Origin of the sequence: Flavobacterium plurextorum, assembly GCF_024638035.1 — a bacterium.
GTDB classification, from domain to species: domain Bacteria; phylum Bacteroidota; class Bacteroidia; order Flavobacteriales; family Flavobacteriaceae; genus Flavobacterium; species Flavobacterium plurextorum.
In genome coordinates, this window is sequence record NZ_CP100442.1 from 4,439,426 (window position 1) to 4,554,768 (window position 115,343).

93 protein-coding genes and 1 tRNA gene (2 of these 94 running past the window's edge) are annotated in these 115,343 nt (G+C 37.3%); 38 read left to right on the top strand and 56 right to left on the bottom strand.

Annotated features, from left to right (window positions below; all coding sequences use genetic code 11):
• A tRNA-Tyr gene (locus tag NLG42_RS19335) sits at positions 1-46 on the top strand (it extends 35 nt beyond the left edge of the window).
• A gap of 291 nt (positions 47-337) precedes the next feature.
• Entirely contained in the window at positions 338-1,645 is a 1,308-nt protein-coding gene (locus tag NLG42_RS19340) for a site-specific integrase (protein ID WP_257681963.1), read from the top strand.
• 331 nt (positions 1,646-1,976) lie between these two features.
• Here NLG42_RS19340 and NLG42_RS19345 read toward each other — a convergent pair whose 3' ends face one another.
• The 21 genes from NLG42_RS19345 to NLG42_RS19445 all read right to left on the bottom strand — a co-directional run bounded on the left by NLG42_RS19345 (position 1,977) and on the right by NLG42_RS19445 (position 19,227).
• Positions 1,977-2,255, bottom strand: coding sequence for a helix-turn-helix domain-containing protein (locus tag NLG42_RS19345; RefSeq protein WP_257681964.1), 279 nt, complete (start codon positions 2,253-2,255; stop codon positions 1,977-1,979).
• Positions 2,256-2,303: 48 nt separating this feature from the next.
• Positions 2,304-2,591 carry a hypothetical protein gene (locus NLG42_RS19350; protein ID WP_257681965.1) on the bottom strand — a complete coding sequence of 96 codons (288 nt, stop codon included), beginning with the start codon at positions 2,589-2,591 and terminating at the stop codon, positions 2,304-2,306.
• Between the two features lie 11 nt (positions 2,592-2,602).
• Positions 2,603-3,631, bottom strand: coding sequence for a hypothetical protein (locus NLG42_RS19355; protein ID WP_257681966.1), 1,029 nt, complete (start codon positions 3,629-3,631; stop codon positions 2,603-2,605).
• A gap of 29 nt (positions 3,632-3,660) precedes the next feature.
• A complete protein-coding gene (locus tag NLG42_RS19360) occupies positions 3,661-4,464 on the bottom strand; it encodes a hypothetical protein (RefSeq protein WP_257681967.1) in 804 nt (267 codons plus the stop codon).
• A gap of 27 nt (positions 4,465-4,491) precedes the next feature.
• Complete coding sequence (traN, locus tag NLG42_RS19365) at positions 4,492-5,322, bottom strand: conjugative transposon protein TraN (RefSeq protein WP_257681968.1); 831 nt, start codon at positions 5,320-5,322, stop codon at positions 4,492-4,494.
• Between the two features lie 16 nt (positions 5,323-5,338).
• On the bottom strand, positions 5,339-6,628 hold the full coding sequence (gene traM, locus NLG42_RS19370) for a conjugative transposon protein TraM (protein WP_257681969.1): 1,290 nt from the start codon (positions 6,626-6,628) through the stop codon (positions 5,339-5,341).
• A gap of 4 nt (positions 6,629-6,632) precedes the next feature.
• The gene (locus NLG42_RS19375; RefSeq protein WP_257681970.1) at positions 6,633-7,085 is read right to left on the bottom strand and encodes a hypothetical protein; all 453 of its coding nucleotides are present in this window, start codon (positions 7,083-7,085) and stop codon (positions 6,633-6,635) included.
• On the bottom strand, positions 7,082-7,693 hold the full coding sequence (gene traK / locus NLG42_RS19380; protein WP_257681971.1) for a conjugative transposon protein TraK: 612 nt from the start codon (positions 7,691-7,693) through the stop codon (positions 7,082-7,084). The genes NLG42_RS19375 and traK overlap by 4 nt, the downstream gene beginning before the upstream one ends.
• Before the next feature lie 23 nt (positions 7,694-7,716).
• Positions 7,717-8,787 carry a conjugative transposon protein TraJ gene (gene traJ / locus NLG42_RS19385; RefSeq protein ID WP_413614442.1) on the bottom strand — a complete coding sequence of 357 codons (1,071 nt, stop codon included), beginning with the start codon at positions 8,785-8,787 and terminating at the stop codon, positions 7,717-7,719.
• 133 nt (positions 8,788-8,920) lie between these two features.
• Positions 8,921-9,556 carry a TerB family tellurite resistance protein gene (locus NLG42_RS19390; RefSeq protein ID WP_257681973.1) on the bottom strand — a complete coding sequence of 212 codons (636 nt, stop codon included), beginning with the start codon at positions 9,554-9,556 and terminating at the stop codon, positions 8,921-8,923.
• A gap of 11 nt (positions 9,557-9,567) precedes the next feature.
• Entirely contained in the window at positions 9,568-10,185 is a 618-nt protein-coding gene (locus NLG42_RS19395) for a hypothetical protein (RefSeq protein WP_257681974.1), read from the bottom strand.
• Between the two features lie 15 nt (positions 10,186-10,200).
• On the bottom strand, positions 10,201-10,890 hold the full coding sequence (locus NLG42_RS19400) for a conjugal transfer protein TraI (RefSeq protein WP_257681975.1): 690 nt from the start codon (positions 10,888-10,890) through the stop codon (positions 10,201-10,203).
• Between the two features lie 12 nt (positions 10,891-10,902).
• Positions 10,903-13,371, bottom strand: coding sequence for a TraG family conjugative transposon ATPase (locus NLG42_RS19405; RefSeq protein ID WP_257683999.1), 2,469 nt, complete (start codon positions 13,369-13,371; stop codon positions 10,903-10,905).
• Positions 13,352-14,002 carry a DNA cytosine methyltransferase gene (locus NLG42_RS19410; protein ID WP_257681976.1) on the bottom strand — a complete coding sequence of 217 codons (651 nt, stop codon included), beginning with the start codon at positions 14,000-14,002 and terminating at the stop codon, positions 13,352-13,354. The genes NLG42_RS19405 and NLG42_RS19410 overlap by 20 nt, the downstream gene beginning before the upstream one ends.
• A gap of 34 nt (positions 14,003-14,036) precedes the next feature.
• Positions 14,037-14,342 carry a DUF4133 domain-containing protein gene (locus NLG42_RS19415; protein ID WP_257681977.1) on the bottom strand — a complete coding sequence of 102 codons (306 nt, stop codon included), beginning with the start codon at positions 14,340-14,342 and terminating at the stop codon, positions 14,037-14,039.
• 12 nt (positions 14,343-14,354) lie between these two features.
• The gene (locus NLG42_RS19420) at positions 14,355-14,693 is read right to left on the bottom strand and encodes a DUF4134 domain-containing protein (protein ID WP_257681978.1); all 339 of its coding nucleotides are present in this window, start codon (positions 14,691-14,693) and stop codon (positions 14,355-14,357) included.
• 128 nt (positions 14,694-14,821) lie between these two features.
• Positions 14,822-15,307 (bottom strand): hypothetical protein, encoded by a 486-nt coding sequence (locus NLG42_RS19425; RefSeq protein ID WP_257681979.1) that lies wholly within the window; start codon positions 15,305-15,307, stop codon positions 14,822-14,824.
• Between the two features lie 240 nt (positions 15,308-15,547).
• Positions 15,548-16,114 carry a hypothetical protein gene (locus NLG42_RS19430; RefSeq protein ID WP_257681980.1) on the bottom strand — a complete coding sequence of 189 codons (567 nt, stop codon included), beginning with the start codon at positions 16,112-16,114 and terminating at the stop codon, positions 15,548-15,550.
• A gap of 16 nt (positions 16,115-16,130) precedes the next feature.
• Positions 16,131-17,333, bottom strand: coding sequence for a hypothetical protein (locus tag NLG42_RS19435; protein WP_257681981.1), 1,203 nt, complete (start codon positions 17,331-17,333; stop codon positions 16,131-16,133).
• Positions 17,334-17,362: 29 nt separating this feature from the next.
• Positions 17,363-18,250 carry a helix-turn-helix domain-containing protein gene (locus NLG42_RS19440; RefSeq protein ID WP_257681982.1) on the bottom strand — a complete coding sequence of 296 codons (888 nt, stop codon included), beginning with the start codon at positions 18,248-18,250 and terminating at the stop codon, positions 17,363-17,365.
• 287 nt (positions 18,251-18,537) lie between these two features.
• Complete coding sequence (locus NLG42_RS19445; RefSeq protein WP_257681983.1) at positions 18,538-19,227, bottom strand: hypothetical protein; 690 nt, start codon at positions 19,225-19,227, stop codon at positions 18,538-18,540.
• 335 nt (positions 19,228-19,562) lie between these two features.
• On the opposite strand from NLG42_RS19445, the gene NLG42_RS19450 reads away from it, so the two are divergent.
• Together NLG42_RS19450 and NLG42_RS19455 are read left to right on the top strand one after the other, a co-directional pair.
• Positions 19,563-21,260, top strand: coding sequence for a helix-turn-helix domain-containing protein (locus tag NLG42_RS19450; RefSeq protein ID WP_257681984.1), 1,698 nt, complete (start codon positions 19,563-19,565; stop codon positions 21,258-21,260).
• A gap of 70 nt (positions 21,261-21,330) precedes the next feature.
• Positions 21,331-21,507: a histone H1 gene (locus tag NLG42_RS19455; RefSeq protein WP_248729961.1), complete on the top strand. Its 177-nt coding sequence runs from the start codon at positions 21,331-21,333 to the stop codon at positions 21,505-21,507.
• 65 nt (positions 21,508-21,572) lie between these two features.
• Here NLG42_RS19455 and NLG42_RS19460 read toward each other — a convergent pair whose 3' ends face one another.
• Complete coding sequence (locus NLG42_RS19460) at positions 21,573-21,848, bottom strand: helix-turn-helix domain-containing protein (RefSeq protein ID WP_257681985.1); 276 nt, start codon at positions 21,846-21,848, stop codon at positions 21,573-21,575.
• Between the two features lie 483 nt (positions 21,849-22,331).
• Between NLG42_RS19460 and NLG42_RS19465 the strand changes: the two genes are divergently transcribed.
• The 3 genes from NLG42_RS19465 (at position 22,332) to NLG42_RS19475 (ending at position 29,369) form a co-directional block, all read left to right on the top strand.
• Entirely contained in the window at positions 22,332-25,364 is a 3,033-nt protein-coding gene (locus NLG42_RS19465; RefSeq protein WP_257681986.1) for a SusC/RagA family TonB-linked outer membrane protein, read from the top strand.
• An 11-nt stretch (positions 25,365-25,375) separates the two neighbouring features.
• A complete protein-coding gene (locus NLG42_RS19470; RefSeq protein ID WP_257681987.1) occupies positions 25,376-26,764 on the top strand; it encodes a RagB/SusD family nutrient uptake outer membrane protein in 1,389 nt (462 codons plus the stop codon).
• Positions 26,765-26,858: 94 nt separating this feature from the next.
• A complete protein-coding gene (locus tag NLG42_RS19475; protein ID WP_257681988.1) occupies positions 26,859-29,369 on the top strand; it encodes a S9 family peptidase in 2,511 nt (836 codons plus the stop codon).
• A 55-nt stretch (positions 29,370-29,424) separates the two neighbouring features.
• Here NLG42_RS19475 and NLG42_RS19480 read toward each other — a convergent pair whose 3' ends face one another.
• The 3 genes from NLG42_RS19480 to NLG42_RS19490 all read right to left on the bottom strand — a co-directional run bounded on the left by NLG42_RS19480 (position 29,425) and on the right by NLG42_RS19490 (position 31,796).
• Complete coding sequence (locus NLG42_RS19480; RefSeq protein ID WP_257681989.1) at positions 29,425-29,694, bottom strand: DUF6520 family protein; 270 nt, start codon at positions 29,692-29,694, stop codon at positions 29,425-29,427.
• 51 nt (positions 29,695-29,745) lie between these two features.
• A complete protein-coding gene (locus tag NLG42_RS19485; RefSeq protein WP_257681990.1) occupies positions 29,746-31,299 on the bottom strand; it encodes a DoxX family protein in 1,554 nt (517 codons plus the stop codon).
• 206 nt (positions 31,300-31,505) lie between these two features.
• The gene (locus NLG42_RS19490; RefSeq protein WP_257681991.1) at positions 31,506-31,796 is read right to left on the bottom strand and encodes a hypothetical protein; all 291 of its coding nucleotides are present in this window, start codon (positions 31,794-31,796) and stop codon (positions 31,506-31,508) included.
• A 292-nt stretch (positions 31,797-32,088) separates the two neighbouring features.
• Here NLG42_RS19490 and NLG42_RS19495 point away from each other — a divergent pair, with 292 nt between their 5' ends.
• Genes NLG42_RS19495 through mobC form a run of 3 tightly spaced genes read left to right on the top strand, consistent with a single transcriptional unit; the run spans position 32,089 to position 35,736 of the window.
• Positions 32,089-32,481, top strand: a complete 393-nt coding sequence (locus tag NLG42_RS19495) for a plasmid mobilization protein (protein WP_257681992.1) — start codon at positions 32,089-32,091, stop codon at positions 32,479-32,481.
• The gene (locus tag NLG42_RS19500; RefSeq protein ID WP_257681993.1) at positions 32,466-33,731 is read left to right on the top strand and encodes a relaxase/mobilization nuclease domain-containing protein; all 1,266 of its coding nucleotides are present in this window, start codon (positions 32,466-32,468) and stop codon (positions 33,729-33,731) included. Before NLG42_RS19495 ends, NLG42_RS19500 begins: the two co-directional genes overlap by 16 nt.
• A gap of 16 nt (positions 33,732-33,747) precedes the next feature.
• Positions 33,748-35,736 (top strand): conjugal transfer protein MobC, encoded by a 1,989-nt coding sequence (mobC, locus tag NLG42_RS19505; RefSeq protein ID WP_257681994.1) that lies wholly within the window; start codon positions 33,748-33,750, stop codon positions 35,734-35,736.
• Between the two features lie 51 nt (positions 35,737-35,787).
• Here mobC and NLG42_RS19510 read toward each other — a convergent pair whose 3' ends face one another.
• From NLG42_RS19510 to NLG42_RS19520, 3 genes are read right to left on the bottom strand one after another with little or no spacing between them, the layout of a single operon-like run.
• The gene (locus tag NLG42_RS19510) at positions 35,788-36,222 is read right to left on the bottom strand and encodes a DUF1810 domain-containing protein (protein WP_257681995.1); all 435 of its coding nucleotides are present in this window, start codon (positions 36,220-36,222) and stop codon (positions 35,788-35,790) included.
• A gap of 13 nt (positions 36,223-36,235) precedes the next feature.
• Positions 36,236-36,628 (bottom strand): hypothetical protein, encoded by a 393-nt coding sequence (locus NLG42_RS19515; protein WP_257681996.1) that lies wholly within the window; start codon positions 36,626-36,628, stop codon positions 36,236-36,238.
• 46 nt (positions 36,629-36,674) lie between these two features.
• Positions 36,675-37,139 (bottom strand): hypothetical protein, encoded by a 465-nt coding sequence (locus NLG42_RS19520; RefSeq protein ID WP_257681997.1) that lies wholly within the window; start codon positions 37,137-37,139, stop codon positions 36,675-36,677.
• A 222-nt stretch (positions 37,140-37,361) separates the two neighbouring features.
• Here NLG42_RS19520 and NLG42_RS19525 point away from each other — a divergent pair, with 222 nt between their 5' ends.
• A complete protein-coding gene (locus NLG42_RS19525; protein ID WP_257681998.1) occupies positions 37,362-39,689 on the top strand; it encodes an ATP-dependent helicase in 2,328 nt (775 codons plus the stop codon).
• 51 nt (positions 39,690-39,740) lie between these two features.
• On the opposite strand, the gene xseB is transcribed toward NLG42_RS19525, so the two are convergent.
• On the bottom strand, positions 39,741-39,947 hold the full coding sequence (gene xseB, locus NLG42_RS19530; RefSeq protein WP_257681999.1) for an exodeoxyribonuclease VII small subunit: 207 nt from the start codon (positions 39,945-39,947) through the stop codon (positions 39,741-39,743).
• On the bottom strand, positions 39,925-41,361 hold the full coding sequence (xseA, locus tag NLG42_RS19535; RefSeq protein WP_257682000.1) for an exodeoxyribonuclease VII large subunit: 1,437 nt from the start codon (positions 41,359-41,361) through the stop codon (positions 39,925-39,927). The genes xseB and xseA overlap by 23 nt, the downstream gene beginning before the upstream one ends.
• 310 nt (positions 41,362-41,671) lie before the next feature.
• Between xseA and NLG42_RS19540 the strand changes: the two genes are divergently transcribed.
• The 6 genes from NLG42_RS19540 (at position 41,672) to NLG42_RS19565 (ending at position 45,234) form a co-directional block, all read left to right on the top strand.
• Entirely contained in the window at positions 41,672-42,061 is a 390-nt protein-coding gene (locus tag NLG42_RS19540) for a single-stranded DNA-binding protein (RefSeq protein ID WP_257682001.1), read from the top strand.
• 43 nt (positions 42,062-42,104) lie between these two features.
• Complete coding sequence (locus NLG42_RS19545; RefSeq protein ID WP_257682002.1) at positions 42,105-42,464, top strand: DUF7222 domain-containing protein; 360 nt, start codon at positions 42,105-42,107, stop codon at positions 42,462-42,464.
• 24 nt (positions 42,465-42,488) lie between these two features.
• On the top strand, positions 42,489-42,869 hold the full coding sequence (locus tag NLG42_RS19550) for a PcfK-like family protein (RefSeq protein ID WP_257682003.1): 381 nt from the start codon (positions 42,489-42,491) through the stop codon (positions 42,867-42,869).
• Positions 42,866-44,182, top strand: a complete 1,317-nt coding sequence (locus tag NLG42_RS19555) for a PcfJ domain-containing protein (RefSeq protein WP_257682004.1) — start codon at positions 42,866-42,868, stop codon at positions 44,180-44,182. The genes NLG42_RS19550 and NLG42_RS19555 overlap by 4 nt, the downstream gene beginning before the upstream one ends.
• Positions 44,183-44,449: 267 nt before the next feature.
• The gene (locus NLG42_RS19560) at positions 44,450-44,920 is read left to right on the top strand and encodes a JAB domain-containing protein (RefSeq protein ID WP_257682005.1); all 471 of its coding nucleotides are present in this window, start codon (positions 44,450-44,452) and stop codon (positions 44,918-44,920) included.
• Between the two features lie 59 nt (positions 44,921-44,979).
• On the top strand, positions 44,980-45,234 hold the full coding sequence (locus NLG42_RS19565; RefSeq protein WP_257682006.1) for a DUF6965 family protein: 255 nt from the start codon (positions 44,980-44,982) through the stop codon (positions 45,232-45,234).
• 70 nt (positions 45,235-45,304) lie between these two features.
• On the opposite strand, the gene NLG42_RS19570 is transcribed toward NLG42_RS19565, so the two are convergent.
• A complete protein-coding gene (locus tag NLG42_RS19570; protein ID WP_257682007.1) occupies positions 45,305-45,754 on the bottom strand; it encodes a response regulator in 450 nt (149 codons plus the stop codon).
• Between the two features lie 339 nt (positions 45,755-46,093).
• Here NLG42_RS19570 and dinB point away from each other — a divergent pair, with 339 nt between their 5' ends.
• The 4 genes from dinB (at position 46,094) to NLG42_RS19590 (ending at position 51,701) form a co-directional block, all read left to right on the top strand.
• Positions 46,094-47,275: a DNA polymerase IV gene (dinB, locus tag NLG42_RS19575; RefSeq protein WP_257682008.1), complete on the top strand. Its 1,182-nt coding sequence runs from the start codon at positions 46,094-46,096 to the stop codon at positions 47,273-47,275.
• Positions 47,276-47,278: 3 nt separating this feature from the next.
• Positions 47,279-50,332, top strand: coding sequence for a DNA polymerase III subunit alpha (locus NLG42_RS19580; protein WP_257682009.1), 3,054 nt, complete (start codon positions 47,279-47,281; stop codon positions 50,330-50,332).
• Positions 50,333-50,623: 291 nt separating this feature from the next.
• Complete coding sequence (locus tag NLG42_RS19585; RefSeq protein WP_257682010.1) at positions 50,624-51,247, top strand: SOS response-associated peptidase; 624 nt, start codon at positions 50,624-50,626, stop codon at positions 51,245-51,247.
• 10 nt (positions 51,248-51,257) lie between these two features.
• The gene (locus NLG42_RS19590) at positions 51,258-51,701 is read left to right on the top strand and encodes a hypothetical protein (protein ID WP_257682011.1); all 444 of its coding nucleotides are present in this window, start codon (positions 51,258-51,260) and stop codon (positions 51,699-51,701) included.
• Positions 51,702-51,740: 39 nt separating this feature from the next.
• Here the strand turns inward: NLG42_RS19590 and NLG42_RS19595 are convergent, their stop codons facing one another.
• Entirely contained in the window at positions 51,741-51,974 is a 234-nt protein-coding gene (locus NLG42_RS19595) for a hypothetical protein (RefSeq protein ID WP_257682012.1), read from the bottom strand.
• A 246-nt stretch (positions 51,975-52,220) separates the two neighbouring features.
• Between NLG42_RS19595 and NLG42_RS19600 the strand changes: the two genes are divergently transcribed.
• The 5 genes from NLG42_RS19600 to NLG42_RS19620 all read left to right on the top strand — a co-directional run bounded on the left by NLG42_RS19600 (position 52,221) and on the right by NLG42_RS19620 (position 62,244).
• Entirely contained in the window at positions 52,221-52,976 is a 756-nt protein-coding gene (locus NLG42_RS19600) for a restriction endonuclease (protein WP_257682013.1), read from the top strand.
• 90 nt (positions 52,977-53,066) lie between these two features.
• Complete coding sequence (avs4, locus tag NLG42_RS19605; protein ID WP_257682014.1) at positions 53,067-57,752, top strand: AVAST type 4 anti-phage nuclease Avs4; 4,686 nt, start codon at positions 53,067-53,069, stop codon at positions 57,750-57,752.
• Between the two features lie 206 nt (positions 57,753-57,958).
• Complete coding sequence (locus NLG42_RS19610; RefSeq protein ID WP_257682015.1) at positions 57,959-60,286, top strand: hypothetical protein; 2,328 nt, start codon at positions 57,959-57,961, stop codon at positions 60,284-60,286.
• 1 nt (position 60,287) lies between these two features.
• Positions 60,288-61,337, top strand: coding sequence for a hypothetical protein (locus NLG42_RS19615; protein ID WP_257682016.1), 1,050 nt, complete (start codon positions 60,288-60,290; stop codon positions 61,335-61,337).
• A gap of 46 nt (positions 61,338-61,383) precedes the next feature.
• The gene (locus tag NLG42_RS19620) at positions 61,384-62,244 is read left to right on the top strand and encodes a hypothetical protein (RefSeq protein ID WP_257682017.1); all 861 of its coding nucleotides are present in this window, start codon (positions 61,384-61,386) and stop codon (positions 62,242-62,244) included.
• Positions 62,245-62,410: 166 nt separating this feature from the next.
• Here the strand turns inward: NLG42_RS19620 and NLG42_RS19625 are convergent, their stop codons facing one another.
• From NLG42_RS19625 to NLG42_RS19635, 3 genes are all read right to left on the bottom strand, one after another.
• Positions 62,411-63,343, bottom strand: coding sequence for a phospholipase D-like domain-containing protein (locus tag NLG42_RS19625; protein WP_257682018.1), 933 nt, complete (start codon positions 63,341-63,343; stop codon positions 62,411-62,413).
• A gap of 36 nt (positions 63,344-63,379) precedes the next feature.
• Positions 63,380-64,315, bottom strand: coding sequence for a GNAT family N-acetyltransferase (locus NLG42_RS19630; protein ID WP_257682019.1), 936 nt, complete (start codon positions 64,313-64,315; stop codon positions 63,380-63,382).
• Between the two features lie 655 nt (positions 64,316-64,970).
• Positions 64,971-65,300, bottom strand: a complete 330-nt coding sequence (locus NLG42_RS19635; protein WP_257682020.1) for a hypothetical protein — start codon at positions 65,298-65,300, stop codon at positions 64,971-64,973.
• Between the two features lie 72 nt (positions 65,301-65,372).
• Here NLG42_RS19635 and NLG42_RS19640 point away from each other — a divergent pair, with 72 nt between their 5' ends.
• Both NLG42_RS19640 and NLG42_RS19645 read left to right on the top strand, forming a co-directional pair.
• A complete protein-coding gene (locus tag NLG42_RS19640; RefSeq protein ID WP_257682021.1) occupies positions 65,373-66,020 on the top strand; it encodes a hypothetical protein in 648 nt (215 codons plus the stop codon).
• A 34-nt stretch (positions 66,021-66,054) separates the two neighbouring features.
• Positions 66,055-66,495 (top strand): hypothetical protein, encoded by a 441-nt coding sequence (locus NLG42_RS19645; protein WP_257682022.1) that lies wholly within the window; start codon positions 66,055-66,057, stop codon positions 66,493-66,495.
• Here NLG42_RS19645 and NLG42_RS19650 read toward each other — a convergent pair.
• Positions 66,446-67,684, bottom strand: a complete 1,239-nt coding sequence (locus NLG42_RS19650) for a hypothetical protein (protein WP_257682023.1) — start codon at positions 67,682-67,684, stop codon at positions 66,446-66,448. The genes NLG42_RS19645 and NLG42_RS19650 overlap by 50 nt on opposite strands.
• A 313-nt stretch (positions 67,685-67,997) precedes the next feature.
• Between NLG42_RS19650 and NLG42_RS19655 the strand changes: the two genes are divergently transcribed.
• The 3 genes from NLG42_RS19655 (at position 67,998) to NLG42_RS19665 (ending at position 74,861) form a co-directional block, all read left to right on the top strand.
• A complete protein-coding gene (locus NLG42_RS19655; RefSeq protein ID WP_257682024.1) occupies positions 67,998-68,381 on the top strand; it encodes a hypothetical protein in 384 nt (127 codons plus the stop codon).
• Entirely contained in the window at positions 68,371-71,781 is a 3,411-nt protein-coding gene (locus NLG42_RS19660) for a PIN domain-containing protein (RefSeq protein ID WP_257682025.1), read from the top strand. The genes NLG42_RS19655 and NLG42_RS19660 overlap by 11 nt, the downstream gene beginning before the upstream one ends.
• A gap of 644 nt (positions 71,782-72,425) precedes the next feature.
• Positions 72,426-74,861, top strand: a complete 2,436-nt coding sequence (locus NLG42_RS19665; RefSeq protein ID WP_257682026.1) for an HD domain-containing protein — start codon at positions 72,426-72,428, stop codon at positions 74,859-74,861.
• A 199-nt stretch (positions 74,862-75,060) separates the two neighbouring features.
• Here the strand turns inward: NLG42_RS19665 and NLG42_RS19670 are convergent, their stop codons facing one another.
• From NLG42_RS19670 to lacZ, 4 genes are all read right to left on the bottom strand, one after another.
• Positions 75,061-75,249 carry a hypothetical protein gene (locus NLG42_RS19670; RefSeq protein ID WP_257682027.1) on the bottom strand — a complete coding sequence of 63 codons (189 nt, stop codon included), beginning with the start codon at positions 75,247-75,249 and terminating at the stop codon, positions 75,061-75,063.
• Between the two features lie 243 nt (positions 75,250-75,492).
• Positions 75,493-75,828 carry a hypothetical protein gene (locus tag NLG42_RS19675; protein WP_257682028.1) on the bottom strand — a complete coding sequence of 112 codons (336 nt, stop codon included), beginning with the start codon at positions 75,826-75,828 and terminating at the stop codon, positions 75,493-75,495.
• Positions 75,829-75,850: 22 nt separating this feature from the next.
• Positions 75,851-78,403: an AAA family ATPase gene (locus tag NLG42_RS19680; RefSeq protein WP_257682029.1), complete on the bottom strand. Its 2,553-nt coding sequence runs from the start codon at positions 78,401-78,403 to the stop codon at positions 75,851-75,853.
• A 615-nt stretch (positions 78,404-79,018) separates the two neighbouring features.
• Positions 79,019-82,135, bottom strand: a complete 3,117-nt coding sequence (lacZ, locus tag NLG42_RS19685; protein WP_257682030.1) for a beta-galactosidase, LacZ type — start codon at positions 82,133-82,135, stop codon at positions 79,019-79,021.
• A gap of 365 nt (positions 82,136-82,500) precedes the next feature.
• Between lacZ and NLG42_RS19690 the strand changes: the two genes are divergently transcribed.
• Positions 82,501-83,289 (top strand): NUDIX hydrolase, encoded by a 789-nt coding sequence (locus tag NLG42_RS19690; RefSeq protein WP_257682031.1) that lies wholly within the window; start codon positions 82,501-82,503, stop codon positions 83,287-83,289.
• A gap of 253 nt (positions 83,290-83,542) precedes the next feature.
• On the top strand, positions 83,543-83,863 hold the full coding sequence (locus NLG42_RS19695) for a hypothetical protein (RefSeq protein WP_257682032.1): 321 nt from the start codon (positions 83,543-83,545) through the stop codon (positions 83,861-83,863).
• A 355-nt stretch (positions 83,864-84,218) separates the two neighbouring features.
• On the opposite strand, the gene NLG42_RS19700 is transcribed toward NLG42_RS19695, so the two are convergent.
• From NLG42_RS19700 to NLG42_RS19745, 10 genes are all read right to left on the bottom strand, one after another.
• Positions 84,219-84,803: a LutC/YkgG family protein gene (locus NLG42_RS19700; protein ID WP_257682033.1), complete on the bottom strand. Its 585-nt coding sequence runs from the start codon at positions 84,801-84,803 to the stop codon at positions 84,219-84,221.
• A complete protein-coding gene (locus tag NLG42_RS19705; protein WP_257682034.1) occupies positions 84,796-86,193 on the bottom strand; it encodes a lactate utilization protein B in 1,398 nt (465 codons plus the stop codon). The genes NLG42_RS19700 and NLG42_RS19705 overlap by 8 nt, the downstream gene beginning before the upstream one ends.
• Entirely contained in the window at positions 86,190-86,927 is a 738-nt protein-coding gene (locus NLG42_RS19710) for a (Fe-S)-binding protein (protein ID WP_257682035.1), read from the bottom strand. The genes NLG42_RS19705 and NLG42_RS19710 overlap by 4 nt, the downstream gene beginning before the upstream one ends.
• A gap of 4 nt (positions 86,928-86,931) precedes the next feature.
• On the bottom strand, positions 86,932-88,302 hold the full coding sequence (locus NLG42_RS19715; RefSeq protein WP_257682036.1) for an FGGY-family carbohydrate kinase: 1,371 nt from the start codon (positions 88,300-88,302) through the stop codon (positions 86,932-86,934).
• 3 nt (positions 88,303-88,305) lie between these two features.
• Positions 88,306-89,580 (bottom strand): sugar isomerase, encoded by a 1,275-nt coding sequence (locus NLG42_RS19720; protein ID WP_257682037.1) that lies wholly within the window; start codon positions 89,578-89,580, stop codon positions 88,306-88,308.
• Between the two features lie 192 nt (positions 89,581-89,772).
• The gene (locus NLG42_RS19725) at positions 89,773-91,914 is read right to left on the bottom strand and encodes a bifunctional aldolase/short-chain dehydrogenase (RefSeq protein ID WP_257682038.1); all 2,142 of its coding nucleotides are present in this window, start codon (positions 91,912-91,914) and stop codon (positions 89,773-89,775) included.
• 32 nt (positions 91,915-91,946) lie between these two features.
• Positions 91,947-93,017: an L-rhamnose/proton symporter RhaT gene (gene rhaT, locus NLG42_RS19730; RefSeq protein WP_257682039.1), complete on the bottom strand. Its 1,071-nt coding sequence runs from the start codon at positions 93,015-93,017 to the stop codon at positions 91,947-91,949.
• A 646-nt stretch (positions 93,018-93,663) separates the two neighbouring features.
• Positions 93,664-96,531, bottom strand: coding sequence for a TonB-dependent receptor (locus tag NLG42_RS19735; RefSeq protein WP_257682040.1), 2,868 nt, complete (start codon positions 96,529-96,531; stop codon positions 93,664-93,666).
• A 429-nt stretch (positions 96,532-96,960) separates the two neighbouring features.
• A complete protein-coding gene (locus NLG42_RS19740) occupies positions 96,961-99,888 on the bottom strand; it encodes a glycosyl hydrolase (RefSeq protein ID WP_257682041.1) in 2,928 nt (975 codons plus the stop codon).
• A gap of 41 nt (positions 99,889-99,929) precedes the next feature.
• Positions 99,930-101,366, bottom strand: a complete 1,437-nt coding sequence (locus NLG42_RS19745) for an NAD-dependent epimerase/dehydratase family protein (protein WP_257682042.1) — start codon at positions 101,364-101,366, stop codon at positions 99,930-99,932.
• Between the two features lie 505 nt (positions 101,367-101,871).
• Here NLG42_RS19745 and NLG42_RS19750 point away from each other — a divergent pair.
• A complete protein-coding gene (locus tag NLG42_RS19750; protein ID WP_257682043.1) occupies positions 101,872-102,645 on the top strand; it encodes an NUDIX hydrolase in 774 nt (257 codons plus the stop codon).
• Positions 102,646-102,662: 17 nt separating this feature from the next.
• On the opposite strand, the gene NLG42_RS19755 is transcribed toward NLG42_RS19750, so the two are convergent.
• The 5 genes from NLG42_RS19755 to NLG42_RS19775 all read right to left on the bottom strand — a co-directional run bounded on the left by NLG42_RS19755 (position 102,663) and on the right by NLG42_RS19775 (position 110,778).
• Positions 102,663-105,557 (bottom strand): glycosyl hydrolase, encoded by a 2,895-nt coding sequence (locus NLG42_RS19755; RefSeq protein ID WP_257682044.1) that lies wholly within the window; start codon positions 105,555-105,557, stop codon positions 102,663-102,665.
• Positions 105,558-105,607: 50 nt separating this feature from the next.
• Complete coding sequence (locus NLG42_RS19760; protein WP_257682045.1) at positions 105,608-107,890, bottom strand: beta-glucosidase; 2,283 nt, start codon at positions 107,888-107,890, stop codon at positions 105,608-105,610.
• A 102-nt stretch (positions 107,891-107,992) separates the two neighbouring features.
• Positions 107,993-108,367 carry a hypothetical protein gene (locus NLG42_RS19765; RefSeq protein WP_257682046.1) on the bottom strand — a complete coding sequence of 125 codons (375 nt, stop codon included), beginning with the start codon at positions 108,365-108,367 and terminating at the stop codon, positions 107,993-107,995.
• A 478-nt stretch (positions 108,368-108,845) separates the two neighbouring features.
• The gene (locus NLG42_RS19770) at positions 108,846-109,736 is read right to left on the bottom strand and encodes a LysR family transcriptional regulator (RefSeq protein WP_257682047.1); all 891 of its coding nucleotides are present in this window, start codon (positions 109,734-109,736) and stop codon (positions 108,846-108,848) included.
• Positions 109,737-109,746: 10 nt separating this feature from the next.
• Positions 109,747-110,778, bottom strand: coding sequence for a winged helix-turn-helix domain-containing protein (locus NLG42_RS19775; protein ID WP_257682048.1), 1,032 nt, complete (start codon positions 110,776-110,778; stop codon positions 109,747-109,749).
• 266 nt (positions 110,779-111,044) lie between these two features.
• Between NLG42_RS19775 and NLG42_RS19780 the strand changes: the two genes are divergently transcribed.
• Positions 111,045-112,109, top strand: a complete 1,065-nt coding sequence (locus NLG42_RS19780; RefSeq protein ID WP_257682049.1) for a GntR family transcriptional regulator — start codon at positions 111,045-111,047, stop codon at positions 112,107-112,109.
• Positions 112,110-112,559: 450 nt separating this feature from the next.
• The gene (locus NLG42_RS19785) at positions 112,560-113,543 is read left to right on the top strand and encodes a sugar phosphate isomerase/epimerase family protein (RefSeq protein ID WP_257682050.1); all 984 of its coding nucleotides are present in this window, start codon (positions 112,560-112,562) and stop codon (positions 113,541-113,543) included.
• A gap of 176 nt (positions 113,544-113,719) precedes the next feature.
• Here NLG42_RS19785 and NLG42_RS19790 read toward each other — a convergent pair whose 3' ends face one another.
• Positions 113,720-114,463, bottom strand: a complete 744-nt coding sequence (locus NLG42_RS19790; RefSeq protein ID WP_307774319.1) for a LytR/AlgR family response regulator transcription factor — start codon at positions 114,461-114,463, stop codon at positions 113,720-113,722.
• Between the two features lie 82 nt (positions 114,464-114,545).
• Here NLG42_RS19790 and NLG42_RS19795 point away from each other — a divergent pair, with 82 nt between their 5' ends.
• Both NLG42_RS19795 and NLG42_RS19800 read left to right on the top strand, forming a co-directional pair.
• Positions 114,546-114,836 carry a transposase gene (locus tag NLG42_RS19795; RefSeq protein WP_257682051.1) on the top strand — a complete coding sequence of 97 codons (291 nt, stop codon included), beginning with the start codon at positions 114,546-114,548 and terminating at the stop codon, positions 114,834-114,836.
• Positions 114,833-115,343: the 5' portion of an IS3 family transposase gene (locus NLG42_RS19800; protein ID WP_257682052.1), read on the top strand. It continues 362 nt past the right edge of the window; only the first 511 of its 873 coding nucleotides appear in the window; it begins with the start codon at positions 114,833-114,835; its stop codon lies beyond the right edge, outside the window. Before NLG42_RS19795 ends, NLG42_RS19800 begins: the two co-directional genes overlap by 4 nt.

The window sequence follows — 115,343 nt, forward strand, 5'->3', positions numbered from 1 at the left end:
TAAATCTGCTGTGTGAACTTCGCAGGTTCGAATCCTGCTCTCCCCACGGAAAGGCAGAAAAGGCAGAAAACGTAAAGTTTTCATTCTTTTCAAAAAGCCTTAAAAAATGTCTTAAAGCCAGTAAATCCGATGATTTACTGGCTTTTTTGCTTTATTGCTTGTTTTCAATATTTATAAATGCCCACAAAATTAAAGGTGCAGAATCGGTGCACTTTTCGGCGTGGAGAAAAGTGCACCAGAAACAGCAAAAACCCCTTACTTTACAGGGGTTAACGAGATTAACGACTTGATTTGGAAGTGATATTATTCTACATTTATTAACTTAAAAAGTAGGATTATGTTGGAAAGCAGTTTTGGTTTGGGATTCTTTTTAAAAAGACCCAAAATAGAAAGCAGGGAATGGATCGTATATTTCAGAATTACTGTTGACGGTATCCGTAAGGAAAGTTCAACTAAGAGAAAATGGGATAATACACGGTGGGATCAAAGGTTTGAAAGAGCAGTCGGCTCAAAGGAAGATGCAAAGTCGCTGAACTTCTTTCTGGATTCGCTGACTTTAAAAATCAATGAAATCAAAACCGATATGATGTACAGTGGCAAAGCCATAACCGCGGAGAAAATTATGGACGAGGTTCTGGGAAGGACAGCGCCAAAGATTAAGGTGCTGGAAGAATTTCAAAAACATAATGATGAGATGGACGCGCTACTTGGAAGAGGTTACGCAAAAGGCACCCTTGACCGGTTTACAATTACTAAAAACCATTTGACTGCTTTTATAAAGTTCAAGTTTAAAAAGGATGATCTTGAATTTGCGGATTTGAATCTTGAGTTTGTTAAGGACTTTGAGTTTTACCTTAGAACTGTACGCGACTGTAGCAACAACACCACCCTCAAATACATTGCAAATTTTAAAAAGATTGTAATCCGCGCCATCGATAAGGAATTAATCATTAAGGATCCATTTAAGAATTTTAAGGGGCGTAAAACAAAACTGGTAAAAAAACCTCTCACCGCGCAGGAATTGTACGAACTGGAAAGTCATTATTTCACAACTGAAAGGCTTAATGTCGTAAGAGATGTGTTTGTATTCCAATGCTACACAGGACTTGCTTATATCGACGCATATCAATTAAAGAAAACCGACATTAAGAAAGGCATAGACGGAAATCTATGGATAATGTCTGAAAGGCAGAAAACCAATTCATCATTTAATGTCCCACTTCTTCCTCAGGCACTAAAAATAATTGAAAAGTATAAAGTCCATCCTCTCTGTATTCAGCGTGGTACGGTCCTACCAGTTTCCTCAAATCAGAAGATGAATGAGTATCTGAAAGAAATTGCTGTACTGTGCGGTTTTCCTTTTACGCTCAACACGCATATGGCACGTCGGACTTTCGGAAGCACGGTAACCCTAAATAACAATGTTCCTATAAACGTAGTTAAAGAACTGCTTGGTCATGCATCAGTAAAGCAGACCGAGGCTTATGCCATAACAGAGCAGACGACTATTGGCCGTGAAATGTCCATTCTAAATAAAAAGCTCAACAAAACCGCTTCAAAGATTTCAAAACCCGATTTAGCGGTTTTGGGAAGATTAGAAAAAGAAATCCAGGCAATCAAAAAGAAGTATAATATAACTTCATGATATTTAATTAAAATCAAAGAGGCTATCTCAAAATTGCTGGGATAGCCTCTTTTTATACAGTTTAACTTCGCTCTTATAACCCGGATGATAAGATGGGGTGTACTTAATGTATCCTAAATCCTGAAGCTGTTTAAAGTACTTATGATAAGTGGGCAGCGTATTGACATGTGAGAGCTCCATAATCTTGCTGCGGCTGACTTTAATCCTTCTTCTCTGCCCCTGCCTGTACCCTAATCCTAATATTGCTATTAAAATCGACAAATGCCAGACATTCAGTTGTGGATCTTCACTGTATAGTGAAATATAATCCATAATCTGCCTATCTTTAAACCTATTGTTTTGTTTCATCATCAAACAGTTTTTGAAGATCTTCTCTATGGTAGTAATAAGAGCCAAGCACTTTCTTAAAACGAACTTTTTGGCTTATTCTGAGATTCTGTACTGAACCAGCTGAAATATCCAGCATTTTGCGCACAGTTTTGGTCTTAAGCCATTGAGATTCCGATTCAATATTATTAACCCCGGCAGATTGCGCAATAAGTGTACGCATGGACTCAGTAAGCATAAGCCCAAATTGTCTTAAATCATCTTTAGTCACAAGCTCCTCCATACTATTTTAAATTTTAATTTTATTATTGTAAAACTATCATTTGAAAAATTAATCCAAATGAAAATAGATGCTGCTTCTTTTATTTTTATTCTTAGTCGGAACATAAACTAGATAGCCGTACTTATCTAGATCATGCATACATCTATGATAAGTTTTAGGAGAAACTACTTTGGAAATTTTCTGAATTTCAATACTATACGCTAAAATTGGATTGATATAATCTTTTGAGGCACGGAACTGAAGTAAAGCCGCAAAAATTGCGATATGGGTCGTTCCAATTCTAAAATCATTTTCAATAGTCTGAAAAAATCTCGTTAAGATCTCAAGATTATCCATAGGTTATTGTTTCAAAATTTTGGTGACATCTTCCTTGAAGATGTTTCAATCCGCATCTCAGGCTTCTTTACTGGTTGAATTTTACATCCTCTCTCCAATTCCCTCAAACTTATCTTCTGCATCCTGTCATTATAAAAGTTCAATGTTTTAAAACGGGGATTAGTCTCAATGAAGGTTTTTACTTCTCTCCCTTCAATCAGCAGCACTGCTTCCTCTCTCCCCCCCTTTTTCAAAGAATTTGCAAGGGATTCAAATGAGTCGTCATCATTTTTAAGCGAAAGAGTATTTAGGACACTGTTGACATTGTACCCGTAAGCTTCTGGATATTCATGCATACGGTAGTTATCCAATTTATCTTTATCATAAAAATTAAACTGTTTCCACGTTCCATTTTTAAGCACTGCCCTTCCAGCCAGCATATTGTATGCCTCCTCGGAATTATAACTCTCAGATTTATCATTTTTAAAAAAGTGCGAGCTGTAAGAGGATGGTGAAGAAAAATCCCTAAGGATAGAACTGAATCCATTAAACTGGTACGTACCCTGCTCATCCTTACCAAAAGATAATGAATGCTCTATCGTTTCATTTTCTGATATATGATAAGAAACTGGAACATAAAAGTTTAACTGCTCTTCCTTTATAAGCTCTAAAACTTTACTGAATGCATCATGAAACCCGCTATTTTTAAGCTGGTCTTCCAAAGTTTTTTTATTCAATTCCTGATCCCTTAAATATCCAGGTTTATCTTTTCTTTCAAATCCAGCAACAATTATGGCTTCATTAAATAATCTGTGAATCATATTGGGATATATTTTTCGACTCACATTTCTATATTCTTCCTTCACCAAACGTAAGGTCATAAGTTCATCCAAGGCTTTAGTCTTCTTATATTTGAAAAGAAGCAATTTTAGGAACTTCAACTTCACTATTTGTATGGAACGTTCAATGCTAGGACTTTTTTCAAATATTGACTTTAATTTTTCCTCCTTGGAAAGCCATATTTTTATCTCATTTTTTACCCTGTTATTTTCATCCGGCATAACTAGTTTTAATTGAGGTTGATATTGTCCTAAACTGATCTGCTTGTTTTCCTTGAGCGAGAAGCAGTATTCTGTTGTTTTCCTCCAGCTTCATCGTCGTTGTTGCTCTGCGCTTCATTCTTTTCTTTTGACTGCGACTGCTTTTCAGTTTTGCTTTCCCTGTCATTTATTCTCTGAAGAGAAGAATCGTAAACCTTAACCGTTTTAAACTGTGGATTGGCCTCCACAAACTGTTTTCGCTCTTCACCGTTAACAACAAAGGTTACAGACTGCAGGTTTCCTTTTTTAAGCGAATTAATTAGGTCTTCTTTATACTGTGGTTTCAGCAGCTCTTTAATTGAATGTTTTTCCAGTGCTGCTTCTAAATCATAACCATAATTCTGGTGATACTGATTCAGCTTAAAGTTGCCGCTGTTGTCTGTCTCCTTAAAGTTCAAAGAAATCCAGCAATTATAAGTTTCGCCTTCCTTAGTTTTTAAATCTTTATTAACTGATCTTCCCTCCATCAAATTATATGCTTCTTTGAGCGTAATGCTGGTGCTATCATTATTAATATAAAAAGTCTGCTCTAATCCCGGCTTATTTTCCTCTTTCTGTAGATTAACCTTATAGGAATTAAAAAAACACATTTCACTCTGATCGGACTTTTTAAAATTCAATTCAACAGTCACACTATCCTTGTTAGGGACTCCATTGTTCATAATGCCAGTATGGATTATTTTAAAATCCTTATCCCCTTTTAGAATATTCTCTCTTAATTCAGCATCAAAAGTCTCTCCAAATCCAGTATATTTTAACTGGTCTTTCAGATATTGCAAATTTTTCTCGTTCATGATCTTTACATTTAAAATTAGTATTGCTTATAGGTTACCCAGAATTTCAAGATTTACCAGGTTACTGTTTTTTATATCCAGCTCCAGATGCCTGCCTCCGTTTTTCTCAAAGATCTGCATTGTAAACTTTTTCTTCTCGGGTATTGTAAATTTAGGCAGGGCAAATACAGCTGTGAATTCAGATTTATCAGAAATCCGGCTGAAGTCACCAGTATTGTAAAGCGGTATAATCTCTATTTCCTGTGATGCTGTACGTTTCGATTTTCTCTGGTCACGGATAAAAAAACGCAGCTGGTCAACATCGTAATTAATTTTAGAATCATTGCCTAAAAAAACTCTGAAGTACATTATGTCCTGATGGATAAAAATACCATCAACTTTCATTTCTATTTCCGATTTTCTTGATTTAAGTCCGCTTAGCCTGTTTTTCTTAGATAATGCCAGCATTGCATAATCCTTAATTTCCTTCTGGTTTTCATTCTCCAGCGAAAACAGCAACTGTTTATCATCCGTATTTCGCAGTCCGGCATCTATGTTTAAAGTCGGGCACAAATCGTCAAAGTTCAAAATGAAGATGTAAAGCTTACCATCCGAGGTAACTACCGTAAGGTTAGTCTGCTGGAAATTCTGTTTTCCTGCTTTTAAAAGAATTATATTTTCAACTCCTTTAGCTTTCTGCACAAGAACATCACGGCTGCCGATATCAAGACTTTTAACAGCGTAGGGAAATAAAATACTGGTGGTTTTTGAAAAGCCCAACTGAATGTTATTATATTCAGATTTTGTATTATACTGGCTGTATCCTGAAGCTGTAATCAGAAAAATGCTGATATTTATTAATAGTTGTATTTTTTTCATGTTGAATAGTTTACAGTTATTTTTCATTTTTTTCCTTTTCATCATACAGAAGCACTTTGTAGCCAGCTTTTACCGCCACTTTAATAAGCTTTACTTTTTTGCTCAAAAGTGTTTTTGCCGCCTCCACTCCCATACCGGCAGCCTGAGCTCCCCATGAATCACTTACACTTGAAAGTCCAATACTCTGCATAGATCTGTCAGCAGAAGCTTTTGCAACATCCCTGCTAATAGTTCCTGGGATGTAAATGCCTTTAATGCCGTCTATGTCGAAAACTGAAAGCTCCACAGGGAATATGGAATTCTGGTATTTTATGGTACTAATCTTTATCTCAAGTCTTTCCCCTTTTAAAGATGCTGTTCCAAAAACAAAACTGTTTCTTGGAATTAAAACTCCATTTATAAAAACATCATTTACAAGTCTGATTTTTACAACTGAACCGTTTACAATGGTCTGTGTTTCGTGTACTGCACCTTCAACTGCGTTTTGAATTTCTTCATTTGCATTGTCTTCTTCAAGAGGATAAAAAGAAATTCCATTATCTTCTTTAGGGGATTGCATCCCGCCCTGTAAAGAAGTGAGGTTTTCTTCTCCAGCTTTTCTAGTTACAGAATAAACTTTTCCTTTGTGAAGCTTCGAATTCTGCCTAACTTTTTCCTGAACACGTTCAGGATGCTGTATGTCCAAAATATTTTCAAGCATCCCGCCTAACTGCGCGAGCTCGGGATCAGGTTCAGAAGGCGCGCTCATGGCAGTCATTAGCTGCTCCAAGTTTTTCATTTCCTCTGATTCGCCAAATGGAGGCCTTGAGTATTGAAACTCTCTCATATCCTGAGTATGGTTATTTGTTTTAGACGGCTCGGCAATTGCTTTCTGCAGGGCCTGCAGCTTCTGATATATCTTCTGGTCATTCTCTGTCTTAAAAGAACTTGTATTCAAACCTCCCTTTTTATGATTGCCCAACATTTCTGTTGAATCAATATAATTTTCTGCTTCAAGATTAATTTCATCTGCCATAATCTTTGAATAATTCGGATCTTTTTTCTTTTGTTCCAGAAGCTTTATAGAATCAATTGATGCCTGATCATAGTAGCTCATTTTATCTAAGCTGGAGTCTTCCTTTAATTTTGGATTTGGAAGCAGCATATTAAAACCTCCTTTTTTGTCTTCTGAAACTAACGTTCCTTCGCCTTTTCCGCCTCCTAGTACCCAGAAGAGCATCGTTACAAATGGCAGGATAAGCAAAGGAAGAACAAGAAACATTTTTCGATTCTTTCTATCTTTGGCTGAAAGTCTTTGATTTTCCATATTTTTATTTTTTGTTGTTAGCTTTATTATTTTCTGCGGACTCCATAATGCTGTAAAAATCTTTAGCTCTCGAAGTATCTATCTTATTTAAATAGATCGGACTTGAGGTATTAATAACACTGTCTACATAACTACTGAGATAAGATTTTTTTATATTTCCCTTAAATGCGGTATCCATAAAATAAGGTTCGAACACCTGGTCATTATAAACAGATTTAATAGCTGATACTCCATCAATACGAATCGATTCCGAACTGTTTACTACAACACCTTTAATTGCTGTATAAAAACAAAAAGTTGTTCCTAGTATGCTGAAAAAGATCAGAAAAAAGTAAAGCTGTGATTTAGATAGATCTTTAGTAAGGCTATTCATTTTTCTCACCCACCACAACTTAACCATTACGTAAAGCCGTAATTCTTTTTGATCCTGATTCTGTTTTTTCAATACGCTTTTCATGGCTTTCTGTTTAGAGTTCCCAGATCTTTGTTTTCAAGTGTATTGAACCTTTCAATCAGAAAACCATGCGGATTATTATCGCTCCTTGAAACATTTCGCAGAGTTCCTTCTGTAATCAGGTTTCTGTTGAGTATGCTTGTAGTCCTTATTATGTTCTGCTGGGCAAAACATTTAAAGCGGTACGGATATTCTTCAATATCAATTTGTATGCTGTCAATTATAACAGTCTGGCTGATATTGCCTGAAATGATTCCAGAATAGTATCCATTTTCTTTTAAATCATCGTAAATGCGTTTAACCGAATTATCAGCCAGATATAGGGCTTTTGTCACATTTGCTTTGATTACTTTATCATCAGGATCAAGACTGAAGAAATACTGGTGGAATGTCCTAACGTGATCCCTTGCCTCCACTGGAACATTATCTTTACGGTCTGATGCGTAAGCTTCCATAGCCTTTCCATTTGCAAGGATATAAACCTTATCCTGCATTGAAGCTACAGAACTGAAGCTTTTGTAGATAGCGTAACATGTTATGAGCGTGCTTCCTGCAACAACCAGCATAGTAAATCCCCTGACATGGCGGAAAGCTGTATCTATATTTTTCATCTTGTTAAACATAACCCTCGCTTTTAATTTTTAGAATTTCCTTTCAGCTTGTCACTCATGTAATTTCCTTTTTCTTCAAAATAAGGAGAAGATGCAGATGAAGAAGACATGTTTTGGCTCATTTTCCCTGCTGCATTGCCCATCGAGTCCATTACCATTCCCGCTCCATTTGCTGCACCTCCAACTACGGACGAAGTTGAAGAACTAAATAAACCGGTTACTTTCTGCCCTAAAGCACTTCCGCCAGATGCGTGCACAATGTAATTGGCAACAGAGGGAACAGTGAAGTATCCGACAATGCCTATGATCATAAAAATCAAGTATCCTATGTCGGTCCGGCTGAAGAAAGTATCTCCAGATGTATTAATCTGCGAAATGTCCAGCCTCAGCATCTGTTCCTGCACTTTACCGATGATGCTTCCAAAAATATTGGCAACTGGAAGCCAGAGATAAATATTTATGTACCTGGCAAGCCAGACTGTGAGTGTATGCTGGAATCCGTCAAAAACCGCAATTCCAAAAACTAAAGGTCCTAAAATGGAAAGCACTACAAGCTGAAAGGTCCGCAGGGTATCTATACACAATGAAGAGGCCTCGAAGAGAATACGAAGTACCTCGCTTACCCATTCCTTGACCGAATTCCTGAAACTATACGATGCTTTTTCCATCGCAAACTTTACATCATTTCCAATCCCTTCCATGAGCCCCTCATCAGAAGGATCAGCACCATCATGAGTGTATTTATACCATCTGTCACGATCACCGTTGCCCAGCACTCCAACATACATTTTCCAAGGCGCGCTTTCTTTGACTGCTTTCTCTTTTTCTCTTAAAAGGATTTCAATTGCTTTATTGGAACCTTGAACCATAGAAGCGGTTGCTGTAACCGTAGGCTTCATGACCCCATTAATGAGTGCAAGCACTGAAGGAAAAATCATAATGCAGAAACCAATCACAAACGGCCGGAAAAGCGGATAAAAATCAATTGGCTCAGCATTGGCAATATGGCGCCAGACCCTTGAAGCAATATAGAATAATGTGCCAAATCCAGCCAGCCCCTGCCCTACGCCCATAAGATTGCTGCAGAGTGGCATCATTTCATCATAAAGCTGTTCGAGAACGCTGTGAAGACTGCCGATGTCATCTCCAAGTCCCTGAGCAGAAACCGCAGCGGGAATCGTGAAAAGAAAAAAAGCTGTTTTAAAATTTTTTATCATGCCATTAGATTTAATTTTTAAGCTTGTAACTGTTTCGAACTGCGTTTACATCGTTAAATTCTTTGGAACGCTGCAGTGCCAGTACGGATGCCGATCCGTTAAAATCACGGAGGAACAGCACTTTTTGCTGCATATCTTCGTATATTTTATCAATTGCATCCATTCTTTCATCATCTGTCATTCTGAGTTTATCAGCCGTTACAATTGATGTCAGTTCATCGATATTGCGCAGGCTTTCCTTGCTTAAATTCGAATATACTTTTTCAAAATATTGTACTTCCTGCTGGCTGAACCTGTCATTTTTAATGATTCGGTCAATACCTTTCCTGCTTTCTTTAATCAGCGTAAACTGATAGTCCACTATATCTCCCACCCTCTTGTAATTTTTAACAACTGGACTTACCTGCATCAGAGCATCGAGAAAAGTTTTGTGAAGTGAAAAATTTCCTTCCGACATATCTTTTACGGCTTTATACCCGCCGCTTAGTATGTCATAACCTTTCTTCATATCACTCAATATTTTTTTAAACTGCGAAAGTTTTTCGATATTTAAAATGAGCTGCTGGATTTCTGCTGACTGTGCCTTTACTTCAATTGGTTTACAGAGCAGAAGCAGCACTGCTAGAATCAAATACTTCTTTTTCATGATCCGTTTATTTATAAGCCAAGTAATTTCCCAGCCTGTTTGACATCATTTTTTTCTTTAGCTTTCGATAATGATAGCATCTTGATTTCCCCGCTGAATTTCTCGCAGAAGGCGTAATCTTGACTTGCCTGCTCATAAATCTGATCGATTCGCTCAATACGCTCGTCATCTTTCATTTCAAGCTTTGTGCTTGTCGTAATTAAAAACAGAGTATCAAGGCTTTCACTACAGCTGTCCAGCAGACGCTTGAATGTCCGTTCAATATAATCTAGTTCATTTCCATGAAACAGATCATCCTGTCGGGTGACTTCAATAGTCTTTTTATAATTTTTCGCAATCTGAACAATCAAAGCCATTATTTCAGCAACTCTCGCATAATTTTTAACTTTTGGATTAACTGATATTAGCGATGTAAAATAATCACTGTGAAGGTTCACTTCACCTTTCTTTGCATCTGATATAAAATTCAGACCGCTTTTAACAGCCTTATAACCTTTTGCCGCGTAATCCACATAAGTCCGTAAAGCTGCAATCTGAAGAAGGAGCATTCTTTTCTGTTTTGCCTGCTGTGCATGCAGACCGCCCGCAAATAACCATACCATTACAAGTAATAATACTGTCTTTTTCATCTTTTTTAATGCTGTTTACGGAATTCCGTAAAATTGTTTCACTTTATTTACGTCGGCATCAGTTTTTGCTCTCTGAAGACTGAGCAGCACATTCTGCTGATTGAAAAGCCTGAGATCATTGTAATTTGAATCAATCTGATCTGCTGCTTTATTTATAATTTCGAGTCTCTTCAGATCGCTCATCTGTGTGGTAAAGGAGTCGATTATTAAAAAAATCTGGTCAATGTTTTTCATGCTTTCTTCCAGTATACCGTCATATACCTTCTCCATATATTCCAATTCAGAAACTTTGAAACTCTCATCCTTTTTAAAAAGTCTCCATGCCCTTTCGTACTCTTCAATAAGACGGGTCTGCTTTGTCGAAATTTCCTTAATTCTCTGATAGTAGGTAATAATGGATTTTACTTTCTGCAGCTCCTCATAATAATCTTTATAAAGATCACGCTGTTTTTTTGTCCAGTCAGAAATCTCATTAAGCTTTAACTTAGACAATGTGTTTTCAACCTGTTTCTGTGCATTCTGAAGCCAGATAGTTTTGTTCTGCAACCTCTGGATACCAAGATCGATGGCCTTAATTACTTTTTTTGTTACTGCTTTGACTATCTCCAGTATGGGCAGAGCAGCTGTCTTTTCTGCTGGTCTTGCAGGTGCACTGACTAACAGAAAACACATAAGACATGAGATCATTTTAATTTTCGTTTTCATTTCCCGCTATTTTTAAGTTCCGTTTCTTATTTCCTGTGCCATTGCAGCAATGCCTTTTTTGATGTCACCGCCAAACTTCGCTGCAAAAGCATTCATTCTTACTTTCTCGCTTTCCTCGGTAGTATAAGCGAGATATTCTTCCAGAGACACTTCTGTCCGGTACACCTTTGAAAGCATTCCGCCGAGCGAAATGAAAACTTCTTTGTACTTTTTGTCCGGATCATTAGCCTTATTGACTGAAAGTACCAGCGCTTTTTCTTTTTCGGTTAGTCCCAGCAGTTCCTGAATCTGATCGAATTTATTCTGGTACTTGCTCTGGTCCAGCAGAATTTTACAGTCGCTGTTGTTAATAATGGCCTGCTTTACAACAGGAGATGAAATGATATCTTCCACCTCCTGAGTAACCACTATTGCCTCTCCAAAGAACTTACGCACGGTTTTGAATAAATACCGCAGATATTCCGCCATTCCTTCCCGTGCAATAGCTTTCCAGGCTTCTTCAATCAGTATCATTTTACGGATGCCTTTGAGCTTTCTCATCTTGCTGATAAAAACCTCCATAATGATTATTGTTACCACCGGAAAAAGTATAGGATGATCTTTGATGTTATCCAGTTCAAATACAATAAATCGCTCTTGTAAAAGATCCAGATTTTCTGTTGCATTCAGCAGATAGTCAAACTCACCGCCATTGTAATACGGACGAAGCACATAGAGAAAATTATTGATATCAAAATCCTTCTCTTTTACTTTATCACCCTGCAGTATCGAAACAAATTCCTCCTTCAAAAATTCATAGAAAGTATTGAAACACGGAAAAATGTTTTTATCCTTTTCAAGGTTTTCATAGTACAGCTGTAAGGCATTAGAAAGTGCCACATACTCGCTTCTGTTGAAAGTTTCGTCATCTTTCTTCCACAATGCAAGAAGCAGTGTTTTAATGCTCTCCTTTTTCTCGGTGTCTAGACTGTCTCCCTCTGAAATATAAAAAGGATTGAAGCGGATCGGGTTCTTTTCATCATACGTGAAATAGTAGCCGTTGACCATATCGCACAATCCTTTATAGCTGTGCCCGACATCTACCAATACAATATGTGTTCCCTGCTCATAATAGCTTCTGACCATATGATTGGTAAAAAAAGATTTCCCGCTTCCCGACGGTCCGAGAATGAACTTATTTCGATTGGTGCAGATCCCTTTTTTGACAGGCTCATCACTGATGTCAACATGAACAGGCTTGCCAGTCAGACGGTCTCCCAAACGGATTCCGAAAGGACTTAAAGACGATCTGTAGCCTGTTTCCATATTCAAAAAACAGACAGCCTGCTCCGTAAAAGTATCGAAGGCATCATTCATCGGAAAGTCAGCTGCATTGCCGGGAATCCCAGCCCAGTATATCTGGGGAGCACCGACAGTTTCCTGCTTAGCTGCCGCACCCATCTGTGCGAGAGCTGAGGAGACTTTATTTTTTATCTCCTTTAAATCTTCCGAATTATCGGTCCAAGCCAGGACATTAAAATGTGCCTTAGCAGGCAGACGCTGCTGGGATATTGCTTCATTAAGAAAATCATTGATGGCGTCCCTTGCTATCATATTCCCACGGCTGTAAGCAGACAATGATTGGAGTCTCAATCTTTTGCTCTCCAGTTTCTGGATAGTTTTCTGCGCATCTTCTATGAAAATATACTGGTTGTATATGTGATTGCAGGAAAGAAGTTGCCCCAAGGTCGATGCAAAACCTACACTGAATTTTGTCTTATCAGTCGAATACCTGTCAAAATTGATCCTAGACCCGCAAAGAGCCGGCAGGTCAGCTGCATCGCCCAGCGTGAAGAGCTGGCTGTGCTTCTCTCCTATCTGCATACCGTCTGAAAATTTAAGGTCACTGTAAACAAAAGAATTTTCTCTTTCAGATAAACAACAGTACTTTTCAATAAGCCCTATTTTTCTGCTCTGGCTCTTCAGTTCATTATTTCTCAGCCTTGTCAGCTGGATAAATCCGCTGTCCTCCATAATTCTTTTAAACTGCCCAGTACTGTCAATGAAATCTTGAAGAATCTGCATTTTTAAATTTTCTTCAGGGACTATTTTATTCCTTACAAGACTAGAAAATAGGGAACTCGAGTTTTTCCTTCCTGCCGGTTTTTTGGTAATCATAATATAGCAGGAATGATCAAGAAATGGTCTCTCATTAAAAAATCGTTCGCTGCTTCTGGTTAAAAAACTGCTGTCTTCATTTTGAAAATCCGCCTTATAACCGCTTTCTAAAAACCAGTCCTGCTTGTGAAAAACAGTAAACTTGGGAAGCACTTTCACAGCCTTTATCCATGACTGGTGAAACGCTTCATATTCCTGGTCCGACATGGTAAAAATCTCAGGCAGATCAGCTTTAAATACAACGGTTATATCACCCTGCTTTGACAAAATGCAGTCATGCTGTACATCCATAATCGGTAAAACATCATTCAATTCCCTTTCCATTTTTCCTCGCTTTACTAATTTTTGCTTTTCTCTGGCAGAAGCTTCTTGCTGCATTCAAAATATGCCCTCCAAGATTCGGATCAACGCAGTTCCGAAGCACCTGCCTTTTGTTTGGAATATTGCTCTCCTTTAAACTGAAGCCTAAAGCCTGTTCAAGATCAGGAATCTGGGCATGCCGGATTTTAATCGCAGTGCACAGATCAGTCTGAGAAATCTCAAAATTTGACCAGAACAGATGCCGCTGCAGTACCGCATCAGGATCAATCAGCGGCTTGTAGTAAGGCTTAACATTTTCTACAGTCCACAAGCATTCCGCATTATGCATAAGAAACAAGACTTCCTGATACAGCCGCATATCAGGAAATACCGCAGGAGTGCCGCGGAATCTCACACAGATATTCTGCCTGAAGGATGAATGGGACTGGCATGGCGGCGAAGACCAGATATAATCAAACTCTTTATAATGATCTAACAGGTACTGATGCGCATCTCCAATTACAACAAAATCCTCTGGAAAATTCTCAGCATAAACAGCAGCAAGCTGTGGATCGAGCTCTACAGCCGTAACCGATACATCTGTCCAGTTTTTTCTGTTACCCCCTATCCCAGCGTAAAGATTTAAGACTTTCATAATCAAATACTCATTTAACGTTCTAAGACTATCGTTATATAAAAATTGATCTGCTTCGCACTTTTACGCATTTCGGAATTTGTCTGGACGCTAAAGCTTTCATCATGCCATGCTCTCCGTACTTCCGGCTCATCTTATAAATCTTAATCACCATAATAGTCCCAGCTGCACCGATTAAAACAACGCAGAGAAGTGAAGGAATGCCGATTATAAAAAGTATGGCAAAAACGATCATCAGTCCGACTACTCCTCCTCCCAGATACCATATATACTGGGCTTTAAGGCCTTTAAACTCAATTGACTGATTGATTCCTTTGTTGATCTGATAAACGCTGCTCATCTTTGAGAATGCTTATACACCAAAGAAAGATTTGATTACTGTGGCCACTACCACAAGAAATACGCAGCTTCCAAACCATGCTGCAGCAACCTTGCCTGTGTCAGGATCTCCTGCATTCCATTTCTGGTAAACTTTTACGGCACCTATTAGCCCTAGTATGGCACCAACTGCATACATCAATTCTGTTCCTGCATCAAAATAACTCCTCACCTTTTGGTTCGCTTCATTTATTCCTGCCACTCCATCCTGGGCATATGCATTTCCATTAATAATAAAAAGCAAAAAAATTACGCTTAGCAGATTCTTGCTCCTTTTGAAAAAACACTTTAATTTTATTCCATCATTCACCATCGTACATCATTTTAAAGATTAATACTAATTCAAAAAGCAGAGGAACAGCGCCGTCTCATCATCTATTCTCCTTGTCACATTATACCATACCGCACTAGAGCGGACGGGGAAAGTTCCTCTGCTGTTTTTTAATTATTGTCTTCCCATAATTCATCAGCCTCACTTGAAGTAAGAAGCAGTTCAGGATGCTTTTCGGAATCAAGAGCAAGTAAAATGTTTACATTGCTTCGCAAAGAAGAGATCTTCACATAGGGATAATCAGAAAAAATTAATCTGATATAATTCTTAAATTCTAGATTTGATCTTTTTAAGTCGGCACTTTCCGAAACTGCAGAAGTTAAACGTGCTGACAGTTCTTTAACCTCGTCAAGGGTCGCAAATGATTCATCAAATGCTTCATTAAGATTTGAGTGGTTAGTTTTTTCTTGATCGAAAGATTGGAATGGATCATTGATTGGCTTCTTTCGCAAGTGCAGAAAATCAATTTTCTTTTTGCCCTGCAGAATTTCCTTTATTTCAAAAGAATAATAGCGCAATCCAACAAACAGATACCATAAAATTAATAGAGCAATAACAGTTATAATGTAACTGTTCCATGTAATAGAATTTAACATAGCATTTTCATTTATCATTCAACATCATCTCATACTATGAATAAACCAAGAAGAACAATTATGGTTTATTATACAGTCCAAAGTAACTTCGGAAATAAAACTTCTACAAGTACAACTTTTTCTGTACCCTAGTTGTACCCCTGTACCCCCTCAGTAATCTAAGGGGCTGACCGAATGAAAAAAAATTGAGTCCATAAAAAAACCTCCTTAAAAGGAGGTCTATTTTACAGCTTACAATTGCTAATCTTCTATAATTTTCTTAAACATCATCAGTTCAGAGTCTTTTTTATCAATAATCTTCCAGCCGTTGTCAGAGAGAATAAAATATGCTTTTTCTTTCTTTTCTTCTGGAAGTCCAGGCCATAACACTCCAAATTCATTAAGTTCGTACTTGACAATATATTCTGCAACTGCCATTTTTTTATCGCTAGTCTCGGAAGTTATCTGAATGATTTTATCAAACTTTTTCATTCCGATTTTAACTTTCTGGATTTTGTATTCTCTATCTTCTAATGTCGTTTCCAGCAGAAAAGGTTTTGACAAGTCCGTAAATTCAATCAAAGGTTTATCTCTATCTTTAAAGCCTCTAATTTTCATTATCTCTACAAAGCCTTTTTCTTCTAATTCTGAGTCCAGCATTCTTTCTGCATGCACAGGATCATTGCAGAAAACTTCAAAATCAATCTCTTTAGGAAATTGGTGTTTTTTTACAATCATAGTTTCTGCTGTTTTACTATCCAGTTCATTATTCTGGCAGCAGATAAACAATAGACTGAACAATGGCAGTATTCTTAATAGTGATTTCATAATCTCATAAATTAAATTAGTATTCTTTTATATGCTTAATAATTTTCTCCAATGTTTTAATTACAAATTCTTTGTCTTTTTCTTCCGGATTATATGACTTGCTCCTCACCGACTGGTATGACAAATTTCTCTTGAACGGCGTTGAGAGATATGGAACGATCGTCTTAAAGATTAGACTCATTGATTTTGCCTTAAGTATTCTCGTTTCGTCCGTTGCCCTTAAAATTAGTCCTATCTGGTCAGATGAAAGCGTACACTGAATTTTATTTTCCACTGTTTGATGAGATGGAATGGTATTTCTCCGAGAAAGTGGATGTGCTGATTCTTCAAATTCATCGCGACTCTGAAGAAAACTTATCTCAGAAGTAAACCAATTCTCCAAGACATCCTTAATATTCTGATGGCTGGCATCAAAGGTTATTTTTACATTAGAGTGTAATTGCTTGAAGTCTTTGAAAAACAGCAGCAGCAGATTCAATTTGGCTGAGTGATTTTCAGTGGCATAAATCTGTTCAGTCATTCTTTCCGTCAGAATTGAAATATATTGTACGGAATTAAAATTATGGTCAATCAGCAGTTCATCTAGCGGGGTGAAAATCGAAGGATTTTCCATATCACCCGAATGCTCCTCCAGAAGCTTTGAAAGTTCTCTAAAGTAAAGAATGCGCCGGTATGTAAGTTTCTTACCGTTGTCAGCCTCGATTGCATTCTGAAGTATTTTAACTACTCTTTTAATAGTCAATTTATCAGGCTCTGCGCTTAAATTTCTTTTATTAATTCTCTGCAGTTTTAACGCAAGTTCTTTTCTGCACACCATTAGATAGGTAATTGGTACTCTCTCATCGAGACTTAGAAAGTACGAAAACCTATCCTCAATGAAAGAAATGAGATAATCCAGATTTGTAATTAGAAGATCAGCAAGGCGTCTTATTTTTTCAGATTGAAGGACTTTCTCTGTTCTATTCTCTATTATGCTGTCGAGCAGAAAAATCAGTGTTGAATGATACTGCCTGACTGTGACACGAATATGTCTTTTCTTTTTTAATGAAAAAACTTCGTTTTTAAGATGCACTTGAATTTTAATGGATTCTTTGGGAATATTGTCAGAAATAACTTCAATATCGTTATCAGTCAGACTATCAATATTTGTGCTTAATGGATCAAATGTCTGCAGTATCAAAGAATCAAACCATTCTAATGGATATATATTATTCATCATAGTATAGCTTTTTTTGAAAAGTGCATTAACTACCCGCTTTTGAATTTCTCAATAAAATTGGCTCTGTATTCCGACGGCGATAATGAAGTATACTTTTTAAAAAATATTCCAAAAACTGATACACTTGCAAATTCCATTTCTTCCGCTATTTCGGAGAAACTTATCTGAACGTCTTCCAATAGAATTTTCGACTCACTGATAAGTGCTTCTATAATTAGTACTTTAGCGCTTTTTCCAGTTATTTCTTTTACCACTCTATTTAGATATATTGAGGTCATAAATAGAGCACCCGCATAAAACTGAACTTGATGCTGCTTTTTGTAGTGAATCGACAAAATAGTTAGAAACTGCATAACTATATTTTCTTTTCTAGTGAAGTTTGGTAGAACATTTGACGCATACTTTGCATATATTATTTTAAGCTCATAAAGGAATAGATTCAAACTTATTCGTAGAAGTTCACTTTCATACGCTTCTCTCTTTGCTTCTAGATTTACATAATAAATGAGTCTGTATATAAGCGATAAGACTGAATATTCATTTTCATCTAGAGAAGCTTTTATCGATTCTTTTCTGATAAAAAAATAGAAAGAATCAACTAGCTCTTTCTTTAGACAATTTCTAATGGCAAAATCAGATGAGAATGTAACAAGGTAAATTTGCGATTTATCACGGATCTCAAGAATATTACAGTCTGTATCTTTAGGAATTATAATAAGATCTCTCGTCGACAAATCTTGAATAATATCCTCAATTTTCAGTTTGAAACTGCCAGATCTAATAAGTAAAATTGCTAGATTTTCAGACATAAAAGAATCTTCCTTAGTTTGACACTGTTCATACTTTTTAATAAGATGAATGTCGAATCCGTCAATTGGACCATCTTCTATTTTTATATTAATTAAATTCTTTAGCATAACCCTATTTTTAAGGAACTTATTTGAATTAGTCAGTCTTTAAATTTTCTTCTTATAATTAAAAAAAAGAAGAAATACAGATTTGAGAGAGTTGTGATATAAAGCACGTATCCTGAAGTTCTACTAGTATTTCGTAAATTTTGGACATTATAGTTTAAGTCCTCTATTCCATCATAGAAAAATAGACCTAAGATGAAATAGAGACTTATTACATTTATTAAAATCAAAAGCGTGAATAAAATGCTTCGCAGTTTCATTTTTATAGGATTTTATAAATCAACCTAAGTTTATTTGAGCACATTTAGAAGAACTGCCAGATTAATAAATGTCATTTGGTTCTTTTTTAGGAACTCGCCTGATGGTCTATTTGTTACTGAAGTTTGCCAATCCGGATCTCGTTTTCTAGCTTCAGCATATAATGAATATCTTGAAATGGAAGAAACTTTCAAAATTGTATCTTTTTCATCTTCTTCCAAAAGTGAATCTACTACAATAGCTGATTCATATGTAACAATGTGGTCGTAAACTTCATCATAATCATCCTGCTGCTTGCTGATTAGATCTGCAATAAATGAATTCAGATTTACTTTTACTGCAATACTCAAATCGGAATTATCAATAATTTCCACAAGCTTTTCTTCAGGGTTTGCTAAAATTAAGAGAATTAATTCTGGTGTTATAGTAATGATACTTTTACCACTTTGTTTGTTATTAACTCTCTTATCAATCAAAAAAAGGATTTGATTAATTAGCTGTTCATTAGAAGTCGGATATCCATTTTTAGAAACATAAAAATCAAAATCATTGAAAAAATTAATACCTGTTTCTTCAAAAGGATTCAATGTGTTTAAGGCATAAATTGCTTTTTCATTTGTCTGCGGAGCAGAAGTGCTCTCAATTTCTGAATTATAATCTTGGTCAGCCGAACATGATAATAATAAAATTGCAGTCATGCTCATTAATAATAAATTTTTCATTTGATAATAGTTTGATGGTGAACGGGAATTTCCCAGTCCATTTCATCCGGATTGGCAGAACTTTAATTCAGCACTCTGCTAAACATTTTGCCATTGAATTCGAAACAAAACTATTTCGTTAAAAATCGTTCCGCAAGCCATTATGTGTGGATTTCCATGAATTTATAGTATGGATTTCATGGAAATCCATACTTCATTTTAACACAACAATTCCTTAACATTCAATAATTTAACCTATTTTTACAGTTGGCTTTAGCAAGATAATCCTGTAGCGGCAACTTTTTTTTTCAGGATTTATAATATCACAAAGAATTATCTAAAAAAACATTGCCCCTATGAAAAAAAATTTATTATTTGTAATGCTGCTTTGTGCTTTTTCTTTTGATTTCGGATTTGCACAGAAAAAAGAATTTAAAGCTTCTGATTCATTAAAAAATAAAAGTTACACGTACCTTGATGATCAATTATACAATCATCGAAAAGACAGTTCAAAAGCATCCGTTTATCTGCTAACCTATCTAAAAAAAGCCAAAAACGAGAAAAACTGGAAAGAGATAATTTTTGCTTATCAAAACTATCTTCATCATTCACCTGATAAAATGCGCATAATTTATGCAGACAGCATGATTTACACTGCTAAAAAGGCAGGAGATAATACGCTACTTGGTTCTTCATATCTTTCAAAAGGAATTGTATATTATGGACGTAAAGATTATGAGAATGCCTTTCAAAACTATATTAGAGCTAATAACTATATTTCTAGGTCAAATGATAAATACCTGATTAATAAAGTAAGATATCATATGGCCCAAATTAAATACTATCTTGGTTTTTACGATGAAGCTCTCGCGTTATTTAATGATTGCTTAACTTATTTTAAATTAGAAAACACCTCCGCCTATTTAAACACTCTTCACTCCATAGGTGTATGCTATAATAGAATTGGAAATTACGGTTTATGTTCTGAGATTAATAGAAAAGGGATTTATGAGGGTAAATCTCTGGGTCTTTCCGATATGGAGATTTATTTCATTCATTCGGATGGAATTAATGAATATTTCAAAAAAAATTATCAGTTAGCTATTTCTAAATTAGAATCTGTAGTTGAAAAAATAAAAGATAACAGAGATTTTGCTAATGAATCAGTCGGATATTTTTATATTGGAAAAAGTTTTTGGTCTCTAAGAAATAGAGACCAAGCCCTACCCTATTTATTAAACGTAGACAAAGCTTTTCAAGAAAAAAATTACATTAGACCAGATCTTCGGGAATCATACGAACTTCTCATTACTTATTACAAAAACAAAAAAGATCTTAGTAAGCAGATTTACTATATCGATCAGCTTCTCCGAGCAGATACTATACTTAACAATACCTACAAGTATTTAGTAACAAAAATACATAAGAATTACGATACTAAAGAATTGCTGATTGAGAAAGAAAAAATCCAAAATGAAAATAAAAAGATTCATAAAGAACTCGTAAAGGAGAAGCACTATGATCTAATTTTTGCAGGTATAATATTGGTGCTTTTTACAGTTTCGTTTTACCTCAACTATAGGCATCAAAAGAATAAAAAGTTCTATAGAAAGAAATTTGATGAGCTAATGCTTGAATTAAATACAAAACCTAAAGATAAAAAAGAATTGCCAAAAGAAAAATCTCCAACACTTGACATACCATCAGAAACAATTACTTTCATTTTGAATGGACTTCAGAGTTTTGAAGATTCTAAAAAATTTCTAGGAAAAGACCTTAGGCTCAATGTAGTAGCCAACATGCTTCACACAAACTCCAAATATCTCTACAAAGTCATTTCTCATTATAAAGGTAAGCGTTTCGTAGAATATATTAACGATCTTAAAATAAACTATATTATATCGTTACTAAACGATGATCGAATGTCCAGAAAATATAGCAATTCAGCTTTGGCTGAAGAGGCTGGTTTCAGCAGTACACAGCAATTTGCACTAGCATTCAAGCAGAAAACTCAAATGCCTGTTAATTTTTTCATTGAGCAGTTAAGTAAATAATTCATTTTATCGAACTTCTTATAATCTGAAACTTCTAAATTTGCTGACGTAATTAAAAAAACATGACATTATGAAAGATCTAATCGCAAAAATTAGTGCTGAGATTGAAACATTCAGAATAGAATCTGAATCTCTTTCTGAAAAAGGAATTAAAGCTGCTGGAGCAAGAGCTCGTAAATCTTCTTTAGAACTTGAAAAACTTTTAAAGGAGTTCAGAAAAGTTTCTATCGAGGAATCTAAAAAGTAACTTTTCCTTTTTTAAAATTTTTGCCTTTCAAATATTTGGAAGGCATTTTTATTTTTACAACAGTGCTATTTTTGATTAGTAATCTTTAAATCTTTATCAATTTCTTCTACACGTTTAAAAAATTCTGAAATTGATATTTCATAATAAGTACATATTTCGAAAAGTGTACTTATGCTAATATTCAAATTACCAGATTCATTTCTACCAATATGAATTGTCAGATTTTTATTAGCTTTAATATCGTTTGCAACTTTTTCTTGGGTCAAACCAGTTTTCAAGCGAAGTTCTTTAAGAACAAGCTTTACGGCTGTTAGAAGTCTATCATTTTTAATTTGTCCCATAATATACCAAAGCAACCAAGAAAAAAAATCACAAACAATGACATATTTGTCATTTTATTTTTTATCTTTACATCATACATTTTGTAAAAAATATTATTTTTGCGATTCTTCAAAAAAATATTGAAGCATTCGCTTTGAATCTCGGACGGAAAACTGGTAATTTTTAGCAACGGGATGATAAGTACGATGCTCACGTCTTTTGGCGTGGGCTCACTTATTGTTGCATGGTATACCAGTACCTCCGTTCGATAAGCTGAGTTCCGCGCCTTTTTTATTCTACTCATCTTTTTAATTCTTAGCAATTCTTTCTTTATTTTTCTATCGCATTAGTAGTATCTAACCTTGAAATAATAATGCCTGTGAATTAAAAAATTGTTGTTTGCTTTCTCTCAAAGCAAAAAAATGGCCCTCAACGGCAGCGACCAAACTAGCGCAGAGGACCTTAGCTAATCAAAATCAATTTAACTAACCAATCCCAATATTATGAATTATTTTTCATTCTACAAGGATGGGAAAGCACTTTATTGCCTCATATTAACGGCAGTTTTGTTCACTTTTTCATCAGCGTTTGCCGTTAATTCATCTCGGCATTTCAATTTTATTTTCCAACAGAATCAGATAAAAGGAACTGTTACAGATGGCTCTGTTCCTCTACCCGGAGTAGCGATTGGCGTAAAAGGTACTGGTAATAACTACTCTATTACAGACTATAACGGACAGTATATAATTAATGCTGGTGCTAACGACACTTTGATAGTTTCCTTTATGGGATTTAAAACTAAGAATGTCCCAATAAACAGAAGCACAAAAGTCGACATTACGCTACAATACGATACAACAACATTACAGGAAGTTCGGGTAAATGCTGGTTATTATTCCGTAAAGGAAAGTGACCGTACGGGGAGTATTGCTCGAATTACCTCCAAAGATATAGAAAATCAGCCCGTTGCAAACATTCTTGGTACTATGCAGGGAAGAATGGCGGGGGTAAATATTTTTCAGGACACAGGAATGCCTGGAGGTGGGTTTTCCATTCAAATAAGAGGTCAGAACAGCATACGAAACGACGCCAACAATCCTTTGTACATTATCGATGGCGTACCATATTCTTCGCAAAGCGTCGGAAGCACCTACACCTCAACTAATATGCCTTCCCAGAACAGTCCACTTAACAGCATCAACCCGTCGGACATTGAATCTATAGAGGTGCTGAAGGATGCTGATGCGACATCAATTTACGGATCGCGCGGAGCAAACGGCGTTGTTCTGATAACAACCAAAAAAGGAAAATCCGGTAAAACCTCCTTTACTGCCCAATACGATTATGGTCTTGGAAAAGTCACAAGATTTAAAGATGTTCTCTCTACGCCAGATTACCTAGCCATGAGAAGAGAAGCTTTTGCAAATGATGGTGTAGTTAACTACCCGGCCTCAGCATATGACGTAAACGGCACTTGGGATCAGAGCAGAAATACCGACTGGCAGAAAGAGCTTATTGGAGGTACTTCCCAATACACTAATGTGCAGGCATCACTTGCTGGAGGCTCACAACAAACGCAATTTATGCTGAGTGGAAACTACCACAGGGAAACCACCGTATTTCCAGGCAGTTTTGACTATGTAAAAGCAGGCAGCCATCTTAGCCTGAATCATAAATCACTGGATAAAAGATTCCGACTAGCATTTTCAGTTTTGTACAGTGCTCAATTCAGCACCCTCCCATCTTCCGACTTGAGCCAGACCGCCGCAAAACTTGCTCCTAATGCCCCTCCACTTTATGATTCTTTGGGAAACCTTAACTGGGAGAACAATACCTTTGATAATCCGATTGCCTTTTTTGAAGGGAAGACAAAGGGAGATACATATGATCTGATTGTAAACGCAATGCTCTCTTATGAACTGGGAGCCGGCTTTAGCCTCAGCAGCAGTTTTGGATACACAAGCCTGAACCAGCTGCAACTAAACCTGCAGCCTTCCACAATTTTCAACCCTTCTTACGGACTGGGTAGCGAGCTGTCTTCTGTATTCACCAACAATATGAACAGAAATTCATGGATTGCTGAACCACAGCTGAAATGGAAAAAAAACTATAGAAAAGCTGCATTGGAAGCCCTTGCCGGAACCACATTTCAGCAGCAACAGGGAAGTAATCTTGTGACCTATGCAGTTGGTTTTGCTAATAATCATCTTTTAGAGAATCCTGCATCGGCCTCAACAACGACAATAATGAGCAGTGATGAGAACCTGTACAGATACAATTCGATTTTTGCAAGGTTCAATTTCAATTGGACAGGAAAATATATTGTTAACCTGACCTGCAGGCGTGACGGCTCAAGCAGATTCGGTCCGGGAAGGCAGTTTGCCGACTTTGGCGCTGCTGCTGCTGCTTGGGTTTTCAGCGAAGAAGAGGTCGTTAAGGAAAACCTTGGTTTTTTAAGCTTTGGAAAATTGCGTGCCAGCTACGGTACAAGTGGCAGTGACCAGATAGGCGATTATCAATATCTGGACACCTACAGTTCTTCGGGTTATAATTATCAAGGAATTTCAGGAATCCAGCCCAGCAGACTATTTAATCCATATTTTGGATGGGAGGTTAACAAAAAACTCGAAGTAGCTATTGAGACTGGTTTTTTTGAAGATAGGCTTTTTCTGACTGTCGCATGGTTCAGAAACCGTTCTTCAAATCAGCTTGTGGGTATACCGCTTCCCGGTACTACAGGATTTCAATCCATTCAGTCCAACCTTGATGCCGTGGTTCAGAACAAGGGACTGGAATTTACTTTAAGAACCGTTAATATCAAAAACAGTGCATTCAGCTGGACAACAAATTTCAATCTGACTAATACCCAAAATGAACTTTTATCTTACCCCGGACTTGAAGCATCCACTTATAAAAACAGATATGTGGTCGGAGAGCCACTCAATATTCAGAAGGTTTACCATTATATGGGTATTGATCCCATTAAGGGCATTTACTTGTTCGAAGACGTTAATGGCGATGGTGCAATAAGCGCCGCCATTGATAAACAGACAATTAAAAATCTGAATCCCAAATTTTACGGTGGCCTTCAGAATACGATCCGCTTCGGTAATCTTGAATTTGATTTCCTTTTTCAATTCGTGAAGCAGGAAAACTTTAATGAGAATTCAGGGAATGCGATGCCGGGCACAATGAACAACCAGCCTTCGGGAGTTCTCGCACACTGGCTGAATCCCGGCGATGAGGGGCCGTATCAGGGCTACAGCAACAGTAACGGCACTCGCAGCCTGGCAAACACAAGGTTGTCACAGAGCGATGCGGCAATAAGCGATGCCTCTTATATCCGTTTAAAAAACATTTCGCTCTCCTACAAGCTGCCTCAGGAATGGACAAAAAAAATGACTTGCAGACTGAGTATTCAGGGACAGAATGTCCTAACCTTTACCAATTACAGGGGAATAGATCCTGAATTTAAGATTACAGGATACCTGCCTCCGCTACGAATTTACACAACCAGTATACAGATAAATTTTTAATCCTTGCCGAGATGAAAACATTAAATTTAAAAAAATTCCATTTTGCAGTGCTTGCATCATATGCGGGCCTGATTATCTCATGTTCAAATTTTACGGACATAGATCTGCCAGATACCCAGCTTTCTTCTGATGTCATATTTGAAGATAAAGGAACTGCAAATGCAGCCGTCACAAATATCTATTCAAAAATAAGGGAGAGCGGGCTTCTGACGGGAAACAGATCAGGACTCTCCGCTGAACTCGGGCTATATGCGGATGAACTTCAGTTTTATGGACTCTCAGGCACCGCACAAGCCAATTTTTACAACAACACCCTCTTTGCAACTGGTTCCGAAATCGCAGAATTATGGAATAGCAGCTACAGTCAGATTTATGCTGCAAATGCAGTACTCGAAGGAGTTGATAAATCAACCTCTTTGAGTGATGCCGATAAGCGCAGCTTTAGAGGCGAAGCTTTGTTTTCACGGGGATTAATTCATTTTTATCTCTTAAACTCTTTTGGCCCCATACCCTTTATAAGCACAACGGATTACAAAACAAACAGCAAGGTTAGACGAATGGCTGAAAGTGAGGTTTATGCATTGGTTAAGAAAGATCTTGAAGCCGCCGCCGGGTTACTGCCTGTGGAATATATAGGGACCGACAGGGTGAGGCCGAATAAATTTGCAGCAAAAGCTCTTATTGCCCGAGTATGCCTTTATTTGGAACTTTGGGAGGAAGCATCAGATAATGCATCAGCCGTCTTAAACCAGACCAGCTTATACAAATGGCCGCAGTCAAATGAAGGAGTTTTCCTGAAGGAAAGTAGCTCAACAATTTGGCAGCTCATGCCTTCCCGGGCAGGTTTAAATACCTACGAAGGGAACAGTTTTATTTTTCTGCAGGGACCTCCTCCTAATTCCGCAGTTTCCTCTGATCTGGTAAATGCTTTTACTGACATTGATCTTCGCAAAAAGAACTGGCTAAAGGCAGTCTCTGACGGAACCACAACCTGGTATCATCCCTTTAAATACAAAAAGCAGTCTTCAACAGCATCTTCAGTGGAATATTCCATAGTGCTTAGGACTTCAGAGCAGTACCTTATCAGGGCAGAAAGCCGGGCTCATTCGGGGGATCTTATCGGCGCAAAACAGGATCTGAACAAGGTCAGAAATCTGGCAGGACTAGCAGACACCCCTGCCGAAACTGTCCAGCAGATGATCGATGCTGTAATGCAGGAACGACGTCTGGAATTATTTAGCGAATTCGGCCACCGTTTCTTTGACCTGAAAAGGACCGGCAGGCTAGATATCGTTCTTTCAGCGAAAAAACCGCAGTGGAAAACTAGCTGCCGTGTCCTGCCTATCCCGCAGTCAGAACTTTTGCTAAATTCAAATCTTACCCAGAATGCAGATTATTAAGAACTTTTACAATTGTTGCCTTTTCAGGATTTCCTGTTTCATTTTTTGGTTAGTATTCTGTCCCCGCGCTGCGGGGCAGATTGACCAAAAACGCATGCTCACAATTAATGATTATAAATTGTGGAATTTATTAATTCCAGATAAAATATCGGAATCTGGACGATGGGCCAGCTATCGCATAAGGTATGACTACCAGCAGTGCGACACACTGTATGTCCAAACTATTCAAGGACATAAAAAATATGTCTTCCCCGGAGGAAAAGAGGGCATATTTAACGGAGAGCTGGATTTTGCCTGTATTACAAAAGATACACTGCAACTTCTCAACCTTGACACGGGCAAACTTACTACTAAGGCTCGAGCAGTCAGCTTTAAATTTTCAAAAAACCGCAAGTTTATTGCCGTCATTTATAAAACCTCAGACCAAAAGTTTTCACTTGAGATCGCCGATAGAACAGGAAGAATCTTCTTTAGGGAGTCGCAAATTACCAGCTACGTTTTTGACCCAGATCTGAATGGCATGCTTTACGCAACTCAAGAAAATAAAAAATCGGGCATTGCAATGCTGTTTTTTAAGGATTCCGTCATGCATAGACAGGTTTTAGATAATCATACGGACGCTTTTCAGAACCTGATTTGGAAAAAAGAGTCCGTCGCATTTATAGAAAATAAGCCAAATAATGCTTCTCTGTATAGTTTCGAAATAAAAAAAAATAAACTTAGCATTTTAGATCCCCTTCTCGCGGAAGGTTATCCAGATGGTATGAAAATCTCCTGCGAAATATATCAAAATCCAATTCCGTCCCTTGACGGAACATTGGTGTTTTTCTGGATTAAAGAACCGGACGCTGAAGCACTTAAGGGCAGTCCGGAAGATGTGCAGATCTGGAACTCGAAAGACAGGCTAATTACGGGCTATAAAAATTATGCGCCATTTCCCAAGTGGGCAGATAAAATGGCGGCATGGAATATCAAAAACGGGTCTGTTCGCCAGATTACCACTAAAGAATTACCAAGCGGTTTCTTGAGCGCGGATTATAGACATGCATTTGTATATGATCCTGCTGCATATGAACCTCAGACCAGACAGAATTGTCCGTATGATTTATATGCATTGGATATAATGAACGGCCAAAAGGAGCTAATTTCAGCACGTTATCCAGCTGAAACAAAACCCGAAGGTTCTCCGGATGGAAAGCATCTCTGCTATGCCAGAGACGGGCACTGGTGGATTTACAATATCTCTCAAAATAAAAGCACTTGCCTCACATCAGGAATCACTGCATCTTTCTTTGTGGAAGACCTTGACAGACCTGCTGTGGAAGCTTACTACGGGCTTGCGGGATGGACAGAAAATAATGAAGTGATGCTCTATGACAAATTTGACATCTGGAGCATTTCATTTGACGCCAAAGAAAAAAAAAGGCTGACCAGAGGAAGGGAAATCGGGAAGGTTTACAGAATTAAAGCTTTTGATGACAGCAGGTATTACGATGACACGCACGCGGGAAAACATCTCTTTGATCTCCGAAAAGGGCTGCTTCTTGCATCGTCCAGCAGAGATACAGGTGAAACCGGACTAAGCCGTTGGAATGAGCAGTCAGGCATGAAAGATTATCTTTGGGAAGACCGAAAGATTTCACAGATAAGCAAAGCTGAAAAAAAGGACCTCTACATGTTTGTAGAGCAGAGTTTTGTTAATGCTCCCAGGCTGATGATTTATGATTCGCAAGCAAAAGAAATATTTCAGAGCAACGCCCAGCAGAAGCATTTTTTATGGGGCAAAAATGAGCCTATTGAATATATGATGGACGGCAAAAAAGTCAAAGCTATTTTGTTCTATCCCGCCGAATTTGAAAAAGGAAAAAAATACCCCATGGTTCTCCGAATTTACGAGCGACAGTTTTCATTTCTCAATGACTATCAAAATCCTTCCCTATTAATGGGAACGGGATTCAATGTAACCAATTATACGGCTAATGGATATTTTGTCCTATTGCCTGACATTATTTATGAGTATGGAAACCTAAAAGAATCTGTCACAAAGAGCCTGCTCTCGGCAGTTGATGCTGCCGTTGCAAAGGGAGATATAGAAGCAGACAGGATAGGTCTTATCGGACATTCTTTCGGAGGCTATGAGACCGGTCTGGTCATCACCCAGACAGACCGTTTTGCTGCTGCTGTTGCAGGTGCCGCCTGCACTGACCTGATCAGCACTTATCTCGATGTCGGTATATCGTTTGGAAGACCCGCTTTTTTCAGAACAGAAAACCATCAACTTAGAATAGGCAGATCACTATTTGAGGACATGCCTGCATATATTCAGAATTCGCCCGTACTTCTAGCTGATAAAATAAATACACCGCTTTTAGGCTGGACAGGTGAGGATGACAGACAGGTCAATTCGATGCAGAGTATGGAATTTTATCTTGCATTTCGACGTCTCAATAAGCCGCACACCCTTCTTATTTATCCACATGAAGGTCATGAAATACGTAAAAGGGAAAATCAGATTGACCTTAGCAGACGTGTCATGGAATGGTTTGATCATTACCTGAAAAACGACAGAAATATGGAGTGGATGCAACGTGATTTTAAACGTTGACAATAAAAAAACCGCCGCCTTTTAAAAGGGGCGGCGGTACATTTTCAAGCACTTTTTAGTTAGGAGTGCTTCTCTTAAGTGGTACATTACAATTTGCAGTATTTGCGTACAATTGCGTTTCATCGTCTGGAGCTTTGCAGTCCTCATCTAAACCGTCATCACAATTTTGAACTGCGAGACATTGAAAAGGACTGTTGATGCGCTGATAGCCCATCTGGATTGCAGATTTAGAACTTCCATTCAATGGACTGGTGCTTGCAGCACTGGCGAGTCCAAATGCAACTACTGCCATCGGCAGAACGGTTTTTAAAACATTAGATTTCATAATATAAAATTTTTAATGATTAGCGATCTACTCTTTTTTACAGGTTTTCGATCATTGTCCTGCTATTTGGCCAATAGATTGTCTGTATGTGTTATTTGTATATTTCGATGTAATCTGTGAATCTATCTTATAGCAGATAATTTGATTGCCCATCAGTGTATAAAGCCTGTCATTATAAACTATAAAACTTTTCATTTTGCTGCCTTCAATATTTTGGATTGTAAAGCTTAACAGATAGCTTTTTGCCGGCAGATCGTAAACATCAATGATGCTTGATCTTTTCCACATTCTGTCATCCTCATATCTTCCCGGAATTGCGGATTTTACAAACAGCAGGTTTTTGTATACACTGCTGTTTTTATTTACAAACTGAGGAGGGCTCGAAAATTGCCTCTGCTGGTGCTTTGAGTCTTTAGTTATGCTCAGCTTCGCTCTGGTTATGGTATCTATCGTAGTTCCCCTCGAGGTAATTTTTAAATTTTTGTCCGCAATCGTAAACTGGTTACGATAAGCATACAGATAAATTATCCTATCTATTCCCTCACTGTAAAGAAGCTGCCCTTCGGTATCAAAAACACCGTCAAACTGTTTCTGAAGGATTTCAGGGTTTAGGATAGTCCTAGGTGGATTTCCAATATTGATGACCCCCAGAACTCTGTCGCCGTTTTTTTTGCTGTAGGTCTCTACCGCAATTGCTGTAGAATCAAGGGCCAGCGCATTCCCAAAGTATTCGCCGCTCCTGTGTACAAGACTTGCCTTCCAGTTGTTGGTTCTTCCCCTGAAAATACATGGAACAGTGCCGTCAGAGACAAAAAAGTAAGGACTTCTAACGTTGATTTTGACGCCTCTAAACGGAAGGTCTTTGTCGTTTAAATCGATCATTGCACTATGGGATTTAATTAACTGTGTATCTATTGTCGTCACCATCAGAGGCGCAGTGATATTTCCTAAATATACCTTTGAGCTGTCGGCCCCTGCAAAATAGAAAGAGTTTAGCTTCAAGTCTAATGAAGAGGTTTGTGTGACAGGCGAATGAGGAAAACGTCTTGTGAGTTTATTATGGAAATGCACAATATTTTCAGACAATAAAAATAAGATCGTAACTGAAGCAGTTCCCATTATAGTGATTGCAGAAATCATCTTTAAAACCATCCTTGTTCTGACAAAATTTCCTTTGAACTTCCTGCTTTTGCTGTACAGGAAAATTCCAATAATTCCAAGGCATACGAAAATCATATTAAAAATCAAATGCGATTTCCAATCAAGCTTCTCCAGCACACCTCCGCAGGAGCATGGTACAAAAGCTGTAAAGTTTAAGATCATATAAATGTAGACTGTAAACATCATCATCAATGCATAGGCAGAATAAAGCCCGACCAATCTGTATCTGGGAACAATTAACAAAAGGCATATCAGGGCCTCCGCTGCCGGCACCAGCACTGCAAACCAATCCGCAAAAGCACTCAAAAGCGGAGATTGTCCCAATTCTATTTTAAAATGCTCAAAGTCGAACAATTTGCTTGCACCGGCATACACGAATAAGAGCACAAAAAGAAGGCAGATTACCTCGACAATTATATTTTTAAAGTTTACATTTAGTTTCATATTAAAAAAGTTATTACAGTTTCACTGATTTTAATTATACAAATTAAAACCTATACAAATGTAAATCCCCAAATTGAAAGAAAACACATCAAAAACAAACCAAAAAACATCAAAACCATACCAATTTACATTTCCAAATTCATTCAATAAAAAATGCTTCACAGAAAAAATCCGCAAAGCATTTACTTTTTTTAATCTTTTTTTAATTACGCTTTCACGTCCTCAATAAAACTCAAAAGCTTCTGATTGAGTTCTACAAGTCCCGCTTTCTGGAGGCATTCCTGTGAGACGCTTTTCAGTTCCAATAGTTCCTCCTCTGCCATGCTTCCCATAAGGCTTCCTTCATCTTTTTCCAGCAGCACTCCCCTGTCAATGAAGTGGCATAAAAGCAGTACATTTTTGCGTGAAATTTTCAGATCAATCTTCACCGGCTCACTCATGCCAGGGATGCTCAATACGGTATCGAACACCTTGGCAGCATAATTCTTTGCACTCATAATTTCATCGTTTTTAAATTAATAAATCAAAGCCTAAAGTTAGTGATGACAGTTTAAAGCATCATAAGCAAAATTTACCCATGATGGGATGCTTTGGAATTTACTGCATAAATTCGTCTGAATATTTGAAAGAAGTCTGAGTTTTTATGCAGACTCTGTAAGATTGCCAAGCCTTGCTGCAATCTGCAAGATGTCCGGTTGTATCACAACCGATATCTTGCTGCCTCTCTGCTCGGAACTCGCTGGCAGTGAAAACTGGAAGATTTCGAATGTCGAATGAAAAAGAAAAATGATGAAAGACGATAAAAAAAACAGAAACAGATGGCTTCATTTAAGGCTGAATGAGCAGGAATATAATATCCTTCAGAAATATTTTGCAGACTCTCTCTGCCCAAAACTGAGTGATTTTGCCCGAAAAAATCTGCTCCGAAAACCTGTTGTTTTAAAATACAGAAACGAATCTCTTGATGAGATGATAGCTGAATTAACTAGACTCAGAACAGAGCTGAATCCCATTGGAAATAATTTTAATCAGGCAGTGAAAAAGCTGCACTCCCTTTCACATATTACTGATTTCAAAATGTGGATTATGGGTTTTGAAACAGATAAAAAAATGCTTTTCAGTTCTATTGAAGATATTAGAATGACTATCCGAAATCTTGCAGAAAAATGGTTGCAGTCATAAACACAGGTCAATCGGTCAGAAGCATTTTCAATTACAATGAAAATAAAGTAGAAGCAGGAAAAGCAATACTTATAGGAGAAGGAAATTATCCTGTAGAAGCCTCCAAGCTTCACAAAGATTCAAGGCTGAAACTTCTTTTAAAACAGCTGGAATTAAATACAAATGTCAAGCGCGGAAGTGTGCACATCTCACTCAATTTTGATTCCTCTGATAACAATATTCCTAAAGAAAAGCTGATGAAAATTGCGCATTCCTATATGGAAAAAATCGGGTTCGGATTCCAGCCATATCTGGTCTACCAGCATCATGATGCAGGACATCCCCACATCCATATCGTCTCTGTAAAAGTGAAGTCTGACGGAAAGAGAATTGACATGCAGAACATAGGCAGGAACCAATCTGAAACAGCTCGTAAAGAAATTGAAAAGGCATTCAATCTGGTTCCTGCACAGTCCTGCCAAAAGGAAAAGATCCTGAAAATAAAACCTGCGCAAAGCAGTGTTATAAAGTATGGAACAGCTGAAACTAAAAAAGCAATTACTGCTGTATTAAACGCAGTAATTCCTAATTATAAATATACAACCGTAGGAGAATTAAATGCAGTGCTGAATCTTTATAACGTTACTGCATTGCAGGGTAGCAAAGATTCACGAATGTTTCTCCATAAAGGTCTGGCGTACCAGATTCTGAACGATAAGAGACAGCCTGTGGGTGTTCCCTTAAAAGCCAGCAGCTTTTACATGAAACCTACCCTTGCTTATCTCGAAATAAAATTTGCGGCAAATAAGATTGGGAGAAATTCCCATTTAAAGAGAGTAAAAAATGCGGTTGATCTCGCCTTTATACAGAACAGGATAAAGTCAATTTCTGATCTCGACAGAATTCTTATTCAAGATGGAATTAAAACTGCTGAACGAAGAAATGAACTGGGGATCCTTTATGGCTTAACCTATATAGACCATAAGACCAAATGTGTTTTTAATGGAAGCTCACTAGGAAAGACTTACTCTGCTTCCGGCATACAAGAACGCTGCGGCTTCAAATGTTTTAACACCGGCAGAACCGCCGTTAAAATTCTGGAGGACAACGCATTAAAAGATAAACCACTGCAGTCTTCATTTATTTCTGCTGGCGAGCTGCAGAGGATAATTGATTCGGTGATACAGCCTGAGTTTTCAGCTGATTTTGTTCCCTCTCAGCTGAAAAGAAAAAAGAAACGAAAAAAAGGAAAAGGACAGTCCGATTATTAACTAAAAAACTAAGACTATGCAGACAGGTGAAAATGAACAGGCGCTTAGAAAAATTTTGGATATGACAAGGCTTATCAGCATGATATTGTTAGGTCTTCATTTCTATTATTACGGATATACTGTGTTTAAAATATGGGGACTGGTAAACAGCTTCAGCGATAAACTGATGGGGAATATTTTCCGCACTGGACTTTTTGATTATTTTCATTTATCCAAGCTGTTTTCTTTGGGATTTTTATGCATTTCCCTGCTTGGGGCAAAGGGTAGAAAAAATGAAAAGCTGGAATTCAAAAATGCATTCTGGTATATTGCTTTGGGACTCTTTACTTATTTTTTGAGTTACTTTTTTTTAATCACGCAGTCCACTGTGGAAAATAAACTCGTTCTCTATATGCTGTGCACTGCTGCTGGATATCTGCTCCTGCTGTCAGGGGGAACACAGCTTTCAAGAATCATAAGAAGAAATCTCAGCCTCAAGGATATTTTCAACAGGGAAAATGAAACATTTCCGCAGGAAGAAAGGCTGCTTGAAAATGAATATTCCATTAACCTGCCGGCACAGTATAATCTAAAAACCAAAGTGCGAAAAAGCTGGATCAATATCATAAATCCTTTTCGGGGAATCTTGGTTGCAGGAACCCCGGGCTCTGGAAAATCCTATTTCGTGATCCGTCATATTATTACCCAGCACATACGCAAAGGCTTCTCAATGTTTGTATATGATTTTAAGTTTGATGACCTCAGCATAATAGCCTATAATACTTGGCTTCAGAACAGGCATTTATACAAGGTTGAACCGAAATTCTATGTCATTAATTTTGATGACCTGAGCCGCACGCACAGATGCAATCCCCTTGATCCAAAATCAATGGAGGACATAACAGATGCAGCTGAATCAGCACGCACTATTCTTCTGGGATTAAACCGTGAATGGATAAAAAAGCAGGGAGACTTTTTCGTTGAATCGCCTATCAATTTTCTTTCTGCTGTTATATGGTACCTGCGTAAATACAATAATGGTGAATTCTGCACCCTGCCTCATGTAATTGAACTCATGCAGGTTGAATATAACAGTCTTTTTACGCTGTTGAGAACCGAAAAAGAAATCGAGATTTTGATAGATCCATTTGTCAGTGCCTATCTTAATAATGTCATGGAGCAGCTGGAGGGTCAGATAGCCTCAGCTAAGATATCAATGGCAAGGCTTTCCAGTGCACAGCTTTACTATGTGCTCTCTGGAAATGACTTCACACTTGACATTAATAATCCTGAAGACCCTAAGATCGTATGCATGGGAAACAACCCGCTAAAAATCCAGACATATGGTGCAGTACTCTCGCTTTATGTAAGCAGGCTCATCAAGCAGGTGAACCAGAAAGACAGAATTAAAAGCAGTCTCATATTTGATGAATTCCCGACTATCTATCTCAACAATATGGACAGCCTGATAGCGACAGCTCGAAGCAACAAAGTAAGTACCTGTCTGGGAATTCAGGACTTCAGCCAGCTGCGCAAAGATTACGGCCGCGAACAGGCGGACGTCATACTCAATATCACAGGTAATATCATAAGCGGACAGGTGAACGGCGATACTGCCAAACAGCTTTCTGAACGCTTTGGAAAAATAATGCAGGACCGCGAGAGCATTTCCATAAACAGCTCGGATACGTCAATCAGCAGATCAAAACAATTGGAAGCAGCTGTTCCAGCTTCGAAGATTTCCTGTTTAAGTTCCGGTGAATTTGTCGGTATAACTGCCGATAATCCTGACTGTAAAATAGAACTCAAAACATTTCATTCCGAAATAATCAATGATCACGAGCAGCTTAAAAATGAAGAAAACTCATATCAGAGAATCAGCCCGGTGCGAATTATTAACAATAACATGATTGAACGCAATTATCTTCAGATTAAGGAGGATATATCCGAAATTGTAAATTCAGAAATGGAACGTCTTATACATGATCCTGCCCTGTCTCATTTAGTGATCAAAAAGAAAAAATAATGCCCCGTTACTTTAATTGTTTTCTTGAAGTAGATTAAAGAAAAATATTTTTTAGCTGCCAGATTCTTCTATAAGCTGCAGTGTTTTCTCGTCCTGTTCGCCATTGTAATATTTTTCAAGCACCTGCCTAAAATAGTCTGGTGCATCAGCCAGCAGTCCGAACAGTGTCATGGATGATTTCAGTTTTCTCTCATCTGGCTTTCCGAAAATCTCCAGTGCAGTTTTTCCTTGCTGCTGCAGTAGCGCTTTTGAAATTTCAATAAGACGTTTTCCCAAAACCGGATGGTTAAGATACTCCGCTGCTTCATCAAGGTTCTTTAGTCCATAATACACATTGTATTCTTTAAAGCCCAAACCTCTGATTTGGGGAAAGACAAACCACATCCAATGGCTTTGCTTTTTTCCTTTTTTAATTTCATCCAAAGCCTGCTGGTAAACATTTTCCTGAGCTGATAAATAACGTCCAATACCGTCATCTAAATTCATAACTGTTCATTTTTTAAAATACTTCCTGATACATCAGTTCAATTGTTATCTCTTTTTTTGCTGATCCCTCTTCTATGAATATTGTTGTCCATCTAGGCACGAAATTTTCAATCAGAAAATGGAATGCATTCAAAATCTCTTCTGCGGAACTTTCCAGACCAATCCCCAGATTCTTTTGAAAGCCGATGATTCGAAAGAGCACTCCGTTTTCCAAAAGCTCGTCGTTTCCATCTGCTGTATTGTCTGGCGCCGGACCAAAGTAGATAATTTCTGTCCTGCTGTCCCAAAGCAGTTCCAAAAGATCTCCACGCACCGTTAAAAACAGGCATTCATCAGTTAAATTAAAAGGGACTTGCAAATTCTTTGCCCTTATCGTAAGTGCCAGATCCTCAAATTGTGCTTCCATAAGTATGAACCCATTGCTCCTATAGTTTTTGCGTAAATTATTGGAATCAGTCCAGGATTCCCTGACCGAATGTCTTTTCAATTTGAAATACGTAGCTTTTCAATATTGGAGTCGCTAAGAAAAAGCGGCTGACCGCTGCCGCTTTCGCATCGAGCTTCTGATTGTCAAAGCTTCGCTCCAGCAGTTGTGTATAATCCTTAAGCTGGCCCTCATCCATTAATTTACGAAAATCCCTTTCTGTATTTACATACGATTTGAGCATGGGAAAATCATTATTGTTATCCAGTTCATAACGTTCGACCCCGGATTTTAGTTCAAGAAACTGCTTTCTGAAAAGACCCAGGACTTCCTGCATGTTATTTCCATATAAGATATTTGGTATCAGTCCAGCTTTATAATTCGCAAAATGCTCTGGTGAAGCAAGCGGATCTGCCAGATACCTCTCAAAGGTCTGAATCCGGTATATATAATCTGCCTCAAAAAGATTAGTATCCTGATAATCAACATTCATACAATGCGGTAATTAAGTTGAATATAAAAATAGCGAATTTTTAATTGCATCCGACTTTAAAAGATGCCGCTTCAATTTCAGCACCTTACATCTCTTATCTTTTGCGCAAATCATAAACTGTCAAGAAAGGAATGTCTGGGGTTTTAAACTCTTGAAATTTATTGCGTAAATTTGTAGAAGCAGCGCTTTTTATGAAGAGGCTTTATGCTAAATATCTTGAATATGACCGATCCGATATTAGAAAATTTAAATCCCAAACAGCTTCAGGCAGTGAAAACGACTGAAGGCTATGTACGTGTTATTGCAGGTGCCGGGTCAGGAAAAACGAAAGCACTGACTTCGCGTTTTGCCTACATCGTTGACAGGCTGGGAATCAACTCATCCAATATCCTCTGTGTAACCTTTACCAACAAGGCGGCGCAGGAAATGAAAAAGAGAGTCAAGGCACTGATCGGCGACCTTTATGATGTCAGCTTCATAACCACCTACCACGGCTTCTGCGTTAGGTTTCTACGGGAAGAAATCAACAAAATACACTATCCGAAGAATTTTATCATACTGGATGCCGAAGACCAGAAAACGATCCTTCGGGATGTATTCGCTGAAATGGAGATCAATTCCAAAAACCTAACGTTCAAGCAGGTCTTAAGATTTATCTCCAAACAGAAAAGCACCTCGGATTACCTGAGTTACATGATTGAAAATAACAGCTTCACTGCTGATGAAAAAGACACGCTGTCCAGCCAAGTTTACCAGAAATACCTTGATAAGCAGAAGCGTAATTATGCATTGGATTTTGATGACCTGATCCATTTTACGGCCTTTATCTTAGACAGTAACCCGGATGTGCTTTCCAAATGGCAGGAAATGATGCATTATATACAAGTGGATGAGGCCCAGGACAGTTCCGACAGCCAGTTTCATCTGGTGGAAATGCTTTCGCGTGTTCACCAAAACTTATTTCTTGTTGGTGATCCCGATCAGACAATCTATGAATGGAGGGGTGCTAAACCCGAATACCTTGTGGAATTTGACAGGATGTTTCCTGATGCAGAGACCATAATAATGAACCAGAATTACCGCTCCACGCCGAACATCCTCAAAGTTGGCAACCATATCATCAAAAACAACAAGGTAAGGGTAGATAAGGATATGGTCACTGACAATCCCGAAGGAGTGGAAGTGGTTCATTTTCACGGCAAAAATGATTTTGAGGAAACACTCTGGGTGGCATCGGAAATCAAAGAAATTCTTAAAACAGAAAAAGCTTCCTATTCCGATATAACCATTTTATACCGTTCCAACCATCTTTCCAGAAACATTGAGCAGGCACTTATAAAGGAAAACATTCCATATGCCATATTTGGCGGTGTGCGTTTTTTCGAACGAAAGGAAATCAAAGATGTGCTTTCCTTTTTAAGGCTTATTGTCCAAGGGGATAATTTCTCATTCCTGCGCATGTTCAACCATCCCTCCCGCGGGCTTGGCAAAAAATTTCTTGAAAGGCTCAGCTTTCTCGCTGCGGAGCAGAACCTCTCCCTTCTTGAGGCGCTACATCGTAATATTGAAGATAAAGAACTCAATAAGAAAGCGGCTGCAGATTTTCTGGCACTGGTTTCAGAACTTAAAAAAGAGGCAGATCAGAATTCCATCTCGGATCTGGTTAAAATCATACTCGATAAAAGCGGGCTCTCTGAACTCTACCGCAAGGATGGAGACGAAGACAGGCTTGAAAATATAAAAGAGCTCGTAACTTCTATGATGCTATTGGAGAAAGAAAATAACAGCCCTGTCAATATTGTAGAGTACCTTCAGGAAATAGCACTGTATACCGATCTTGATAAAGATACCGAAAACCAGGATAAGGTTCGTCTGATGACCATCCATATCTCTAAAGGTCTTGAATTTCCATATGTATTCCTTTGCGGTTTTACCGAAGGGGTGCTGCCAAGCGCGCTATCGATTAAAGAAAGGAGAAAACGTGCAATTGAGGAGGAAAGAAGACTGATGTACGTGGCGGTTACCAGAGCCGAAAAGAGGTTTTATATGACCGACTCGGAAGGGTTTAATTTTACCACCGGCCTCAATAAATATCCTTCAAGGTTTTTATTTGAAATTAAAGAAGAATTTTATGTGAGGAAGGTAAAACTTTCCGCTGCAATTCTGCAGGCCTCACAATCCTCTAGCGCAGCTGCCAAAAACAGCGAAGATATGGCATTTAAGCAGGGTGATTATGTAATGCATCCAGTATGGAATAGAGGAAGGATAGAATCCGTTGATCTGGAGAAAAACCAGTACATCGTTCACTTCTTTGAAATGGAAAAGGAAAAACCAATTGATTTTGCTTTTCGCTTTCTTACAGCCGCGTCAGATTCCCAAGAGGATTCCGCATCGCCCGCCGATTTGCTTGATCTGCACGAAAACTTGAAAAATATGCCCGATCCCTTTAAAGATAATGATTCTTCTAATGGCGTTTTTGAAAAGGACCGCAATTCTTCAGACATATTTGACGCAGGTGCTGATAGCAGTGAAAAAAAATGGCCGGAATAAATAATAGCTTAATACTCTGGTAATATTACACTGGCACCCAATGCAGAACTGTTATTGCCCTGGATTTTCCATACCGTCGATAATCTTACCCACTTCTGTCTCGGTGGCTTTAAGCCTGCCCTGGCAGAAGGCAATTAATTCCGATGCCCTCTTAACTTTGGATGCAAGCTCATCCACTGAAATAGTCTCATTTTCTATTTCTTTTGAAATGGCAGTCAGCTCACTCCAAGCTGCTTCATAGGTCAGTTTCTCTTCCATCATATTGTATTTTTTCCCTAACGGTGCTTTTTAGTATGGTATCATAAAGAATTACCTCTATATCATCCCCTTCTTTTATATTTTCTGTGCTGCTGGCAATCCCGCCGCCTGCTCTTACGATGGCATAGCCTTTCTTAAGTATGTTCTGCGGTGACATCAGCCTGATGCTTTTCTGCATATGTTCCAGATGCAGGCTTTTGGTTTTAAGATATCCTGACGTAAATCGTTTTAAGTTTCCTGCAAGATAATCGAGATCACTTCTTTTACGGGCAAGCATTCTGCTCGAAATCTGCGTTGTACTCTGTGCTTTTAGCGACAGTTTTTGGCTGTACAGATAAAGTATGCTTCTGGAGTCCGCTGCAAGCTTTTGATTGGCAGTCGCAAGCTTTTGCTTAAAAACATCTAAAAGACCCGTTGCATTTCTGGAGATATTTCTTTTAAGTTCTTCAAGCATTCTGAAATGGCTCAGAAAAAGCTGCTGCGATCTGATTACGATATTCTGCTGCAGCGAAAGCAGCCTCATTTCAAAGCTTCGGTTGTGGGCAATAATAAACTCTGCTGCTTTTGTGGGAGTTTTGGTATTGGTATGCGCCATAAGATCCACTATGGAGACATTTTTCTGGTGCCCGATTCCCGTTATGACAGGAATTGGAAATTTAGCTACGGCACGTCCTATCTGATAATTGTCAAAAATCAAAAAGTCTGACTGTGCTCCTCCTCCCCTTATAATGACAATAGCATCATACGGTATGCCGGTATTGTACACTTCTATCAGCTTATTTAAAAATAGTTTTGCGTTGTTGTCTCCCTGCACTACGGTATAATATTCATCAGCCTGAAAAGAATAGCCAAAATCATTATGCTTCAGAGTATGCCTGAAATCTTCATTACCTGCCGAATTGCTGGCTGATATGACTGCTACTCTCTGAATGACAAGCGGCAGCTGGAGACGGCTGTTTAGCGTAGAGTAGCTATCTTGTATTTTTGTGATAAAATCATTTTCTGCTTCCAGTCTTTTCAAGGTGGCATTGCGCTGCTGCTCGAGAACACCCAGCGTGAAATTGGCATCTATATCCAGAACGTTTACCGAAAGTCCGTAAAGTGCGTGGTAATCCACACTTACCTGTACCAGCACATGAAGATTGTTCGTGAAAATCTGCCCTGTCTTCTTTTGAAAATCCAACAGCCGTACCGCACCTTCCCCCCACGCCTTTCCCATAATCTTGGCTGTAATCGCACTGTTTTTCTCCCCTTTCTCAACCAGCTCAAAGTAATGGATCTTTTTATCAGCCTTATAGGTGTGGCTGGTCACATCTGCAACTACCCAGTAAGTGCGTCCCTTGAACCGCTCACTTATAGTCTGATGGATCTGATAGTTTAGCTGAGAGAGTGTGATATAGTTTTCCGGTCCCATAAAGTTAAGGTGAAACTGCTTCCTTTTGCTGTGATTATTCCGCCCTGCTAAGGTATGGATAATCCGTAAAATTCTAAAACATTAAAATCTGTTGGACTTTTTCAATTAAAACGGATTAAAAGAGCCGCGAAAATAGCACCCGCAGGCTCCTGCATGCGCATAACGGCTGCGCCGCCCTTCGGGACTTATAGCACTCCGGATCCTTTATCGGATGCTTGATTTTGTGCTTTCTTTTTTCCCGTTTTTCTTTTGAAAAATTTCATGCGGGCTAGAGAAAAAACAGATAAACATTCACTTAAAATTTTACATCATGGAAATCTCAGGACGAATTACAAAGGATGCCGTAACGGCAAAAGTTTCAAATGACAGGGAGGTGGTAAATTTCTCCATCGCAGTCAACGATAGCTACAGACCTAAAGGGTCTAGCGAACTTAAAAAGATTGTGACCTACATCGACTGCTCGTATTGGATGGGCTCCAAAATGGCGCAATGGCTTAAAAAAGGCACTATGGTCGAACTCTTCGGGCGCATCGGTCTGAATGTCTACACCAATGCCGAAGGCAAAGCGCTCGGCTCGCTGACCTTTCACACCAGTAATATCAAAATACTGGTTTTCCCTAAAACAGAAAATGCCTCAGCTGTTCCCGCAGTGCAGAAGAAAAGCACGTCTAAAGACGAACCTGACGACCTGCCTTTCTAAATCATGTACACATTATTTTTTATACACGCCTAAAGACAATATTATGCAAGCCTTATCAAAATCCAACTACAGCGAATACCGTGTAGCCGATGCCTTTAATGAGATAATCCTCAAAAGCATCACTTCCTATAATGGAAAAAAAAGAGAACAGCTGAAATCATTTTTTCTTGACCTGCAGCAAGGGGGCTGCGTGAGTGGTATGATTTCCGAATTTATCTATCACGCAGACTGCAAAGAATTTTACATCGAGCATATCGATGACCTTGAAAATATCAGAACCGAACTCGAAGAGGCAATTGGCGAAGCGATTGAAAACCGATTCCAAGCCCCACACTACACTTTTGTATGCTGGCTCTGCTTTGAAGAATACTGCTATGACCTCTATTCAAGGCTTTTTGAATAACAGTTCAATCTTAAATCTTCTCTTATGAAAGCATCCGAAAAATTTAAGAACGCCATAGAAAGCTACCTGACCGAAAAAGCGCAGAACGATACTGCTTTTGCGCCTGCCTTTGCCAAGCAGTCCAAAAACCTTGAAAGCTGTTTGAATTACATTTTCGGCGAGGTCAAAAAAACAGGGGAATGCGCCTTTGACAATCAGGAAATCTTTGACATGGCGGTAAAGTACTATACAGACGACAGCATTGGAACACCCGCTCCTATCCAATGCAGAGCCTCAGTAAGCCCACCTGTAAAGGCGGACTTATTTTCAACTGCTCCCGCAGTTTCTCAAACCGCAGTCCAAAAAACGGAAACCGTTCAACCCGTGAAGCCTGCACCGAAAACCTTAACCCTCTTTGACCTATGACACCGAAAACCATCATCGAGAAACAGATTACTGAATTAAGCAGTACTCTGAAACCCATTACTTCACAAATGCAGTCTTGGGCAGAAAAAAATATTTTCCTGAAATGGGCGGTGCTTTCATGGGGAAAATTTCATTGTCTGCAATGCACCCATTCGTGGAAACCTGACAGCGAAAGCCAATCCTGCAAAAATTATATCAACTGCACAGCTTGTCAGGGCAGGCTTAAAATGCACCAATACAATCAGGTACATTTCAGGGAAATCGAATACTTCGCCGTTACCGATACCTGCCAAGGGTATCAGGTGGTGCGCATCATCTGTTCGCACAAGAACATGAAAAAGAATGTTCTTCCCGACTATTCCCATAGCGAAGTCATGCAGCATTGGATAAGTTCCAAAGGGGAAGTGCGCACCATCTCAAGAAGCACAAATGTTTTTTCCCAAGCTTATGATGCGTGGAAGTATTATTCCCCTTTAGAAATCCGCCCTAAAAGTTTTCAAAGCACACCGAAGTACCGCATCAATCCCTACAAGGTTTATCCAAATCTCAATGTGATTCCGCTTTTGAAAAGAAACGGTTTTAAAACTTCCACCTGTGGCATCGCCCCGCAGATACTCTTTACCGCACTTTTAAAAGACCCCATTGCAGAAACTCTTTTAAAATCGGCGCAGAATTCTCTGCTCAAACATTATCTTACTTCACACCAGCAGCATCTGCGTGAAAACTGGCAGGCTGTAAAAATCTGTCTTAAGCACCGCTATCAAATTCAGGACATCAAAATTTGGGAGGATTATATTGCCCTGCTCCGATGGTTTAAAAAAGACATCAGCTCCCCTGCGCTTGTCTGCCCTGAAAATTTAGACGAGGCGCATGACAGGCTTGTCGCCAAAAAAAGGGAGATTCAAAGAAGAAAGTATCTTGCGCAGATGCGCGCTGAAATACAGAAAGCAGAGCCGATTTATGAAAACGATAAAAAACAGTTCTTCGGACTTTCTTTTACCGATAATGACCTGACCGTAAAAGTCCTTAACCGTGTGCAGGATTTTCTCGAAGAGGGCGACACGCTCCACCACTGCGTATTTACCAACGAATATTACAAAAAGAAAGATTCCCTTATCCTTTCGGCACAGATTGAAAACAGACCCGTGGAAACCATTGAAATCTCCCTTTCAAGAATGGAAATTATCCAGTGCAGGGGACTTCGAAATAAAGCCACTAAACACCACAGCAGGATTCTGAGGATTATCCGTAGAAACCTGCCTGAGATTGCCAAACGGTTGAAAAAACAGAAAAAGAAGACCGCTTCCGCTTAAACCATTTTACTATTTACACCGCAGACTTGTACTGCGGTTTTTTTTTGGCGCGCAGACACTTTAAGGCGAACGGGGCAGTCCTGGTTTAGGGGCTATTGCGGATGTTAAGTCAATTTCATCACAAAGTTCGGACACGGCTTTCGGTTCTCCGCAAAAAATTCCCCCATAAATGCAGGGCTGCACTCCTGCTTTATTGCGTTGCTTTCTGCGTTCGCTCAGCCCTGCCCGGGCAGCGGTGCTGTAATTAATCTTAAAACTACAGCGGCTATGAAAAATCAAAATCAAAACACAGACTGGCAGAAAGTATCAGAAATCGAACTGATCTATAAAACCAAAGTAAAAAGTGCTGACAGACCCTATATCAGCTCTTCCAAAGATGCTTACCGAATTCTTGTTGACAGCTGGGATCCCGGCAAAATAGAATTCTTTGAGCAGTTCAAAGTGCTTTTGCTCAACCAGTCCAATAGGGTTCTGGGAATCTACGAGGTTTCCTCAGGAGGCATTGCAGGGACTGTGGTTGATATGCGCCTGCTTTTCGCGGCAGCACTGAAAGCTGCCGCCGTCGGGATCATCATCACCCACAACCATCCCTCAGGAAAGACATTCCCTTCCGAGGCCGACAGAAATATTACCCGAAAAATCCATGAAGCCGGAAAACTGCTGGATATTCCGCTGCTTGACCACCTGATCGTCACACCTGAAACCTATTACTCTTTTGCAGATGAAGGCGCCCTATAAGGGCGTTTTCATCTTTCATGCCCTTGTGCTGTTTCGCTTTTTTTAAGTAATTTTGCCCTATGAATCCTGAAGAAATAAAACGATACTTTGAAGCCTCGCCGCCGCCGAAAGAAGTAGACTGGAAACCGTGGGCAAAAATTACCGACTCGCAGGTTTTCCTCAACAGCTGTTATACAGGCATCAAAAATTTTAACGGAAATATTGAAAGATGCCCTGCCTGGTGGCATCTAAAAGATTTTTATCTGCTTATCAAACGCAATGGATCTCAGGAAAAACCAATAGATAACCCAGACGAGACAGAGACAGCATCTTAATTTGGAAGCGTTTTAAGATTTCTTTTTAGTAGTGGAAAATCTCATTATTTTTAAATATTGGCAAACACCCTTAAATCAGAAGAAATTGGTTCTCTTTCTTTTTTACTGAATGCCAGTCCATCTCAAATATTCTTTGGAGCAGGTTTTTCAAACCTTGAAACGTACTAGGTTTTACTGCGTACAAATCTGCCCCCAGTTCATAGCTGAGTTCAATGTTTTCAGGACTTCTGCTGGTGGATAGCATTATGATTCTGACTTTTTTGAGCTGTCCGCTGGTACTGCGGATTTCTCGCAGGCATTCAAAACCGTTTTTACCGGGCATATTAATGTCCAGAAAGATAATTTCAGGTTGTTTATCGGGATTCTGCAAAAGCTTGTCCAGCAGCTCGCTTCCATCAGCTGCCGTATTTACCAAGGCAGGAAGTTTCAGATCAGATACAGCATCAATGAAGAGCATTCTGTCGTCTTCATCATCATCTGCTAAGAAGATATTTTTAAGGGAATTGAATGCCTCAGACATAACTCATATTTTTTGGCTGTGCAGCAATTAACAATATTCAAATATAAAGATTTTTAGTATAAAAAAAACACTAAATAGTTCATTATACTGTATTGTAGGAAAAGAATAACAGTATATCTTGAATATTTTCCGGCAATAAAAATACATATTCAGCTTGAGCTTTACCTTTATTGTATGCCCGCTGTAAATTCTTAATAATGCTTTTATCCGCGTATTCTCGGATCTCTTTGAATCCCCATAAAATCAGGATTTTTAAATTTTGTTATTATTTAGAACAAATTATTTTTAAAAATTGTTATTACCTGTACTAATTTTGATCAGTATAAAATGATTAAGATTATGAGCCGGGCTATTGTACACATTGACATGAACACGTTTTTCGTATCCTGCGAAAGGCTGACCAATTCTGAACTTAACGGCATACCGCTTATCATCGGCGGCGGTGACAGAGGCGTTGTGGCTTCGTGCTCTTATGAAGCCAGAAAATTCGGCGTGCGTTCCGCTATGCCGATTCATATGGCCATGAAGCTATGTCCGCAGGCCAAAATTATGAAAGGCGACATGGAACTCTACTCCAGGCTTTCCCATGACATTACTGAAATCATTCAGGAAAAAGCGCCCGTGGTGGAAAAAGCCAGCATTGATGAATTTTATCTGGACATTACCGGCATGGATAAATTCTACGGGAGCTACAGATGGACTGATGAGCTCGCACAGCGAATCACAAAAGAAACGGGGCTTCCCCTTACCTTTGCGCTTTCGGTCAACAAAACCGTTTCGAAGATCGGAACTGGCGAGGGAAAGCAGAAGCAGAACCTGGAGATTCCCGAGCATCTGGTGCAGTCTTTTTTGAATCCGCTCTCTATCCGAAAAATCCCGATGGTCGGCCAGAAAACCTTTGAGCTTCTTTCGAGAATCGGAATCCGCACCATCCGGACACTCTCTGAAATGCCAGCCGAATCCCTGCAGCAGATGATCGGCAAAAACGGAACAGAACTCTGGAAAAAAGCCAATGGAATTGACAACAATCCTGTGGAACCCTACACGGAAAGAAAGTCAATATCAACCGAACATACCTTTTCACAGGACACCATTGATGTATTAAAGCTGAATAGGATTCTGCAGGGCATGGTGGAGAAACTGGCCTATCAGCTGCGCGCCGAAGAATGGCTTACCTCAACAGTGACCGTCAAAATCAGGTACGCCAATTTTGATACCGAAACCAAACAGTCAAGGGTGCCGTACACCTCGGCGGATCATATTCTGAGCCAGACGGTGACCGATCTCTTTACCAAGCTCTACCAGCGCCGAATGAGGCTGCGCCTCATCGGAGTACGTTTCAGCGGCCTTGTCAGGGGAACCTATCAGATTGACCTTTTCAATGATACCGAGGAAATGCTGGCACTCTATCAGGCTATGGACAGAATGAAGACCCGTTACGGCTTTGATGCCGTGATGCGCTGCGCCGGCGCCTCTTTCAAACCCAACAACAAAGACGAAATTTTAAAACGCAAAAAATAAATCATGTTTCTCAACTGCCACTCTTTTCATTCCCTGCGCTACGGCACCATTCCGCTGGATGATCTGATCAGACAGGCAGCCGAGTGCGGTGTCACTGCTGCTGCTTTGACCGACATCAATACCGTAACAGGGATTTATGATTTTATAAAAGGCTGTGAAGCCTCAGGCATAAAACCATTAATTGGAATAGAATTCCGCTGCAGACACAAATTCCGCTATATAGGGCTTGCCAAAAATGCTGCAGGGCTTGCCCAGATGAACCGCTTTCTGACCGATTATAATTTCAGCGGTGCTCCCCTGCCGGAAAAAGCTCCGTCTTTTGAATCGGTGTATTTTATCTATACGCTGGAAAATGCGCCTGCACAGCTCGGCGAGAATGAATTTATCGGCATTGAGCCTGACCAGCTCGGCAGGCTTTTTATGCCCGAACTTAAAAAGAAGATTTCCAAGATGGTTATCCTGCGACCTGTGGTATTCCGAACCAAAAGGGAATACAACCTGCACAGGATACTGCGCGCCGTTGACCTCAATGAGCTTCTATCCAAACTTGGGCCTGATGACTGCTGCAGAAAATCTAATATGATGATTCCCGAAGCGGAACTTATCGGGCTGTATAAAGACTATCCACAGATCATCCAAAATACCCGATTAATAATTGAGAACTGTAATTTTAAGTACGATTTCGAAAGCCCGAAAAACAAAAGGCATTACACTAAAAATAAAAAAGGGGACATTGCCCTTCTGACCACCCTTGCCGAGGAAGGTCTGGTATGGCGTTACGGAAGGCATAACGCTGAAGCAAAAGCGCGTGTGGAGAAAGAGCTTAAAGTGATCAATGATCTTGAATTCAGTGGCTATTTTCTCATTACTTGGGATATCATACGCTACAGCAACAGCCGCGGTTTTCTGCATATCGGAAGAGGTTCGGGCGCTAACAGCATTATTGCCTACTGTCTGGGAATAACGGACATCTGCCCTTTGGAGCTTGACCTGTATTTTGAGCGCTTTCTGAATGAAAACCGCAAAAGCCCTCCTGATTTTGATATCGACTGGTCTTGGAAAGAGCGTGATGTGATCCTGAAATACATCTTCGACCGCTACGGTTATGAAAATGTGGCGTTTTGCGGCACTAATGTGGAATTCAAATACCGCTCGATTTTTCGCGAGGTCGGCAAAGTTTTCGGACTTCCGAAAGACGAGCTGGATATGCTGGCAAAAAATCCCATGAAGCTCCACCAGACCAATTCCATTGTCAAATTGGTGCAGGAATACGGCATGATGCTGGAGAAATATCCCAATATGCGGAGCATGCATTCCTGCGGAATCCTGATCTCGGAAGAACCGCTTACCAATTACACGCCGCTGGAAATGCCTCCAAAAGGTTTTCCCATCGTGCTCTTTGATATGCATACGGCTGAAGATATCGGTTTTGATAAATTTGATATATTGAGCCAGAGAGGCATCGGACATATTGATGACACGGTAAAAATAATTGAGCAGAACAGAGGCATCCGCATCAATATCCGGGACACGAGAATCTCAAAAAACGAACAGTCCGCAAACGTCTATCTTGCAGAAGGGCGAACCATAGGATGCTTTTACATTGAAAGCCCTGCTATGCGTGGGCTTTTGCGACGTCTGAAATGCAATAACTATAAAACACTTGTGGCTGCCTCTTCCATTATACGTCCTGGAGTGGCACAGTCAGGGATGATGAAAGAGTATATCTTCCGACATAACAACCCGTCAAGATTTGAATATTTTCATCCGGTCTTTGAAAAGGAACTAGGAGAAACTTACGGCATTATGGTGTATCAGGAAGACGTGATAAAAATTGCCCTGCATTATGGCGGGCTCTCAGCCGCCGATGGAGATATCTTAAGGCGTGCCATGTCGGGCAAGGGACGCTCAAAAGCCGCTTTGCAGAGAGTAAAGGACGATTTCTTTATTGCGGCCGCGGCAAAAGGGCATCCCGAAGCGCTGAGCCAGGAAATCTACCGACAGATCGAATCCTTTGCAGGCTATTCCTTCTGCAAGGCGCACTCCGCATCCTATGCGGTGGAAAGCTACCAGAGCCTTTATCTGAAGGTGCACTACCCTGTTGAATTTATGGTAGCCGTAATCAATAATCAGGGAGGATTTTACCGCACGGAAATCTACGTGCACGAAGCCAGAATGGCGGGAGCTGTTATCCATACCCCATGCGTGAATAAAAGCGGATATGAAACTGTGCTTTACGGCAGCCATATCTATCTGGGCTTTATGCACCTGCAGGGGCTGGATTCCAAACTCTCGCAGTTCATCGCTTATGAGCGCGAGAGAAACGGAGTTTATAAATCACTCGAAGATTTCATAAACAGGGTTCCCATGGGTATTGAGAATATAAAGGTACTTATTTTCATTGGCGCATTCCGCTTTACGGGAAAAACCAAAAATCAGCTGCTGGTACAGGTAAGCCTTCTGATGAATAATTTCAAGCCCGAGAACCGCGGGCTTATGCTCATTGAACAGCCAGCAAAAGAATTTAAGCTGCCTGTTCTGGAGCGCTCTGTATTTGAAGATGCTTTTGATGAAATCGAGCTTCTGAATTTTCCGGTTTCCTGCACCGTTTTTGATCTGCTCAAGACCAGATTCCGAGGGGATATCATGGTGCGCGATCTTCTGAAATATCATAAAAAGCAGGTCCGCATGCTGGCTTACCTCATCTCGACCAAGCAGGTGCCTACCAAAAGGGGCAATATGTATTTCGGGACGTGGATCGATCATGAGGGAGCCTATTTTGATACGGCGCATTTTCCAGACAGTCTGGTAAATAACCCGTTTCAGGGAGGAGGCTGCTACCTGCTTTTGGGGACTGTGGAAATTGATTATCATTTTCCGACGATCACCATTTCCAGAATGGCGAAAATGCCTTTCATTCCTGATCCGAGATATTCTGACTCGGAAAAAAGGTATACCACACAGCACAATATCAAACAGGATGTCAGCAGCACACACCGCCAGCCTTATCCGCAGGATCATGAAATTAATCTGCCGCGTCACAGAATGAAATTTTGACAATTTAGTTATGCAATATCCTAAGAATGAATTAATTTTGATAGAGAAGCAAAAACAGAAAGAGGAAAAAAAGCATACCATACATCAGTTTTCTGCTGTTCCTTTTCCGAAGCTTTTGTTTTCGCTGCTCGTTTTCTTTTATAAGTCTTTCGATGCGTTTAATGTCTATTGGGCAAGTTTCCATAAGATAGTTTATTCAAACTTAAGCTGTATGAAAAAGACAAAAGCCCTTAAAATGGCAAATTAGTATCAGGATAAGACATTTTTAAAACAGCCTTAAAACGGAAAATTATGTGTTATTATACCCAGCAGAATGCCTCGATAGAAGATCTCAAAAGACGCTTTAATGCGGAACTCGACAATGAGGAAACCTATCTGCAGTCGGATTTTATAAACGGGTTCTCCCATCCAAATATTCCTGTGATACTGAATTCCTCTCCGCATCTAATCACAACGGATTATACTTGGGGGCTGCTGCCTTCCTGGGCAAAAGACATTGAGTTCAGGAAAAACACCCTTAATGCCCGCATTGAAACCATTGACGAGAAAGCATCATTCAAAAATATAACGCACAACCGCTGCCTGATAATTGCATCCGCCTATTACGAATGGCATTGGAATGATGAAAAGGGAAAAAGCAAGGACAAATACCAGATCAACTCGCAGGATGATGAAATCTTCACTTTTGCAGGTTTGTATTCGTCCTGGAGGGATCCCGTTACAGATGAAATTAAAAAAACCTATACCATGGTAACTACAAAAGCCAACAGACTAATGGACTTTATACACAACCACAAACACAGAATGCCCATTATGCTCAAAAAGCAGGATGAAACAGCTTGGTTGGACCAGTCTGTGGCTATTTCCGAATTTGCTTATCCTTATGAGGGAAATTTAATTGCTTTACAAATATAAAAAAACGGGCATGGAAGAAATTGATTATTTTAAAGGGCTTACAAATCAAGAATTTATAGATTATTACAAAATGGATCTTTACTCACCTATAGAAATTACCCTTTATACCTATCCGCATGAATTTGCAGAAGAAGATCCTCTGCCAATTGAGCATATTAACAGATGTAGGTTAATTTTATATGACTATATTTATAATGCCTATCAAAGTGCAGCATTTGAAAGACGACAACATCAAAAGAATATGTATCCCGTAAAAAAAGTAGACAATAGCGCGACAAAAATCAATGAAATCAAAATTGAAGAAACTAAGTCGAAAAAAATGGAACGATATGTACATGAAAAAAAAATACAGGAAGAGGCAGTCACTACAAAGATACAGGAACTGGAGCCTGAGCTGAGCTTCATAACCGATGAATATATAAAAAAAATAAAGTTAAACCTTGTAAACCTTTAATGAATAAAATCAATTCTGTATTTGTTAAGACAATGATAATTAGAGATACATGAAAATATACTTTATACTGGTCTTTAATTTAAGTTCAACTGACAAATCAATTAGATTAAAAAGAAGTTTATCCTCTTCATCTTCAGATAAGACATTATAATCTTTGGCCAGCTTAGTTTTAAAATAAAATTCAAAATACGAAATTCCTGCGCTTACCTTTTTCACATCACTTTCAATATAATTTTGCGGATGCTCGATCTCCAAACCAAGGTATACGATCACGCTATTCCTCTGTTTATAAAAGATGTCACAACGAGTAATGAAAATATCTTAAGAATCCCTATTCTAGTTGCGGAAAATCTCTGCATATAATTGCAAATGTTTTATTATTTTATAACGTAAAAAAACTGACTTTAAATCAGTTACTGATATTATATTTTATTACGGAAACACGTAATTAAATAATAATTAAAAATTATAAATTACAAGCAGAAAAAAATCGTATTCAAATTAAACCGAACAACTATTATGACATTAAAATCCATAAGCCGCGAAAAATTTGACAATTATGATTTTATGAGATTTTCGACATTTTCTGCAAAGGAATATTACTGGTTTGCAGATGATGATGCAAATATCATAGGATCGGTTTTATTGGATAATTACGATAAGGACTGGAGTTATATAATTCTCGCAAAGGAAGAAGATGGAACCTATGCCCTGGCGGATATTGCAGTATCAATCGAAATGGAAGAAAATGCCGTTGAAAAATTAACTCAGAAAATGATCGAATATGCTGAAATTGGAAAAATCGAAAAGAATTTATACCACTCAAACTTATTTGATCCAAAATCATCTATTATAATTACTGAAATGGATGACGTAGTGAAGAAATACTTTAAAAGTCATCCTGAAAAAATGTACGAAATGAATCCCCGAAAATTCGAAGAATTGATTGCAGCAATATTTAAAGACCTCGGCTATGCAGTTGAATTGACGAAAGCTACCCGTGACGGCGGTCGTGATATAATTGCAAGCATTAGCACAGCTGCAACAAATTTTCTTGCTTATGTAGAATGCAAAAGGTATGCTCCTGATAGAAAAGTAGATGTTGGAATAATTAGAGATGTTGCTGGAGTACAATATATTCACAAACCTTCAAAAAGTATAATTGTAACCACTGGTTACTTTACAAAAGATGCAATTGAAACAGCAAAACAGATTGAAAACCAGCTTGATTTAAAAGATTTCTCAGATATCAAGACTTGGCTGGAGAAATATTAAGAATAAGCTAATATTTTACTAATCAATAAATCGAGCCTGTTTTCAGCCGTCAAATTCTTTATCCTTTTTTTTAATTATTATCACAATAGTATGACCGAAATAAATTGGAATATCTTTAAGGCAAAATTTTACCAGCGCGAATCAGCTGTATTTGAAAACCTTTCATATCATATGTTCTGCCTCGAACATAATAAGCCTTATGGTATCTTTAGATTTAAAAACCAGACCGGCATAGAGGTCGAGCCAATAAATATAGATGATCAAGTTATAGGATTTCAATCTAAATTCTATGATGTGAAACTGGCTGATAAAAAAGATGATCTGATAGATTCGCTTGAAAAAGCCAAATCAAAAAATCCGCTTTTAACGACACTATACATATATGTCAATAAGGAGTTTTCTGAAAGCAGGATCAAGACACTCAAGGAACCGAAGTATAAATCGGAGATTGAATCAGCTGCCAAAAAACTCAAAATCAAAATCATCTGGAAAGTTCCAAGCAATTTCGAGATACAGCTTGCCAATCCACAAAACTTCCACATTGCAGAGTATTATTTTAGTGATGCATCTAATATTGTAGATTTCCTAAATGGAATTAGCGCCCATTCGGAAAATATTCTTTACTCAATTCAAAATGATATAAAATATCGAGACAAGATAATTCATATTACGCGCACCGATTTAATGTCACAGCTAAAAGATTCTGCGACAAAATTAAAAATCGTTAATGGAGACGGCGGCTGCGGCAAAACAGCTTTGATCAAAGAATATTACAGGGAATTTAAGGGAATACAGCCTATTTATGTATTTAAAGCTTTGGAATTCGATGTGCAGAATATGCAGGATGTATTCAAGCAGTATGGTGATAAAACATTCGTGGACTTTTTACAAATTCATAAAAATGATTCCTCTAAAGTAGTTGTCATCGATTCTGCCGAGAGCCTTTCCGAAATCAACAATAGAGAAGTCTTTAAGGAGTTCCTGGCAGGGCTCATTCAGGATGAGTGGCAGATTATTTTCACCACCAGAAATGATTACCTTGATGACCTGAAATTTCAGTTTGTCGACATTTATCGGGTTTCCTTCCAATCAATTTTCATTGATAATCCTACTATTGAAGTCCTTCAGGAATTAGCGGAACAAAACCACTTTGTTCTCCCAGCCGAAACATCATTTCGAAATTTGCTTTGCAATCTATTTTACCTTGACGAGTATTTGTCAAATTATGATGCGTTCGAAGCAAATACCACCTCATTGCACTTCAAGGAAATCCTTTGGAACAAAAAAATTCAAAATTCAGGCATAAAAAGTAAAAACATTCATATCCTCAGAGAAAACTGCTTCCTAGATATTGTTAAAGAAAGAGTGGATACAGGAAAGTTTTTTACCACTGCGGAAAACTGTTCTGGCGAAGTCCTTGCTCTTTTGATGCATGATGAAATAATCAAGTACGATTCCAGCAACGGCGGATATTTTATAACTCACGATATATATGAGGAATGGGCTTTGGAAGTAATTATTTCAAGAGCTTTCAGACAGTCATCAAATTATGAGGAATTCTTTATTCTTATTGGAAATTCACTGCCTATCAGAAGGTCTTTCCGTAAATGGCTATCGGGAAAGATAACTGATTCAGCCTTGGATATAGAAAATTTTATAAGCAGAAGTGTCAATGGTTCCAAGATAAGCAGTTTTTGGAAAGATGAAATCTTCATCACACTTCTACTTGCTGAAAATTCACAAATATTTTTCAATCGATTTCATGACCTGATTTTAAGGGATAATTTCCGCTATCTCAAAAAGATAGTCTTTTTATTGCGCATTGCATGCAAGGATGTTGACGAAACCCATAATCTATTATATCAGGATTATGATCTAAAACATTTTTTTACCAGACCAAAAGGAAAAGGATGGAATTGCGTAATAAGATTGATTTTTGAGAATCTTCAATCTTTTGACTCACAAAATATTGATTTCCTTATGCCTGTTCTCGTAGAATGGACCCGTAAAAACCCTACCGGCGAGACAACTTCACAAGCAGGCCAAATTGCCCTGATTATCTATAAAAAAATTGAAACGGATGAGGAATTCAAATATCTCCATATTGAAAAAAATCTCATTGAAATAATTCTCAACTCATCGTTAGAAATAAAAGACAGAATGGAATCTTTAATCGATGAAATCTTAATGAAGGAATATTCAAGAAGAGACTTGCCTTATTTTGATTTAGTAGATAAAATTCTAACAGCTAAATACGAGAATTACGTAATTATAAACAGTATGCCTGATCGCATTATCGCTCTGGCAAGGAAATGCTGGATTGACACTAAAGAATACAAAACGCAATTTTATTCAGATGCAAGTTTTGGCTTAGAAAGATATTACGGAATACGACATTCAAGCCGATCGGAATATTCTCCGGCAAGCGCTTACCAGACTCCTGTTTACCATCTTTTGGAAAAGGACTTTCTTCTAACTTTGAATTTCATCATTGAACTTGTTAACGGATCTGTTTTGAATTTCAATAATTCTAAATATAAAAATAGCTTGGAGAAATTCCAATTGAATTTCCCAGAGGATAAGATTCATTCTCAGTTCATAAGCACTGAATTATGGTGCATGTACAGAGGTTTTGGCAATTCGCCCGAACTGCTGCAGTCTATACATATGGCTTTAGAAAAGTATCTCTTAGTAAAAGCCCCAATTACAGATGATAAAATAATCGAGACTTGTCTGCTTTTCATGATTAAGACATCTAATTCTGCTTCCATTACGGCTATTGCTTCAAGTATAGTTAAAGCATATCCCGGCAAATATTTTAATATTGAAAAAATCCTATTCTCCTCTCCTGAAATTCTACTTCAGGATAGAATTTGCACATTTTCAGAAGAACGAAACGCTAACTTTTATCAAAGAGGATGGAATTCAGACTCACAATATTACAATAGGGAAAGATATGAGGCCCGAAACCAGCCCCATAGAAAAAAAAGTTTGGAATCAATGATGGTCAGTTACCAATTGTTTTACAACCCGTCCGCCACTGATGAAACAGCATCCCATAGAATTAAATCCGTTCACGAAATTATAGATCAACTTTATTCACGTTTTCCTGAAAAAAAAGGCTCCTCAGATGACTATATGATTAAAAGACTACTGATTTCAAAGCTTGATGGAAGAAAAATGTCACCAGTAATTGAAGAAAAAAACGACCAGACCATTATCAACTTAAATTCTGAAATTGAAAACGACCTTAAAGAACACAGCGAGGAAGCACTTAAAGCAGTTTCTCAGTTTTCAAGATACTACCCTTTAAAAAACTGGTCACATAATAAATTCGACAACCGCAATGAAGCGGGCAGTACGGAAATATATGATCATTCGCCTGAACTTGCCTTAAAGCAGGCCAAAGAACTGCTTGATGATCTCAACTCTGGTGCAGAAAATAGAAATTCCGAAGTGCCGGCATATGTGTGCGCTGCCCTATTAAAGGAGTTTTCTGAAAAATTGCCCCAGCTGGATCTTAACTACTGCTGTGAAGTAGTCTTTAGCTATGCCAACCTTCATCTGAAACAAGATTACGGCTACCAGATGTCAGACGGCGTGGAGGTCGCCATAAGTGCACTTCCTAAAATCGGCCAGCTATTTCCTGATAGGATGCCTGATATCAAAATAATTTTACTGCTGACTCTCTTTGATGATCACCCTTTAGGCGCATATAAGAGAATCTGCGATTATGCCATTGAAACCATCAATGGAGATCTACTTGCAATCCATGGTGAATTAAATCATCTATTCATAACGGGATTTCTGAAATTTAAGCCTTTATTAGATGCCGAAAGGCATAAAAAACCAAGCCGTTGGAATAAAAAAGAAAACCATCTCGGGATGTTTATGAAAAAACACGCCAAGGAAATCAAAAAATTCAGTACTCTCGACTTATCGCTTAATTACCACGATATTGCCACGCATCCTTTAGAGCATCTGGAAATCATTTTCAACCTGATACCCGTAGACACACAGAATCAGGAGCTTCTAGATATAATATCAATAATTTCCCCGATCGCTTCTCGAGATCTGCTCGTTAAAGATACGGACTATTCAATGCAGTATCATTTCCGTACAAGATTTTTTAATAGATATGCAGTCTTTTTATTAGAAAGAAAGCAGAACTGCATTTCGGCTTTCATAGATCCATTTAAGAATCATTTAACCGATAGCCAGGAATCCATCTATTTTATCCGAGAAATAATTTCTGCACAGGACCAGTATAATAAATACGAAAATTTTTGGAAGATTTGGGATCGCTTATACAGTGCAGTTCTGATAATCTCAAAAACGAAGACCAGCCGTTATGCCTCAGAACTAATACAAATGTATTTGCTGGCAGACTATATTTGGGGTTCTGGTAAGAAAGAATGGCACAGCCTACAAGATCGGGACAAACAATTTTACCAGAATATTGTGGATGACTTGGGTCAAAGACCAGAAACATTAAACTCGTTCTCAAAAATTCTTACTAGCATTGGAAGCCATTTTCTAAATGATGGAATCGGATGGCTTAGTGAGATTATCAGTAAACAGGACGATAAGAGAAGGGACAGATCAGATGACAATACAATATTCTATCTCGAAAATCTAATCCGAAAGTATGTGTATTTAAATCGCGAAAAAGTAAGGAAAGATATCAGGACAAAAAAGCAGGTGATCACAATCTTAAATTATCTAGTTGAACGTACATCAGTTAACGCCTATCTTTTGAGGGAAGACATCCTTTAGAGCTAATGGAAGATTCCTTCAGAAATAAATGCTGAGAGAGCTTGTTGGATCTAAAGCAAAACATAAAACTTCAAAAAGGCAGTAATTTAAGTGCTGCATTGAAGAAAACGTAGAATCACTGTGCGGCAATTCTTCAAATCCCGTTATATTAGCCATTAGTTTGGCTATTCTAATAATTGTTTTCATCCATAAACAAATAATAAATCATGAATGATTTTCGCTTTCTGGCAATCCGTCCCCTTAACGGCACTTCTTCAAAATTTAGGAAGAATCTAAAAAAGCAGGTAATTTACAAATTTTACCAGGACATACTATTTAAAGATCGATTTGGTGCAGAAATATTGAAGCGAAACAGCAATCTTAGCGAAAATGAAGTTTTTGTGCTCTTCCCTGAAAAAATACCGTCAGCAATATATTCAACGGAAAAGCTAAATATTAACGTTTGTGCAGTTGTTGGACAGAATGGCAGCGGCAAAAGCAGTCTGATTGATTTTTACAACCTTATACTATATTATTTGGCATCCCATCACTATGGCACTATGGATTCCACAGCAAGTGAAGCGGAAACAAACCTAAGATATTTAGCTCTTTTTGTTCGAGAATACTATTCAGAAATCAAAAGCTATTTTCCTACAGATGATATATTTGTGATTGACATTTCAAGCAAAATAAATGAACTAAAAGAAGACGAACTTCTTGATTTATGTAGCAATCTTGCTTCAAATTTAGAAAATAGATTAGTAACTCCTCTCAGATCTTTCACTACTTCGGAATCTGAACTGGCTCTGAGCAAAAAGTTGTGGAGATACTACATTGACAGCAGGGAGCATTATGACATTAAAATAAGGCACAGCATGCATCAGACCGAATTTGTTTATGCTGCTTTGAACAGGTCTTTTTCGGATAAAATAAAAGAACTAATTAAGATCTATCAGACTGAAAAACAGTTTAATGACAAACTGAAAAATAAGCTAAACTTCCAGATTTTTTATCATATGGCCGAGCAAGTGCATACAATCCAAAAAATTGGCAACATTGTAAGCGGTCTCCCCGAACAAATGTTTTACACCATCCTTTTAAATTATTCCCTGCACTCCATGAATTCAAATAATCTAGGACGATGGATCCATAAACTGTTTCATAAAAATGATGGCTATCAGACTCCAAATGTAATCAATCCTTTTAGATCGGAAGGCAACATAGACGTGAATTCAGAACTTTCTCTTTCTACCGACCGTCTTGTTTATAATGTTATCGACCAATATAGGACTTCCGAACATGCTGTCGTTTTAAAAAAATATAGTTTTAAAAGGTTTATTTTTAAGTTAAAAAAGAAAAACTATTATACTTTAAGCGAGCTAAAGATTGACTATAAGAATCGGGAAACTTTTCTGGACTTTTTATCTTCATATCCCCGACCGTTCCAATTTAATCTCGGCCCCCATACCATCACTGATTATTGTCTTGGCTACCTAATCAAAAAATTTCATAAGATTTCATCCATATATATGAATCATTTTTACGTGCGTCCGGATTTTTCACATTTGGATTATGAAAAAAGCATTGAAGCAGTTGAAAAATGGCAGATAGAAAAAGCCAAAGAGTTTCTGCTACAGTCCGACTCACACGTAGCGAAAAAATTTAATCAGACGTATAACTTTCTAGTAAATCATGATTTCTGGATGTCCGAGCTAGACTTCTTAAACAGTTGGGACATAGAAAAAGAAATGCATTTAACGGAAGAAGACCTAATACTATGGATCACTAAGGCAAAAGACAAAATGGGAACTGAAGAATCAGCAACCGGCGATATCATAACTGAGCTTTTCCCTGCAATTTTTGATATTGATATTGAATTTTCCAATGGCAAATCAATTGTAAAATTATCGGATTTAAGCTCTGGAGAGCAGCAGTACATATTTAACATCAATACCATAATATATCATATTAATAATTTAAAGACAGTAGAGCCTGTCCAGAAAAGCTATATCAGGAAATATGATTACGTCAATATAATCTTGGACGAAGTGGAATTATATTACCACCCTGAATTTCAAAAAAAGTTGGTCAAGGATCTGCTTGATGAAATCGGCGCATTAGACTCTCTTGGTGATTTAGTGAATTTTAATATCCTGTTTTTGACGCATTCGCCGTTTATATTATCGGATATACCCAACCAAAACATTCTAAGGCTGGAGGACGGCAGGCCTTCCGATAGAGAATTTATGCAGACTTTTGGTGCCAATATACACGACCTGCTCGCAAATGACTTTTTCCTGAAAGGATTTATGGGCGAATTTGCTAAAAAATTTATAAAAGATCTAATTTCAGAAATCGAAAAAGTTAAGGACAAGGAATTAACTGAAGATCTCTACAACGAATTTGTTGATAAAATAAATCTAATCGGAGAACCGGTCATAAAAAACTCGGTTAGATCACTCCTTGATAAACAATTCGAAGTTAATTTGATTTTGATCAAAAGAAGGGAAGAATTGACTCAGGAGCTTTATGCAATAAATAAAAAAATAAAGTAAAATGGGACCAATAGATTTTGCAAAGTTCACTTCGGTGAAAAATGAGTACGTATCTTCGTTTGATCTTCCTAAATTGTCGGGGCAGCTTTCAGCTTTAAGACACAACTTTGGCGCGTACAAAAACTTTATAGACCTCTTGGACAATGAAAGAAAGTTGGAACTTTTAATTACCGCCGATAGTACACAGCTGCAGTCTCTTAAGATCCAGTTTGATTTATGTGAACCTCAATTTGAATACGCTGACTGTCCCCAGCCAGTAACAGCAAATGGAAAAACCAAAGACTGCGGCAGCTGCGCAACTTGTCTTGACAATGCGAAACAAAGAGATTTTCATACGAAGGTCATGACTATTCTAAACTATGAAAATAAAGGAAAGGAAAATCTTCGCAAGGTTTACCCAAAAATAGGCATGAAAGCATGCTATGTCTGCAATGCCCAATATACAATCACTGTCGAACCCGAGCCAACAGTTTTGACCGCTTCCTCACAACAGGCAAGGCATAAAGCTAAATTTCAATTTGACCATTATTTCCCAAAAGCCAAATATCCTGCCCTGAGCATATCGCTTTTCAATCTTTTTCCTATCTGTTCAAGCTGCAATACTATAAAAGGAGATAGAGATATGGGAATTGATTATTTATCGGTTGACCAAAAAAAATGGAACGGCAAATTTTCCTTCAGTATCTTGGAGAGCACATTAACCTATTTTCTGTTGGATCAGGACCCAATTGAAATTGATTTTACAGATGACTACGATTATGACCCCGCTAATTCTCTTAAACTTAGTGACAGATTTGACATAAAAGGAATCTACAATACCCAAATTGACGTCATCGAGGAACTGATCATTCGCAAATTGAAATACTCGGAAACATATAAAAACAAATTAAGCGAATCCTTCCCACAGCTTTTTGAGAAAATTAAAATTGAGGAACGCATTGAATTGGGCACATATTCCGCTAAAGATGGCATCCATAAACGACCAATGAGCAAATTCATTCAGGACATTGACCAGCAGCTGGACGAATATTTTTCCAGAATAATTCTATAATCTTATTTGTTCAACAAAATTATGGCTCACAAAACTTAAGAAACAAATGGCAAAAAATGAGACAATATCAGTCACATACCTAGATCTAATGACTGGTGAAAAATTATTGCTTCAGCGTGCCCGATTGATCTTGCCGTATTTAGTGAGGCAGGCAAAGGCCGGCCGACCAATATACTACTCTGATCTGACAGATGAAACAGGCATCCCTAATCCCCGAAATTTGAACTATCCGTTGGGAGCCATTGGGAATGGGCTTATCTCTTTGGGGAAGAAACTTGATCTGGAAATCCCTCCCATTCAGTGCCTTGTTATCAATAAAGTCACTAATCTCCCGGGAGAAGGGATAGGATGGTTCATTAGTGAGTCCGAATTTAAGAAGTTGGGCAAATCCAGAAAAACCGAACTGATAAAGTTTCATCTCACCAAAATATTTACTTTTCCCCACTGGAATCGTGTCCTCGATGCACTAAATCTAAATGAGATAAATATTGACATAAGTTCTTTAATTGAAAAAGCCAAAGCTGGCGGTTATGGCGGAGGGGAAAGCCAAAGTCACAAGACATTTAAAGAAGCTTTGGCTAAAAGACCAAAATTATTAGGATTAAACACGGGACAGGGACAACTGGAATATAGGCTTCCATCGGCGGACTGCATCGATGTTTTATTTACCTTTAAAGGACAATTGATTGCTGTTGAGGCCAAATCCATAATATCTGCAGATGATGATATCCTTCGCGGACTCTTTCAATGCATCAAATACAAGCATCTAATCGAGGCCGAACAGATAATAAAAAACTTAGAACCCAACAGTCGGGTAATTCTTGCCATGGAGGGAAAATTTCCCGCAAAACTGCTGGCGATTAAAAATATGCTGGGCATTGAGGTTTTTGAAAAGATTCATATTTGATACTGATTGTTCCTTAGATTCTTAGGATAATTCTATCCTTTTTTGTACCGAAAAGGGCTTGAATCACATATTTTATGAAAGCCTGTAAATTTTTTCGACAATCTTTTCCGATAAAAAAGGGGCAAAATTATTATGCCAGATATAATCTTCAATAACTATGTCGATATTATTTTTTACAATATTCGGAAAGGCTACAAATGGTTTGAAATTTTTGGGTATAATAGGCTATATAAGCCTTCTGATTTCCTTCAAAAAGTTCGGCAAGTGCTTCGTAGTCAACTCCTGAACTTTCAAACTGAGCTGTCTCTCTGACAATCTGATAATTAAAGTCATTACTCTTATTAATTTTAAAATTTACAATCAGCTCCTTCGAAACAGGCAGCTCAAACTCTTGCGACAGTTTGCTATGCAGGTCAGAAATCGAATACTCTCTAATTATATCTCTCCCGACAGCCATTTTTAGCTCTTTATGGAGTTTCCACTTAGGGTTAAAAATCAGTCCCGCATCGTAACTGATTTCATTATATAGCCCATTTTCGTGCGTAAAACAGTATCCCAAATGAAGCTTTCTCTTGATCTTTTTAAAAAGACCCGCAGAAAATGGAAAATACATGGAGATAAGCCTATTCGCAAAATCAAAATCCTCAAAAAGAATCTCCAAAACAGGATCTACGTAGGCAACATCAGTAAAAAACCTGAAATTACGATAATAATAGTCAGCCGCTTTTCTATTTTTCTCAACTATAATATTCTCCAAATTTTTCTTTGCATTTCCAGTGTAATTGTAGGATCCCATAATAATTGTCTCATTGTCCAGCACTGCAAATTTATTATGATTGAATTTCTTGAAATGCTGCTTCTTAAGCTCAATACCTACATCTAAAATTTCTTTCCCATACAATTGATAAAAATATTTGTCGTTGATATGGTTGTCATCGGTAAGTATCTGAATATCCAGATTTTTGCTCTTTTTTAATTCAATTAGCTTATATATAATCTTTGGGTTAGTAAACCAAGCCACCACTATGTAAATTGACTTCTCAGCTCCTCCGAAGCGTTCCATTAAAACCTGTTCGATATTGGTTGTGAATAATTCCATTTTTATATGTGCTTAAGAGTTTTTCCACAAATATGTCTATGCATCACCCTTAAGGACAAAACGGGCATAATCAGCTATGGATATATAACCAGCCTTTATGCAGGCTCGATTTGATGCAGAGTTGTTTCCATTGGTGTAGAGCATGGAAAAAGGATGCTCAGACAGAATCTTTTCTGTAAGTTTATACAGAAGAGAACTCGCAAATCCTCGTCCAATTTTTTCAGGTACAGTATAAAGTTTTCCAATTTCAGGATAGTCGAATGACTGCCTGTTCATCTCAACAGCTAACGCACAGATGCCATCAGCTTCCCATACGAAAAGCATTTTTTCTCTTATTTCATTTTCAACTGCTGCTTTCATCTCTATAGGGTTTTCCCTTATTCCTTCGTACTGCTCCGTAAAATCAAGACTCAGTTTTATGAGTTCTTTCGTTTCATTTTGATCTGCTAAACGCATGCGTCCTACACTGACTCTAAATTTAGGATTTAGTTTTTCACATCTATAAATAACCAGATGCTTTTCCAATTCAAAATGTAAACTTTTAAATAAAAGCAGATTTTCAATTGTCTTCTTATCTCCTGCAAATACAACGTCTTTTAGTTTATCAAATGGGAGCTCACTTGCTAATATATTTAGATAAGCTTCATCATACCGACTGCTGTAAATCAAGCAATGTCCGTCCACAACAAATACCATAACCAGAGTGCCATCTATTTCTGATTCTATATTAAAGGCCTGAAATACGCGGAGCATATTCTGCCTCACCCCTTCTATAACATTTATCAAAAGAACATGTTCCATCGGATTTGAGTAAAGATAGTCCCCGTTTGTATCTAAAAACTCTGAAGCCGAACTGAATTTTTTTACTTTATACATTGATTTGTGGATAATATACATTATAGTTGCTAAGTTAAATAAATCATCACTTAAAGTCGTAAATAAAAAAACTCTAGATAAATCCGAAAAATTCAAATGTTCAATTTCAAAATTTCAGATATCGTCTAAAGCCCCATGTCTATTGGGATATCGAAATCATATTGCATTTCTTGCAAAAAATTGAAATGTGCAATTTGTGCGAAAATATACCCGCATGCCTGCCTCAGGGCATTCATAGAAGGCATAATGGACTACATTTTTGGTTATGGGACGCCTGATGGGCAGCTTAATGGGGCGCCTCAATTGGTAGCCAATTGACTGTCTTCCAGTCTAAAGAAAAAAGACAAAATGCACATTTCATTTTATATTTGTGCTCATTTCATTTTTTCACCTATAAATCCGAAAAATTCAAATGTTCAATTTCAAAATTTCAGATATCGTCCAAAGCCCCATGTCTATTGGGATATCGAAATCATATTGCATTTCTTGCAAAAAATTGAAATGTGCAATTTGTGCGAAAATATACCCACATGCCTGCCTCAGGGCATTCATAGAAGGCATAATGGACTACATTTTTGGTTATGGGACGCCTGATGGGCAGCTTTATGGGGCGCCTCAATTGGTAGCCAATTGACTATCTTCCAGTCTAAAGAAAAAAGACAAAATGCACATTTCATTTTATATTTGTGCTCATTTCATTTTTTCACCTATAAACGAGAATCAGCGCTATTGGAAACATCTTGAAACAGCGTTACTTTCTCACAAAATACAGATCGGGATAGCCTGGGATCGTTGCTACAAATGATGAGGGATTTTTATCTATGTACATTCTGCAGATTATATCTTGCGAACCTTTATGTTCGCTATTCTCAATTTTGAGCTTAAAGCGAAATTCATCAAGATCAGCAACCGTAAAATTGCCATCTGCTATGACAACTGTCTTGTCATCCTTGTCATGTTCTAATGAAAGGATTAGGTGCCCAATAAAGAAGGTTAAATTGTATTTTTTATTGTAATTGAATGGGGCATTGTCTTCATTTTCCCAAACTCCCTGCAATTGTTGTTCTGTCGGTTTTATCATGTTTATTTATATGGTTGGTTCAAACAAAAATAAAATAAAAAGATTACATTTATTCATTAATTAAGGTACTATATGAACGACACAACAACTGAACTTGCTAAAAAATTAATTGTAAATTATAAGGATATTACATCCTGGATCCTACTTGGAATAATTATAGCAATCGGAATTATCAGGTACTTTCAAAACATAAGGCTGTCAAAAACTGTTGAATCATTCAAAGCCGAATTATCCAAAAAAGAGATTAAGTTCACCAGGCACACCGAAATGCAGATTGAATGCCTAAAGAATTATTACGATCATTTGGTAACATTGCATATCAAAATTAATTCATTGATTGCACCTGCCGCACTGACGCATGCAAAATTTAAAAAAGATGTAAAGCTGTTTCAAGACAGCTTGATTGATTTTATAATTTTTAATCATCGCAATAGAATCTTATTGACTGACGAGATAGCTGACCAATATAAGACTCTGCATGACAATTTAGGAGCGTATAGCGAGTTGTGCCGCACTGAAATGAAAGTTTTGAGTGATAGGGAGGACTATAGAAATTCCTCGGATGGATTGGATATTTATACTTCTTTTGAGCAGGAAAAGACTTTGCTGAAAGAAAGCTATGACAGAATAAACGAAAATCCAGATGCAGAAGGAATCGACGAAGAAGTTCTTGCTCTGAGAAAATCAGTGGAAAAATATTTCAAGGAATTGATCGGGTGATTTGATTTAATGGACAAATCAAATAATAAATAAAATGGATTTATTGAATAGAATTGATTTCTGGGCGCTGGTGGTGGCTGTAATAGGATTGGCATATTACTTGATTGACAGAAGCAGCCGCAGCGAAAAACGGCATATGCTGGAAGTTTTTAAAGACAATCAGAGAATTTCACTAAATGTCCAGGACATTTTGAATGCGTACATGAGCAGATTTGGCAAAACAAAGAGGTGTGCTTTTGCCAATAAGGATACTACGCTGGGAAATTACTATGATTTAATAGTTGAGGAGCATAAGCTTAAGCTGTCAGATGAATTGTATGAATTCATAAAAAAGGAAAAAATTTCAAAACCAACCCTTAAATCACGAATTGATTCATTGAACAGGCAGAATGAAGCTTTAAAATTGATAGAATTGGAGGCGAAGCTTATGCTGAACAAAGCAAATGAGGCAAATGACAATTTCTTTGTCTTATAAGATTGTGAAAAATAATGCTGTAAGTACGTGCTGGAATTGGTCTGAATTCCGACCCGATACTATTATCAAGTATATAGGTTTGGAAATTATCAAACTCCATGGTCCTGCTTAATTTTCCATTGCCAGCTGTGCTCGCTGATGCCGAACCAAATCCAAAACCTACACCCACATTTGCATTTGCATTCACTGTTCCGTTAAAACTGCCTGTTTTGGAATTAGAGCAAAGAAGCACAAAATAGTTCTCTTTTAAATTGATTATCAGATTTTTATTATCAAATGGCAGTTTCTTTAAAACACTTTTCATTATGCTAATCCTTCTCAAAAAAGTTGCTTTATCATCTTTCTGTAGTGGCTTAGAACCATCATATGCGCTAAATAAAGGAGAAATCATGACACAAGAAATTACTGCAAGGTTGCTTTCGGAATTTCTTGCCATGTCTGCTGATGCTTTAATATCATTTCCACCGGCGCCTCCCGCCGCACTGATAGCTGCAGAAAAATAACCCGAGCAATCCATTATATAAATCAAATAAGGAATATCATGCTTTCCCTTAATTATGTAATCATCTAAAGCAAAATCTTCATAACTTGGTGCATCTCCCGCCACTAAAAGATTCGATTCTTTTTTTGTTGAAGCATTTACATATGTAAAACTATGCGCCAGGTAATTGGCTCCAGTTCCAATCAGATAGCTATTTGGGTATTCTTTAACCATTTCCTCTACCTCTTTTGGGACAAAACCATCTGCTTTATCTCTCCCGTCCTTGCTTTTAACCTGCATTTTTTTAATTTTCTCCTTGAGTTTGCCTCCTATGCAGTCAAAATTATCCGGACTAAAAACTTTGGCTAGTTCTATTTGCATATCTACTAATTTAGGCTCAAATTTGCTATTGGATGCTTCCAAACTTATCATTATCAAATCTAAATTTTCAAGCTTGGATGAAGCAAGTGAATAGTTTACATTTGCACTATTCCCAGATATTGTCTTGGAAGTTGACATACCAGAACCACCTCCATGCCCTTTTCTAATAATGTTGAATGTATCAATTATTTTAGCGTCATGCTCCAGTATTGGTTTTGATTTTTGCAACTTTCCACTTTTACTTGAAAGTGTTACTGTCATAACTGCAACTATAATAACTGCAATTCCTGCAATTAAAAAATAAAGCTTACTTTTTTCATAATACATTGTTTTTTTAGTTATATACATCCAAAACTATAAAAACTTTATTAAGAAGAAGCACGTATAATTACGCGAATGCAAATACAGTTTAGATTGACAGTTCGTAATCAAATAATAACCTGCCACCATCCTGGAAAAAAAGAAAAAATACCCATTGCATTTTATTAGACTTAGAAAATAATATCCATTTTTGATATTAAAAATATAATGTGAATGTATTAAATTTGAATAATGACATTTCACGCTGATAATACAGAGAACCTGATCACAACTTATCTAATATTTTTAATCAACCACCAAATTTAAAACTGAATAAATCATGGATCCAATAACCATTTCGGCAGTTACTTTATTAGCCAGGCAATTAGCCAAAAAAGGTCTCGAAAAGGCGTTTGACACTTCAGTAGAAGAGGTATCGAAAAATGCAATAAACTGGCTCACCGGACTTTTCAAAAAGGGTGGCAAAGCCAATAATGAACTTATAGAACTTCAGGAGAAACCCGACAGCCCTGCAAGGCTGAATGCCGTCAAGGCAGCAATTGAAAGGGATCTTGAAGACAATCCTGAGGCGGAGAAATACCTGCAGGAAATTTACAATAAGGTCCTGAATGTGACGTCAAATATTTCAAACAGCAAAAATGTGAACACGGGTACGATCAACAGCGGCGGCAATGTTCAGATTGGGGATAATTATGGGGGATAAAAACGTAAATAAGGGGACCATAATTTCTGAAGGAGAAGCCCACATTGGCGACAAGTACGTATCAAATATATTCCTGGGCCTGTCCCACCTCCTTTCCGAGTTCAGGGAGCAGCTAAAAAATATCGAAGACTTGACCAATCAGTTCAAAATAAAAACGGCATTAGTCCTTCTGGAAAAACTCGAAAACCGGGTCAAGGAGCATAACGAACCTGAAAAAGATAAGATTTTAAGCAAAATAAGTTATCTAAAAGGAGCCTGCAAAAGGGAACTCAGCGAATTTTCAAACGAAAATGTTGCAATGGATTTTGTAGTGGCCTATTCTTTGAACAATAATGATGCTGTTCTGCGTGACAGGGCATGCGTAGAGTATCTCAATATTGATCTGAAGGAAAAAGCTGTTGCACTGGCTGATGATATTCTCGCTACAGAGGAGTTTAATACCGCAGCTTGGTACGTAAAGGCAACAACCGCAGAAGATTTTGCAGCATTTCTTCCCACTATTCCCAAAGTTGTCCGCGAAGAATATAATTTTCAGCTGGCTCTTGTCCAGCATGTTGTGCAGACCGCCAAACTCTATAGTCTTGCAGAGCTTCAGAATTACGGTTTGACGCTTAATCTTGATTTTTCAAAATATAAAAAACTGACCTTCAGCACAGTGGAGGCATGGAGGCTTGCTGCAGATCTTGCAGTGACAAAAGTCTTCAGCCTACAGCCGATAAGATACGTCAGCGGAGAAAGATTTAGTACTCCTGACAACCCTTTGATTATGGACAGTGCAGCATTGCTGCAGAAATACGTGGACAAACTGCAGGATACAGAGATAAAAGATTCTATTCTTCATGAGCAGTTCTTCCTTGGCTATTTCCGCTACCTTCTGACAAATGACAAGGAAAATCTGGAATTGCTGAAAAAGGTTTTTCCAAAAATCGATGAAAAATTATGGGTATACGCCTTCTGCTATTGCCAGGTGCTGAATCATAATAAGGAATACCACGCAACCCTGAAATGCCTCGAAGACTATGAGGCGGCAGGAAATGACCTCAACAGCGAATTCTATATTTTCAAGAGCGCACTTTATAAGCTAACGGGACGAAGTTCAGAGATAATTGATGTATTCGACAGTTATCTCGACACTGTCGAAACCATAGAGGAAAAAGCAGGACTTAATATCATAAACTCTTTTTCAAATATTCTGCTCAATATTGAAAGTGACGATCTACTGCAGGCCCAGCTTGAAAAAATAAGGGTAAAGGATTTTAAAAATAATGAGTTAAAAACACTACTGTCGATTACATTTTCTACCCGATATCTGGAAATAAAAGAGCCGGAAAAAATTTATGAAGAATTAATTCAGGTAAAGGACTTTCCGGATTTTGACAGCCAGTGGAAAAGCCTTGTCGCCGAAAACCTCAATACGCTGGGCAAAAGAAAAGAAGCCATAGACTTCCTGAATACTTTTGTTGACAAAACTGCTATAAACCCCCATCTGCGATTTTATATCATACTGCTTTACAATCAGCTGCACGATAGGAACGACCAGGAAACCGGCCATTACATGGAGCTATTGGAGCTTCTGAAATTTTGGAGGATTACCGCAAAAGCACCAGATCAGCAGCTGCTCAATTACGAGCATAATTTATATGTTGAAATCAACAACCTTCATGAACTTGAGGCTATTGACGGGTACCTCTATGAATGTTTTCCCAATAACGAAGATTACATATTAGAATATGTTGCCCGACTTGAAAGATCCGGCAATATCAATAGAATAAAAGAAATTGCAGAGAAAATAACATGGGAAATAGAAAATGAAAATTTTGGCGTAACCCTGGCAGTGATATTGCTTAGAACCGAGGCCGATCCTGAAAAAGGCTTCAAGATCATATACAATCTTGCATCGAATCCCCAAAACACCATTGCCAGACGAAACTATATTGGCAGCCACGTCTTTATAAGACAAGACCAATTTCTGATCTCATATGACAAGGTTGAAATCGGGAGCTGGGTTACATACTTCATCGGCGAAAAAAAAAAGCACCAGAAGATCGAAAGGGACTCTGGCACGAAGGGTATGTTCATAGGCAGAAAACCGGGAGAAGAATTTACGGCGCCTAGCGGCGTTTCCAATAAGCTCCACAATATCAAGATTCTGGAAATCCTAAATGACGGAATGAAACTGTTTCGCGATATCCAGGATGAAGCGGCAAATCCATTGAATGAACTGGGTTTTGAATCCATAGAGGTTCCTACAGATCCTAAGGAATTGCTTGATTTCCTAAAATCTGAATTTGGGGAAGAAGGAACCAAAAATGCAGAAATAAAAGAAAAAGCTCTGGACGATTATTACAACTACCGGACTGGCTTTACTGAAGTGACTCGGGCGGTCTTCAGAAGCAACTATATTGATGCTTATATGCACCTGACCGCAAACAAGGGAGGGAAATTTACGACGGTGCCCTCGGCACTTGCAAGGTCATTGGATATAAACGACAATAAAATAATATACGCGCTTGACTTCAGTTCCCTTATGCTTTTTTTCGCTCTGGAAAAAAACCAGGGTTTTGCATTCAAGCATAACTTTGCGGTTTCATTTTATCTCAAGGATAAGATAGAAAAGGAGATTTATGAACTCAAGAACTCGCCTTCATCATCAATGACGCTGCAGATCACACCGGAGTTCGTGCGAAAATTTGAAACTCCCGAAGATTTCAGCCAGAAGAAGATCTTGTTCCTGGCCTCCCTTTTGGAGTGGATAGAGAAAAACTGCACCATAGATCATGTTGCCGAAAAGCTTAACACTCTTCCAAAGCTTAGCAATGACGATAGGTTTACAGGAGTGATGAAAGTGCTGACCGATTATATATACTTGGCCCAACGTGAGAACCACAGGGTTATAAGCAGCGACACGACCTTGTTTATGCATACCAGAGTCGAAAAATATGCAGGTGCCATCGTTAATCCTGAAAAATACCTGCTGCAGTTCTACCCTGAGAAGTGCGGAACCGAATTCTACAAGTTTCTTTTACAATCGAACTATTTCGGCATCAATATAACTTTGGACACTTTAAAGGAAGAATTTTTCCGCTACTTGGGAGGTGGCGAGAATCAATATAGCCTCTGTCTTGACAACCTGACCTACACCACGCATGACAATCCTAAAATAGTGGTTACCGTAAGCAAGTTCCTGAAGGAAATTTATACTATCCCCTCTATCCCAATTGACAAGAAAAACCAATATGCCGGCACAGTTTTTAGCAGGGTCCTTTACGGTATGCCCAAAGAAGTAGTAATTGACCTGTCAAGACAGCTCAATGCAGACTTTAAGCTGCTGGGAGCTTTGCAGACGAACGTATTTGCCGTATTTGCGAGCTTTTTCCAACAACCGCCGCCAAAGCAATAAATCTCCTTTTCTGCCATAAAAAGCCAAAGTGCATTTAATCAAAATATGCCTGTCCAATTTTATGGCAGAATCATGGCAAATGTTGCTTTGAAAACTAGAACCTCGACAAAAAGTTTAAGTTTTTAATTGTTTAGAATTTTAATAATCATCACGTATTTAACAGACTCAAGTTCACGCCGTATTAAGTAAGAGCTTAATTGAAATCTCAATGCTTTATTTTTTAATTTACCATTTAGATTGTTTTCACAATATGCTTCGAGTTCAACATAGGCCAGAATTTGGTTTATTCGTGGATTTATAAGAGTACGTAAAATAGTTAAGCTTGAAAAAATGCGCACTTAACTATGTCTCCAATTTTCGTTAGCAAATTCAAAGATAATTAAACAAGTTTTTAGAAGTTGTTAAATAAATTTCAAATCATTTTGATTTTGGACTTGACACTATTTCTGCACAAAAAGCTAAGATGAACTTTAAAGATCATTCAACCTCAAAAAGAAATATCTTTAAAAAAAATTAGGACACATAATGCATCCTTATCTTTGTTTATAATTTCTGTTAGCACACCCATAAAGTAATTTGTATTGCGTGTTGTAACTTTGTATATTCACGCTTAAACATTTCAATTAAAAACAAAATAAAGAATAATGGCAGACGATTACAAAGATGAATATTTGCCTCGTTTAGAGAAGAGCTTGCTTTATGCAACCTTAAAAGAAAGAACAAAAGAGAAAGATAGCGAAGTTGTAACTCTTGTCAATGCTGCGGTTGCGGATTCTTTCCAACGCACTAAAACAATCTTACGTCACATGGGAGAATACACCTTGCATGACGGCGATCACTTGTTTAGGGTCCTTAACATTATGGAGCGTCTTCTAGGTGTTAAGAATATTGAGAATCTTTCCATACCTGAATTAATGCTTTTAATTTTGAGCGCATTCTTTCATGATATTGGAATGGCACCAGACGAGAAAGATGTACTTGCTTGGAAAAAGATTTGGGACAAAACCCCTAAATTTGCTGATAACGAGGAAGAAGCTTCCTACAATCATTTCAAAAGATTTTATGAAGCTCGACCTGACCAAAAAGAAATTATTTATCGTTTTATTATTCAGGGAAAGAACAGCCAAGCAGACAACATTAAGGCCTTTTTGATAAGTGAATTTATTCGTCAAACCCATGCTGAACGAGCACGTGATATTATTGATAGAGATTGGAATGGAAAAATTAAATTTCGCGACAGTGATTTAACTGTTGAACTCGCACAGATTTGCTACAGCCACAATGAAGATGCTCTTAAATTGCTAGACCTTGAAAAAAACCATTTATGTGCAATTGATATTTCGGCCTGCTTACCACTTATCGGTGCTATTCTAAGGCTGGCAGATATTCTTGATTTTGATTCGAAGAGAACCCCAGCAATACTTTTCTCGCACCTGTATGTTCGGAATCCTGTGTCTTTGCTGGAATGGAACAAACATCGAGCAATTGAGGCATGGGAAATTAGACCAGAGATTATACAGTTTAGCGCAAAATGCACCCATCCCGCTATTGAGGCGTCGATTCATCAATTTTGTAATTTTATCGACCATGAATTGTCAATTTGTAACAATATAGTTTCTTCTCTTAATGAATATAATGCGAACAAAGGTCGCAATGTGGTCCTGAAGTTTCCTTTTAAAGTTAATCGTGAAAAAATCTCTACACAAAAGAACGTGCGCGGCGAACCACTATATATTTATAGAGATACGCAATTTAATCTTAGCAAGCGACAGGTTATAGACCTCTTGATGGGAACAAAGCTTTATGGCAGCCCAGAAGTCGCCTTAAGAGAACTGTTGCAAAATTCCATTGATGCATGTTTGCTTAGGCAAGCACAGGAAAAAAATTGGGGAAATCTATATGAACCATCAATAACTGTCAAATACTATAAAGAAAATGACGAAACAATTCTTGAAGTAATAGACAACGGTACGGGTATGGATCAATACATTATTGATAACTACTACTCTCGTGTTGGTTCGTCATTTTATAAATCTGCTGACTTTTATAATTTGAAGTCTGAGTCAAATGCGGATTTCACACCAACTTCAAGGTTTGGAATAGGCATTCTATCAAGCTTTATGGTTGCCGATACACTAATGGTTGACACTAAACGTTTATATAAGCCCCATAAGTCTAGCGACGCTTTGAGAATCACAGTAGAAGGGCAAGAAAGTATATTCTTGATTCAAAGCGGTTTGCGAGAAATTCCCGGAACAACAACAAAACTTACACTTCGAAAGAATAGAAATCCTTGGGAAGACCTTACTGAAGCTGCATTTATTAAGTCTGTTGAACAAGTCATTCCGAACCCACCATTCAAAATTAACATAGAAACGACAACAACATCAAAGGTGCGTGACGAAAACAGCTTCATCGAAACGAAAGCAATTTCGATGCAAGACTATACTTGGCGTGAACATGACAATATAAGAAGGTTTGATATTGAGTTAGACAATAAATCAACTGGCATCATTGGTTCTGTGGCTGCCGCAATTTTAGAAAGTCATGGTGAGCCTGTCATGGAAATAGACCTTAAACTTAGGGAAGTTGATATTGAGGGAAAGCCATATAAACTTCAAAAAAGTATTAAGATTGAAGAAAATCTAATTAAGGAAACTGGAACATCAATAACAATTAATGATGATGGAGAAATTAAAGAGAATAAGTCGTCAAACCAATATACTCGTTCCGCGTCGCGACTATCATTACATGGTATAGAGGTGCCGACGAGTTTATTTATCGAATGGTATTCAATAAAGAATAATCAAGTTCGGTTGGCATGGCCATTTCCGCTTGCAATAGTTATCGACGTTTGCGGAAATCGTGATCTTGACTTAAATTCACCACGTACTGAAATAATAATGAGCGATAAGTGGTTATCATTTGAGGAAGAACTAGCATATCAAATTTGCAAACACATTGCCGATAATGTGGGCGATGCATACTGGCATAAACTTAAAGAGATTTTTAGCACACAGTCTAAAAACAAAATGTTTTTAAATGGCATGAACAGGGTAATTAAAGAAGAAAATTTTTAAATATGCTTGATTATAAAGTTGAATTCTTGTAAAATTTGAACTCCTCACTAACTGTTTAACGAAAAAAAAATAGAATTGCAAAATGCTTCGTGCATTTCTCTTTCGTATGGTAAAACAGAGACCGATATAAAAGCAAATTATATCGGTCGCATTCATTCTAACAAGATATATTATAAGATCTTTTTTTGCTACCTTTAAACTATCCAAAGTTTACTCTGCCATAATAAGCTTGCGCAAAACGGTCAATTGCTATTTGTGCTTTCTTCTTGGTCTCGTCGGTGACAGCTTCATTCAAATCTTCTATTAGAGAATTCTTTATCTGACGAGCAGCATCTTCCAAAGAAGTATTGTCGTTCACAATAATGGCATAAATTTCATGAACTTGCAAAGGGATAACACCGGTATTACCCTCAAGTATAAAGCTATTTCAGCAGTAGATAATGCGTGTTGGTGTTCAAGCCCGCGTGCAATCGTTCGGATATATTCATCGCTAGGTCTTGTTATATTTTGCCTGTTTGTTTCGCTTGTCAAAGTAAACATAGGAACATCGTCATCCAAACCCAGAAACAGCAACTTTCCATACCAAGCCTATCTAAAGATGGTACAACCATCTTCAATCGTCCTCGCGAAATCAAGCACGATAGTTAGCTGTGTACTTCTCCTGCTTTGCAAAATCTTCAAGTTGGTCACACATTATAAGGTATTTGACGGGATATGTTTTAGCGGTAGGCGATGACTCTTCGCTGATAAGAGAAACGCCCATACCTTGCCAACTTTGCGAGTTCTCAGCAAAGTATAGTTTCCTGTCCAAAATTTCGCTTTTTACCTCTCTTGGTAAAGTAGTATTGCGACAGCCTTCAAACATCTTGTAACTGCATTTGGGCATATCACCTTTAATATAACAGTGAAATCTATCCTCTGATAGATTGGAGCCGTAGGCAACATACCAAACTAAATCTGTGTTCATTGCTAAAATTATAGTAAGGAAATTATTTAGGAAATACATCCCGTATCGCTTTAAAATCGTCGAAGTCCGCTTTTAGCCCGCCAATGGTCGGGTCATGATAAATTTCTGCTGGGTTACTATGACCCTTTATAAATCCGCAGCACCGCTCAAAAATCTCGTTTAATTTTTCCTTATGTGTATTTAGCAACGCACCATCAACTTTAACGAATTGCGTAAGGGCAACGTTTTTCTGATACCTTTTAACAGTACCACAGAATATCTCATGTTCAACAAACAACTCAATTGCTGAACGAAGATAACCGTACCCATCTTCGGCAACTTCAGCTTCCGCTCTGTCCTTTGCCGTATTGTTGATGATAACATTAATTTTTGAAAGATAATCTTTCACGCTGTTTTTTTCTTCAGCCGCTTCGGTAATGAAGCCGGTTTCATTGTACTCGTTTTTAGAATTGTAGAGTTTACAAGCTATTGCCTTAAATAATGGCTGTTTGCTGAAATAAAGCAGGCTGTTAAAAAGAAGCACACTGTGCGTAAAAATAACAACTTGTCTTTCTGCCGACAATTTTAGTAAACGTCGAGCAACATCATCAATAATATGATGGTCAAGACTATTCACAGGATCGTCAAAAATGACAGGTGCTTTTATGTTGTCAAGTTGAAGCTCGGCCAAAAATTCGGCCAAAGCAATAGCCTTTTGCTCCCCTTCGCTCAAAATATCTGTTAATGTATGCGCACTGATACGGTTCGATACCTTGGAGTTTCCTCTATCCGTACTCAAATTCACATCGATATTTATATGACCTTTGCGTAAAGTTGACAATTCGGATTTGAAGATTGCACCGAAGTTGGATCCAACAAGTTCTTCTCTTGCCTGCGTTGTCTTACGGCTTAATGAAGAAGAATTGAAAGAGCTGACGTTCGCATTTAGCACAGAAACGATTTTGTGGTTTGCAACAGCATCCTTAATGTCCTGTACTTTTGTCGATAACAGCTTTCGGTCTTTTAACTCCGCAATCCTGTTTTTTAACTCCGTTTCTTTTGTTGCGATGTTCGCGAGTGAATCGTTTTTAATCTTTAAAACTCCGTTCATAGCAGTTTCCTTATCCTCGATAAATTTGATGTATTTCACATAATCGAAAGTAAAAGTGGAATCTACTGTAACTTCACCCTTTACAAAGGATTCCTTCAAAGTGCCAAGAACGTTATTGTATTCGGCAATCTCTTCCGGCTGCTTTGCTGTCTGGTCATCATTCGCACCGAAAGTATGCTGGTGCAAAATAAGATTTGTGTCAATTGTTGCAACCGCATCCACAAGTGTCTTTTTACGATCTCTAAATGACTGCAAGTTTTCCTGAGTCTTGTCGTTTAATAAGGTACGATAGCTTTCAAGTAACTCTTTAGCTGTGCTTTCAAGAGGCTGTTTGCAATATACACAAGTGTCTTCTTCAGCTGGATATTCCGGTTTTTCGATAATCTTAATGTAGTCTTCTGCCGCCTTTATAAATGACTGGAATTGCGGCGTATCATAAAAAGTAATGCCGTTTGTTTCCGCTACTTCCTTAATTCCTTTCTTCGTTTGCGCTTCCAGCGTTGCAATTTCTTTGTTTAGCTCAATAAGTGCCTGCCACTTTGCAGCAGTAAATTCCGTTTGTGCAACGCGCATGTCGTTAGCAAATAGCTTTAATTCGGCAACAGAATTGTTGTAGTTTTTGATTTCAGTCTCAAGCAAAGCTTTATTCAAGCCCATCAGCTCCAATTCTTTATCTTTCAGTTCTTGCGCATGGGCGTCCGTAAAGGCTGATAATTCTTCTATTTTTTGCAGTGGCACAGAACCGGAAAGGTTTGTGATGAAAGTGTGTTGCGACGTACCGACTGTTAAAAGCGGCAGAAAAGCCATAGTGATAGGATGCTTGGCGGTTTCCTGTATCAGCAAATTGTTCAATTCTGCAAGTTCAGCCGTTACGAGATTGAATAGATGAAAGCCAATAGGGGAAACAATAAGCTGTCGGTCTGATAGTGATATTTGTACACAATGGTTATTGAACACCGAAATATTTGCCAAATCCGCATTGTTGTTGGTGCCATCCCAAGTAAAGGAATTGGCAGTACCATTTGCAGAGTAATCTATTTTGGCAGATTTGTTTTCTACAGTTCCGTATATATTGTGGAGAATTTTGTTGTTTGGGTCGTAGCTAAAACCTAAAGATTTTAAAATTCTGCCGTAACCGGTTTTGCCAGTTCCGTTTTCTCCAAAGACTGCAGTCAGATTTTTACTGAACTCAATTGTCTGATTTTTCGCCAAACGGTTCACGCCCGTAACTTCCGATAGTTTCGTGATTTCTATGATTTTGTCAGTTGGCTTATATATTGGCTTACTGTTTGTAACAGCGGTCAGACCCGTGTGTTGACCGATGGATTGTAAAAAATAAGTGAAGATTTCCTGTCTGTCGGTGGAAGACAAGGAAGATTCGCTAGTAACGACCTTATGAATCAGTAATTTTCCCCAGTCGTTGTGGCTTTCTGCCCACTCCCAAAGAAAATCTACCAACTCCTTTTTTGTTGAAGTTGTAGACATTAAAATTTCCGTTAAATTATTGCTAGGTGTAGGTGACTAACTCGTATTCAAATTACAATAGCTGGGGTCTGTTGTGATGCAAATATAAGAAATTTTAACATGTGGAGTTAAAACCTTTTTTGCGACTAAAAGCTTAGGCAGTATTGATCAGAAAGTGTAAAAAGAGGATTGAAGTTACCTTCAATTTTGCCACAAAAAAATTGAAGCTGTTTTATACAAATACTTCACCAGTCTAAGTTTTGTGGTAGAATAGTGGCACATGGTATTTTTACAAAAATAGAAACCATGCAAATCAAGGTTTAACGACTAGAGGTTCGACTATATTAAAGAAAAACTTAATAGCTAAAATAATTTAAATAGCATTAGTATAAATATGGGTGCAAAATCGGTGCATCACTTTTAAGAAAAAACCTAAAACACTGTTCTACAATCACTTAAAATCTTAAGTTCGAATCATTACTATAATTCACCAATGTTTTTTTATCAACTGATTTCTTAAGCCTGAGTAAAAAGCTTAATTGAAGATAAAAACCGCCCCTTGACATTTTACTAAAAGACAAGAGACGGTTATGGCAAAATGTAAAACTAAATTAACTTGTAGGACACCTTCTCATTTTATTTTTTCTCGGCAGGTATAAGCTTTAGGATATAACTATATGTATATTGTTCTTCGAGAAGAAGATATGGAGTATGTGGCTTTGCCCCCCAGCTATTATCACCGCCTACGCCCCTCTGCCCATAATCAATATGCAGAAATACAGTTTCAGAAGGATGTACGTCATTTATATGACGCTGCGCAATTTTTATTCCCGGATCAATATCCTCTGTAGATACATTCAAAGCACTAAATCCTAAAGGCTGGTTTCCTGTAATTAGGAGTCCGCTACCATTCTTATCCTGTAGCTTTATCCATCGCGCATCGGTTTTATAACCGCATTCCTGCGGACGTATATATTCCCATGTAAACTGCTCAGCAACCGTAGAATTATAAACTCCTAGCAACGAAGCCGTGTTGCGATCCGAATAATTTTCTGATGGTCCTCTACCATAATAGCTCAGTTTTTCATAAGCCATCGGAAGCTCTAAACGCATTCCGAAACGCGGCATCTCTGGAAGATTTTTACTTTTCTTGTCAATACTGGCTGTAATTTTAATACTTCCATCATTCTGCACTAGATAAGAAACATGGTAAGGTACCTGAACATCACCTAGAAGATAATGCACATTGACACTAAGACCTGCGGCAGACTTTTCATCAACAGTTACTGATTTTACGATGGGATTAAGATGTGCTTTTCTCCAAAAAGAAAGAATTTTAGGCATTATATTACCAAAATCATTATCAGTGGGTGCTCTCCAAAAATAGGGTATTGGAAAATTACTTATTGGGCTTTGCTTGCTGTTTTTAAAAGTATAACTTTTTAAAACACCTTTAAGCAGATCAAAAGAACCGCTGATTTGATCTGTTTCAAAACTCAGCACGGTAGCACTCATTTTATGCTGTAAAGCTGTTTTAGTACTTGAGACTTCCTGGGAATTGAAAAAACTTCCTTTAATCTTAAATTGCTCTTTTGCAATTTCATGAGCAGCTGGCACCATATCAGTCGCCTGTTTGGTCAGGGCATATACATTTAAAAAATACTCCCCCTCGAGCATGTTTGATTTGAAGGAAATCTCAATAGAAGCATCTTTTCTTGGTTTTCCGTTTATCGCAAAATTGCCCTGCTCAACAGTAATACCATTATACAGCAGCTCCCATTTAAATTGAAATTCACTAAGGTCGGTATCGAAAAACTGATTTTTTATTTTTAGTTTATTTTCATCCAAACTAAATTTTATATCCTGATATACTTTTTTCACTTCCACTAAACCGGGATCCGGAACACGATCTGCCGTAACCAGACCATCAGCGCAGCCGTTTTCATCATTTTGTATTTTCTCGCCGCCTAAATCTCCTCCATAAGCCCAATACATTTTTCCATTCTTATCGTAAGCTTTAATTCCCTGGTCAGCCCAATCCCAGATACAGCCTCCCTGCATATGAGGGCTGCTTTCCATTATATCGAAATATTCCTTAAAATTGCCAGTACTGTTACCCATCGAATGAGCAAATTCACACATGATGTAAGGCCTGGTTACCTCTTTATTCTTCGCATATTTTATCATACGGCTGATATTGGGATACATAGGGGCAACTATATCGGTATTTCTATTTTCGCCAGCCTGCTCAAACATAATCATTCTACTTGGATCACGTTTTTTAAGCCAGTCGTAAATATCGTAGAAAATCGGACCGTTTCCACATTCATTACCCATCGACCAAAGTATTATTGATGGATGATTCTTATCACTTTCCACCATTCTTCGAACCCTGTCAGTATGGCCTGGCCACCATTCAGGCAGATAAGAAGGATGTTTGCTTTTATCAAACGCCAGTTGTAGTTCCGCTCCCATCCCATGGGTTTCCAAATTAGCCTCGTCAACCACAAAAAGCCCATATTCATCACACAGTTGATAAAGGTATGGGTCATGCGGATAATGGCTCATTCTTATGGTATTAATGTTGTTCTGCTTCATGAGAGCAACATCCTTGCGCATCAACTCCCTGTTGGGAACATGTCCGTTTACCGGGTCATGCTCATGCACGTTCACCCCCTTCACCATGACAGGATTACCATTGACCAACAGCTGTGCATTTTTAAGCTCAACAGACCTGAAACCAGTTTTTGCAGTTATAAATGCATGCTTACCTTTGGAAGCCTCCCAATCAATAATATAAGTATAAAGGTTAGGGGTTTCTGAACTCCATTTTTTGACACCTTTAACTAGAGCATTAAAAGTAAGAGTCAGCTCTTTAGAATCAAACTCTTTAAGCTGGGTAAAAACCTGATTCCCGGCAGCATCTTTAAGTGTAAAACGAACTTTACCATTGGGTTTCTTGCCCTTTGAGAATGATTTCAGCCTCACCTTTGCTGTAAGATTTCCATCAGTGTATGCAGGATCAAGTCCCGCTGTCACCTCATAATCCCATATGGAAACAGCTGGAAGTGCCTGAAGATATACCTCCCGTTCAATTCCGCTTAGACGCCAGAAATCCTGATCTTCCATATAACTTCCATCATGCCATCGAAACACTTGCACTGCCAGCAAGTTATTTCCTTGTTTTAAATAAGGAGTCACATTAAACTCTGCGACAGTTTTAGAAGCTTTAGTCATACCGACTTCCTGCCCATTCACAAAAATGCGCGCATACCCGCTTATTGATCCAAAATGAAGCAGGATTTCATTATCCTTCCAGTTATCGGGAACCTTAAAAATTTTTCTGTAGGTTCCAACTGGATTATAACCAGCATCAATAAATGGAGGGTTTTTAGCGAAAGGATAATTATAATTAGTATATACAGGAATATCAAAACCAAGCATTTCCCAATTGGAAGGCACAGATATATTATCCCATTTTCGATCGTCAAAATCCGGTTTATAAAAATCCAGCGGCCTTTGATCAGGGGTCTTCACAAGACTGAATTTCCAGTCCCCATTCAGACTGTGAAAATAAGGGGAATTCTCGGGCTTATTCTGCAATGCATTCTGCTCGTCTGCGAAAATTAGAAAAGGGGCATGCGCTTCCTCTTTGTTTCTTTCAAAAACGGCAGGATTCTCCCACTCATTCCTTTTTTCCTGAGCCGATAGCTGCACTGCAGCCAAAAGCAACATAATTAGCATTCTATTCATATAATTGTTTTATTAATTTTCATTTAAACGTTTAATATTTCGTATTTAGAGTATTTAAACTTGTTTCTTCTAGCTTTTGCATATCTGGAAATTGCTAAGCAAACCTCCAACTGTCTATAATCTATGCAGCTAACAAATCAAATATCATTTCAGCTCTTATCGTTGTTAACTTATTAGTTCATTTACTTAAACAGATACATTACCAATAAGTGTTTCCATATTATTTTTGAACCAGCAAAAAAATAACTAACTTCTTTTATGACTCAATAGTTTTTAATCCATAATTTCAAATTAGCATTTCTTCCCAACAGTTTTTATATCTTGGCATACTATTAAGAAACAAGAATAATTTTTAATTTCGCATTATGATTGACAAAACAGACAAACTATACGATCTATACCAATTCTTCACCAGCGACAATAAAGATTACCTTAAAAATTTAGCCGTCGATAATGTTATTTTCGGATATCACGAAAAGGAACTTAAAGTCCTTTTGGTGAATAATCCCTATACAGAACCATGGATGCTGCCAGGCGGATATATTAAAAAAACAGAAGACGTCGAAACAGCTGCCTCACGTGTAGCCCTGCAGCGTACCGGCCTGAGGGATTTATTTCTAAAACAGTTTAAGGTCTTCAGCACCCCTGGAAGAAATAAAGACTCTCATTTCACACCTGCACTGCTTAGCGAACTGACTGGAAAAAAAATTGATAAAAACCACTGGCTTTTCGATCAAATAGCTACAGTAGGATTTTATACACTTGTTGAATTTTCCAAGGTCGATGTTGATGGAAGTACTCATGATGAGAAAGTAAAATGGTTCGACATAAATCATTTACCCTCATTATTGCACGACCACAATAAGATCATCAAAGAAGCGCTGCAAGCATTAAGACATCATATCTATCACTATCCGATCGGGTATGAGCTCCTACCTGAAAAATTCACCCTCCCGGACATTAGAATTTTATACCAGACGATCTTAGGCAAAGAAATGGATGATCGGAATTTTGCACGAAAATTAACCTCACTGGGAATTATAGAAAAATTAGAAGAGATTAAACACACACGAGGACATCGTTCACCTTACCTGTACTCTTTCAACAAAGAGATGTATAATCAGGCACTTGATCACGGGGTATTTTTTTCATAATCACCGTCGGTCTAGTTTTTCGGTTCCATTACAATGCTACTATTTCTCATATATCTATTTAATAAGCTCAAACTTTATTTTCTGATCATTCTCTTTAACATAAAACTCTCCCTTTTCTAGAAGCCTTTTGCCACTTGATCAGGAAAGCTTAAATCTGTAGACCTGTCGACTTCAAATCCTAAAAGTATCGGTATGCCAATTCTTGTCTCTTCGCTAGCCTTCTTCTGCAATTGGTCTCGAAATTCAGGATCCATTGTTAGAATATAAAAATGACCCGATACCTGAAGGAATCTGTTTATTCCCAGACCCAAGATTATCGGCATTGTTACTTTTTCCTGCCGAATACAGATTAACTGCAGTATTTTTTCCTCAAGAGTCATTTTTTTCAGCCAATCAGAAATACGTTTTTCAGCAGGGGCCTTTTCTTGTTTGTAAACAGGCTAATGCTCATACAAAAAACAAAAACTACCCAGAAGGATTGAAAGATGTACTATTTTTTTTCATGGTAATTATTATTATTGATTCCTGCCTAGAGAAAAGCGTAATAACCGATCCAAAACAACCAATACGTTAATATAACGTAAAGGTATTTAATTTATAATAATACAAGCTAAAAAAAACGTAAAAAATAGTAAGCAGCAAAAATTCTAACAATTTTATTAGAAAACAGTACAAAATATTAGACATAAGCTAGATTATCACCAAAAGTATTAAATATGCAATACCAACTGCGTCCATTATTTAGAGGTAGTCCCTAATCTATTATAAATGGATACAGCAAGAAAGATTATTTAGAAAACTCTCCTGTGAAGAATATTTAGAAGAAGAAGAGACATCATGCTACTTTTAAGTAATTAATTAAAGTGATGTGTCGGATTCATATTTGCCTGCAATAAGGCCAAAAATACTTCGTTTTAAGGACGAATGAACTACATAACAAAAACAACTAATCCTCTTGCACCATGGGCTCCCAGAACCAAAGACTGCTCAATATCGGCTGTTTTTGACGGACCTGCAATGAAAGTTCCAAAACCATATTCCATGTTTCCAATTCTCTGATAAGCCTGCTGCATCGTTGGCACAAGATCTTTTTTATAAACGATAATCGCTAAATATTGTGCAATAAAAGGTGCCACTCTCAATCCTAAAATATCATCCGTTATCCAAAGTCCGCTATTTTCTGCTACTCCGAAATGTGCTTTTACAACCGTTAATTCGACATCTTGAAGCGAATGCGGATCAACTGTTTTCCAATCTAAAGAAGCAATCTCAGAAAGTTCTGGAAGTGTTGTAATTAATCGTTTCTCTAGATTGTAATTAGATTTAATGTAATTGATAATTTCATTATAATCAGCAACTTCTACAGGATCGCCTCCAATTCCTTTTAAAACTGTTTTGTATGTTTCTATTACATCAAATTGTTCAGAACCTAAAAGATTTAGATCAGGCAGTTCTGAAACCTCATTAGGCTGATTCAGTTTTATTCTTTTTAAAATTTCGCCTTTACTACTCATTCTTTTTATTTTTAGATTCTTTCGATTTTTTTTTATACCATTCTCTAAAAGATTCTTCCGGAACATCTGGCATTTCACGCTGATCGTACCATTTATTCATTTTATTATTGACTATTCCTGGAACGTTTTTCATTACAAATCTTCCCGATTTTCCAGCAATATTAAAAACCGTTGGATTTGCTAGTAAGGTCGCCATCGTTTTCATCGCAACCGTTTTGACAGTTGGTGTATGTCCTTCTTTTACCAAAACCTGACGCCATTTGTACAATTGATCATGAATATCAATTTTTACTGGACAAACGTTGGTACAGGAACCGCAAAGTGTACTTGCAAAAGGCAGATCGGCATTTTTGCTCATGTCTAAGTTTGGTGCTAAAATAGAACCAATTGGACCTGCAACTGCATTGTGATAACTATGGCCGCCGCTTCGTCTGTAAACTGGACAAGTATTCATACACGCTCCACAACGGATACATTTTAGCGAATTTCTAAAATCTTCTCTTCCTAATTGTGTGCTTCTTCCGTTATCTACAATTACGAGATGCATTTCTTTTCCGTCTCTTGGTTTCTTGAAATGACTTGAAAAAGTAGTAATAGGTTGACCTGTTGCACTTCTTGCCAATAATCTCAAGAAAACGCCTAAATGTTCTCTTTTCGGAATCAATTTCTCAAATCCCATACAAGCGATATGAACGTCTGCCAAATGCGCACCCATATCGGCATTTCCTTCATTGGTGCAAACTACAAATTCGCCAGTTTCTGCTACAGCAAAATTGACTCCAGTCAAAGCTACTTTTCTCGTTAGAAAAGTATTTCTTAGACTTAAACGAGCAGATTCTGTTAAATATTGAGGATCAAAATTCCCTTTTTCTGTGCCTAAATGTTCGTGAAAAGTTTCGCTTACATCTTCTTTTTTTAAGTGAATAGCTGGTAAAACAATATGACTTGGCGGTTCTTTTCGGAGTTGAACAATGTATTCTCCTAAATCAGAATCGATAACTTCAATTCCTTTTTCGGCCAAATAATCATTCAAATGGCATTCTTCGGTAAGCATTGATTTGGATTTCACCATTTGCTTAACGTCATGTTTTGCCATTAATGAATGTACGATTTCGTTATGCTCTTTGGCATCAGCGGCCCAATGTACAATGATTCCGTTTTTTTGAGCATTCGCTTCAAATTCAACTAAATAATCGTGAATATTAGAAAGTACATTATTTTTGATTTGAGAAGCCGTCTCACGAAGTAATTCCCAATCCTTAATTTGATGTGCTGATTTATCACGTTTTTCGCGAACAAACCATAAAGTTTCATCGTGCCAATTGACACGCTCTACATCTTTATTAAAATTGGTTGCTGCATGACTATGGTCTAAACGTTCTGTCTTCATAAAGATGAATTTAAAATTTCCGCAATATGAATGGTTTTGATGTCACTTTTTTGTCTTTTTAGAATTCCTTCTAAATGCATCAAACACGACATATCGCCACCAGTTATGTAATCAACATTACGACTCTCGTGATCTTTGATTCTATCTTGTCCCATTTTTACTGAAACGGCTTCTTCGGTAACACAAAAAGTACCACCAAAACCGCAACATTCATCTTTTCTGGTCAAAGAAACTAAATCAAGACCTTTTATATTTTCCAGTAATTGTTCAGGTTTAGAGAAAAAAGGCTCGTTTAATTCGGACATTTGCGAAAGCTTTAATCCTCTTTGTCCATGACAACTCACGTGCATTCCTACTCTAAAAGGAAAGTTTCCTTCGATGCTTTCCACTTTTAGAATATCGGTAATAAATTCTGTTAATTCATATACTTTTTTACGCATTTCGTGTGCAACTTCTGGCTGTTTTTCGTCATGCAAATGATCTTTTACATGCATAACACAACTTCCAGACGGACAAACGATATAATCGAAACCTGAAAAATTCGCTATAAAATTAGCATCACAACCTTTTGTCAAGTATTGATAACCACTATTTGCCATTGGTTGGCCACAACAAGTTTGCTTCATCGGAAAATCGACATCACAACCTAACTTTTGTAAAAGTTCATAAGTTGCAATTCCTACTTTAGGATAAAACTGATCAACGTAACAAGGTATAAAAAGTCCAATTTTCATAGGATTAAAATAATAAAGGAACTAATTTTTTCATTCTGTAATTCTCTTTTAAGAATTGAGAAGTAATTTGTTTATCCGAAATTACCATTGCAGCACCTAATGCTGATCCTAAAGGAGAATGTGTAGATAACACCTTGAAATTACTAAAATGGTGCGACATCAACTTCATAAATACATCATTATCAGTAAAACCACCGTCAATAAATATCTTTTTGATATTACTGTTTCCAATGGCTTTATTAATAGTATCAATTTGTAATTCCATTAACTCAATCATCAACTGATGATATGCTTCTTCAAAAGTATCAAATTGCTCAAGTTCCGTTTTATGAGGCAATCTTTGCAAAGAAATACCTTCGAACTTAAAGTAAACAGCTGGTTTTTCTATTAAACCTAGATAAATATCTTGGTCGAATTTTACCTCTCGGTGATATCCGTATTCTTTTTTGTAATATTCACATAGTTTTTCGACTTGCAAACGGTACTCATTTCCCATAAAAAAACGAGAAGCTTTTACACGTTTTCCATCAATTCTAAGATAGTTTAAACAGTTATCGGCAATATCTTCTTTGCTTAAACTTTCTGCATTAAACGGATTCAAAGCAATGCTCCAAGTTCCTGTAGATAGCAATAAAAAAGGTTTCTTTTTGCTTAAAATATAAGGCAATAAAGCCGAAGAACTATCGTGTATTCCAACACCAATTTTTATCTTTTTATCCTTATAGGTTGTATTGATACTCGCTGATGTAGGAACAATTGGAGGCAATATTTTATCAATATCTTCATCGTGAACCCATTTGTGATAATCCTCCTGGTCATAATTCCATAAATTGGTATGACAACCAATACTTGTATACTCGCTGACTGGTATTCCAGTAAACAAGTACGATAAATATTGCGGAAGATGCAAACTGTATTTTATTTGAGAAAACAAAGCAGGTTTGGTTTTCTTAATCCAATATAACTGCATTCCGGAGTTTAGCATTCCAGACGGCGGAGAAGCTGTTTCTGCCCCAATGATCAATGCATCACCGTGCTCTTTATAAAATTCTTCTATGATCTCTTGCGGAAGATCTTTTGTATAATTGTACAATGGCGTCAAAGGTTTTCCTTTGTAATCAAGATGTACCAAACTTGCTCCATAGGAAGAGAAGTTTAGTGTCTTAATATCAAAACGCTCATCGTCTAGTATTGCATCAAAAGTTTCTTTTATCCAATCGCGTAATGTTTCTAGATTTTCGGTTTCAAACCCATCTTCATCTGCCGTAAGCGGCAAATTTACATAGTCACGATACACTTCGTTATATTCCTCGTCAAAAAGAAAAAACTTTTTGTTCGTTTTACCAATATCAAAAACTGCGTTTACTTTAACCATAACTTATAAGCCTGTAGCCACCGTTTTTTGTCCTCTTTCTGAAATTAGATTTTTTCTAACAGCAAGACTGCGATACAATTCTACTGGATTTAATGCTGCTCCTGAACGTAAACGAGCTTCAGCAACTAAAGCGCGAACATCGGTACGGAAAGCATTCTGAAGAATTTCCTGTGCTTTTACAACGTCATTTTCTTCTTGTGCAATTTCTAGTGCTTTTCTGTCTACCAAAAGCGCTTGAGCATAAGCAATCATAATGGCCTCTACAGATTGTAATAAATCTTCTAATGGATCTTTGATATTGTGTGAAGCATCAATCATCCAACCTAAATCTTTGGCGTGATTCATTCCTCGAGCGTCCATTCCTTCCACCAATTCATTAAAAATTAAAAATAATTGGTAAGGTTTTAAAGCACCAGCAGTTAAATCGTCATCGCCATATTTTGAATCATTAAAGTGGAATCCACCTAATTTTCCTTCCATTAGTAATAAAGAAACAATTTGCTCGATATTAGCATTTGGCAAATGGTGACCTAAATCTACCAGTGTCTGTGCTTTGTCTCCTAATTTTTTCACATAAGAATATGACTGTCCCCAATCTGCAACTGTCGTAGAATAAAAGTTTGGCTCAGCACATTTATATTCTAAAAACAATTTCCAGTTTGAAGGCAATGCATCATAGATTTCTTCTAAACTTTCTAATGTATTTTGGTAGGCTTTTCTAAAATTTAATTGTCCTGGAAAAGAAGATCCGTCAGCTAACCAAACCGTCAATGATTCTGAACCTAAAGCAATTCCTTGTTGAATCACTTCTATATTATGAGCAATTGCTTCTTTACGAACTGCTTTGTTTACGTTCTGTAAAGAACCAAATTTATAAGAATGACCTTGATTTCCTTGATCTTGAAAAGTGTTGGAGTTTACAGCATCAAACTTTAGATTGTGTTGTGCTGCCAAAGTTTTGATTGCATTATGATTTTGTGGGATATCCCATGGAATATGCAAAGAAATTGCTCCAGAAGCATTGTTTAAAGCATGAAGCAAACCTACATCTTCAATTTTTTCTTCTAAAGAACGTGGTTCTCCACCACCAGGGAAACGACCAAATCTTGTTCCTCCAGTTCCTAATGCCCAAGATGGAATTGCGATTTGAAAATCAATTAGTTTTTGAATAATAGCTTCCGTTTCACCAATTTCAGAAATTGTAAAAACTAATTTATTGTGATGTTTTTTAAATAAACCATCATTATGAGATTCTATATTGTTTGATTGAATTAACATATTTTTCCTTTTAAATAGAGTTTGAAATTTACTGTATAAATTTAAACTCTTGTTTTACTTAATTAAAGTACTAATTTCGACGAAATAAAGTTTTAAAAACATCATTAGTTAAAAATCTAACGTTCGAAAATTTCCGAACGTTAGATCACAAAAAACCACTTTTGCTTAAACAAACTTAAAAAACTAAACAATCTATCTGTAAAAGCCCATTGCTACTCCACCATCAACGTTTAAAGCATTTCCTGTTGATTTATCTAATAAACCACCAACAAAAGCAAAACATGCATTTGCAATATCATCAGGCAATATAATTTCATTTAATAACGTACGTTTTGCATAATAAGCAGGCAATTCTGCAACTGTGATTCCGTATGCTTTTGCACGACCTTCTGCCCAACCGCCAGACCAAATATTGGAGTCTGAGATGACAGCATCAGGATTTACTGTATTTACTCTAATTTTATCAGCTCCTAATTCAGCAGCCATTAAACGAGTTAAGTGTGCTTGAGCTGCTTTTGCTGATCCATAACCTGGATTATTTGGTCCTGCTACAACAGCATTTTTAGAAACGATGTTTACAATATCTCCACCAAAACCTTGTTTACGCATTACTTCTGTTCCGGCTTTAGAAACGATAAATTGACCTTTCACCAAAATATCATATAATCTATCCCACTCTTCAAGTGTGTGATCTGCAATTGCTTTAGAAATACTAATTCCAGCATTATTTACCACAATATCAACTCCACCAAAAGCAAGACAAGCTGCGTCTAATGCTTTTTCAGTGCTTAATTCGTCAGTAACGTTTAGTAAAGTGCTTGAAACTGCATCTTTACCAAAAGATTTGATAAATTCAGCTGTAGCGTCACTTAAACGTTCTTCATTAATGTCATTGATAATTACACAACCACCTTCTTGCGCAAATTTCTTCGCGATAGCTTTTCCAATTCCTCCAGCAGAACCCGTAATTAGGGCAACTCTACCAGAAAGCGCTTTTGGTTTTGGCATACGCTGTAATTTTGCTTCTTCTAGCAACCAATATTCAATATCAAAAGCTTCTTGGTGTGGTAACGAAGTATATTCTGAAACTGCTTCAGCACCTTTCATTACATTTACTGCATTCACATAATATTCTGAAGCTAAACGCGCCATTGTTTTATCTTTGGCAAACGTAAACATTCCAACTCCTGGATATAAAATCACAACTGGATTTGGGTCACGCATTGCTGGCGAATTCGACTTTTTACAAGCATTGTAATAGTCTTTGTACATCGCTCTGTAAGCCTCAAAAGCAGGAGTTAACTTTGCTTTAATAGCCTCGACATCTGATAAATCTTCGTTTGGAGATAAATCTAAAACCAAAGGACTAATTTTTGTTCTTAAAAAGTGATCTGGACAAGAAGTTCCAAGTGGTGCTAATTTTTCTAAATCATTAGAATTAATAAACTCTAAAACTCTTGTATCATCAGTATAATGACCGATCATTTGACGCTCTGATGAACAGAAACCTCTCAATATTGGTGCTACTTTTGCTGCTTTTAATTTACGATCCGCTTCTGGTAAACTCTCCATTTTTTGACCTCCAAAAATAGGACGTTTTTTACCGTAATTATTCTCTAAATATTCAGCACATTTTTCGATTACTTCCAATGTATTGACATAACTTTCGTAAGCTGTATCTCCCCAAGTAAATAATCCGTGAGAACCTAACATGATTCCGCGTAATTTTTTACCTTTTATAGCCGCTTGTTCCAAGCAAGATCTTAATTGAAGTCCAAGGTCAAAACCGGGACGTTGCCATCCTACCCAACCGATTTCTCCGTCAAATAGTTCTTCTGTAATTTTTTCTCCATCTTTAGCAGCAGCGATAGCAATAGCCGCATCTGGATGTAAGTGATCTATATGTTTGAATGGTAAAAAACCGTGTAAAGGTGTATCAATAGAAGGTGCTTTTGAAGCCAAATCGAAGATACAGTGGTTGAATAATTCTACCATCTCATCTTCAAATTCAATACCTTTATATACTTTTTCAAGATTATGAAGTCTATCCAAATAAAGCGCTGCACATCCAGATTTTGTTAGGGTTCCGATATCTCCACCAGAACCTTTAATCCACATTACATCAGAAACATCACCTGTTAAAGGGTCTTTGTCGGTAATTTTTACAGAAGTATTTCCTCCTCCGTAGTTCGTAAGTCTTAAATCAGCTCCTAACAAATTAGAACGATAAATAAAAAGCCCTACTTCATCACCTGCTAATGCTGCAGCTTTAGCTTCGTCCCAAAGATAGCTCACATGCTTAAAATTCATATTTTTTGTTTTTATATTTGACATTTGGTTATTTATATTTAAATTAACTATTTGATTTATAAAGAGTTTCCAATTCCTACCAAGACAATAGACAAGAACATAAGTGCAATTCCGAAAAGGAAAGTATTAAACGTTTTTTTAGTAACACCTTTCCATTCTTTTAAGTAGAAACCCCAAAAGTTAGCGGTAAGAATAATCGTTGACATGTGCAAAATCCATGAACTAGCGCCGTTTCCTAATTTACTTTCCCCCATTCCGTAGAAGAAAAACTGCAAAAACCACATCGTACCAGCAATAGCTGAAAAAAGTACATTTTTTGAAATTGGTGTTGTTTTATCTGTATAATTTCCAAAAGTTTTATTTTTGAAATTAAGATAAATACACCATATAAAGTTGCTTGTTAATCCGCCCCAAAGTATAATAATATAGCTTACATTATTTTGAAACAAAAATTCACCTTGATTTGGATGTAAAGCTTTCCAAGATTCGTTAGCAACATCTGCCATTGGTTTTGCAGCTTCTATTCCGAAATTAAAAAAAGAACTTAAAATACCTGAAATTATCGCAATAATTAAACCTTTAATCAAACTAAAATCTTTGTCTTTATCTTCGTGTCCAGTTTCAAAATCTTTCTCTTTTAATATCCCTGCTTTTCCTAATATTGCAATTCCGATAATACATACAAGCACGCCAAACAAAACCATTTGACCTCCTGAATTCGAGAACATATCACTTATAGATTCTTTTCCTGCAGTTGCATTAAAGTTGTAATAGATTGGTGGAATTAAAGCTCCAAAAGCAGAACAAAACCCTAGAGTAATTGAATTACCCAATGACATTCCTAAATAACGAACTCCTAATCCGTAGGTCAATCCTCCAATTCCCCAAACCAATCCCATTCCGTAAGCCAATGCTTTTACAGAAGGAGCTGCGCTAGCGATAATTTCAGTAAAATTTGGAATTGTAAAATAGGCTGCGATTGGCGGAACAATTAGCCATGAGAAAAAACCTCCAACTAGCCAATAGCTTTCCCAAGCCCAATTTTTAACTTTTTTGAAAGGCATATAAAAACTCCCTGAAGAAAATCCTCCGATAGAGTGAAAAATAATTCCTAATAATGATTCCATTAAATTTTTTTGTTTTTGTGGTTAGTTTGATAGTTAATATGGTTTTGTAAAATAAGTACATATTTTAAAGGCAACAGTCCTACACAGTGCTTATAAAACCTCATTTTTTTACTTTTTTCTCATTATTAATCTTTTAAATCCAGTTCATGCATGAATCAATCCGTTCTGTATTACTTGATATGAAGTTCATTTGAAAATTCTTTCACTTTTAGTTTAGATGAGATTATTTGTGATGAATCTTGCTCCACCATTTCATTATCTCAGACAATTTTTTTTGCGATTGTATTACCCTCATTATCCATTGATAAACCAACTTATCCCAAACCAGAACAAATAATAACCACAATGCAGGTTGCCTTTTTTCTCTGACAGAATTACAGTCAACGATAGCTAGGCAATCTAAATAAAAAGCTCCATTGAACATCCTAGGTGCTATCTACAAGAGTGGAATCACTCAAAACTTTAGATTCTTTAGAATTTGGTGTTTTCTCAGTGTAGAGACGGACAATTTATCGAGCTTTTGAAAAAAAATACAACATTAGAAGTAGTATAATTAAATATTTCTTAATCCTATAATTTCAAAAGAGCTAAAAAAAACCAGACAGTACGATTGCATTGTCTGGTTGATTGTTTATCCATTTATAATCTAAAACTTGTATGTCGCTGTCAGATAAAATGCGCGAGGAGGTAGATTTAAAGTTGAATAAGTAGCATTTGGATTTGCTGCCAATTCCTCTTTTGTAAAACCTTGTCTATCCAGCGATGCAGGAAATCCTCCTGGTGCCATCCATCCCATAACTCCTAACTGGTTAAAAACATTATTTATATTTGCCTGAACTTGCCAGTTTTTACTGATGTTATAACCAAAATTCAAATTAGATTGATTGTATGCTGGTAAATCAAATGTATTGGCAACGTTTGCTGGTCGTTTTCCCATATAAGAAAAATCCAAAGATGAAAAGAACTTCCCTGCTGTATAAGATGGTGTTATTCTCAAAATTACCTCTGCACTGTTATCAGTTTTGTTTCCTGAAAAATCAACAACCTTATCATCAGCACTTCCATTAGCTCCCAGATCCCATGCTTTGTATTCTTTTGCCTTTGCGTTTTGGAAAGTTGCTACAGCCCTTACACTGAATTTCTCTGTAACTTCCTGAGTTGCCTCGACCTCGACCCCATATGTTCTAAACTTGTTATACAAAAAAGGAGTAAAATACAAAGTAGATAAATCCTCACCTTCCTGTCCTTGTGACTGGTTACCCACATTACTTAATAAACTGTAAAAAGGTGTAACAAAAACATTGGTTTTACCTGATTTTAATTTGTATCCTAATTCAAATTGTTGAATTTTTTGCGCAAGTGGGTTCAGTTCATCAGAGGCAAGTTGAGTATCGATACTCATAAACATTGTTAAATCAGGAGCTTTGCTTCCCTGAGAATAACGAATATAAACCGCCTGCTGGTTTGAAAACATGTAGTTCAGTCCCCCCGAGAATGAAAAAGTATTAATCTTCTGGTCCTTATAGTTATATGTAGCAGCAATCCTACCATATGAATTGTCATATAATGTAAGTGGATTACTATCAAATCCTCCTGTAGCATTTGTATTCACGCTCTCAGAAATCTGATTGGATCCGTTGTAGGATATATCTTCATAACGAATACCCCAATCAAAATTCAATTTTGAATTAATTTCCCAGTTATGACCAAAGAACAAGGCAAATTGATTTTGCTTTGCGTTAATTACATCCATAGGAGCGCTTTTTCCAGCCCCACCGATAACTCCGTCACTATTGGTCATCTGATAGGTCTGCCCATCAAAAATACCTACATATGAGATATCAGTTAATGCTGGACGTGGAGATGTCATCTGCGAGTAAGCAACCCCTATAGAACCATCTATTCTGTCTATTTGCGAATTAGCATAAAATCCTCCCGCAGTAAAGCTCATGTTTTTCAACTTTTTGGTGATTGTAAATTGTTCAATAATTTCCTTTACGTTATTTTCTGTGACCATCAAAGGATGAAAATATAATGAATTTGGCTGAATAGAAGCACCTGGAAAATCTCCTTTGTTTACTGTAAAACTAGAAAAAAAGTTATTTGTTACCGATCCGAACTGTGCACCTGTTGCATGGTCGTTGAACGAAAATGTCGCACCCGCCGCATTTGGGTCAGTCAGCTCATTCAATCCATAAAAAACAGCATTATCAACAGCAAAAGGGCTTACAATTGCAGTAGTATTCCATATGGCCTTTTTATTGGAATAACGCGCCTTGTTTTCTATTTTCCAACCATCTCCAAGATTCTGATCCCAATTTAAACCTATAGAAGCATCCTTAGAATGAACAAGATTTCTTGAATCATAATGTACCTTTCTTCCTGATTCGTTTATTGTCACATCACCGCTTACTCGTGGAATCAAAACCGAATTAGTATTTGACACACCAGCAGGAAACTTAGGGTCTGTAAAACCTATGGTAGGAAGAAATTCATTTGAACCGTTGTGATCGTTTAAATACTTGGCAAATAATTTTACACTACCTGTATTATATGTCTTAACAATGTTGGCTTTTATCTGCCCCCCTTTGTTCATTGGATAACCTGAATAACGATCACCATCATTTTGACGCATAAAACCACCCACATTAAAAGTGATAGATTTGTCATTGCTCAAAGGTCCTCCAAAATTAAAATCCATTCGATAGTAAGGATTTTTTCCATTACCTTCTAAACCATTTTTAGCCCTGATCTCACCTGAAAAATCTTTTCCACCAGTCTTAGAAACATAATTAAAAATTCCACCTGGCGCATTATTTCCAAGAATCGATGCTGTACCTCCTTTTACTGCTTCTAATCTTCCTAATGTGGCATCAGTACGCAGAAAATAATCCGGTCCATAATTGCTAAACGTCGCATTGGTAACCGGTAAGCCGTCTTCCTGCATGGAAACATAATAGTATCCCGAAGCACCATCGTTAGAACCTGAGGAAACCCCGCGAGAGTAAACCGTATTCCTGATCTCTCCTAACGCATTGTTCACGTAAACCCCTGAAACATTTTTCAAAAGATCAGCGGCACTGGTTATGGCAACTCTCTCTATCTGCTTTGCATTTAGTGTCGAGATTGAAACGGAGGACTGCATTTTTGTTCTTTTGTCGAATACGCCCGTCACAACAATTTCATCAAGAGCCTGTGCGTCCTCTTCAAGAGAAACAGATAAACTTTTCTGGCCATTAACTGCTACTTCTTTGGTCTTAAATCCTATATAATTAAAAATTAATACTGAATTGTTATTGACTTCAATCGAATACTCACCTGCCGCATCAGAATTAGTCCCCTTAGTTGAACCCTTCACAACAATATTTACCCCGAACAGTGGTTCGTTCTTCTGATCGGTCACCTTTCCTTTCACAATCTGCTGCGCGGTCATGTGGGCAGAAAATCCTAAGAAAAGCACCATTAGCTTAATCACCATTGTAACAGATCGATGCTTTTGTAATAAATTAATCATTTTTTGGTTTTTTTTAGTTAGTAGATATTTATTCACGCTTATTTTTACACATAACATTTTTTTGTGCTTTGTATATTTCAAAATTAATAATATAACTTACAGCAACTGTCCTATGCAATCGTAACAGAATTGATTTTTTCAATTCTATTTATTAATTAAATTAATTACTTTTTTTTATTAATATAACCGGTTTTGAATCTATAGGATACTAGGTATAGTTATCACACAACACATCTTATAATAAATCATCAGATTCCTTCTACTGCTTTAAATAAATTATGCGTCGGGCTATTTTGTAAAAAAAGGGAATACAGTTACAATAACAGCATTCCCATCTTATTCTAAAAATTAGATTCTACTTCTATTTTTTTTTGATTATGACAGAAAAACCTTCTGTCATAATCAAACTTAAAAGAACATTCCGCCAGTTTAATTTTCTTTTATCCTAACTGGCCCTTGCAAGCCGGAACTCAGTAAGGTTCTGCTCTTGCCTTTGAACTGGGCATAATTTGGATTACCTTTTACAGCCTCACCTGTAAACGCATTTCTGCGTGTGGTCGTCACAATCACTTCAATTGTATTAGTGCCTTCTTTGATCAACGGGGTTATATCGATTCTGTAAGGAGCAAAAAGTCTTTTGCCTGCGTTTACTCCATTAATTTTAACTTCAGCAACAAAGTTCACTTTACCTAAATCTACATAATAGGATTTATCGGCTTTAATATTGTTGACATTAAAATTCGAGAGATAAATCCCCTCATCGGAACTAAATTTAGTTTTCTCGTTATCAACCCAATCAAAAAGGAGTGAATTCTCAAAAGTATTTTTCCCAACCTGGATATTCCACTTTTCAATATCTGCAACATCCTTCATTTGATCATCTACAGGAATGCTAAATGTCGATTTTAAAACATCTTTTTGCGTCGAAGCAAATAAGATTATTGAGCCATAAGGTGCAAGTCGGTAGGAAATATTTTTAGTGCCTGCCAAGATTACTGAACCGTCCTCGGCACTGAACCAGTAACAGTTTTTTATTTCATCCCCTACATTTATTTCTATTGACTGCCATTGATCAGTTTTATTAGAAATGAATTTGATGATACTTCCATCAGACATCTGGCGGTTTATTTGTCTTGAAAAATGAGCTTCTTTGGCAAAATGAAGCACTTGGTCAATTTTTTCGACCGGGAACTCTGAAACAATTTTTACCGTATTTTTTTCGTTCCACACATCGTTCATCAAAGCTGCTGTCTGCTTATCCTTACTTTCAAAATCAAGATACGAAGGTTGTTTTTTAGGACATTCGCCGATTGCCCAAATACTCATTCCGGTTTTGCTCAAAGCACTGATACTTTTTACTGTATTTATATTTACATAGGGTAGATTAGCTAGTATCAACACCTGATATCGATTGTCTTGAATATTAATTTTTCCATCAATCATTTTTGCCTTCTGCAGATATTCATCATTTACAAATTCCCAGGTAATTCCTTTTGATTCCAGTTCGTTAATTGTCTTCCATAATTCATTATACCAGTTTTTTATTAAAACCTGTTTCGACTGATAAGTTCCAAAACCTTTAATGTCGGGCTCCACTCCCTTAAAGTAGCCTTTAAACAGTGTCTCTTCGGGATTTAGCCCTATTTGATCTTCAGAAAAATTATTAAAGGGCATATAAATCAATACGTCTGTTTGAGGTTTCCCTGCTCGCAATGCATATTGACAACGCGCTAAATACTTATTGACTTCTTTGATATCCTTCCAAAACGGATCTGACTCGTTCATACCCGAGCTAAAATTCAAATAGGGAACAAAACTGTTCGACCATGTATTCCAACCTTCCTTACCGTATTCCCCATTATTATATTTATAAGGGCTCCCATGATAGATTATTTGATTTATACCACATGCAAAAGATTTATCAGCCCAGACTTTAATTTTTTGAGGGGTAGTCATTTCGGCTCTTAAAATGGATACAAAGGACTCCTGGCTGATGATAGGCCTGTTATTTAGGTGGGCACCTGAGGTTACCAATTTCAAATATCCCTCAGAACCTTCGGCAAAAAGCTGCTCGGCCTCGGGAATATCAACAATTGAAGCTGCTCCAATCAAATCTATGGGAAAACCGTATGCCTGAGTGCGATGCAGTAGCCCGCTTTTTTTCATCCATTCATTGCTGGTTTTAATAAAATTATTTCTAAATACCCTATTTACTGTTTGATCGTAGTCGTACATTATTCGCCATTGATTTTTCTCATCAAGTACAAAAGGCGGCTTTGCATTATGATAAGCTGAGGCCAAAAACGTAGGATTATCATATCCTTTCTGAACCACTGAAGATAGGTACGGACTTATATCATAGCCATTTTGCTCCTTAAATATCTTTATAAAATCCTTGCTAATTATTCGGTCAACATGAAATTCATAGCTATCGTTAAAAACAGCTCTCATCGGTTTTGAAAAATAAGCAGGCAAACCTGTTCTGGCTCCAAATAAATAATCATAGGTCTTATTGACAATGACAGGATCCAGATAGTCGATCACATATTGCACCCCCTTGGATGCACTTAAAGAAGGCACTTCTCCCGTCGGTATGCTCCAGCTTACGATAAGCCGTAAATTTTGCCCGGAAGGAACTTTCCATTTCAACATATTATTTTTCACCTTGCTGGTTAAATCAACGACTGATTTTGAATCAAGAAAAACTTGCTCATCTTCTGTTCTTAGTACTTTTGCCACTATCACACTTTTTATGACACCCCACTGTGGCTTCACTAAATTATCGGTCGAAGAATGATTTTTCACTGAGGACTCAACTTGTCTTATCATAGGGACTTTGCCATTATACAAACTGCCAGGTGTAAGGAGCGAATCGGCAACTGCCAATGTCCGCATACTTTCAGAAGGATCAAAAAAAGATCCACCCATAGGCCAACCGCTTCCTGCGTTCATATCCACAACGATTTCGGATACTTGCGCCTGTTGCATTATTGCCTTCATATTATCATAAAACGAAGGCGTATCCCAGCTGTAAACCCTTTCCAGCTGATCCTTTGGCGCCTTAGGATCCAGTCCCATAGTAAAAGGCTGAACTTCCACCCCTGCAAAACCATTTTCGGAAAACATCCTTATTTCCCGTTGCAGCTCGTCTTTAGTGACATCATTTCCTGGGAGCCACCATCTTGTGAAAGGACCATATTCTCGCATACCAACCTGAAACTTGGTATTATCAAAATCAAAGTATGCCAACCAGTCAGTTCCGCCTGCTGCATTCTTGTTCTGTTTAGATTGAGCATTTATCATATTGACTGAAGTACAGCAAAGTACTAATGCAATCAAAGAAAGTGAGTTTTTCATTTTAAACATATATATTTTCATTTTTACTAAAAAGTTGCGAACTAGCTTTTTATAAGTGGCTCCCAAACTTGATTAAAAAAAGGATTTCGTTTAGCCTGCTCAGCATAACCGTCTACATTAGCCAAACATTCAGGACACCAATGCCCAGCCAATAAAACTGCTGTTGGACTTGCTTCGAACTGCTCTCCAAATGCGCATTCCCATCTGATTTTAGAACTTAAATCTCCTTTTTTCATATCGGTAGACAAGCATTTACCTCCCCTAAAAGCAGCTACCTTGTGCATATCCTGAATTTCCAATTCGGAAGTAAACTTCGATTCGTCATATCCATGAGAAAGTCTTATAGGAATTTTTAACGGTGTAATTGGTTTGTAATGCTCCCACGCAGGTATCTTTTCCCATTGTTCTTTAGAGCCGAAATAGGCTTCTATTTTTTCTTTATAACCATTTTCAATCCAGTCCATTGTACCGTAGTCTTTTTTATAAGCTACCGGTTTCATTACATTTTTCTTTAAAAAAGATACAGGTAAGAACCTCATTAAAAAACGTTTAACCTTTCCCTGCTTGCGTATAGTTTCCAGATAATCTTGTATACTTCCGCTTCTAAATTTTAAATATTTTTCAAGTTCATCAGAATCCTCATACCATTGCCCGTGAAAATTCTGGGTTGCAAACCAGTTTAGATCAAAAATTTTCGTTATATCTTTTATTCCTGAACCTTTTGCGCTCTCACGCAGGAAATTATAATTAAATGTCCTGAATTTTTCTCCTCCACCAATATTATAAATCCTTCTCCAGAATTCTTCAGGAATATCATCCTCACACACGTTAGCCATCATTCGTCCTGAATCTTCCACCGTTACCCACTCAAAAACACCTTGAACAGGCACGTGATACATAATGGGGTCCAAGGAATCAGATATCGAAGGATATAAAATGCCGGTTTGCCGCAATGAAACCCAATGTTTAAGGCCTGACTCAATAACTTCAAGCTCTGCTATTGTTTTTGAGAGGGCATAATTGTCGTATTTACTAATTTTCAATGGATCACCTGTTCTTCCCCAGTGCAACGGCGGATTGCGGTCTCCCGTTTGAGCAACTGTACCAATATATACCAACTTTATATCATCTTTATTAGGTTGGGACTGAATTGCTCTCACAATATTCTTGGCACCCCCAACATTTACCTTCGTGGTAAGTTCGGGATGATAATCAGCCATAGGTGACACCATTCCTCCAACATGCAAAACGTAATGCGCCTCCTGCACACCTTTCAGCACATCTTCATAACTAGTCAAATCACCCCAGATTATCTTAAGATTTTTATATTGCTGGTAGGGTTTCATTATTTTTTTATCTTTCACAGTAGGAAGAACCAAAACAGAGACATCAAATCTCTCACCTCTTTCCAGAAGCTGCTTAAGAACTGCCTGCCCCATATTACCTGAAGCTCCAGTAAGAAAAACATTCTTTTTCATTTCTTTTCTATCTTTTAGTTTTATATTTTTAACTATGAGGTAAAGCCTTCTTCCCCCTCAGTAAGATTGCATTTTGTAATACCAAGTAAAATTGCTCTATTTCAAAACCGTGTAACGATAATTATGTAGATTTATAATCTGAAAAACAACTCTCAAATTCCTATGTAGTATTGCAGTTAATTTAAATATATGAATTTGATAACTCCAGAACGTAGTTTATAGCGAATTAGTCAAATTTAACAATGCTTATTGAAGGAACTGTCCTGCGCAATCAAAACTAAAATGTTGATTTCAATAAAAAAAAATTATTAATAATATTAATAATTTCTATTACGCAGATCTCCAAATGAAAGGAGGAACTTTAGAAACAGAAACATTAAGCAATATCAATTCAACTTTGGCACTTCAATCTTCTTATAAATGAAGTAAAAGACTGGCTTTGTAAGGCAATAATTTCTGTAATTAGTAGAAAGACCTTATCTTTACAATAATATATTTTACTTAGATGATAGTTACCGAAAGAGAAGCTTTAGAGTTCATAAAAGAAGGCCATAAACATTTTTTTACACAAATAACAATAGACTGTGTCATATTTGGATATCATGAACAGCAGCTTAAAGTATTAATTGGGAAATGGAAAGGTCTTAATGGCTGGGCTTTTCCGGGCGGCCACATTGGACGCAAGGAAACCTTGACTTCTGCGGCAAATAGAATTTTGAAAGACAGAACATCAATTGACCAAATCTTTCTTGAACAATTTCATACTTTTGGAGACAGTCAGTACCGCTTACAAGATTTTAGCTTTTTACAATCCGAAATAAACGACCAAGTCGCAGAGGATAGTTGGCTTTTTCAAAGAACTTTTTCTGTAGGTTTTTATGCCTTGATTGAATATTCTGAAGTAAAAATTAAAACTGACTTTTTTTTCGAAGAGTTTAAATGGATTGACATTTCCGAAATCCCTACCCTATTATTTGACCATAACGAGGTATTGGAAGTTGCTCTCTCCACGCTTCGAAAGCAAATCTATCACAAACCGATTGGCTTTAACTTGCTGCCTGATAAATTCACCTTGCCTGAAATTATTTCCTTATATGAAACAATACTAGGAAAAACTTTAGATAGAAGAAACTTCCCTAAAAAGCTTTTGACCTTAAATCTTATTACCAAACTTGAAGAAAAGAAAAGTATTGGTAAACATCGCTCCCCTTTCCTATATAAGTTTGACACTGAAAAATATAATAATGCACTAAAAGAGGGCATTATACTTGTTTTTTGACAGAGTAAGCAACCTGTTTATTCACTACTTTCCTGTCTAATGACAACAGGACCTATTAAACCGGCAGAAATTAATTGTTCATCCTTCTCTTTGAATTGGTTATATCGCTTATCTCCTTTTTTCGCATTCCCTACAAATCCATTTAATTGACCTGGAGTGACACGGATTTCAAGCGAATTTGTTCCCGATTTTAAAAATGAAGTTATGTCAAGCAAATAAGGAGCAAAAATCTTCTTGCCTGCAAATTTACCATTTATATAAATCTCGGCAGTATAAGACACTTTTCCCAAATCCAGAAAGAAGTGTTTTGAAGCTGTGTCAGTTTCCCATTTAAAATCAGATTTATATACACCCAGGTTAGATGAATACTTCAAATTTTCATTGGTTCTCCAGTCAAACAATAAAGAATTTTTAATTTCGAAATTTTCAACCTGGATATCCCAATTCTTGATGTTTAAAATTTCTTTATCAACATCTGGTATTAACTGGGACGCAGATAATTTATCATCTGTCGAAACGGATTGAGTTGAGGCAAAAAGAATAATTGAGCTGTAAGGTCCAATCTTATAACTTACCGTAGAACCTTGATTTTTCAATACTGCTCCATTTGTAGCATCCATCCAAAAACTAGACCTAAATTTCGAATCCAAAGTCAGGTTTATTGTCTTCCATTGATCACTCTTATTCCAGATAAACTCCGCACGGCTGCCATCACTCATCTCTCTCTGCACTTGTCTAGTAAAATTATAAAAATCCCCAAAAGCGACCGATTGCTTGAACCTCCCAGTCCAGTTTTTAAGTTCACTATCATTAGAAAGAAATAGGCTGTTTTTTGATTTGATTGCAGACGCTATATTCTCTGCGGTTTTTTTATCATTCTTTTTCCAATCTAAAAAAGATGGTTGTTTCTGTGGCAATGTCCCCATTCCAATGAGTTGCATTCCTTTACCAGATAAAAACTTTATCTGTTCAGAGGTTTTTAACTGGATTACTTCCGTATTGACAAGTATTAAGCTCTTAAAGGTATTATCTCTAATATTGATTTGTAAATCCTTATCCAGCTTAGCCTGCTGCAGTGATACATCGTTGACAAACGCCCACGAAATACCTTTTGCCTCAAGGGCATTGATCAGCGGATAAGCTTTTGAAGCCCATTTTATTTTTTCCGGATCAGTTTTTTCTTTTGCAGTCTCCTTATTTGTTGGAGTATATTCTTGAGGAAAAATTTCTTCAGGGTTTTCAGGCATACCCTCAACGTTCATGAATGGGAAGTAGATCAGAACATCCGCATGCGGCTTACCTGAACGAAGTGCATACTGAACTCTGCTAACATATTGATTGATCTCTTTTTGATCTTTCCAAAAGATATTTCCCTCGCCAAGATTAGTGGAGAAATTAATCGCTGAAATAAACGGTGTCGAGAAAGGATACCATCCTTCCGGACCAAGTTTTTCCGGTGTATAACGATAAGGCACTCCGTGATAGATGACTTGGTTCACTCCAGCAGCAAATAACTTATCCAAAGCAATTTTTATTTTCTGAGGACTGGTAGTATATGCTTGGTTAATGGACACTGTTGACTCTGCTGACACAATCGGACGATTATAAAGAAGACCCCCGGATGTCATAATTTTCATATTAGCTTCGGGTCCAAGCATACTTTCCGTCTCTGGAATCGATGCTTCTCCTGCCATTGCTATCATATCCATATTAAGACCGTAAGCCTGCGTGCGATGAAGAAGTCCTCGGCCTTCCAGCCAGTTTTTACTTACTTCAAAAAAGTGCTCCTTCAGCAGTTCACTTAAGGTAAGATCATAGTCATACCTTAAACGCCAATCCTCATTTGAAAAATAAAAATCTGGCTTTACATCAGGTCTTAAATACAGCACATAATTATAACCTTTCCGCATATTGGCTGGCAGCCAAGGAGTAATATCATACCCTCTATTTTTTTTAAAAAATGAGATAAAATCCAGAGAATAATGCCTATTGGCTTTAAACTCATAACTATCATTAAAAACAGCACGCATAGGATTGCCAAAATAAGGCTGTAAACCTGTTCTTTCACCGAAAAGGTGCTCATAGATTTTACGCACTTTATTTGAATCAAAATGATCTACAACTGGCCCTTGCTCAGGCATAGCAGCTATATTTGTTTGTTCACCGCTAGGCAAACTCCACAATACTATAACCTTCCATTTCCCTTTTGGGAAGTTCCATTCCAAAGTGTTATTCTTAACTGAGGCTGTCAGTACATGGGCAGTATTTGGATCTAAGTGAACTGATTCTCCTGCTTTGTTTTCTTTGCTGTCAATAATCTTAACAACTAATACCGCCTGCATTTGAGCTGGCGAACTTGATTTATTTTCGATAACTGGAAGTGTAACCTTTTTTTTCTGCCCTCCGTTAATATTTACCTCCGTAAATTCAAGTGAAAGAAAACCGTCTTCAGGATTTAAAAACGAGCCGCCCGGTGGCCATCCGCTCCCATTTGTGACATCAACGATAACATTGCGTTTTCGAGCTATGTCCATAACAGCTTTAAGGTTGTCGTAGTACTTAGGAGTATCCCAGCTTAAAACATTCCCCCTCACCTTTGCATTCATCGGAATACCAATAACCAAGGGCTGAATTTCAACTCCGGCAAATCCATTATCCGCAAAAAGATTTACTTCTCTTTCTAATTCTTCTTTTATCACATCATTTCCTGGCCACCACCATCGTGCAAATGGTCCATACTGCTGAAAAGGAATATTGAATTTATTTGCGTCAAAATCAAAATTAGGAAACCACTTATTATCTTGGGATTCTTTATTTTGCTGAGCATTGCCCTGCAGTGAAATTGCAAGAAATAGGAAACTAAAGATGATGATCTTTTTTTCTATATCTTTTTTTATTGAATATCTTCTCATTATACTTGAGTTATCTTTTGTATTGTTTTTCACTTACTAAAAACAAAAATTTATAATTCCTTTAGATCTTCTTTTAATGGTAATTTAGGGCTTACCTTTTTCACTACAATTTTATTGGCAATATTAAAGGTAGCTGTCTTTTTAATATCTCTTGAAGAAGCACCGATGCTAATCTTATAAATTCCCGAATCAGCAATCCAAGAACTTTCTTCTGTGTAGAATGATGCAAGTTCGGCCTCAGTGATCAAAAAGCTAACCGTTTGTTTTTCACCAGGTGCAAGCATTTTGGTCTTGGCAAATCCCTTTAATTCTTTCAAAGGTTTTTTTATATTATTATTTGGTCCTGAAATATACAGCTGCACAATTTCACGGCCGGCAAACTTTCCTTTATTTGTAATATCAATAGAAATCTTCAATTTATTTTTGAAATCGCTTCCGCCTAATTTTATCCCTGCATATTCAAAACTGGTATAAGACAAACCATATCCGAATTCGTAAGCCGGTTTTATATCGAAGGTATCATAATAACGGTATCCCACATAAATACCTTCTTCATATAAAGCATTTTTAGGTTTTTTCTCCTCTGACAAACCTGGAAAAGATTTTGCTGACGGAATATCAGTGTAGCTTACAGGAAATGTAACTGCAAGTTTTCCGGATGGATTTACTTTTCCAGAAACTATGTCGGCTATAGCATTCCCTCCTTCTAAGCCGGGCTGCCATGCCAGTAATATAGCATCGGCATAATCTCTCCAGCTTGCTACCTCTATCACGCCATCAATATTTAAGATAACAACAAGCTTTTTGTCAACCTTATGATATACGTCGGACAACTGTTTAATAAATATTTTTTCCTCTTCTGTAAGATTAAAATCATAATCAATTTTACGGTCGTGTCCTTCCCCTCCATTTCTGCCAATGGTCAACAAAGCAACATCATTTTCTCTCGCAGACTCTTCAATTTCCTTTAAAGTGTGAGGAAGTTGTTCAAATTGCTTCGGTGTCTCAAGCAAGCTGGTTTTCGCAGGCGTTGATTCTTTTTTTGTTCTTATATAGGTATTGTAACTTGTTCTAAGCATTTTATCTAAACCTAGACCTGCACCTTCCAACCCTTGATCCAAATTAATTACGTATTTACTATGAACCTCTCCGCTTCCGGTTCCACCGCATATTATGTTATACGAACTGTTACCGAATAAAGCTATCTTCAAATCCTTTTTTAACGGTAAGACATTATTATTGTTTTTCAGTAGTACCATTCCCTGAGCAGCTGCATCGCGGGCAATCTGAGCATTCTGTTGCAAGTTAGGGTTGTCGGTATAGGGAATTTTATTGTAAGAAGGCGTTTTCATAACAATTGACAAAATCCGCTCAACATTTAAATCCAATTCCTTAATGTCCAAAGTTTTATCCTCTACAGCTTTAATAATTGCGTTTACTTTGGAGGGTGTTCCCGGCATAAGCAAATCATTACCAGCCTGAACCTGGCTTAGAGTATTTCGGCCTCCAAACCAGTCTGTCATTACAAACCCTTTGTATCCCCATTCTTCCCTTAAAATACCAGTCAATAAATCATGGCTCTCCGATGCATATTCGCCATTGATTTTATTATATGACGACATAACTGTCCACGGCTTTGATCTCTGCAATGCAATTTCAAATCCCTTCAAATAGATTTCCCTTAATGCACGCTCGCTAATTACACTGTTAACAACAGTTCTATTTGTTTCTTGGTTATTCACTGCAAAATGCTTAAGACTGGTACCTATCCCGTTAGACTGTAGTCCATTAATCATTGCAGCTCCTATATAACCGCTTATGAGAGGATCTTCAGAATAATATTCAAAATTTCTACCTCCTAAAGGATTACGCTGAATATTGATGCCCGGAGCTAATAATACATCAACACCATAAGCCTTAACTTCACTTCCCATCGCCTTTCCAACTTTATCAACCAACGCTATATCCCAAGAGGACCCCAGCAGGGTAGCCACAGGAAAAGCAGTACAATAATATGTTTTTGGGTCATCTTTCCTTATAGGATCTATTCTTAATCCGGCAGGACCATCAGCAGTAATCACCGCTGGCAGCTGAAGCCTATCAATAGGAAATGTCGTCCCTGCTGCACCATTAACTTTGCCCATTGTCGCGCCAACCGCCCCATTGGCAGAATTGACATTTGAGCTCATACCCGTGCCAACCACAAAACTTGCCTTTTCCTCAAGTGTCATTTTACTTAGAATTTCTTTTATTTTCTTTTCATGTGATTGTGCATTTGCTGGTATACTTAAAAAAGTAAGAGATACACCAATCATCTTAAGTATAAATTTCATTTTTTGTGTATTAAATTTTACTTGACTAAGAAGTCAAGTCTTAATGAATTATTTAAAAGCAGAACTAAAAAAGGGATAGTCTAGACTATCCCAGTTTAAAATTTATTTCATGCGTACTGCTGTAGCATCAAACATTTCCATCATGCTCCCTTCTGCATTGTCTTGATCTTTCTTTTCTAAAAAAAGGTAAACATCATATCCTTCAGAAGTAAAGTAAACTGTCATTTTATCCTTTCCTTCTAACTCTACCTTTGTTAACGGAAATAAATCTTTGTTTGTAGCTGGATCAATAAGAGAACCAGAAACTTTACCCTCGTTATCGACAATGTTAAGAATCATTTTGCTATCACCTCCCGGCGTACCTACCACATTCACATTCCACTTTCCGTTAAAAAAGTTTTTCTCCTGTGCAGTTGCACTTACTGAGAACATTAGAACAAAAAACATTGTTGTAAAAAATAAATTTAATTTTTTCATGATTTAAAAAATTAGCATTGATAATATAAAAATTGGTTAAATAAAAAATAAAATCACGCACACTGGTTTTAGACGGGAAATAAATTGATACTAATTGGATATCCGCTGCCAGGATCACAAATAAAAATCAAAAAGTTTCATTGCGTTTCATTTACGCAATAAAGATATTAAATAATTTTTCCGATTAAAAAAAAAAGTCGTTTTTTTTTTAATATTCGCAAATTTTTACACAATTACTTGTAATATGCAATATACCCTATCAAATCCATTATAAATTTTGCAAAGCTTAGCACAAAGAGACTGTAGAAGAAAGAATGTATTTAAAGAGATAATTACAAGTTTAAAACTCATTTGTATTAATACTGGAATTTTCATCGTATATTAAGGAGAATATTTTGGAAGCGAAATATTTTTTTCTATGAGTAAATATAACGCTGAAGGCTTCCAGATACCGTTTTACTTTTTTTTCTGCAAGAAATTAAAACTTGTTTACAAGCAGATCTTTAAGGTCTTGGTTGAAACTATTTTTAAAAGCTAGAACTGCACTAATTTCTAATCGAGTGTTTTCACCAACAAACAACTCTTTACTAATTAGGGTATCGGAAGAAATTGGATATAGAGAAGGTAGAATTGCTACTCCCAATTTTGAATCCACCAAACCAAGCATAAAATCTACACTTGATACTTCCTGAACAATATTTGCTTCATAGGAAAAACCAACACTAAGGCAAATTTTTTCCAAGTCTTTCATTATTGCCGGAAGCAGCTCTTTACGAAGGCTAATCCATTTATCGTTTCTGAACTGTTCAATTTTAACTTTTTTATATTTAGCCAGCGGGTGATGCACTGACATAGTAATATTGAGAAATTCAGTACCAAGATCAATATAACTAAGATCTTTAAATACGATAGGTAATAATGAAATCCCAAAATCAATATCCTCTCTATAAACGGCTTCCTGAATAGCCTCGAGCGCAGAAAATTCTACAATTTTATAAGTTGTACCAGGCAAAATATTTTCAAGTTTTTTTACAATTTCAAAAATACCTGCACTACGGCTTGATGCGTGAATACCAATTGAAAGCTGTTTATTTTTCATCCCTAGGGCATTCGCATTTTTAACTACCCTTTCAAACTGTTCTATTAAGCGGGCAATCTCTTTTAGCAGATAAACACCTGCTTCGGTTAATACCACCTTTCGATGATTAATCCGTTTACTGCTGTCAAAAAGATCAAAACCTAATTCAGATTCCAGCTGTTTAATTTGATGCGATAAAGCCGGCTGGGTAATATTAAGTTTTTCGGCAGCTTTAGCAAAATGCAGCTCCTTTGCCAGAATTATAAATGACTTAAATTTACGTAATTCCATATTCTTTAAATTATAATGAACCCCTTAGTATCAATTTGAATGGGTTTTCAATTTGTTCATTTGAGGACTCCAAAACAAGTTTTGCTGCAGTTTTTCCCATTTTTTCGAAATCTGTCGAAATAGTGGTAAGACCATTCATAATAAATTTTTTTAGTGGAGTTTCATTATAAGATATAACCCCTACCTGTTCACCTACAATTAAATCCAAAGCAATAATTTTATCTAAAATTTTTACTAAATCTTCTTCCATTAGATTTATATACACCTCACCCTCATTCATATCCTCAAGATCTATATCACTAACTATTTTATAGTTAAAAGCGTAACTTCTGCAAAAATTCTTAAAACCGTTTTCAATCTCTTTGGGAAAGTAACTGATTTCAGGAAATATCAATTTTAGTGTATGATATTTGCTTAAAACATCCAAAGCCTGACAAAGCGCATTAAAAATATTATCTTCAAAATTTTCGTAAACCGCACCAAAACTTCCGCTGATGCCATCGACCTTTTTGTCTACCAAAATTAATTTTTCCTTAGGTATCAAATCAATTATCGTTTTATAGTCCTGATCTCTCTCCAAAAAATGAGCAATAATTACGTAGTGGGTGTATTCTTCTTTTTGCTGCTGTAGCAATTTCTTAAATAAGTTAAAATCATTGTTATAAATATAAAAATCAACTGCACCCTTATCTCCTAAAGTTTGCACGAAGGCATCATATATAATTTTTTTGTGCGCACTTAACTTGTTAAACATTAAAAAAATTTTCAAGTCTTGTGAAGTCTCGGTACTGGAAATAAAATACCCCTTTCCATGGTGCGCTTCCAAAATACCCATTTTTCGCAATTTATTGTAACCTTTTTCAATTGTAACCCTTGAAATCTCATATTGAAAACTCAGCTCATTAATTGAAGGCATGACATCTCCCTTTTTTAGAATCCCCTGTTTTATAGCATTTAAAGCAGCATTGACCAACTGCTGATATTTCGGTGTTGCGGAAAGCTCATCTATTCGGAGGCAGTCTATAGCCTGTTTCTTTTTCATAATTACAAACATTTAAGTAAGATGGATAAATCACAAAACTTCCAGCTTAAAGATTAAGCAGCAAATAAGCTTCAAAATTGTGCAATTCTTAATTTAATAACAGAAAAAAAATGATTTCAATTATTTTTCAAATACAAAGATAAAAATATTATATTGCGTACCACATACGTAATAAAAATAAATACTTTTAATTTCATTTAGAGCACCGTGAAATGGGACCAGAGTTTTATTAAACAGGAAGGATTAGTTAAAAAATAAAAAATACGATGGCAGAAATCTCGAAAAATACCGAAAAAATAATCATTAAAATAAATGCTGAGTCAAGTATTCCGAAATATATTCAAGTTGCCAACAGCATAACTAGAGACATTTATGAAGGAAAAATCTTAACAGGAAAAAAACTCCCCTCAATTAATGATTTAAGCGAAAAAACTTCTCTTTCACGCGATACCATTGAAAAAGCCTATAAATTACTAAAATCCCAAAATCTCATTTATTCAGTCCAAGGCGTAGGGAACTTTGCAACTATATCCAATTCCGAATCAACGAATAATATATTGTTCCTAATTAATAAGCCGAGCTCCTATAAAATAGAAGTCTACAATGCTTTTGTAGAAACTATTGGAACTCTAGGACATGTAAATATGTATTTGTACTATTGCGACGAAAATATATTCATTGATGCAATTACAAAAAACCTGCACAAATATGACTTTTTTGTGGTGATGCCGCATTTCAAAAACAAGGTAAATAACCATGTCAGCTATACCCCCAATGTAATCAAAACAATTGAAACTATTCCTAAGGAAAAACTTTTACTGATAGACAATTCCCATGCCGAGATTTCAGGAAATTTTATTTCAATTTATCAAAATTATAAAGATGATATTTTTCAAGCCATGCAGGAGGCCATGGACCAATTAAAAAATTATAAAAAAATAATACTGGTATACCCTCAGAAATCTGTATTTCCTTACCCTCAGGGAATACTAACAGGTTTTATACAATTTTGTGAGCACTACAACTTTAGTTTTGAGATCCTGGACCAAATCTACAAAGGCCTTGAGTTCCAATCTAAAGAAGCATATATTACCATTCAAGAAGGCGATCTCGTTAATCTTGTACAACAGATTACAGAAAAAAAATTGACTATGGGAAAAGATGTGGGAGTTTTGTCCTATAATGAAACACCATTAAAGGCACTTCTGGGAATAGCTGTAATAAGTACACATTTCAAGGCTATGGGAGAAAATGCCGCGAAAATGCTTATTGAAAATAAAAAAGTAAAAGTAAAAAACCCGTTTTTGTATATCAGGCGGAATTCATTATAGGCAATGGAATCTATCAAACATAAAAAATATAAAAAATAAAATTTAGGACCAAACCATTCTCCGCCAAAAGTTCCACGCTTTAAATTTCATTCACCTTTCTAATTCAATATTGCATCTACTTACACATCTTATTAAATGATTCAAGCTAATCTGACAATAATCCATCAATTTATGAAATACAATACAAATTCCTTCCTTTTCTCTAATTAAAAATTTTTAATTTACAGACACCCCACATCTTTATGTTATTTTAAACGATTTGCTTTTTGATGCGTTTTTACAAACGGATATATCTACGAATTCGTTTCTCTGATAAAGTTATTCAGCTAAATAAATACTTCGTTTTCGTCCAAAATATTTGGATAATCTTAATCTATGAAAAAAACTTTTTGACAGTTATTATAATTATAAAAGCTGATAAGCCAAAAATTAATTTAAAATTTTCAAATTATGAATAGAAGATCTTTTCTTAAAAATACTGGAAAATTGGGCATTGCATTGAGTCTTCCCGCAATTTACTCTTTTCACACATTAGATAGTCTAACAAGTGAATCACTTGTTGACAAACATTCATTTTTTAAGTTATCTTTAGCTCAATGGTCTCTCCATAATGCTATTAAGCGTGACAAAACCCTAGATGCACTTGATTTTAGCAAGAAGGCTAAAGAACTAGGGTTTGATGCTGTGGATTATGTCAATCACCTATTTAGTATCGATCATAGTAATCGCACCTATTCAATAAATAATCTGGTCAAGGAGCTGAATATCCGAAGTAAGGATAATGGCATTGAGAATTCGATTCTTATGGTTGACAACGAGGGAGGATTAGCGTCAGCCAGCCAAGTTAAGCGTGATAAGGCAGTAGAAAATCATGCGAGGTGGGTTGATGCAGCTGCGGGCCTGGGCTGCAATTCTGTCCGCGTTAATCTCCTCGGACCCGGAACTGAAAACGATTTTAACCTTTGGAAGGAGGCTTCTGTCGATGCACTTGGAAGATTGGCTAAATACGCTGAAGGCAGCAATATTAACGTCATAGTCGAAAATCATGGTGGAATGTCGTCCGATGCCGGGAAGCTTACCCAAATCATGCGCGAAATTAATCTTAAAAATTGCGGAACCCTGCCTGATTTTGGAAATTTTTGCACTAAAACAGATAATGATAAACAATGGGGTAAATGCATTGAAAAATATGACTGCTATCAGGGTGTTAAAGAACTGATGCCTTTTGCTAAAGGTGTTAGCGCCAAAACATATGATTTTGATTCAAAAGGCAATGAGACGTCTATCGATTATTTAAAAATGCTAAAAATTGTTAAAGATTCTGGATTCAACGGTTATATAGGGATAGAATATGAAGGCGAGCGCTTAAGCGAGGAACAAGGTATAAAAGCGACCAGAGAACTAATACTTAAAGTGTCATCAAAATTTCGCTGATATGAATTTACAAATACGCGTAAAACTATACCTAATGATGTTCCTCCAATTTTTTATCTGGGGCGGATAGTTTATAACACTTGGCACATTTGTTTTGACAGCAACAATAAAACAATTTTAACCCAACCTATAAAAAAGCAGATTCCTCATTTTTTATATTCGACTTCTTTCTACCATTATAATTTGTCCAGAAGTATTTTGTATTTTCTGCCTACCGGCACAATCATATTATTTGTTAGTGTCAATAAATTCTCTTTGTAATTAGCGATTTTGCCTGAATTTACAATATAGGATCTATGGACTCTAATAACTGAGCTGTTTTCAATTTCTTTGACTAAATTAAGAAGTGTACCATAAACTACAAAAGTCTTTTTGTTATTATCCAGATGCAGTTTAAAGTAATGCCCAAAACTTTCGATACAGATAATATCCACTAGGGCAAACGACTTTATTACTCCATCCACCTTCAGGGACAGACTTCTGTTTTTATTAACATTGGCCATTTCTTCAGCAAGTTTATATCCTGTAGAATAAACTTTTAATTTTTCAATAGCCTTCGCAAAATCCTGCAACGAAATTGGCTTTAAAAGATAATCAATAGCATCTTGCTTAAAGGCTGTCAGCGCAAAATCAGAGTACGCTGTAGTTATGATTGTCAGCGGCCTTTTGGGCTGTAATTCCATGAGCTCCACACCTGTCATAACAGGCATATTAATATCCAGAAAGATCACATCATATTCGTTTTTACTTAGCATCTGCAACGCGTCCTTACTATGATATGCACTGGCAGTATGCTCCAAAAAATCAAATTTTGATATATGGGAAATCAAAACCCGGTGGGCAGGTTCTTCATCGTCTATTATAAGGCATCGGTAGGTTGGAGTTGATACCTTTTTTGCGACTAAACGCTTAGGCAGTATTTATCTGAAGCAATAAAAAATGAGATATATTGCCTAAAATTTCTGACTGGTAGCTAATTTTATTCCTGCAAATTTTAACAGCATGAAAAATAAGAGAAGAACCTTTACTTTAGGCTTTAAGATTCTGGCCGCTTCCATGAGCATCCACTGCGGAAGAGTCTGTGACGTGGCAAGAGAACTCAACATCAGTACAAGTACCCTTCAGCACTGGAAGAAGCTTTACCAAGAAGGCAGATTTACCATAAAGAAAACTTCAGATGAAATTACCCATAAAAATGAGCTGCAGAAGCTGCGGAAACAGATAAGAGAACTAGAAATTGAAAGGGACATCCTAAAAAAGGCTCAAAATATCTTCTCCAAGAGCGGCGGGTGAAATATGAATTCATCAGAGAAAATGCTGAAATATTTCCTGTCGAGAAGATGTGCCGGATTTTTCAGATCCACAAAAGCAGTTTCTTCCGCTGGAGGAAAAGAACACCCACTGCAAAGTCTGTACGGAAAGACCATATAATAAAAGAAATTATAAGAATTTACCACTGGAGCCAAAGCCGATACGGAAGCCCGAGAATTGCTAAAGAATTAGATTCCATCGGGATAAAAGTTTCCAGAAAATTTGTCGGGCAGATTATGAAGGAAAACCATCTAAGAAGCATTGCAAAATCTAAATATAAAAAGACTACAAACCCACCCCGTAATAACAGATCAGCAGAAAACAGATTAGAACAGATTTTTAAGGCAGCCAGAAGAAACGAAATCTGGGTTTCTGATATAACCTACATCGAAACAGATGAAGGCTGGATCTATCTCACTGTGGTGATAGACCTTTTTGACCGTAAAGTGATCGGCTGGTCAATCAGCGAAACAATGAGAGCAAATGATA

Bases quoted from the DNA above. Each gene is read 5' to 3' on its own strand.
- NLG42_RS19795 (WP_257682051.1), top strand. From the start codon at position 114,546: ATGAAAAATAAGAGAAGAACCTTTACTTTAGGCTTTAAGATTCTGGCC.
- NLG42_RS19620 (WP_257682017.1), top strand. From the start codon at position 61,384: ATGGCAAAAAATGAGACAATATCAGTCACATACCTAGATCTAATGACT.
- NLG42_RS19720 (WP_257682037.1), bottom strand. From the start codon at position 89,580: ATGTTAATTCAATCAAACAATATAGAATCTCATAATGATGGTTTATTT.
- NLG42_RS19625 (WP_257682018.1), bottom strand. From the start codon at position 63,343: ATGGAATTATTCACAACCAATATCGAACAGGTTTTAATGGAACGCTTC.
- NLG42_RS19360 (WP_257681967.1), bottom strand. From the start codon at position 4,464: ATGAACGAGAAAAATTTGCAATATCTGAAAGACCAGTTAAAATATACT.
- NLG42_RS19545 (WP_257682002.1), top strand. From the start codon at position 42,105: ATGCAAGCCTTATCAAAATCCAACTACAGCGAATACCGTGTAGCCGAT.
- NLG42_RS19345 (WP_257681964.1), bottom strand. From the start codon at position 2,255: ATGGAGGAGCTTGTGACTAAAGATGATTTAAGACAATTTGGGCTTATG.
- NLG42_RS19480 (WP_257681989.1), bottom strand. From the start codon at position 29,694: ATGAAATCTAATGTTTTAAAAACCGTTCTGCCGATGGCAGTAGTTGCA.
- NLG42_RS19640 (WP_257682021.1), top strand. From the start codon at position 65,373: ATGAACGACACAACAACTGAACTTGCTAAAAAATTAATTGTAAATTAT.
- NLG42_RS19455 (WP_248729961.1), top strand. From the start codon at position 21,331: ATGAAAGATCTAATCGCAAAAATTAGTGCTGAGATTGAAACATTCAGA.
- NLG42_RS19615 (WP_257682016.1), top strand. From the start codon at position 60,288: ATGGGACCAATAGATTTTGCAAAGTTCACTTCGGTGAAAAATGAGTAC.
- NLG42_RS19560 (WP_257682005.1), top strand. From the start codon at position 44,450: ATGAAAAATCAAAATCAAAACACAGACTGGCAGAAAGTATCAGAAATC.
- NLG42_RS19355 (WP_257681966.1), bottom strand. From the start codon at position 3,631: ATGCCGGATGAAAATAACAGGGTAAAAAATGAGATAAAAATATGGCTT.
- NLG42_RS19475 (WP_257681988.1), top strand. From the start codon at position 26,859: ATGCTCACAATTAATGATTATAAATTGTGGAATTTATTAATTCCAGAT.
- NLG42_RS19445 (WP_257681983.1), bottom strand. From the start codon at position 19,227: ATGAAAAATTTATTATTAATGAGCATGACTGCAATTTTATTATTATCA.
- NLG42_RS19650 (WP_257682023.1), bottom strand. From the start codon at position 67,684: ATGTATTATGAAAAAAGTAAGCTTTATTTTTTAATTGCAGGAATTGCA.
- NLG42_RS19350 (WP_257681965.1), bottom strand. From the start codon at position 2,591: ATGGATAATCTTGAGATCTTAACGAGATTTTTTCAGACTATTGAAAAT.
- NLG42_RS19745 (WP_257682042.1), bottom strand. From the start codon at position 101,366: ATGAAAAAGAATGTTTTTCTTACTGGAGCTTCAGGTAATATGGGGCAG.
- dinB (WP_257682008.1), top strand. From the start codon at position 46,094: ATGAGCCGGGCTATTGTACACATTGACATGAACACGTTTTTCGTATCC.
- NLG42_RS19430 (WP_257681980.1), bottom strand. From the start codon at position 16,114: ATGAAATCACTATTAAGAATACTGCCATTGTTCAGTCTATTGTTTATC.
- NLG42_RS19415 (WP_257681977.1), bottom strand. From the start codon at position 14,342: ATGAGCAGCGTTTATCAGATCAACAAAGGAATCAATCAGTCAATTGAG.
- NLG42_RS19610 (WP_257682015.1), top strand. From the start codon at position 57,959: ATGAATGATTTTCGCTTTCTGGCAATCCGTCCCCTTAACGGCACTTCT.
- NLG42_RS19540 (WP_257682001.1), top strand. From the start codon at position 41,672: ATGGAAATCTCAGGACGAATTACAAAGGATGCCGTAACGGCAAAAGTT.
- NLG42_RS19785 (WP_257682050.1), top strand. From the start codon at position 112,560: ATGAATAGAAGATCTTTTCTTAAAAATACTGGAAAATTGGGCATTGCA.
- NLG42_RS19390 (WP_257681973.1), bottom strand. From the start codon at position 9,556: ATGAAAAAGAAGTATTTGATTCTAGCAGTGCTGCTTCTGCTCTGTAAA.
- traK (WP_257681971.1), bottom strand. From the start codon at position 7,693: ATGAAAAATATAGATACAGCTTTCCGCCATGTCAGGGGATTTACTATG.
- NLG42_RS19635 (WP_257682020.1), bottom strand. From the start codon at position 65,300: ATGATAAAACCGACAGAACAACAATTGCAGGGAGTTTGGGAAAATGAA.
- NLG42_RS19770 (WP_257682047.1), bottom strand. From the start codon at position 109,736: ATGGAATTACGTAAATTTAAGTCATTTATAATTCTGGCAAAGGAGCTG.
- NLG42_RS19405 (WP_257683999.1), bottom strand. From the start codon at position 13,371: ATGGAAAGGGAATTGAATGATGTTTTACCGATTATGGATGTACAGCAT.
- xseA (WP_257682000.1), bottom strand. From the start codon at position 41,361: ATGGGACCGGAAAACTATATCACACTCTCTCAGCTAAACTATCAGATC.
- NLG42_RS19400 (WP_257681975.1), bottom strand. From the start codon at position 10,890: ATGAAAACGAAAATTAAAATGATCTCATGTCTTATGTGTTTTCTGTTA.
- NLG42_RS19600 (WP_257682013.1), top strand. From the start codon at position 52,221: ATGACATTAAAATCCATAAGCCGCGAAAAATTTGACAATTATGATTTT.
- NLG42_RS19775 (WP_257682048.1), bottom strand. From the start codon at position 110,778: ATGAAAAAGAAACAGGCTATAGACTGCCTCCGAATAGATGAGCTTTCC.
- avs4 (WP_257682014.1), top strand. From the start codon at position 53,067: ATGACCGAAATAAATTGGAATATCTTTAAGGCAAAATTTTACCAGCGC.
- NLG42_RS19395 (WP_257681974.1), bottom strand. From the start codon at position 10,185: ATGAAAAAGACAGTATTATTACTTGTAATGGTATGGTTATTTGCGGGC.
- NLG42_RS19500 (WP_257681993.1), top strand. From the start codon at position 32,466: ATGGTTGCAGTCATAAACACAGGTCAATCGGTCAGAAGCATTTTCAAT.
- NLG42_RS19565 (WP_257682006.1), top strand. From the start codon at position 44,980: ATGAATCCTGAAGAAATAAAACGATACTTTGAAGCCTCGCCGCCGCCG.
- NLG42_RS19495 (WP_257681992.1), top strand. From the start codon at position 32,089: ATGAAAGACGATAAAAAAAACAGAAACAGATGGCTTCATTTAAGGCTG.
- NLG42_RS19510 (WP_257681995.1), bottom strand. From the start codon at position 36,222: ATGAATTTAGATGACGGTATTGGACGTTATTTATCAGCTCAGGAAAAT.
- NLG42_RS19675 (WP_257682028.1), bottom strand. From the start codon at position 75,828: ATGAACACAGATTTAGTTTGGTATGTTGCCTACGGCTCCAATCTATCA.
- NLG42_RS19425 (WP_257681979.1), bottom strand. From the start codon at position 15,307: ATGTTAAATTCTATTACATGGAACAGTTACATTATAACTGTTATTGCT.
- NLG42_RS19690 (WP_257682031.1), top strand. From the start codon at position 82,501: ATGATTGACAAAACAGACAAACTATACGATCTATACCAATTCTTCACC.
- NLG42_RS19525 (WP_257681998.1), top strand. From the start codon at position 37,362: ATGACCGATCCGATATTAGAAAATTTAAATCCCAAACAGCTTCAGGCA.
- lacZ (WP_257682030.1), bottom strand. From the start codon at position 82,135: ATGAATAGAATGCTAATTATGTTGCTTTTGGCTGCAGTGCAGCTATCG.
- NLG42_RS19755 (WP_257682044.1), bottom strand. From the start codon at position 105,557: ATGAGAAGATATTCAATAAAAAAAGATATAGAAAAAAAGATCATCATC.
- NLG42_RS19665 (WP_257682026.1), top strand. From the start codon at position 72,426: ATGGCAGACGATTACAAAGATGAATATTTGCCTCGTTTAGAGAAGAGC.
- NLG42_RS19490 (WP_257681991.1), bottom strand. From the start codon at position 31,796: ATGAGTGCAAAGAATTATGCTGCCAAGGTGTTCGATACCGTATTGAGC.
- NLG42_RS19460 (WP_257681985.1), bottom strand. From the start codon at position 21,848: ATGGGACAAATTAAAAATGATAGACTTCTAACAGCCGTAAAGCTTGTT.
- NLG42_RS19590 (WP_257682011.1), top strand. From the start codon at position 51,258: ATGGAAGAAATTGATTATTTTAAAGGGCTTACAAATCAAGAATTTATA.
- NLG42_RS19735 (WP_257682040.1), bottom strand. From the start codon at position 96,531: ATGATTAATTTATTACAAAAGCATCGATCTGTTACAATGGTGATTAAG.
- mobC (WP_257681994.1), top strand. From the start codon at position 33,748: ATGCAGACAGGTGAAAATGAACAGGCGCTTAGAAAAATTTTGGATATG.
- NLG42_RS19715 (WP_257682036.1), bottom strand. From the start codon at position 88,302: ATGGTTAAAGTAAACGCAGTTTTTGATATTGGTAAAACGAACAAAAAG.
- NLG42_RS19680 (WP_257682029.1), bottom strand. From the start codon at position 78,403: ATGTCTACAACTTCAACAAAAAAGGAGTTGGTAGATTTTCTTTGGGAG.
- NLG42_RS19705 (WP_257682034.1), bottom strand. From the start codon at position 86,193: ATGAAGACAGAACGTTTAGACCATAGTCATGCAGCAACCAATTTTAAT.
- NLG42_RS19410 (WP_257681976.1), bottom strand. From the start codon at position 14,002: ATGAAAGTCTTAAATCTTTACGCTGGGATAGGGGGTAACAGAAAAAAC.
- NLG42_RS19440 (WP_257681982.1), bottom strand. From the start codon at position 18,250: ATGCTAAAGAATTTAATTAATATAAAAATAGAAGATGGTCCAATTGAC.
- NLG42_RS19570 (WP_257682007.1), bottom strand. From the start codon at position 45,754: ATGTCTGAGGCATTCAATTCCCTTAAAAATATCTTCTTAGCAGATGAT.
- NLG42_RS19655 (WP_257682024.1), top strand. From the start codon at position 67,998: ATGGATCCAATAACCATTTCGGCAGTTACTTTATTAGCCAGGCAATTA.
- NLG42_RS19520 (WP_257681997.1), bottom strand. From the start codon at position 37,139: ATGAATGTTGATTATCAGGATACTAATCTTTTTGAGGCAGATTATATA.
- traJ (WP_413614442.1), bottom strand. From the start codon at position 8,787: ATGCCACTCTGCAGCAATCTTATGGGCGTAGGGCAGGGGCTGGCTGGA.
- NLG42_RS19710 (WP_257682035.1), bottom strand. From the start codon at position 86,927: ATGAAAATTGGACTTTTTATACCTTGTTACGTTGATCAGTTTTATCCT.
- NLG42_RS19515 (WP_257681996.1), bottom strand. From the start codon at position 36,628: ATGGAAGCACAATTTGAGGATCTGGCACTTACGATAAGGGCAAAGAAT.
- NLG42_RS19470 (WP_257681987.1), top strand. From the start codon at position 25,376: ATGAAAACATTAAATTTAAAAAAATTCCATTTTGCAGTGCTTGCATCA.
- NLG42_RS19660 (WP_257682025.1), top strand. From the start codon at position 68,371: ATGGGGGATAAAAACGTAAATAAGGGGACCATAATTTCTGAAGGAGAA.
- rhaT (WP_257682039.1), bottom strand. From the start codon at position 93,017: ATGGAATCATTATTAGGAATTATTTTTCACTCTATCGGAGGATTTTCT.
- NLG42_RS19725 (WP_257682038.1), bottom strand. From the start codon at position 91,914: ATGTCAAATATAAAAACAAAAAATATGAATTTTAAGCATGTGAGCTAT.
- NLG42_RS19750 (WP_257682043.1), top strand. From the start codon at position 101,872: ATGATAGTTACCGAAAGAGAAGCTTTAGAGTTCATAAAAGAAGGCCAT.
- NLG42_RS19450 (WP_257681984.1), top strand. From the start codon at position 19,563: ATGAAAAAAAATTTATTATTTGTAATGCTGCTTTGTGCTTTTTCTTTT.
- traN (WP_257681968.1), bottom strand. From the start codon at position 5,322: ATGAAAAAAATACAACTATTAATAAATATCAGCATTTTTCTGATTACA.
- NLG42_RS19435 (WP_257681981.1), bottom strand. From the start codon at position 17,333: ATGATGAATAATATATATCCATTAGAATGGTTTGATTCTTTGATACTG.
- xseB (WP_257681999.1), bottom strand. From the start codon at position 39,947: ATGGAAGAGAAACTGACCTATGAAGCAGCTTGGAGTGAGCTGACTGCC.
- NLG42_RS19485 (WP_257681990.1), bottom strand. From the start codon at position 31,299: ATGAAACTAAATGTAAACTTTAAAAATATAATTGTCGAGGTAATCTGC.
- NLG42_RS19765 (WP_257682046.1), bottom strand. From the start codon at position 108,367: ATGAAAAAATTAAATTTATTTTTTACAACAATGTTTTTTGTTCTAATG.
- NLG42_RS19580 (WP_257682009.1), top strand. From the start codon at position 47,279: ATGTTTCTCAACTGCCACTCTTTTCATTCCCTGCGCTACGGCACCATT.
- NLG42_RS19465 (WP_257681986.1), top strand. From the start codon at position 22,332: ATGAATTATTTTTCATTCTACAAGGATGGGAAAGCACTTTATTGCCTC.
- NLG42_RS19550 (WP_257682003.1), top strand. From the start codon at position 42,489: ATGAAAGCATCCGAAAAATTTAAGAACGCCATAGAAAGCTACCTGACC.
- NLG42_RS19585 (WP_257682010.1), top strand. From the start codon at position 50,624: ATGTGTTATTATACCCAGCAGAATGCCTCGATAGAAGATCTCAAAAGA.
- NLG42_RS19780 (WP_257682049.1), top strand. From the start codon at position 111,045: ATGGCAGAAATCTCGAAAAATACCGAAAAAATAATCATTAAAATAAAT.
- NLG42_RS19340 (WP_257681963.1), top strand. From the start codon at position 338: ATGTTGGAAAGCAGTTTTGGTTTGGGATTCTTTTTAAAAAGACCCAAA.
- NLG42_RS19740 (WP_257682041.1), bottom strand. From the start codon at position 99,888: ATGAAAAACTCACTTTCTTTGATTGCATTAGTACTTTGCTGTACTTCA.
- NLG42_RS19555 (WP_257682004.1), top strand. From the start codon at position 42,866: ATGACACCGAAAACCATCATCGAGAAACAGATTACTGAATTAAGCAGT.
- NLG42_RS19700 (WP_257682033.1), bottom strand. From the start codon at position 84,803: ATGAGTAGTAAAGGCGAAATTTTAAAAAGAATAAAACTGAATCAGCCT.
- traM (WP_257681969.1), bottom strand. From the start codon at position 6,628: ATGGAAAATCAAAGACTTTCAGCCAAAGATAGAAAGAATCGAAAAATG.
- NLG42_RS19420 (WP_257681978.1), bottom strand. From the start codon at position 14,693: ATGGTGAATGATGGAATAAAATTAAAGTGTTTTTTCAAAAGGAGCAAG.
- NLG42_RS19645 (WP_257682022.1), top strand. From the start codon at position 66,055: ATGGATTTATTGAATAGAATTGATTTCTGGGCGCTGGTGGTGGCTGTA.
- NLG42_RS19375 (WP_257681970.1), bottom strand. From the start codon at position 7,085: ATGAAAAGCGTATTGAAAAAACAGAATCAGGATCAAAAAGAATTACGG.
- NLG42_RS19760 (WP_257682045.1), bottom strand. From the start codon at position 107,890: ATGAAATTTATACTTAAGATGATTGGTGTATCTCTTACTTTTTTAAGT.